The 114,252-nt window shown below is 70.7% G+C and carries 103 protein-coding genes and 1 pseudogene (1 of these 104 only partly in view); 39 read left to right on the forward strand and 65 right to left on the reverse strand.

What is annotated here, in order from left to right:
- Nucleotides 1-369: 369 nt before the first annotated feature.
- From INT51_RS12395 to INT51_RS12405, 3 genes are all read right to left on the reverse strand, one after another.
- Complete coding sequence (locus INT51_RS12395) at nt 370-921, reverse strand: GNAT family N-acetyltransferase (RefSeq protein WP_193105629.1); 552 nt, start codon at nt 919-921, stop codon at nt 370-372.
- A gap of 86 nt (nt 922-1,007) precedes the next feature.
- Nucleotides 1,008-1,505, reverse strand: a complete 498-nt coding sequence (locus INT51_RS12400; protein ID WP_193105630.1) for a GNAT family N-acetyltransferase — start codon at nt 1,503-1,505, stop codon at nt 1,008-1,010.
- 81 nt (nt 1,506-1,586) lie between these two features.
- Complete coding sequence (locus INT51_RS12405) at nt 1,587-1,994, reverse strand: GntR family transcriptional regulator (protein WP_193105631.1); 408 nt, start codon at nt 1,992-1,994, stop codon at nt 1,587-1,589.
- A gap of 179 nt (nt 1,995-2,173) precedes the next feature.
- On the opposite strand from INT51_RS12405, the gene INT51_RS12410 reads away from it, so the two are divergent.
- Nucleotides 2,174-4,213: a hypothetical protein gene (locus INT51_RS12410; protein ID WP_304502178.1), complete on the forward strand. Its 2,040-nt coding sequence runs from the start codon at nt 2,174-2,176 to the stop codon at nt 4,211-4,213.
- Here INT51_RS12410 and INT51_RS12415 read toward each other — a convergent pair.
- The 5 genes from INT51_RS12415 to INT51_RS12435 form a co-directional block, all read right to left on the reverse strand.
- Nucleotides 4,188-5,099 (reverse strand): phosphotransferase, encoded by a 912-nt coding sequence (locus tag INT51_RS12415; RefSeq protein WP_193105632.1) that lies wholly within the window; start codon nt 5,097-5,099, stop codon nt 4,188-4,190. The two genes, INT51_RS12410 and INT51_RS12415, sit on opposite strands and share 26 nt — an antisense overlap.
- A gap of 4 nt (nt 5,100-5,103) precedes the next feature.
- Nucleotides 5,104-6,624, reverse strand: a complete 1,521-nt coding sequence (locus INT51_RS12420) for a glycosyltransferase (protein WP_193105633.1) — start codon at nt 6,622-6,624, stop codon at nt 5,104-5,106.
- Nucleotides 6,621-7,451 (reverse strand): DUF5926 family protein, encoded by an 831-nt coding sequence (locus INT51_RS12425; protein ID WP_193105634.1) that lies wholly within the window; start codon nt 7,449-7,451, stop codon nt 6,621-6,623. The genes INT51_RS12420 and INT51_RS12425 overlap by 4 nt, the downstream gene beginning before the upstream one ends.
- A gap of 90 nt (nt 7,452-7,541) precedes the next feature.
- Nucleotides 7,542-7,991, reverse strand: a complete 450-nt coding sequence (locus tag INT51_RS12430) for a hypothetical protein (RefSeq protein ID WP_304502179.1) — start codon at nt 7,989-7,991, stop codon at nt 7,542-7,544.
- Between the two features lie 38 nt (nt 7,992-8,029).
- Nucleotides 8,030-8,530, reverse strand: coding sequence for a DM13 domain-containing protein (locus tag INT51_RS12435; RefSeq protein WP_226832331.1), 501 nt, complete (start codon nt 8,528-8,530; stop codon nt 8,030-8,032).
- Nucleotides 8,531-8,686: 156 nt separating this feature from the next.
- On the opposite strand from INT51_RS12435, the gene INT51_RS12440 reads away from it, so the two are divergent.
- Nucleotides 8,687-9,394 (forward strand): response regulator transcription factor, encoded by a 708-nt coding sequence (locus INT51_RS12440; protein ID WP_226832333.1) that lies wholly within the window; start codon nt 8,687-8,689, stop codon nt 9,392-9,394.
- A complete protein-coding gene (locus INT51_RS12445; RefSeq protein ID WP_193105636.1) occupies nt 9,388-10,521 on the forward strand; it encodes a sensor histidine kinase KdpD in 1,134 nt (377 codons plus the stop codon). Before INT51_RS12440 ends, INT51_RS12445 begins: the two co-directional genes overlap by 7 nt.
- 27 nt (nt 10,522-10,548) lie before the next feature.
- Here the strand turns inward: INT51_RS12445 and INT51_RS12450 are convergent, their stop codons facing one another.
- Both INT51_RS12450 and glsA read right to left on the reverse strand, forming a co-directional pair.
- Nucleotides 10,549-11,367, reverse strand: a complete 819-nt coding sequence (locus INT51_RS12450; RefSeq protein WP_193105637.1) for a GNAT family N-acetyltransferase — start codon at nt 11,365-11,367, stop codon at nt 10,549-10,551.
- A gap of 217 nt (nt 11,368-11,584) precedes the next feature.
- On the reverse strand, nt 11,585-12,619 hold the full coding sequence (gene glsA, locus INT51_RS12455; protein WP_193105638.1) for a glutaminase A: 1,035 nt from the start codon (nt 12,617-12,619) through the stop codon (nt 11,585-11,587).
- 79 nt (nt 12,620-12,698) lie between these two features.
- On the opposite strand from glsA, the gene INT51_RS12460 reads away from it, so the two are divergent.
- From INT51_RS12460 to INT51_RS12470, 3 genes are read left to right on the forward strand one after another with little or no spacing between them, the layout of a single operon-like run.
- On the forward strand, nt 12,699-15,533 hold the full coding sequence (locus tag INT51_RS12460) for an FAD-binding and (Fe-S)-binding domain-containing protein (RefSeq protein ID WP_193105639.1): 2,835 nt from the start codon (nt 12,699-12,701) through the stop codon (nt 15,531-15,533).
- Between the two features lie 44 nt (nt 15,534-15,577).
- On the forward strand, nt 15,578-15,796 hold the full coding sequence (locus INT51_RS12465) for a type II toxin-antitoxin system VapB family antitoxin (RefSeq protein ID WP_193105640.1): 219 nt from the start codon (nt 15,578-15,580) through the stop codon (nt 15,794-15,796).
- Nucleotides 15,793-16,206, forward strand: coding sequence for a PIN domain-containing protein (locus tag INT51_RS12470; protein WP_193105641.1), 414 nt, complete (start codon nt 15,793-15,795; stop codon nt 16,204-16,206). The genes INT51_RS12465 and INT51_RS12470 overlap by 4 nt, the downstream gene beginning before the upstream one ends.
- A gap of 72 nt (nt 16,207-16,278) precedes the next feature.
- On the opposite strand, the gene INT51_RS12475 is transcribed toward INT51_RS12470, so the two are convergent.
- Together INT51_RS12475 and INT51_RS12480 are read right to left on the reverse strand one after the other, a co-directional pair.
- The gene (locus tag INT51_RS12475; RefSeq protein ID WP_193105642.1) at nt 16,279-17,664 is read right to left on the reverse strand and encodes an FtsX-like permease family protein; all 1,386 of its coding nucleotides are present in this window, start codon (nt 17,662-17,664) and stop codon (nt 16,279-16,281) included.
- Nucleotides 17,661-18,425 (reverse strand): ABC transporter ATP-binding protein, encoded by a 765-nt coding sequence (locus tag INT51_RS12480; protein ID WP_193105643.1) that lies wholly within the window; start codon nt 18,423-18,425, stop codon nt 17,661-17,663. Before INT51_RS12480 ends, INT51_RS12475 begins: the two co-directional genes overlap by 4 nt.
- A 129-nt stretch (nt 18,426-18,554) precedes the next feature.
- Between INT51_RS12480 and INT51_RS22705 the strand changes: the two genes are divergently transcribed.
- From INT51_RS22705 to INT51_RS12495, 3 genes are all read left to right on the forward strand, one after another.
- Entirely contained in the window at nt 18,555-19,778 is a 1,224-nt protein-coding gene (locus INT51_RS22705) for a sensor histidine kinase (RefSeq protein ID WP_193105644.1), read from the forward strand.
- The gene (locus tag INT51_RS12490; RefSeq protein ID WP_193105645.1) at nt 19,775-20,461 is read left to right on the forward strand and encodes a response regulator transcription factor; all 687 of its coding nucleotides are present in this window, start codon (nt 19,775-19,777) and stop codon (nt 20,459-20,461) included. Before INT51_RS22705 ends, INT51_RS12490 begins: the two co-directional genes overlap by 4 nt.
- 177 nt (nt 20,462-20,638) lie before the next feature.
- Entirely contained in the window at nt 20,639-21,436 is a 798-nt protein-coding gene (locus tag INT51_RS12495; protein ID WP_193105646.1) for a metal-dependent hydrolase, read from the forward strand.
- A gap of 18 nt (nt 21,437-21,454) precedes the next feature.
- Here the strand turns inward: INT51_RS12495 and INT51_RS12500 are convergent, their stop codons facing one another.
- Both INT51_RS12500 and INT51_RS12505 read right to left on the reverse strand, forming a co-directional pair.
- Nucleotides 21,455-23,074, reverse strand: coding sequence for an NAD-dependent epimerase/dehydratase family protein (locus tag INT51_RS12500; RefSeq protein WP_193105647.1), 1,620 nt, complete (start codon nt 23,072-23,074; stop codon nt 21,455-21,457).
- Nucleotides 23,075-23,251: 177 nt separating this feature from the next.
- The gene (locus INT51_RS12505) at nt 23,252-23,683 is read right to left on the reverse strand and encodes an Lrp/AsnC family transcriptional regulator (protein WP_193105648.1); all 432 of its coding nucleotides are present in this window, start codon (nt 23,681-23,683) and stop codon (nt 23,252-23,254) included.
- Nucleotides 23,684-23,832: 149 nt separating this feature from the next.
- Between INT51_RS12505 and INT51_RS12510 the strand changes: the two genes are divergently transcribed.
- Both INT51_RS12510 and ctlX read left to right on the forward strand, forming a co-directional pair.
- Nucleotides 23,833-24,861, forward strand: coding sequence for an ornithine cyclodeaminase (locus INT51_RS12510; protein WP_193105649.1), 1,029 nt, complete (start codon nt 23,833-23,835; stop codon nt 24,859-24,861).
- An 11-nt stretch (nt 24,862-24,872) separates the two neighbouring features.
- Complete coding sequence (ctlX, locus tag INT51_RS12515; protein ID WP_193105650.1) at nt 24,873-25,787, forward strand: citrulline utilization hydrolase CtlX; 915 nt, start codon at nt 24,873-24,875, stop codon at nt 25,785-25,787.
- A 6-nt stretch (nt 25,788-25,793) separates the two neighbouring features.
- On the opposite strand, the gene INT51_RS12520 is transcribed toward ctlX, so the two are convergent.
- From INT51_RS12520 to INT51_RS12565, 10 genes are all read right to left on the reverse strand, one after another.
- Nucleotides 25,794-27,908, reverse strand: a complete 2,115-nt coding sequence (locus tag INT51_RS12520) for an iron ABC transporter permease (protein ID WP_370540806.1) — start codon at nt 27,906-27,908, stop codon at nt 25,794-25,796.
- Nucleotides 27,905-28,948 carry an iron-siderophore ABC transporter substrate-binding protein gene (locus tag INT51_RS12525; protein WP_193105651.1) on the reverse strand — a complete coding sequence of 348 codons (1,044 nt, stop codon included), beginning with the start codon at nt 28,946-28,948 and terminating at the stop codon, nt 27,905-27,907. Before INT51_RS12525 ends, INT51_RS12520 begins: the two co-directional genes overlap by 4 nt.
- Nucleotides 28,949-29,028: 80 nt before the next feature.
- On the reverse strand, nt 29,029-29,871 hold the full coding sequence (locus INT51_RS12530; RefSeq protein ID WP_193105652.1) for an ABC transporter ATP-binding protein: 843 nt from the start codon (nt 29,869-29,871) through the stop codon (nt 29,029-29,031).
- Nucleotides 29,872-30,077: 206 nt separating this feature from the next.
- The gene (locus INT51_RS12535) at nt 30,078-31,361 is read right to left on the reverse strand and encodes a uracil-xanthine permease family protein (protein WP_193105653.1); all 1,284 of its coding nucleotides are present in this window, start codon (nt 31,359-31,361) and stop codon (nt 30,078-30,080) included.
- Between the two features lie 63 nt (nt 31,362-31,424).
- Nucleotides 31,425-33,200, reverse strand: coding sequence for a hypothetical protein (locus INT51_RS12540; RefSeq protein WP_193105654.1), 1,776 nt, complete (start codon nt 33,198-33,200; stop codon nt 31,425-31,427).
- Nucleotides 33,201-33,322: 122 nt separating this feature from the next.
- Complete coding sequence (locus INT51_RS12545; protein ID WP_193105655.1) at nt 33,323-33,994, reverse strand: DUF6320 domain-containing protein; 672 nt, start codon at nt 33,992-33,994, stop codon at nt 33,323-33,325.
- Nucleotides 33,991-35,445: an alcohol acetyltransferase gene (locus tag INT51_RS12550; protein ID WP_193105656.1), complete on the reverse strand. Its 1,455-nt coding sequence runs from the start codon at nt 35,443-35,445 to the stop codon at nt 33,991-33,993. The genes INT51_RS12545 and INT51_RS12550 overlap by 4 nt, the downstream gene beginning before the upstream one ends.
- Nucleotides 35,442-36,434, reverse strand: a complete 993-nt coding sequence (locus INT51_RS12555) for an alpha/beta hydrolase (protein ID WP_193105657.1) — start codon at nt 36,432-36,434, stop codon at nt 35,442-35,444. The genes INT51_RS12550 and INT51_RS12555 overlap by 4 nt, the downstream gene beginning before the upstream one ends.
- Before the next feature lie 82 nt (nt 36,435-36,516).
- A complete protein-coding gene (locus INT51_RS12560) occupies nt 36,517-37,086 on the reverse strand; it encodes a flavin reductase family protein (protein ID WP_304502181.1) in 570 nt (189 codons plus the stop codon).
- Between the two features lie 3 nt (nt 37,087-37,089).
- A complete protein-coding gene (locus INT51_RS12565) occupies nt 37,090-37,509 on the reverse strand; it encodes a YccF domain-containing protein (protein WP_193105658.1) in 420 nt (139 codons plus the stop codon).
- A 329-nt stretch (nt 37,510-37,838) separates the two neighbouring features.
- Here INT51_RS12565 and argS point away from each other — a divergent pair, with 329 nt between their 5' ends.
- Together argS and INT51_RS12575 are read left to right on the forward strand one after the other, a co-directional pair.
- Entirely contained in the window at nt 37,839-39,590 is a 1,752-nt protein-coding gene (argS, locus tag INT51_RS12570; protein ID WP_193105659.1) for an arginine--tRNA ligase, read from the forward strand.
- Between the two features lie 203 nt (nt 39,591-39,793).
- Nucleotides 39,794-40,501: a lysoplasmalogenase family protein gene (locus tag INT51_RS12575; RefSeq protein WP_193105660.1), complete on the forward strand. Its 708-nt coding sequence runs from the start codon at nt 39,794-39,796 to the stop codon at nt 40,499-40,501.
- Between the two features lie 84 nt (nt 40,502-40,585).
- Here the strand turns inward: INT51_RS12575 and INT51_RS12580 are convergent, their stop codons facing one another.
- The gene (locus tag INT51_RS12580) at nt 40,586-41,314 is read right to left on the reverse strand and encodes a hypothetical protein (RefSeq protein ID WP_193105661.1); all 729 of its coding nucleotides are present in this window, start codon (nt 41,312-41,314) and stop codon (nt 40,586-40,588) included.
- 65 nt (nt 41,315-41,379) lie between these two features.
- Here INT51_RS12580 and INT51_RS12585 point away from each other — a divergent pair, with 65 nt between their 5' ends.
- Nucleotides 41,380-41,988, forward strand: a complete 609-nt coding sequence (locus INT51_RS12585) for a TetR/AcrR family transcriptional regulator (protein WP_193105662.1) — start codon at nt 41,380-41,382, stop codon at nt 41,986-41,988.
- Between the two features lie 2 nt (nt 41,989-41,990).
- On the opposite strand, the gene INT51_RS12590 is transcribed toward INT51_RS12585, so the two are convergent.
- A complete protein-coding gene (locus INT51_RS12590) occupies nt 41,991-42,851 on the reverse strand; it encodes an alpha/beta hydrolase fold domain-containing protein (protein WP_304502182.1) in 861 nt (286 codons plus the stop codon).
- 164 nt (nt 42,852-43,015) lie between these two features.
- On the opposite strand from INT51_RS12590, the gene mtnN reads away from it, so the two are divergent.
- Both mtnN and INT51_RS12600 read left to right on the forward strand, forming a co-directional pair.
- On the forward strand, nt 43,016-43,753 hold the full coding sequence (gene mtnN / locus INT51_RS12595) for a 5'-methylthioadenosine/S-adenosylhomocysteine nucleosidase (protein ID WP_193105664.1): 738 nt from the start codon (nt 43,016-43,018) through the stop codon (nt 43,751-43,753).
- 187 nt (nt 43,754-43,940) lie between these two features.
- Nucleotides 43,941-45,896, forward strand: coding sequence for a BCCT family transporter (locus INT51_RS12600; protein ID WP_304502183.1), 1,956 nt, complete (start codon nt 43,941-43,943; stop codon nt 45,894-45,896).
- A 95-nt stretch (nt 45,897-45,991) separates the two neighbouring features.
- On the opposite strand, the gene INT51_RS12605 is transcribed toward INT51_RS12600, so the two are convergent.
- On the reverse strand, nt 45,992-46,933 hold the full coding sequence (locus INT51_RS12605) for an NAD(P)-dependent oxidoreductase (RefSeq protein WP_193105665.1): 942 nt from the start codon (nt 46,931-46,933) through the stop codon (nt 45,992-45,994).
- A gap of 98 nt (nt 46,934-47,031) precedes the next feature.
- On the opposite strand from INT51_RS12605, the gene INT51_RS12610 reads away from it, so the two are divergent.
- A complete protein-coding gene (locus INT51_RS12610) occupies nt 47,032-48,825 on the forward strand; it encodes an alpha/beta-hydrolase family protein (protein WP_193105666.1) in 1,794 nt (597 codons plus the stop codon).
- A gap of 4 nt (nt 48,826-48,829) precedes the next feature.
- Here the strand turns inward: INT51_RS12610 and INT51_RS12615 are convergent, their stop codons facing one another.
- Nucleotides 48,830-49,681, reverse strand: a complete 852-nt coding sequence (locus INT51_RS12615; protein ID WP_193105667.1) for a sulfurtransferase — start codon at nt 49,679-49,681, stop codon at nt 48,830-48,832.
- A gap of 51 nt (nt 49,682-49,732) precedes the next feature.
- Nucleotides 49,733-50,935: an endonuclease/exonuclease/phosphatase family protein gene (locus INT51_RS12620; RefSeq protein ID WP_193105668.1), complete on the reverse strand. Its 1,203-nt coding sequence runs from the start codon at nt 50,933-50,935 to the stop codon at nt 49,733-49,735.
- Between the two features lie 112 nt (nt 50,936-51,047).
- Here INT51_RS12620 and INT51_RS12625 point away from each other — a divergent pair, with 112 nt between their 5' ends.
- Together INT51_RS12625 and INT51_RS12630 are read left to right on the forward strand one after the other, a co-directional pair.
- On the forward strand, nt 51,048-51,932 hold the full coding sequence (locus tag INT51_RS12625; protein WP_193105669.1) for an NAD(P)-dependent oxidoreductase: 885 nt from the start codon (nt 51,048-51,050) through the stop codon (nt 51,930-51,932).
- A 96-nt stretch (nt 51,933-52,028) separates the two neighbouring features.
- Entirely contained in the window at nt 52,029-53,285 is a 1,257-nt protein-coding gene (locus INT51_RS12630; RefSeq protein ID WP_193105670.1) for a prolyl oligopeptidase family serine peptidase, read from the forward strand.
- Between the two features lie 10 nt (nt 53,286-53,295).
- On the opposite strand, the gene INT51_RS12635 is transcribed toward INT51_RS12630, so the two are convergent.
- Genes INT51_RS12635 through INT51_RS12650 form a run of 4 tightly spaced genes read right to left on the reverse strand, consistent with a single transcriptional unit; the run spans nt 53,296 to nt 56,881 of the window.
- The gene (locus tag INT51_RS12635; RefSeq protein WP_193105671.1) at nt 53,296-53,817 is read right to left on the reverse strand and encodes an AAA family ATPase; all 522 of its coding nucleotides are present in this window, start codon (nt 53,815-53,817) and stop codon (nt 53,296-53,298) included.
- Between the two features lies 1 nt (nt 53,818).
- Nucleotides 53,819-54,139, reverse strand: coding sequence for a hypothetical protein (locus INT51_RS12640; RefSeq protein ID WP_193105672.1), 321 nt, complete (start codon nt 54,137-54,139; stop codon nt 53,819-53,821).
- A gap of 57 nt (nt 54,140-54,196) precedes the next feature.
- Entirely contained in the window at nt 54,197-55,687 is a 1,491-nt protein-coding gene (locus INT51_RS12645) for a proline-rich domain-containing protein (protein WP_226832335.1), read from the reverse strand.
- A gap of 6 nt (nt 55,688-55,693) precedes the next feature.
- A complete protein-coding gene (locus INT51_RS12650) occupies nt 55,694-56,881 on the reverse strand; it encodes an SPFH domain-containing protein (RefSeq protein WP_193105673.1) in 1,188 nt (395 codons plus the stop codon).
- Between the two features lie 95 nt (nt 56,882-56,976).
- Between INT51_RS12650 and INT51_RS12655 the strand changes: the two genes are divergently transcribed.
- Nucleotides 56,977-57,942 carry an arsenic resistance protein gene (locus tag INT51_RS12655; protein WP_193105674.1) on the forward strand — a complete coding sequence of 322 codons (966 nt, stop codon included), beginning with the start codon at nt 56,977-56,979 and terminating at the stop codon, nt 57,940-57,942.
- Here INT51_RS12655 and INT51_RS12660 read toward each other — a convergent pair.
- Together INT51_RS12660 and INT51_RS12665 are read right to left on the reverse strand one after the other, a co-directional pair.
- A complete protein-coding gene (locus INT51_RS12660) occupies nt 57,908-58,687 on the reverse strand; it encodes a class I SAM-dependent methyltransferase (RefSeq protein WP_193105675.1) in 780 nt (259 codons plus the stop codon). The two genes, INT51_RS12655 and INT51_RS12660, sit on opposite strands and share 35 nt — an antisense overlap.
- A 4-nt stretch (nt 58,688-58,691) precedes the next feature.
- Nucleotides 58,692-59,240, reverse strand: a complete 549-nt coding sequence (locus INT51_RS12665) for a helix-turn-helix domain-containing protein (RefSeq protein WP_193105676.1) — start codon at nt 59,238-59,240, stop codon at nt 58,692-58,694.
- A 76-nt stretch (nt 59,241-59,316) separates the two neighbouring features.
- Here INT51_RS12665 and INT51_RS12670 point away from each other — a divergent pair, with 76 nt between their 5' ends.
- Nucleotides 59,317-59,676 (forward strand): hypothetical protein, encoded by a 360-nt coding sequence (locus tag INT51_RS12670; protein WP_193105677.1) that lies wholly within the window; start codon nt 59,317-59,319, stop codon nt 59,674-59,676.
- 27 nt (nt 59,677-59,703) lie between these two features.
- On the opposite strand, the gene INT51_RS12675 is transcribed toward INT51_RS12670, so the two are convergent.
- The 6 genes from INT51_RS12675 to INT51_RS12700 form a co-directional block, all read right to left on the reverse strand.
- Nucleotides 59,704-61,587, reverse strand: coding sequence for an ABC transporter ATP-binding protein (locus tag INT51_RS12675; protein ID WP_193105678.1), 1,884 nt, complete (start codon nt 61,585-61,587; stop codon nt 59,704-59,706).
- Between the two features lie 466 nt (nt 61,588-62,053).
- Nucleotides 62,054-62,980: a bile acid:sodium symporter family protein gene (locus INT51_RS12680; RefSeq protein WP_193105679.1), complete on the reverse strand. Its 927-nt coding sequence runs from the start codon at nt 62,978-62,980 to the stop codon at nt 62,054-62,056.
- 42 nt (nt 62,981-63,022) lie between these two features.
- Nucleotides 63,023-63,661 (reverse strand): response regulator, encoded by a 639-nt coding sequence (locus tag INT51_RS12685; protein WP_193105680.1) that lies wholly within the window; start codon nt 63,659-63,661, stop codon nt 63,023-63,025.
- Entirely contained in the window at nt 63,658-64,809 is a 1,152-nt protein-coding gene (locus INT51_RS12690; RefSeq protein WP_226832337.1) for a sensor histidine kinase, read from the reverse strand. Before INT51_RS12690 ends, INT51_RS12685 begins: the two co-directional genes overlap by 4 nt.
- A 13-nt stretch (nt 64,810-64,822) precedes the next feature.
- Nucleotides 64,823-65,623 (reverse strand): ABC transporter permease, encoded by an 801-nt coding sequence (locus INT51_RS12695; RefSeq protein WP_193105682.1) that lies wholly within the window; start codon nt 65,621-65,623, stop codon nt 64,823-64,825.
- Nucleotides 65,620-66,609 (reverse strand): ABC transporter ATP-binding protein, encoded by a 990-nt coding sequence (locus tag INT51_RS12700; RefSeq protein ID WP_193105683.1) that lies wholly within the window; start codon nt 66,607-66,609, stop codon nt 65,620-65,622. Before INT51_RS12700 ends, INT51_RS12695 begins: the two co-directional genes overlap by 4 nt.
- Nucleotides 66,610-66,707: 98 nt before the next feature.
- Between INT51_RS12700 and INT51_RS12705 the strand changes: the two genes are divergently transcribed.
- Complete coding sequence (locus INT51_RS12705) at nt 66,708-68,222, forward strand: amidohydrolase (RefSeq protein WP_304502185.1); 1,515 nt, start codon at nt 66,708-66,710, stop codon at nt 68,220-68,222.
- A 9-nt stretch (nt 68,223-68,231) separates the two neighbouring features.
- Here the strand turns inward: INT51_RS12705 and INT51_RS12710 are convergent, their stop codons facing one another.
- Both INT51_RS12710 and INT51_RS12715 read right to left on the reverse strand, forming a co-directional pair.
- The gene (locus INT51_RS12710; RefSeq protein ID WP_193105684.1) at nt 68,232-68,606 is read right to left on the reverse strand and encodes a hypothetical protein; all 375 of its coding nucleotides are present in this window, start codon (nt 68,604-68,606) and stop codon (nt 68,232-68,234) included.
- Nucleotides 68,603-69,334, reverse strand: a complete 732-nt coding sequence (locus INT51_RS12715; protein WP_193105685.1) for a VOC family protein — start codon at nt 69,332-69,334, stop codon at nt 68,603-68,605. The genes INT51_RS12710 and INT51_RS12715 overlap by 4 nt, the downstream gene beginning before the upstream one ends.
- A gap of 209 nt (nt 69,335-69,543) precedes the next feature.
- Between INT51_RS12715 and INT51_RS12720 the strand changes: the two genes are divergently transcribed.
- Both INT51_RS12720 and INT51_RS12725 read left to right on the forward strand, forming a co-directional pair.
- A complete protein-coding gene (locus INT51_RS12720; protein WP_193105686.1) occupies nt 69,544-70,443 on the forward strand; it encodes a serine protein kinase RIO in 900 nt (299 codons plus the stop codon).
- Nucleotides 70,440-71,276: a nucleotidyltransferase domain-containing protein gene (locus INT51_RS12725; RefSeq protein WP_193105687.1), complete on the forward strand. Its 837-nt coding sequence runs from the start codon at nt 70,440-70,442 to the stop codon at nt 71,274-71,276. The genes INT51_RS12720 and INT51_RS12725 overlap by 4 nt, the downstream gene beginning before the upstream one ends.
- Nucleotides 71,277-71,285: 9 nt before the next feature.
- Here INT51_RS12725 and INT51_RS12730 read toward each other — a convergent pair whose 3' ends face one another.
- The 4 genes from INT51_RS12730 to INT51_RS12745 all read right to left on the reverse strand — a co-directional run bounded on the left by INT51_RS12730 (nt 71,286) and on the right by INT51_RS12745 (nt 74,571).
- On the reverse strand, nt 71,286-71,759 hold the full coding sequence (locus tag INT51_RS12730; RefSeq protein WP_193105688.1) for a DUF1992 domain-containing protein: 474 nt from the start codon (nt 71,757-71,759) through the stop codon (nt 71,286-71,288).
- Nucleotides 71,756-72,211, reverse strand: coding sequence for an SRPBCC family protein (locus INT51_RS12735; protein ID WP_193105689.1), 456 nt, complete (start codon nt 72,209-72,211; stop codon nt 71,756-71,758). The genes INT51_RS12730 and INT51_RS12735 overlap by 4 nt, the downstream gene beginning before the upstream one ends.
- 2 nt (nt 72,212-72,213) lie before the next feature.
- Complete coding sequence (locus INT51_RS12740) at nt 72,214-73,410, reverse strand: YncE family protein (protein ID WP_304502186.1); 1,197 nt, start codon at nt 73,408-73,410, stop codon at nt 72,214-72,216.
- Between the two features lie 120 nt (nt 73,411-73,530).
- Nucleotides 73,531-74,571, reverse strand: a complete 1,041-nt coding sequence (locus INT51_RS12745) for a GNAT family N-acetyltransferase (RefSeq protein WP_193105691.1) — start codon at nt 74,569-74,571, stop codon at nt 73,531-73,533.
- Between the two features lie 145 nt (nt 74,572-74,716).
- On the opposite strand from INT51_RS12745, the gene INT51_RS12750 reads away from it, so the two are divergent.
- Nucleotides 74,717-75,796, forward strand: a complete 1,080-nt coding sequence (locus INT51_RS12750) for a MerR family transcriptional regulator (protein ID WP_193105692.1) — start codon at nt 74,717-74,719, stop codon at nt 75,794-75,796.
- Between the two features lie 37 nt (nt 75,797-75,833).
- Here INT51_RS12750 and INT51_RS12755 read toward each other — a convergent pair whose 3' ends face one another.
- Entirely contained in the window at nt 75,834-76,337 is a 504-nt protein-coding gene (locus INT51_RS12755; RefSeq protein ID WP_193105693.1) for a DUF1648 domain-containing protein, read from the reverse strand.
- Nucleotides 76,338-76,353: 16 nt separating this feature from the next.
- A complete protein-coding gene (locus INT51_RS12760) occupies nt 76,354-77,541 on the reverse strand; it encodes an ATP-binding protein (RefSeq protein WP_226832339.1) in 1,188 nt (395 codons plus the stop codon).
- Between the two features lie 604 nt (nt 77,542-78,145).
- On the opposite strand from INT51_RS12760, the gene INT51_RS12765 reads away from it, so the two are divergent.
- On the forward strand, nt 78,146-79,957 hold the full coding sequence (locus tag INT51_RS12765; protein ID WP_193105694.1) for an HNH endonuclease signature motif containing protein: 1,812 nt from the start codon (nt 78,146-78,148) through the stop codon (nt 79,955-79,957).
- Between the two features lie 5 nt (nt 79,958-79,962).
- Here INT51_RS12765 and INT51_RS12770 read toward each other — a convergent pair whose 3' ends face one another.
- The gene (locus INT51_RS12770; RefSeq protein ID WP_193105695.1) at nt 79,963-80,571 is read right to left on the reverse strand and encodes an isochorismatase family protein; all 609 of its coding nucleotides are present in this window, start codon (nt 80,569-80,571) and stop codon (nt 79,963-79,965) included.
- Between the two features lie 103 nt (nt 80,572-80,674).
- On the opposite strand from INT51_RS12770, the gene INT51_RS12775 reads away from it, so the two are divergent.
- Together INT51_RS12775 and INT51_RS12780 are read left to right on the forward strand one after the other, a co-directional pair.
- Nucleotides 80,675-82,753, forward strand: a complete 2,079-nt coding sequence (locus INT51_RS12775) for an NADPH-dependent 2,4-dienoyl-CoA reductase (protein ID WP_193105696.1) — start codon at nt 80,675-80,677, stop codon at nt 82,751-82,753.
- Nucleotides 82,754-82,794: 41 nt separating this feature from the next.
- On the forward strand, nt 82,795-83,271 hold the full coding sequence (locus INT51_RS12780) for a nucleoside deaminase (protein ID WP_193105697.1): 477 nt from the start codon (nt 82,795-82,797) through the stop codon (nt 83,269-83,271).
- 7 nt (nt 83,272-83,278) lie between these two features.
- On the opposite strand, the gene INT51_RS12785 is transcribed toward INT51_RS12780, so the two are convergent.
- A complete protein-coding gene (locus INT51_RS12785) occupies nt 83,279-85,216 on the reverse strand; it encodes a penicillin-binding transpeptidase domain-containing protein (RefSeq protein WP_193105698.1) in 1,938 nt (645 codons plus the stop codon).
- A gap of 51 nt (nt 85,217-85,267) precedes the next feature.
- On the opposite strand from INT51_RS12785, the gene INT51_RS12790 reads away from it, so the two are divergent.
- The 8 genes from INT51_RS12790 (at nt 85,268) to INT51_RS12825 (ending at nt 97,264) form a co-directional block, all read left to right on the forward strand.
- Nucleotides 85,268-86,179, forward strand: coding sequence for a PfkB family carbohydrate kinase (locus tag INT51_RS12790; RefSeq protein WP_193105699.1), 912 nt, complete (start codon nt 85,268-85,270; stop codon nt 86,177-86,179).
- 52 nt (nt 86,180-86,231) lie between these two features.
- Nucleotides 86,232-86,720, forward strand: coding sequence for a glutathione peroxidase (locus INT51_RS12795; protein ID WP_193105700.1), 489 nt, complete (start codon nt 86,232-86,234; stop codon nt 86,718-86,720).
- Nucleotides 86,721-86,786: 66 nt separating this feature from the next.
- On the forward strand, nt 86,787-87,911 hold the full coding sequence (locus tag INT51_RS12800; protein WP_193105701.1) for an SPFH domain-containing protein: 1,125 nt from the start codon (nt 86,787-86,789) through the stop codon (nt 87,909-87,911).
- Between the two features lie 70 nt (nt 87,912-87,981).
- On the forward strand, nt 87,982-89,454 hold the full coding sequence (locus INT51_RS12805; protein WP_193105702.1) for an arylsulfatase: 1,473 nt from the start codon (nt 87,982-87,984) through the stop codon (nt 89,452-89,454).
- A gap of 88 nt (nt 89,455-89,542) precedes the next feature.
- Nucleotides 89,543-90,607: a hypothetical protein gene (locus INT51_RS12810; RefSeq protein WP_193105703.1), complete on the forward strand. Its 1,065-nt coding sequence runs from the start codon at nt 89,543-89,545 to the stop codon at nt 90,605-90,607.
- A gap of 81 nt (nt 90,608-90,688) precedes the next feature.
- Nucleotides 90,689-93,382 carry a PD-(D/E)XK nuclease family protein gene (locus tag INT51_RS12815; protein WP_193105704.1) on the forward strand — a complete coding sequence of 898 codons (2,694 nt, stop codon included), beginning with the start codon at nt 90,689-90,691 and terminating at the stop codon, nt 93,380-93,382.
- On the forward strand, nt 93,379-96,624 hold the full coding sequence (locus INT51_RS12820) for an exodeoxyribonuclease V subunit beta (protein ID WP_193105705.1): 3,246 nt from the start codon (nt 93,379-93,381) through the stop codon (nt 96,622-96,624). The genes INT51_RS12815 and INT51_RS12820 overlap by 4 nt, the downstream gene beginning before the upstream one ends.
- Nucleotides 96,614-97,264, forward strand: a complete 651-nt coding sequence (locus INT51_RS12825; RefSeq protein WP_193105706.1) for a nucleoside/nucleotide kinase family protein — start codon at nt 96,614-96,616, stop codon at nt 97,262-97,264. The genes INT51_RS12820 and INT51_RS12825 overlap by 11 nt, the downstream gene beginning before the upstream one ends.
- Nucleotides 97,265-97,279: 15 nt before the next feature.
- Here the strand turns inward: INT51_RS12825 and INT51_RS12830 are convergent, their stop codons facing one another.
- The 14 genes and pseudogenes from INT51_RS12830 to INT51_RS12890 form a co-directional block, all read right to left on the reverse strand.
- On the reverse strand, nt 97,280-97,780 hold the full coding sequence (locus INT51_RS12830; RefSeq protein WP_193105707.1) for an FBP domain-containing protein: 501 nt from the start codon (nt 97,778-97,780) through the stop codon (nt 97,280-97,282).
- A gap of 247 nt (nt 97,781-98,027) precedes the next feature.
- Nucleotides 98,028-98,912 (reverse strand): aldo/keto reductase, encoded by an 885-nt coding sequence (locus INT51_RS12835; RefSeq protein WP_193105708.1) that lies wholly within the window; start codon nt 98,910-98,912, stop codon nt 98,028-98,030.
- A gap of 32 nt (nt 98,913-98,944) precedes the next feature.
- The gene (locus INT51_RS12840; RefSeq protein ID WP_193105709.1) at nt 98,945-99,988 is read right to left on the reverse strand and encodes a hypothetical protein; all 1,044 of its coding nucleotides are present in this window, start codon (nt 99,986-99,988) and stop codon (nt 98,945-98,947) included.
- A 4-nt stretch (nt 99,989-99,992) separates the two neighbouring features.
- A complete protein-coding gene (locus INT51_RS12845; RefSeq protein ID WP_193105710.1) occupies nt 99,993-100,733 on the reverse strand; it encodes an urease accessory protein UreD in 741 nt (246 codons plus the stop codon).
- The gene (ureG, locus tag INT51_RS12850; protein WP_193105711.1) at nt 100,730-101,476 is read right to left on the reverse strand and encodes an urease accessory protein UreG; all 747 of its coding nucleotides are present in this window, start codon (nt 101,474-101,476) and stop codon (nt 100,730-100,732) included. The genes INT51_RS12845 and ureG overlap by 4 nt, the downstream gene beginning before the upstream one ends.
- A complete protein-coding gene (locus tag INT51_RS12855) occupies nt 101,469-102,158 on the reverse strand; it encodes an urease accessory protein UreF (RefSeq protein WP_193105712.1) in 690 nt (229 codons plus the stop codon). Before INT51_RS12855 ends, ureG begins: the two co-directional genes overlap by 8 nt.
- A gap of 14 nt (nt 102,159-102,172) precedes the next feature.
- Nucleotides 102,173-103,876: an urease subunit alpha gene (locus INT51_RS12860; RefSeq protein ID WP_193105713.1), complete on the reverse strand. Its 1,704-nt coding sequence runs from the start codon at nt 103,874-103,876 to the stop codon at nt 102,173-102,175.
- Nucleotides 103,877-103,882: 6 nt separating this feature from the next.
- Nucleotides 103,883-104,167, reverse strand: a complete 285-nt coding sequence (locus INT51_RS22295; RefSeq protein ID WP_370540809.1) for an urease subunit beta — start codon at nt 104,165-104,167, stop codon at nt 103,883-103,885.
- 78 nt (nt 104,168-104,245) lie between these two features.
- Nucleotides 104,246-104,542 (reverse strand): annotated as a pseudogene (locus INT51_RS22300) (urease subunit gamma); the annotation flags it as partial.
- Between the two features lie 3 nt (nt 104,543-104,545).
- Nucleotides 104,546-106,210 (reverse strand): cytosine permease, encoded by a 1,665-nt coding sequence (locus INT51_RS12870; RefSeq protein ID WP_193105715.1) that lies wholly within the window; start codon nt 106,208-106,210, stop codon nt 104,546-104,548.
- Nucleotides 106,211-106,345: 135 nt separating this feature from the next.
- Nucleotides 106,346-107,350, reverse strand: coding sequence for a LacI family DNA-binding transcriptional regulator (locus INT51_RS12875; RefSeq protein WP_193105716.1), 1,005 nt, complete (start codon nt 107,348-107,350; stop codon nt 106,346-106,348).
- 40 nt (nt 107,351-107,390) lie between these two features.
- Nucleotides 107,391-108,623 (reverse strand): NAD(P)/FAD-dependent oxidoreductase, encoded by a 1,233-nt coding sequence (locus INT51_RS12880; protein WP_193105717.1) that lies wholly within the window; start codon nt 108,621-108,623, stop codon nt 107,391-107,393.
- Nucleotides 108,624-108,711: 88 nt separating this feature from the next.
- A complete protein-coding gene (locus tag INT51_RS12885) occupies nt 108,712-110,370 on the reverse strand; it encodes a fucose isomerase (protein WP_193105718.1) in 1,659 nt (552 codons plus the stop codon).
- A 36-nt stretch (nt 110,371-110,406) separates the two neighbouring features.
- On the reverse strand, nt 110,407-111,540 hold the full coding sequence (locus INT51_RS12890; RefSeq protein ID WP_193105719.1) for a glycoside hydrolase family 172 protein: 1,134 nt from the start codon (nt 111,538-111,540) through the stop codon (nt 110,407-110,409).
- 372 nt (nt 111,541-111,912) lie between these two features.
- On the opposite strand from INT51_RS12890, the gene INT51_RS12895 reads away from it, so the two are divergent.
- The 3 genes in view from INT51_RS12895 to INT51_RS12905 are tightly spaced (each overlapping or abutting the next) and all read left to right on the forward strand, a layout consistent with a single transcriptional unit that may run on beyond the window.
- Nucleotides 111,913-113,226, forward strand: a complete 1,314-nt coding sequence (locus INT51_RS12895) for a sugar ABC transporter substrate-binding protein (RefSeq protein ID WP_193105720.1) — start codon at nt 111,913-111,915, stop codon at nt 113,224-113,226.
- A complete protein-coding gene (locus INT51_RS12900; protein ID WP_193105721.1) occupies nt 113,223-114,182 on the forward strand; it encodes a carbohydrate ABC transporter permease in 960 nt (319 codons plus the stop codon). The genes INT51_RS12895 and INT51_RS12900 overlap by 4 nt, the downstream gene beginning before the upstream one ends.
- Nucleotides 114,172-114,252, forward strand: the beginning of a protein-coding gene (locus INT51_RS12905; RefSeq protein WP_193105722.1) for a carbohydrate ABC transporter permease. 780 nt of this gene lie beyond the right edge of the window; only the first 81 of its 861 coding nucleotides appear in the window; it begins with the start codon at nt 114,172-114,174; the stop codon falls past the right edge of the window. The genes INT51_RS12900 and INT51_RS12905 overlap by 11 nt, the downstream gene beginning before the upstream one ends.

The raw sequence follows: 114,252 nt of genomic DNA on the forward strand, positions 1-114,252 counted from the left end.
GGTTTCGATCAGTTCCCCACCGGAGAACTCCAGTGTCGTCATCACAGCCACCTCCCCACCCTCACGCATCCAGGCCGGGCCGCACGGTTCGAGGAACGACACTCACTCGCCGTGGAGTGCTTCTCGAACGGTTGCCCGATTATCCCTCTATTTTAGAATGCTAGTTCGTTGCGGGCAAGGGTTTCGTGGATTGTGGGGGAAATTGTGGATAACTCGCGGTGGGGAGGAAAGAAGCCGACCGCGAGCGAGGAGTGTCGGCTCCCTTGTCTGCTCGACGCTCCAACCGCCCGTCCACCTATCGGTCCGAGCACCCGAGCACCCAACTGCCCTTCTACCCCGATGCCCTACTGCCCCGCTGCCGCTGCCCGATCACGGACGCATCGGCCGCTCCTCGTCTCCGATCCAGAACCGCAGCTTCCCCTCGACCACGTTCTCCAGCTGTCCGCCGGCCGTCTCGATGGTGCGACGGGAGCCGACGTTGTGCTCATCGCAGGTGATGAGCACCGGGGCGATGCCGAGACCCCGAGCCTCCTGAAGACCGAGCGCCAGCGCTGCCGAGGCGATCCCCCGCCGGCGGGCGGACGGTCGCACGGAATAGCCGACGTGACCGCCCTGGTCGTACAGGAACCGGTTCAGGTCGTGACGGATCGCGAGGAATCCGAGAACCTCGTCGGACCCGTCGGCCGGGACGATCCAACGGCTGGTGCAGTGCACCCAGGGCTCCTCGAGCTCGGTGGCAGGATCCTCCTGGGCTAGACGTTCGGTCACGAACTCGATGAATTCGGCGTCGGAGACGGGCGGGGCGGTGAGGTCGACGATGCTCGCCCCATCCATCGCGGTACCGGCGAAGTCCGCCACGCAGTCGACGAAGGCGGCGTGCCGCGAGACGGACGGTGGAACGAGGCGGATCTCAGAGGGCATCGGCCCAGGATGCCAGGCCAGGTGAGCCTGCGTGGCCTCGGGCTCGCGAGAGCGCCGGTCGGCCACGGGTCGTCCATGGGTTCGTGTCAGCGCAGGTCGAGGACCCAGCGCTCGACGGTCCTGCTCGCCTCCGAAGGGTGACGCTCTTCCTGCCCCGTCGAGAGGGCCCCGAGTCCGCGGGCGATGGCGCGGGACGGCGCATTGTGCGGGGCGATGCGCAGGACGAGCCGGTCGATCCTGGCATCGGCGCGGGCCGCGTCCCCGAGCGCGGCGGCCAGCGATCTGCCGTGCCCTTGTCCGCGGTGCGGCGCGAGGATCCAATAGGTCATCGCGGCCTGGCCCGGCTCGAGGCCCGGCGCCACCCGGTTCAGTCCCCCGCCGCCGATCAGTGGCCCATCGTGGCCGACGAGCGCGGCGTACTCGCGGATCGGACCGTCTTCGCGCCACCGGGAGCAGCGGCTCAGGAATTCGCGAAGTGCGTCAGGATCCCAGCGTCGCCCGGTGATCTCCTGGGCGAGCGCCTCGTCCTGACCAGCCAGGATCGCGTCGGCATCGGCAGGATCAAGCGCGCGGAGCCGGATCACGGACGACGCTGCTTCCTCATCACGACGTCGCCGGGGGCTTGAGAGCCGAGCACCTGCCAGCCGTGGGCGGATGCGCCCCGCTCACTCCGTCTCCTGACCAGTCCGGCCGGCGAGGGCCTCTCGCACCGACGCCATGATCTCGACGTCGCTTCGTCCCTTCGCACGTGCCGCGGCGATGGGGTCGACGAAGAGGGCCGCCAGATCCGGGTCGCCGGTGCCACCGGATTCGCGGCCCGTGGCCGCGGCCGACACCTCGCTGGCGGCCACCGCACCCGGGGCGACCGTGGTGCCGGCGCCGCGACGCGTCACGATGATCTGCGACTCCTCGAGGAGCTTGTAGGCGCGGGCGACGGTGCCGGGGGCGAGGCCGAGGTCGCCGGCGTAGACACGGATGGCCGGCAGCCGGTCGCCCGGCACCAGTTCACCGGCGCGGACCTGCTCGACGATCTCGCGGCGTACCTGTTCGTAGGGAGGGGTCGGGGTGCTCATGTCGACAACGATAGGACTCATCGGCCCGCGCCCTGTGCCGCACGGTCGCATCCCCCGCCGGGATCAGCGCCGGAATCGGGCACAAGCCCCTCCCACCGCTCCAGCGGAAAGCGTGGCCGAACCGTGGAGGCCCTGCGCAGACGCCCAGGAGGGCAGGCGCGGCCCCGTAGCATCGACGTGTGTTCCCGGCTCCGCTTCCCCACGCTCCCACCCGCCGCCATCGCACTCTGGTGGCGGCGATTCTCGCCGCACTCCTGGGCACGCTCCTGCTGGGCACCACGCCGACCGCGCAGGCCGACGATCCTGACGATCCGGTACGTCTGGTCCTCACCACCTCCGGCCTGAACTGGGCGGACCTCTCCGCCGAGCGGACCCCGAACCTGCAGTGCCTGGCCGATCGCTCCGGCGCCGGGGCCATGAACACCACGTCCTCCTCGGTCGTCTCCACGGAGCGCCAGGGGTTGGAGACGCTGCACACCGGCTATCGCGGCCTCGCCGAGCAGGCACCGCGCACGGCAGGCATCCCCACTCCCCCGACCGATCAGTGGAAGCAGCTGCCCGTCGAGACCGCCGCCGTGGATGCCTCCTCGAACCCTGACGCGGTCACCGGCGACATCACCGACGCCCTCGCCTCGGACGAGATCCTCCAGGTCGACGCCGGCTCCGTGCCCGACCACGACGATCCCGCCCGTGACCAGGCGATCGAAGCCCTCGATGGCCGCGTCGGCACCGTCCTGGATGCGGCCGGCGGCTGCGACTCCGCGGCTCTCCCCCGCACCCTGCTCGTCTCCGTCGCCGCCACCGATCCGGAGGACCCCGACGAGGTGGAGCGCACCGGCGCCGTCGCCTCCCGCACCGTCGGCCTGCAGGTCGCGCTCGACACGGCCTTTCCCGGGCAGGCGCTGACCAGTGGCGCCACCAAGCAGAACGGCGTGGTGGTACTGACGGACGTACTGGCCACGATCTTGGACTCCTACGACGCCGAACCCGACGGTCTCATCCCCGGCCAGCCGATGCGCGGCACCGACCACGACGACCCCCAGCTGCTCGCCCTGGACCGTTCGCAGGCGGCCGCCACGGTCGACGCCGCGACTCTCCCCGCCCTCGGGTCCTGGCTCGCGCTCGGAGTGGTCGGCCTCGTGATCACGCTGGTCCCCGCGCTCGCGCGCCGCCCCCGTCTGGCCCTCGTGGGCCGTTCCCTCGCCATGATCGCGCCGCTCGCCCTGCCGGTGGGCCTGCTCGCCTCCGTGGTGCCGTGGTGGCGCGGGGAGCACGACGCCTGGGTCCTGACGGGGGTGGTCTGGGCGGGCTGCGCGATCCTGTCCGTCCTGGTGCTCGCCGGGCCGTGGCGCCGTCACCGGTTCGGTCCGCTCGGAGTCTCCGCCGCGCTGGTCGCCCTGCTGATCCTCGGAGAGTCAGTGACCGGCTCACGGTTCCAGCTGGGCTCACCGCTGGGCGCGCAGCCGATCTCCGGCGGCCGCTTCTACGGTCTGTCCAACCACCTGTACGGGATGGTGTTCGCCGGGGCGACGATGGCGCTGCTGTGCCTGTTCACCGTGCTGCGCACGCCCCGCGCCCGCGTGATGTGGACAGTCGCGGTGGGCGTGGTGGTCGCCGTCGTGAGCGTGGCCCCGTCGATGGGTGCGGACTTCGGGTCGATGCTCGCCACGATCCCCACCTTCGGTCTGCTGGCCCTGCTGGTCTCCGGCGTCCGCCCGCGGGTGTGGCACGTGATCGCGCTCTGCGCCGGCGGCGCGGTCGCAGTGCTCGGGGTCTCCTTCCTGGACTGGCTGCGGCCGCCCGAGGACCGCACCCACCTGGGCCGTTTCATCGACGAGCTGCTCAGCGGCGAGCTGTTCTCCGTGGTCGTCCGCAAGCTCGCGCAGAACGTCGCGATGACCACCGGATACTGGGCACTGGCCCTCGTGATGCTCCTGGCGGTGATCGCGTCGATCGCGATCCTGATGCCCCGGCGGATCCACTGGACCCGACTTGCCGAGCTCGATGCACAGCACCCTGCGGCGTACCGCGTGCGGCTCGCGCTCGTGGTCGGCACCTGGATCGGCTACGTCGTCAACGACACCGGCCCGGTGCTGGTCGCTGCGATCTTCGGGATCTGGGCGGCGTTCCTGCCCGTGGCTCTGCCTGCTCCGCGGCCGACGGGTGCAGTCGACGCCGATGGATCGCCCGTGGTCAGCGAGGCTCCAGCTCCTCGGTGATCCGGTGCAGCGTGCTGCGGCCCAGAGCGCTCATCTCCGGCAGCGTCTCGCGGTAGTACCAGACCAGGCCGATCGCCTGCTCGAAGGCCCATGCCTGCGCGCGACGCCATTCGAGCTCCTCGGCTCCGACGCGTTCCCGGAACAGCGCACGGGCGGGCGCTGCGAGCAGGTGCAGGCCCACGATCAGGTCGAGCGCGCTGTCGGCCGCACCGAAGCCCCCGGTGTCCAGGACCCCCACCAACCGGTCGCCCGCGACCAGGAGATTTCCGGGGATCAGATCCTTGTGGCTCATCGCGAGCCGTCCTGTCTCCGGGGATTCGCGCAGGTGCCGCCAGATCTCGCGCAGGCGCGGCACGTCGAGCAGAGCTTCGCTGCGCTCGAGGCACTCGGCCACCCAGTCGTCATGGTCGGTGAGCACTCCCCCGCGCCCGCTGCCGACGACGGTGGCCCCGGCAGTCTCCGCACCGCGCAGGGCGAGCACGAGGTCGGCGAGATCGGCCGCGAACCGCGGCGACTGCGCGAGTCCCTCCGGGGTCGCAACCTGCCCGGGCACCCAGGTCTGCAGGGCCCACGCGTGATCGATGCCGTGGCCCGGCGCACCGATACCGAGCGGCCGCGGGGACAGGATCGGGCTGAGGGCCGCGAAGGCCTCCTGGGCTGTCGCCTCCCGGTGCAGCTCCTGCTCGAGACCGACCTCGTCCGTCCCTCTCAGAGGGACGCGTGCCACCAGATCGGGGGCCGCGGGATCCGGGCCGACCGCGAAGATCGCGTTGACCGTCCCGTTGGTCTGCAGCGCGTGCACCTCGAGTCCGGCGTGCTGCGGGAACTGCTCGGCGAGGAGGCGCTGCACCATCTCCGGTGTGATCCGTCGCGGGGCCGGTGCCATACCTTCAGGCGTCGTCGTCGGCGTGAGGGACGTTCCCTGCGTCGACCGCGGCATGGACCACGAGCGAGGTGTACTCGTCGGGGTTCAGCGGCGGCCGGATCGAGGAGGGCAGCTCCGGTTCCGGGACCGCCAGGTGGGAGGCGATGATCACCGCGTGCTCAGGGCTGAAGGGCCCCTGGACGGGTGCGTCGTGCAGCCTCGCCGCGAGAGCCTCGAGGTCGACACCGGCCAGGTAGACGGCGTCGTCCGGCGCGAAAAGTCCGTCGACCGGCAGGTCACGCAGGCGACGACCCAGCGCCTCCGCGTCCAGGTCGCCGAGCGCACGCGTCTCGTCGTCGGAGAAAGCCCCGGCGACCGGGAGGGCGGCGAGCCGGTCCCGGCGACGATCCGCACGGTCCTGCGCGGAGTCGTCGTCCCGGGGCTCTGCGGGGGTGACGGGGCGGGTGGGGGCGGCATCGGGCGTGTCCGCAGTGGAGGGCTCGACGGCAGGTTCGCTCGTCTCCGGCTCGGCGGGGGCCTGGTCGCACTCAAGGGCCTGGTCGTACTCGGGAGTGTGGTCGTCGGAGGCATCCTGCTCGTCCGGGGCCGGCACCTCGACCTCTGGCGCGATCGGGGCCTCCACCACGTCGCCGTCGAGTTCACGCACGGCCTGCTGCTCCGGCGTCGCCTCCACGCGTTCGAACTCGTCCAGCGGCTCCTCCGGCAGGACATGGCGGCGGCGGGCCAGGGCCCGCACGACGTCACGCAGCTGCGCGGCGCGGTGCAGCTGGCCACTCAAGTTCCGCCCGGTAGCGCGGTGCTGAAGGTCCGCTTCGATCTCCTTGACCCAGAAGCCGCCGGTCAGCGCGTCGATCGTCAGCGAAGTCTCGACTCCCCAGCCCGCGGCGAGCGGCTGGCAGGCGTCCCAGGTCTCGCGGGTGATGCAGCGGGTGCCGGACAGCGGCTGAGTCGCGTCCCAGCCGGTGGCCCGCTGGATGCCGCGCCGCGCGGTGCCCACCACGATGCCCATGCCACCGGCGCCGGCCTGCCGGGGCAGCAGCGCGATCGCCATATCGACGCCCTCCCCGAGGACGGCGTCCACCAGAGGCTGCGCCGCGATGGCGGAGGCCTCCATGTCGGCGTCGAGGAACAGCAGGGCGCGCGGAATCGCGTCGTGACCGTCGATCACCGGCAGCGGGCCGGTGTGACCCGGCGAGCGCGGCTCGGCGTGGAGCTCCTCCGAGAAGCTCTCGCCGCCGTCGGCCCGTTCGGCGTCCTCGCGGATCTCGACCATCTGCGCACCCGTGGCCATGGCCGCGGCCTTGCCGCGATTGGTCTTGTGACGCACCACCAGGGCATCAGCTCCCATGGCGACGGCGGAGGTGGCATCGGAGGAGCCGTCGTCGACGACCACCACCAGGTCCACGCCCTGGATCGTGCGAGCGGCCCCGATGGTCGCCTCGATCCTCTCCGCCTCGTTCTTGGCGGGGATCACGACGGCCACACGCTCGGGGCGGTGCGCCGTCAGCGGCCCCGCGGTGCTCATCGCAGGGTCACCTGTCGGGCCACGATCCCGCCACGGGCCCGACGCTCGAGCGCGGTCAGCGGCTCCTGCGTGCTCAGCGCGTCCTCGAAGCGGGAACGGAACGACTCGGCCTCCGCTTCGACGCCCGCGACGCCGAAGCCCTTGGGCAGGTCCCACACCGGGATCGCAAGGCCCTCGGCGCGGAAGGAACCGACGTACTTGGTGCCCTCGCCGACGCCGGATTCACGACGGGCGTGCAGGCGGGTGACCGCATCGATCACGCGCTCCTCATCGGCATCGAGCACCCAGCGCAGATGCTCCTTGGGGCCGGCGTCGACCCAGTAGGCATGCGGGAGGCCCTCGACCGGGCGGGTCGGCATGATCGATTCGTTGGCCTCCTTGATCGACGAATCGATCTCGGCGGTACGGTTCGCGCTCGGGTCGAGCCAGAAATCGAAGGTGTCCTGCACCGTGATGGAGAAGTCGCCGGTCAGGTCGAGGATCTCCTGCAGCCGCGGGGCGTCGTCGTCGAGGGTCACCGAGGTGATCGGGTTGCCGGGCTCCAGCTCGAGCGCCAGCTTGATGGCCTGACCGATCCCGCGCGACAGATCCCCACCGGGGTACCCGGCCTGGATCCCGACGGTGATGGTGCCGTCGGTGCGACGCACGGCGGGCCACGCCATCGGCAGGATGGTCGCGAACTCGACGTCGACGGAGCCGTACTCGGCGGTGGTCTTCGCGGCCATGGTCGCCGCGGGGATCAGCTGGCGCATCGCCACCAGATCCTGTTCGTTCGGCAGCCCTTCGAACGGGCGAAGGACCAGGGCATCTCGCGAGGTGGAACTCATGAGGGCAAGTCTACCGATCTCAGGGCCCCTCCCGACGGACCTGGGCCATGCCGCGACGGGCGCGGCATGGCCCAGGAGTGCCAGGTCGGCTCATGGCGCGACCGGAGTCCGTGCTCCGGCTGCTGTGTCGCCGGGCGCGCGACGGGCGCTCAGCCCACGCCGGAGACCGGCCAGCGTCGCCGGACGCGCGGCGGCCACCGCCATGATCGCGACAACTCCCAGCAGGGCCATCACCGGGTACTGCCACACCAGCTGGTCCGAGAACCAGTACAGGGCGAGGGTCGCCGTCGAGGCGAGCGTCACCCAGGTCGTGCCGACGCCGAGCACGAGCAGCAGTCCCAGAGCGATCTCCAGCAGTGGAATGCCCGGGCCGAGCAGGACGCTGAAAGGCTCCATCACCGTCTGCGCGAACCAGACGAAGACTCCGGGGACACGGGGATTGTCGGCCGCGCCGTCGGCGACGAGAGCGATGTCGGCCGCCCCGAATCCCGCTCGCAGCTTGAACAGCCCTTCGGCGAGCCAGAGGGCACCGAGCAGCACTCTCGGAACCGCCGCAACCGCTGCCCATGCCCGCCCCGTCATGACAGTGGCGCGCTTCCGAACACGGCCTTGGCCTTGTCGCAGTGGACCACGACATGGTCGACCTGGGAGAGGTCCATCCCGTCGAGCGGGAAGCTCTGCTCCGCCTCGTCCCAGGCGACCTTCCCGAGCTCCGTGCCGGCAGTGACCGCTGCCTCGTCGTCCCCGGAGGTCAGGTACAGGTGCAGGTCGGGTCCCTCGTCGGAGCTGAACTCCGTGAGGGACAAGGTGTCCGCGTCGATGGTGACCATGCCCGAGACGGACTTGTCGTTCGCTCCGGCGAAGGCACCCTCTGACATCCCGGCGGCGTCCATGGGCTCGTCTTCCATGGGCTCGTCTTCCATGGGCTCCTCGTCCATGGGCTCCTCGTCCATGGGCTCCTCCTCCATGGGCTCCTCGCTCGTCATGGGCTCGTCGGAGCTGCAGGCGGCAAGGAAGGCGGTCAGGGAGAGGGCGCCGGCACCGAGCAGCGTGCGGCGGTGGAATCGGGTGATGGTCATGGGGGGCCTCCGTGGGGATGGTCATGCCGCGGGTCCGTCCCGCAGCACCCAGTGGACCCGTCGGTCGACCGCGTGCGACAGAAGGATGTCGAAGGCGTCAGCGAGATGACGGAACCGTAAGATCCACCGCCCGTCGGCGAGCATAGGCTGGCTCGCATGAGCAGCAGCGCCGCCCCGTCCGGGGCCCGGGTGATGGTCGTCGAGGATGACGCCGCCGTGCGCACCGTGGTGGGCGACTACCTCCGGGTCGCCGGCTACGAGGTGACCCCGTACAGCGTCGGGTCCGACGCGTGGGAGGCCGTGCGCTCACGCGCGCCGGATCTCATGGTCCTCGACCGCATGCTGCCCGGCCTCAGCGGCGATGAGCTGTGCCGCCGCGTGCGCAGCATCTCCGACCTGCCGATCCTGATGCTCACGGCGCTCAGCTCCGTGGACCACCGTATCGAGGGTCTCGAGCACGGGGCCGACGACTACCTGCCCAAGCCGTTCTCCCTGCGCGAGCTACAGCTGCGCGTCGAGGCGCTGCTGCGGCGCCGCCTTCCCGCGTCCGCTCCCCTCGAATTCACCATCGGGGCGTTCCGGGTCGATCCGGCACATCGTCGGCTCTGGATCGGGGCCGACGAGATCGCGCTCACCTCCCGGGAGTACGAGTTGTTCCTGTACCTCCTCGGACGCGACGGGCACGTCGTGCGGCGCGACGAGATCCTGCGCGAAGTATGGGGCTGGACCATCGGGGATGCCTCGACGGTGACGGTGCACGTGCGCCGGCTGCGCGAGAAGATCGAACCAGACCCCAGGACCCCGCGGTACCTGCGCACCGAGTGGGGCGCCGGCTATCGGCTCGACCCGGGGCTGACATGCTGAGCGCGGGAGACCTCCTGCTCATCGTCGTCACCACCGTGGTGTGCACGAGTGCGGTGACCGTGATCGCGTGGCTGGCCCTGCGCCGAAACCGCCGCGGATCGATCGCCTCGCAGACGGTGATCGTGGTCGCCGCCGCCGTCGCCTCGATCGCCCTCACGACGATCGCCGTCCTGGTGGAGATGTACTTCTCCGCGCACGACGTCATCGTCCTGGTCTGGGTCATGGGGGTCTCCGGATTCATGAGCCTGCTCGCCGCGTGGCTCCTGATCACACGGCAGGTGCGGGCATCGGTCACCTCCGTGTCCTCCTCCGCTCGGCGCCTCGGCGATGGGGCCGTCGTCGAGGCCGTCCCGACGAGCTGGAAAGAGTTCGAGGAGATCTCCGGCGAGCTCGCCGAGACCTCGCGGAAGCTGGCCGCGGCGCGCGAGGAGATCGAGTCCCTCGATGCCTCGCGGCGTCAGTACGTGGCCTGGATCTCGCATGACCTGCGCACTCCGCTCGCCGGGCTGCAGGCGATGGCGGAAGCGCTCGAGGCGGGGATCGGCGAGGATCCCACCCGGTACGTCCGCGGAATCCGAGGGCGGGTGGACACCCTGAACGCCATGGTCGAAGACCTCTTCGAGCTCTCGCTGATCCAATCGGGAACCCTCCGGCTCCGACGCGAGACCGTCGAGCTGCTGGACCTCGTCTCCGACGCGGTGGCCGACGTCATGCCCGTCGCCGAGAGTCGTGGCATCACCATCGTCCCCCGCGGGGTCGAGGGCAGGGTGCTGCACGCAGATCCACGTGAGCTCACCCGCGCCCTCGCGAACCTGCTGAGCAACGGCGTGCGCCATTCCCCCGACGGCGGCGAGATCATCGTCTCCGCCGACCTCCTCGACGGTGACCGGCTGGTGCTGAGCGTGCTGGACCAGGGCCCGGGCGTCTCGAGCGAGGAGCTGGCGCACATCTTCGAGGTCGGTTGGCGCGCGGACGCCGCCCGCCCGGCCCGGGAGCTCGGTGACGGGAGCACTGGTGCCGGGCTCGGACTCGCGATCGTGCGCGGGATCGCCGAGGCGCATGGCGGCGCCGTTGGCGCAGAACGGGTGCCCGAGGGATTCCGCCTCGATCTGATCCTCCCGGCGTGACCCGGCTTCTCCCTTCGGGCCCGGGCGTCACCCGGCCCGCAGCGCCTGCTCCAACGTGATCAGGTCCTCCGGATCCATGGGTCGGCCATGACCGGGCCGCGGGTCGGCCGGACGGCGCGTGAGGTGGACCGGCACGGTCTCCAGGCCCAGTCGCAGTGCCGCCGCGAGGCGATGGTTGCCGTCGATCGTCGCGAACTGCTGGTTGAAAGCCAGATCGATCGGGGTGAGCAGGCCGTCGCGACCGATCTGCGTGGTGAGCTGGTCGAGATGCGACGGGGTATCCAGAGTCGCGGTCCCGACGATCTCTCGGTCCACGGCCCGGTACCGGGCCACGAGCTCGGTGGGCAGCTCGACGGGTTCCTGGTCCATGGGTGCCGCGCGGCGCTCCATGAGCAGCTCGGCATCGTCGTCCGGATTGCGGCCGACGACACCGAACCCGCACCGTGCGTAGAGACGTCGGGCGGGAATGTTCGTCTCGATCACCGCAAGGCGCAGGCGGGTCTCGGGATGGTGCGAGGCGAGCCAGTCGACGGCCGTGGCGATGAGTGCATGCCCGGTGCCGCTCCCCCGTGCTTCCGGGGCGACCCACATCGAGATCAGTTCCGGGAGGGCTTCGGGACCGTCCGAGAACATGAGTCGGGCCATGCCCGCGGGCGCGCCGCCCACCTCCGCGACGAACGAGACCATCGGCGCGCTGACACCGTCGCGCCAATGGCCCTCGGTGTCCCGGGCGCGCACCTCGGCCAGGGTGCTGGCGAAGGCCCAGGGTGCGTCGGCGAGGGCGCGCAGCCGCAGCTCGCGCCAGATGCGCCAGTCGTCCGGGTTCAGGAGGCTCACAGGTGTCATGCCGCCAGGTTCCCACCCGACACCGCAGGCCACAATCCCGCTCTGCCGGCGATCGGGTGGCGCCTGGTGAGCAGGCAGCGCCGTAGGGGGGGCGAGGGTGCTCGCCTGACGCCACCGGATACGTCGGCCCGGTACCGCGCCGCAGCTCACGGAGGCGTCGAGCGGGTGGGCCGGGCCGGCCTCGGTCAGAGCACCGGGGCGAGCCGACCGCGGCAGCTCACGGGTGCGTGCCGACCTCTATCAGCTCTCGGGCGCACTCCTCCAGGTCCCGCGGCACTGCCCCGTCGAGCATGTGCAGGGCGAAGTCCTGGCTGAGTCGCTCGAAGAAGTAGGTGCCGCGCACGGAGTTGCCGTGCTGGTCGAGCTGCGGGGCATAGCTGGCGATGCCGAAGCGGGAGGGCAGTGCAGCGATGATCCCCCCGCCCACGCCGGACTTCGCGGGCAGGCCCACGTCACTGACCCAGTCCCCGGCGTTGTCGTACATCCCGCAGGTGAGCATCACCGAGAGCACCTGGCGGGCGGCGACGCGGGAGAACACCTTCTCGCCGGTCAAGGGGTTGGTGCCGCCGGAGGCGAGGGTCGCGGCCATCACCGCGAGGTCGGTGACGGTGGTGAGCACCGCGCAGCCCTCGATGTACCCGCCGACCACTTCGGCGGCGTCCTCGCTCATCGAACCGGCCGCGCGCAGCATGTACGCGAGCGCGAGATTGCGGTCGGCCATGGTCAGCTCTTCGTCACGGGTCGCACTGTGCAGCTGAAGGGGGCGGCCGGCGGCGGCGTCCAGCACATCGCGCAGTCGCTGCGTGCGCTCGGCCTGGGTAGGACCCAGCATCGCGTGGCTGCGGATAGCACCGATGTTGACCAGCGGGTTCTTGGGCTTCTTGGAGTGCGCGTCGATGCTGAGGGCGTTGAACTCCTCCCCCGTCGGCTCCTCGTCGACCACGGAATCCACGTAGTCCATCCCGTGCAGGTCGATCGCTGCCCCGTAGGCGAAGGCCTTGGAGATCGACTGCACCGGGAAGGCGTGATCGGTGCCGGCGGAGGTGATCTGCCCGTCGATCGTGCAGACCGCGACGCCGAGATGATCCTCGCGCGCCCCGGAGAGATAGGAGAGGTCGGGGATGCCTCCGCCCGCCTCGGCGTCGCCGGAGATCCCGCGATCAGGAAGGACCGCATCAGGCGTCTCCGGCGCCGTCGCCGTGGACAGGGCGATGGAGAGGCGGTCGAGGTACGTGGTCAGTGCGCTCGTCACGATCCTGACCGTACAGGCCGCAGCCTCACGGCGTGAGAAGGCATCTCGCCCGCTCCGACCTCGCGGGATACCGTGAGGCATGACCGTCGCTCCGCTGCTCGACACCGATGTCGTCGCCCGCCATGCCCTCGCGCACGATGCCTCCCACTATCTGCTGCTGCCCGAGGCGGTCACCGCCCCGACGGACGAGGCCTCTGTCGTGGCCCTCCTGCGGCAGGCGATGCGCGAGAGACGCCCGCTGACGTTCCGCTCCGGCGGCACCAGCCTGTCCGGTCAGGCGCAGTCCGACGCGGTCCTGGCGGACGTGCGCACCCATTTCCGCAGCGTCGAGGTGCTCGACGGCGGCGATCGCGTGCGCGTCGGCCCCGGGGCGACGCTGCGCCAGGTCAACGCGCACCTGCTGCGACACATGCGTCGACTCGGACCGGATCCGGCTTCGGAGATCGCCTGCACCATCGGCGGCGTGATCGCCAACAACTCCTCCGGCATGGCCGCGGGGATCGCCGAGAACTCCTACCGCACGCTGGAATCGCTGCGATTCGTCCTGCCCAGCGGCACGATCGTCGACACGTCTCTTCCCGGCGCCGACGCCCGCCTGCGCCACGACGAGCCCGCGCTGCACGAGGGCCTGGTGCGCCTCATGCGCCGGGTGCGGGACGACGCCGAGGCCACGCGCGTGATCCGGGAGCGCTTCGCGCTGAAGAACACCATGGGGTACGGCATCAACGCCCTGCTGGACTTCGAGACCCCGGCCGACGTGCTCGCCCACCTGGTCGTCGGCTCCGAAGGCACCCTCGCCTTCGTCTCCTCGGCGGTGTTCCGCACCGTGGCCATCCAGAAGCACATCACCACCGGACTCCTGGTCCTGCCCTCTCTGCAGGCCGCGACCGCCGCGCTGCCCGAGGTGGTGGGCGCGGGGTTCGCGACCGCCGAGCTGATGGATGCCCGCTCGCTGGTGGTCGCCCAGGGCCTGACCGGGGCGCCCGAGGAGGTTCTGGGCCTGGACGTCGAGACGCACGCCGCGCTGCTGGTCGAGCACCGCAGCGACGACCCCGCCGAGCTCGCGCAGAAGGCGGCCGACGCCACCGCTCTGGCGGGTGGGCTCGGCCTGTCCGTGCCGCTCGAGATGACGACCGATGCCGCACGCCGCGCGGCGATGTGGACCACCCGCAAGGGCCTGTACGCCGCGATCGCCGGCGCCCGCCCGGCCGGTTCGACCGCCCTGCTGGAGGACGTCGCGGTGCCGGTGCCGGAGCTCGAGGCCACCTGTCGCGGCCTGCAGGAGCTGTTCGACCGGCACGAGTACGACGAGTCGGTGATCTTCGGTCATGCCAAGGACGGCAACATCCACTTCCTGCTCAACGAGCACCTCGGAGAGTCCTCGACGCGGCTGGAGGCGTTCACGCAGGACATGGCCGAGCTGGTGCTCGGGCACGGCGGCAATCTCAAGGCCGAGCACGGTACCGGGCGGGTCATGGCCCCGTTCGTCGAGCGCCAGTACGGGCCGCAGCTGTACCAGGTGATGCGGGAGATCAAGGCCCTGGTCGACCCTGCCGGGATCCTCAATCCGGGCGTGGTGCTGACCGACGACCCGTCGGCCCACATGCGCGATCTGAAGCCCGTCACCGACATCGAGGAGGAGGCGGACCGCTGCGTGGAGTGCGGCTACTGCGAGCCGGTGTGCCCCAGCAAGGACCTCACCCTCACCCCGCGTCAGCGCATCGTGCTGCGGCGCGATGCGAAGCTCGCCGAGCAGCGCGGGGACCTCGCCACGGCGCGCGCGATCCGGGAGGGGTACGAGTACCAGGGCCTGCAGACCTGCGCGGTCGACGGGATGTGCGTGACCGCCTGCCCCGTGGACATCAACACTGGTGATCTGGTGCGCCGACTGCGCTCGGAGGACGCGGGCGCGGCCTCGAACTCGGGCTGGGGCGCCGCTGCCGAGCACTGGGACCCGCTCACGCGCGGGGCCTCGGCGGCGATGAGTGTCGCCGGAATGATGCCGCAGGTGCTGCCCCGGGCGGCGACGGATGTGGCCCGCGCCGTGCTCGGCGCCGAGGTGGTGCCGCAGTACCGCAGCGAACTTCCCCGCCGAGGCGGGTCGGTGCGCCGGGCCGGTGGGCGCGGTCGTGCGTCGGCCGACGTCAGCGCCGTGTACCTGCCGGCCTGCGTGCACACCATGTTCGGCGCCGCCGAGGAGCCGCGCGGCGCGAGCGGCGCAGGCTGCGGGGGGAACTGCAGCTGCAGTGGGGAGGCAAGCGCGCCTCCCAGCAGCGCCACCGGCGTCCCGACCTCGCTGAACCTGCTCGCCCAGCGCGCCGGAATGCGTCTGGCCGTGCCGGACGACGCCGCGTCGCTGTGCTGCGGGACCCCTTTCTCCTCGAAGGGCATGACCGGCGCCAAGCAGCAGATGCGCGAGCGGGTGCGCACCGCCCTGCTCGCGGCGAGCCACGGCGGTGAGCTGCCCGTGATCGTCGATGCCGCGAGCTGCACCGAAGGCATCCTTGAAGCGATGGAGGGCACGGACGTCGAGGTCCTCGACGCGATCACGTTCGTGCGCCGCCACCTGCTGCCGCGCCTGGAGGTCACCGGGCGCACCGACTCGGTCACCGTGCATCCCACCTGCTCGACCACGCATCTGGGCGCCACCGCGGACCTGGTCGCGATCGCCGAGGCCTGCGCGAGGGACGTGGTGGTGCCGGTGGAGTGGGGCTGCTGCGGCTATGCGGGTGACCGCGGCATGCTGCACCCGGAGCTGACCGCCTCGGCCACCGCAGCGGAAGCGGCAGAGGTGGCCCAGCGCGAGACGGACTGGTACGTGAGCGCGAATCGCACCTGCGAGCTCGGCATGGAGGCCGCGACCGGGAAGGCGTACCGCCACGTGCTGGAGCTGCTGGAGGCCGTGACACGCTGACAATCTGGGCTATATACTCACTTATATAACGAGAGGGGCTCGTGATGGCTGTGACCAGCGTCAACCTTGACCCGGAACTGATCGAACGCGCCCGGGCGCTGACCGGCGAGAGTTCGAACCGCGCCGTTCTCGATCTCGCACTGCGACGCCTCATCGCGTCGAAGCAGAAGAACGCGATGGTCGACGGGATCGCCGCGCTGGATGACCTGGAGGCGGAGCTCGGTGCGCCGGTCGAGCCCCACACCCAGCATCGGGCTCCGTGACCGATTTCCTCGTCGACAACTCCGTCTGGGCGAGACTGGCGTCGGGCGACCCGCGCATCACCGCGCGGCTGCGCCGCATCGCACAAGCACCGGCTGACCTCTTCGTGACCTGCCCACCGCAGGTGCTGGAGTTCTGCCACAGTGCGCGGACCCCCGATGAGCATGCGCGCCACCGCGAGCAGATCTCCCTCGGATTCCCGCTGGAACGGGCGCCCGACGAGTCGCTGGTGCTCGACATTCAAAGCGCGCTGTGGAGCGCGGGTCTCGTCCGTGCGGCAGGCTCCCTCGACATCCTCATCGCGGGCTACGCCCTCGTCAATGACGCGACCGTGCTGGCCGCGGACCACGACTTCGATCACATCGCGGCGGTGACTGCTCTGCAGCACGAGTACATCCAGCCGGCGGCATGAGCGAGGTCGGCCGGCAAGTGCTGGAGCTGCTGACGGCCATCGCGCGCTGAGCACGGGCCTGCTGAGGGCCGATCATTCGGCCGCGAGGGACGTCCGCACCGGTGCATGCAGCGCCCGGAACGACGGGACGACGAGGGCGGCGACGAGGACCACCATCGTGACAGCCGTCGCCACCGCAAGCTCGGTCCAGGGCAGGATGAACCGCACCGGAAGACCGTCGACCGCTGCGGCCCGCGAGACGACCCCGGTGGACAGCACGGTCGCAGTGATGCCGATCAGCGTCGAGGCTCCCGTAAGCAAGACGCCCTCGACGCCCGCCACGTACAGGATCTGCGCCGGCGTCATCCCCGCTGTGCGCAGCACCGCGACCTCCCGCCGGCGATCCCCCGCGCTCAGCGCCAGCACACAGGCACCGCCGACCACGCAGAGCAGACCGATCACGCCGCAGATGACGTACGTGTCCAGGAGGTTGTACTCGTCGTGCGATCCCAGAGCACGCACGATGGCTTCACTGGTCCGCGCCATGCCGGTGATCGCGCCCAGGACCCCCGACCCGCAGGCGAGGGCCACGACGGTCGAGCCGCTGACATGGGCCCGGGCCACGGCGCTGTTGCGCGCGAGTGCCCACACAGCCCCGGGAACCGGAAGCACGTGGGAGATCGCCGAGACCAGGGCAGGCACCAGGACGCGTGCCCCGACCCCGGCCACCACCAGCACCAGGACCGCCAGACCTAGCCCCGCAGTGAGGGCCTCCCCATGATCGATGCCCGGCGGTCTCCGATAGACCGGCACGGAGATCGCAACCAGGGCGCAAAGCCCTGCGCCCGCTCCCACCCACCGTCGGATCCCGATCCGGCCGGATGCCTCCGCGTCACTGCGCACGGCGCGGATCGCCGGAACCCGGGCTCCTCGCAGCGCCGGCAGCAGGCCCGCGATCACCACGATCGCGGGCGGGGCCAGCAGAGCAACGAGCAGTGCCTGCGGTGTCGGGTCAACAGCGACCTCCGCGAGCGCGGGCAGGATCCACCTGTTGAGGAGCTCCGACAGCCGACCCCCGAGGATTGCCGTCGCGGTCGCTCCAGCCGCGCCACCGAGCAGTGCCACGATGGCGAGCTGGAACATCACGAAGGAGGCGAGCAGGGCGGGGGATGCGCCCGCCAGGCGCCATCGGGCGAGGTCGCGCGCCATGGTCGCTACCGCTGCGGATGACACCGACGCGAGGACGATCACGGCCACCGGGATGATCATCACGGAGATGCTGAGACCCACGCTCGATACGTGATCGGCGCCCAGACCTTCGCGGCGAAGCACCGCCTGGATCTCCGGGTTCGATGCGTCGGTGCCGAGCGATTGGACCAGGCAGACGCCGACCAGTACCGAGACGAGTGAGGAGACGAGCACAGGGGCCCACCATGCCGCTTTCGCGGCCAGGATCCCTCGAAGCGCCGCGCGGATCATCGCCGCCCCTCGTCCACGAGCCCGGCCAGTACCTGCGCCGAGGTGTGACCATGCTCGGCTCGGATCCGGCCGTCCTGCAGCAGCACCACTCGGTCCGCGAGCGCCGCGGCGTCGAGATCATGGGTGACCAGGACGACCGCGGCACCTTCATCGGCCCGGGCTCTGAGCTCGCCCATCACCACCGCCGATGCAGCCGAGTCGAGAGCACCCGTCGGCTCGTCCGCGAAAACGACCGCCGGCCGCCCGGCAAGAACCCGCGCCAGGGCCGTGCGCTGCTGCTGCCCACCGGAGAGTCGGGAGGCGACGGTCAAGGCGTGGTCGGTGAGCCCGAGCTCCGCCAGTGCGGCATCCGCCCGCGACAGCGCGCCCCGACGACGGCCGAGCAGACCCGGCAGAGCCGCGTTGCGCCGTGCGGAGAGGTACGGGACCAGGTTGTAGTCCTGAAACACGAAACCCACCTGACCTCGGTAGAGGCGCGCCATCCGGCCCGGTCGCCCGCGCGAGGGTTCCACGCCGAGGAGGTCGACCACGCCGCTGCTCGGCCTCTCCAGGCCGGAAAGGCAGAACAGGAGTGTCGACTTCCCGGATCCGCTCGGGCCGATGATCGCCGTCAGCGTCGCGGCCTCGATCTCGAGGTCCACGTCATCCAGGACCGTCCGGGCGTCGGTGCCGCGTCCGTAGTTCATGGTGAGAGAGCGCGCGGTGACGAGCGGCGCGCCCCGCACGCCGCCGCAGGGGTCCGGGCAGGTATCCGATGTCATGTCTCGATCCCACACGCACCGGACCCGTGCCGGAATGGTCATGCGGCTCCGGTTCCGGGGGCATTCGGTTCCTCGAAGGGTGGGCAGATGCCTACCCCATCGGACTCCGCGCCGCCGTAAGGTCAGTCTGTGCCCCGCCTCGACCCCGCCGCTCTGCGCCATCCGCTGCACCTGCTGCGCACGCGGGCACCGTGGACCGCTCTGGTGTACCTGGTCCTCGAAGCGCTCGCCGGGATCGTGTCGATCGGTTCGTGGTTCACGATCCTGCTCATCCCTGCGTGGCTGCTCACGTGGCCTCGCCTCGAGCAGCGTCTCCTCCCTCTGGCCGGCAGGGCATCGCCGCGGGTCATCCGGCGCCGAGGCGAGATGCGCTGGCAGGACATCGTGCTGGTGCTCCTCACCGCGGTCATGGCTGTGGCTGCATTCTTCGTCGGCATCGTCGTGGTCGTCCTGCTCGGGACGCTGTTCGCCACACCCGTCGCGGTCCTCTCCGGCCGGGACGTGACGCTGGGGAACGCCGACCAGGTGCTGCCGGCAGTTCCCGCCGCCCTGGTGGCCCCGGTCCTCGGACTCGCTGTGCTGGCTCTCGTCCTGTGGGGCGCGACGGCGCTCGCCTACGGCTGGTCGGGGCTCAGCCTCGCCCTGCTCCGTGACGAAGAAAGCCGACTCGCCGCTCAGGTCGAGGCACTCGGCGACATGTCGGTCCAACGCGAGGACGTCGTCGCGCTGGAGCGTCGAGCCCTCGAACGCGATCTGCACGACGGCGCACAGATGCACCTCAGCGCGGCCGGCCTGCGCCTGGCGCTACTGCAGCTCGATGCGGAGCAGCTCCCCGCAGGAGGGCCCCAGGACCGGGTCCTCGCCGGGCTGGACGAGGTCCGCGAGCAGCTCGACCTGGGCGGGCAATCCGTCCGCGACGCCGCGAGAGGTCTCGTTCCGACAGTCCTGCGCGATGGCGGGCTCGAGGCTGCACTGGAGGAACTCGCCCGCGCCCTGCCCCTGAAGACCGAGTTGGAGTGCACCGTGCCCCGCCTACCCGAGGCCGTGGAGCACGGCGTGCACCTCATCGCCCGAGAGGCGCTGACGAACATCGTGCGACACTCCGGCGCAGAGCATGTCCTGATCCACGGCACGCTCACCAGCGGGTCGGCGGACGACACGGCGCCGACCCTTCTCCTCGAGATCACGGACGATGGACACGGTGGCGCCGCTCCCACCGGCACCGGACTCATCAGCATGCGGGCTCGGGCGAGGAATCTGGGCGGCACCCTCGACCTCGACAGCCCGGACGGCGGGCCGACGATGCTGCGACTGCAGGTACCGGCGAACACGGGAGGAGGCGAGGGGCGATGAGGATCCTGCTCGCCGAAGACGCCGCCCTCCTGCGCGACGGCCTGGTCGCGCTCCTGGAGCGTGCCGGGCACGAGGTGGTCGCGGCCGTTTCCACGGCCACCGAACTTGAGGTCGAGGCGTCGACGCTGATCCCTGCGGGCGCAGTGGATCTCGTACTGACCGACGTGCGCATGCCTCCGGGGCACGGCGACGACGGCTTGCGGGCCGCGCTGCAGATCCGTCGGAACCATCCGTCGATGCCGATCATCGTCCTCTCCCAATACATCGAGCAGCGGTATGCCAGGGCCCTCCTCGGCCTCACGGACAGCTCGGGGCCGACCTCGGAGAGGGCCGGACTGGGGTACCTGCTCAAGGACCGGGTGTCGCGGGTCCACGACTTCCTGGACGCCCTGGAGGTCGTGCGCGGTGGCGGCATCGTGGTCGACCCGCTCGTGGTCACCGCGCTGATGCGCCGCGAGACGAGCGCGCTGTCGCAGCTGAGTGCACGGGAGCTGGAAGTACTCGAGCTGGTCTCCCAGGGAAAGACGAACGACCAGATCTCCGTGCGGCTCCACCTCTCCCGCGGCGCGGTCGTCAAGCACGTCAGCGCGGCCTTCGACAAGCTGGGGATCTCGGAGCAGGACGGCAACCGACGCGTCTTGGCGGTGATCGCCTTCCTGCGCGAGCAGCCGTCGGCGGACTGAGTCTTCAACAGGCTCGGAACGCGGAGAATGGCCGGGGCCGCGGATGCTCGTGCGTCCCCACCCGCCGGTACGCTTCCTCCCGGCCCTCCTTCCCCGGTGACCTCGAGCGTCCCGCCAGCGGATCCGTCCGCGCCCTTCCCCTGGTGAGGCCATCTCGACCGGCTCCGGAGGAGGACGATGCCCATGATGGGCGGACATCACGCGATCAGTGGCGCTGCAGTCTGGATGGCTCTGGCGGGCTCTGCCCCGGTGCTGGGGCACGTGACTGGTCTGGACCTGTGGGAGCTGGATCCCGCACAGGTGATCTCCGGGGCCGTGGTCGCGACCGGCGCTGCGCTGCTGCCCGATATCGACCATCCCAGTGCGACGATCTCGCGCTCCGGCGGCGGGCTGACGAAGGCGATCACCCGCACGGTCAGTTCGGTGGCCGGGCACCGCGGCGCCACCCACACCCTGCTGGCCGTGCTCGCGTTCACCGCGCTGGCGGTGCTCGTCGGCGGGCTCGACCACCGGGCCCATCTGCCGGTGCTGGGAGAGATCCCGACCGGTCCGGTGATCCTGGTGGGGGTGATGTGCGCCCTGGGGACGCGGGCGCTGAAAGTCGTCGACGGCATGCTGCTCCCCTGGCTCGTCGGTCTCGCCTCCGCGCTGGCGATCGCCGTCATCGCCCCGGAGGCGACCATCTGGCTCCCCGCCGCCGTCGCCGTCGGCACGCTGACCCATCTCGTCGGGGACCTGCTGACCACCGACGGGATCCCGTTCCCGACCTGGCCGCTGGTGGCCAGGCCCCCGCGGCGTCTCGCCTCGCCGCTCTGGCAGCGCAGCGGAGACATCGCGGTGCCGCTCCTGGGCGATGCCGGCAGTGCCCGGGAGTGGCTGCTGTGCACGGTGCTGACCGGGTACGCCGCGGTGACCACACTCAGCACCGTCTTCGGATCCCCCGGGGTCCTGCTCGCCGTGACCAGCTCGCGCTGATCCACCGAACCTCCCGAGCTACTGCTGCGCGGGCGAGAACGTCTCGCGATCGTCGCGGAAGGCCCGCCGACGGGCGTAGGCGTGCGCCTCGTCCAGCATCTCGTACTGCCGCAGGGCGGCATCGGCGAGCTCATCGAACACCTGCGGGTCCAACCCCAGCAGCTCCGCATTGTCGGCGAGGGTCTGCCAGCCCCCTCGCTTGCCGAGCACGGCGCTGCGCATCAACTCCGCCTCGAGCACCATGGTCATCGGAGAGCGCGAGAGCAGTCTGCCATTCGTCTTCAACCGGCCCAGGTGCTCGCCGCCCCGGGCCAGGGCCTGTCGGTGCGGCATCCGGCGCAGGCCGAGGTCATCGATGAGCCCCGCCAAGAAGCGTCGCTCGGCGCGGATCTCCTCGGCGATCACCGAGAGGGACGCGTAGACCGGGGTGTCCACGAAGCCCGCCGCCATCCGGTCGATGCGCGCAGTGCCGCCCGTCGCCCCCGTGAGGTGGTCGGACAGGTAGAGACCCAGCAGATCCTGGGTGACCAGTGGAGAGATCTGCACCTGGTCCCGCATTCCGGTCCCGGCCCGGAACCCGACCATGGGGAGACGCGCGCGTCGCGCATCGCGCGGGCGCAGCGGCACGGAGTCCTCGCCGGCCCCGACGATCATCCCCTCGAGGAGCTCGGAGAGGGACTCTGCAGCGCTGCGCCGCGGAGACCATCCGAGTTCAGCCTTCGCGCGGGCGCTGTCCATCACCGGTGCGTTCATGCCCATGTCGAGCCACCCGGGATCAGCGGCCACCAGGCCCGCCTGATGACCGGCCGCGACCGCCGCACGCACCATCGGCACCGGGAGCTCGAGGAATCGTCCGCGGCCGACGATGTCCGCCAGCTCCTGGACCCCGAGCACATCGTCAGCGCAGATGTTGAAGGCTCCCGGCCGCCCGGCGACCGCCGCCGCGGCGTAGGCCGCGGCGACGTCGTCCGCGTGGACCGTCTGGAGGCGCATGCCTCTGGGCAGCGGGAGCAGCGGGGGGCGACCGGCGCCCAGCAGCTGCATCGGTATCCATCGACCCAGGAAGTATCGCTGGATCTCGGAGGCGGCACCGCCCTGGAAGATCAGGGCGGGACGCAGTCGGGTGACGGTGAGCTGCGGGTTCGCGGTCTCGACCTCGTCCAGCACTCGCTCCTGTGCCACCTTGTCGACGCTGTAGTGCGACGTGCGCACTCCTTCCGTCGGCCAGGACTCCTTGCGCACCTCGCTCCCCGGCGACGGTGAATAGGCGCCGACGGAGGAGGCCACCACCAGAGTGCCCACGCCTGCCGCCGCGGCTGCCCGCGCTACCGTGCGGGTCCCCTCCACATTGACCCGTCGCAGCAGGTCCCGGTGTGAGTTCGGCTGGATCAGCCATGCCAGGTGGATCACCGCATCCGCACCGCGGAAGGCGTCGATGAGCCGGGGCGTGGCGTCCTTCGGGTCCACGGCTGCACCGATATCGATCGAGATCCACTCGGCCTGCGCGCGCAGGGCCGAGGACTCATCGGGCAGGCGCCGGGCGATTCCCCGGACCGAGGTCACCTCCGGGCGCTGCTGGAGTGCGCGCAGCACTGCACTTCCGACGTTCCCGGTGGCACCGACGACGACAACTCTCATGGATCTCTCCCTCATAGGCGTCGCTGTGTGCAGCGACAGGCGGGCGGGTCCTGCGTGGCTCACCACAACGTAGGCGTGCCGGGCAGTCCAGGAGAAGGAAATCGTCGAACCTCGACCGCCCGGTCCCCCGCCATCCACGGCGCAGGATCCCGGGCGTCGGTGCCCGGGCGCCGTGCCTCAGCGCAGGACCGAGCTGAGCAGCAGGCTGGTCTCGCTGTTGACGACACCGTCGATCGAGCGGATCCGACGCAGCACGTCGTCGAAGGCGGGCAGGTCCGGGCAGGCGATCTCGGCGACCAGGTCCCAGCCGCCGTTGGTGGTGTGCAGGGTCTGGATCTCCGGGAAGCCCCGGAGGCGTGCGATCACCCGGTCGGTGGAGCGGCCTTCGACCTCGATGAACGAGGTGGCACGTACCGTCGCCGTCTCCGCGTAGTCCCGCACGCGCACGGTGAAGCCGACGATCACGCCCTGCGCGGTGAGCTTCTCGTGGCGGCTCGAGATTGTCGCGCGGGAAACCTCGAGCTGGGTCGCGAGGGTCGCGATCGGGGCGCGGCCGTCCTTGCGCAGTGCGGCCAGCAGTCGTTCGTCGAGATCTGAGATGCGCTCCATGTGCACAATGGTAGATCGCGCCAACCACACTGCCCAGGCACTGTGCAGATCGTCAGCAATCTGGCTCTACCGCCTGCCATCTGCGAACTCTACGCTGAGTGGTATCACCGCTGGCCACGAGGCCGGCAACATGCCCAGGAGGGAGTGCGATGACGCAGCTGCTCGATGTCGCGAACATGGCTCGATGGATCCGGCGCGATGGCGCGGAGAAGATCCTGGTGCGCATGACCGACTACCTCGAGGCGGATTTCCGTCGCTGGGAGCGGTTCGACAAGACCCCTCGCCTGGCGAGCCACACCCCGCTGGGGGTGATCGAGCTGATGCCGACCTCCGACGGGGAGCTCTACTCCTTCAAGTACGTCAACGGCCACCCCTCCAACCCTGCTCGCGGTTTCCAGACCGTCACCGCCTTCGGGGTGCTCGCGGACGTCGACAACGGGTATCCGACCTTCCTCGCGGAGATGACGCTGCTGACCGCACTGCGCACCGCCGCAACGTCGGCGCTGGCCGCGAAGGCCCTGGCCCGCCCGGGCTCCCGCACCCTCGCCCTGATCGGCGCCGGGTCGCAGTCCGAATTCCAGGCCCTGGCGTGTCGCGGAGTGCTCGGCATCGAGGACCTGCGGGTGTTCGACGTCGACTCTGCCGCCATCGACAAGGTGCGCCGCAACCTCGAGCCGCTCGGATTCCGGGTGCATGCGGCCAGCTCGGTGCATGACGCGGTCGATGGCGCCGACATCATCACCACCTGCACCGCGGACAAGGCCCGCAGCACCGTCCTCAGCGCCGCACAGGTGCGACCGGGCGTGCACGTCAATGCGATCGGTGGCGACTGCCCCGGCAAGACGGAGCTCGACGCCGAGATCCTGGAGACCGCGCGGGTGGTCGTCGAGTTCACGCCGCAGACTCGCATCGAGGGCGAGATCCAGCAGATGGCCCCGGATTTCCCGGTCACCGAGCTGTGGCAGGTGCTCACCGGGAACGCTGCCGGCCGCACGAGCCCCGAGGAGGTGACGGTGTTCGACTCCGTCGGCTTCGCGATCTCGGACTTCTCGGCGCTGCGCTGCGCCCGCGACGCGACTGCGGGTTCCGATCTGCAGTCAGAGGTCGACCTGGTGGCCCAGCCGGACGACCCCAAGGATCTGTTCTCCCTGGTGAACGTCCTCGCCCCGGTGAGCTGAGCGTGGCAGGGATGACGGGGCAAGCGCCCTCGAGCGTCGTCCTCGTGCGCCCTCACCAGTTCCGCCCGAATCCACTGACGGCCTCCGATAACGCCTTCCAGCATCACCTCGCCGCGTCGGATACCGAGGTGGCACGGCGCGCGCGGGCGGAGGTGTGCGGTCTGGCCGACGTGCTGATCGCAGCCGGGGTCGAGGTGACCGTGTTCGAGGACGAGGGCCGTGCGACTCCCGACAGCGTGTTCCCCAACAATTGGTTGTCCACGCACGCCGACGGGACCCTCGCCCTGTATCCGATGTACGCCGCGAACCGTCGGGCGGAGCGCCGCACCGACGTGGTCGAGCACCTGCAGCGTCACTTCGCCGTGCACCGGATGCTGGACTGGTCGAGTGCGGAGCAGGAGGGTCGCTTCCTCGAGGGGACCGGGGCGATGGTGCTGGATCATGGTGCCCGCGTTGCCTACGCCTGCCGTTCCCGACGGCTGGATGCCGACCTGTTCGCCGAGGTGTGCGCCGACCTCGGATATGCCCCGCTGCTGTTCGACGCCGCCGACCGCCGCGGCATGCCGGTCTATCACACGAACGTGCTGATGAGCGTGGGGACCGAGGTCGCACTGATGGGCAGCGAGATGATCCGTGACCACGCCCAGCGGGACGCGGTGCTCGGGTCGCTGCGCGAGAGCGGCCGGGAGGTCGTGGAGCTCTCCGAGATCCAGGTGCAGGGCTTCCTCGGCAACTGCCTCGAGGTGACCGGGCGCGAGGGGCGGTGCCTGGTGATGTCGACCCGGGCCGCCGGGCAGCTCTCCCCCGGTCAGCGCCGAGCGATCGAGCGCTCCTGCCGGATCCTCACCACCCCGGTGCCGACGATCGAGGCGGCCGGCGGTTCGGTGCGCTGCATGATCGCCGGGATCCACCTGCCGCCACGGTAGGCAGAGTCACACGCGTGAACGCCAGAGCAGCCAGACGAAGTACGGCGCCCCGAGGAGCGCGACCATCAGCCCGGCCGGGATCTGGGCGGGGGCGATCAGGGTGCGGCCGAGGGCGTCGGCGAGACCGACCAGGATGCCGCCCAGCAGCATGGCGACCGGGATCGTGCGCAGGTGGCGGCCGCCCACGAGGGCGCGGGCCAGGTGCGGGGCGACCAGGCCCACGAAGCCCACCACGCCCACGGCGACCACGCTGATCGCGGCGAGCACCGCGGCCAGGCCCAGCACTGCGAAGCGGGAGCGCTCCAGGCGCACCCCGAGGATCCGCGGGGTGTCCTCGTCGATCGAGAGCAGGTCCAGCTCGCGGTGCAGGCCCAGCAGCAGCGGGGTCGCGATCACCAGCACCACCAGCACGGGGACCACGTCGGCGAGGCTGCGGCCGTAGGTGGTCCCGGAGAGCCAGGTGAGGATCCGCGGCGTGTCCCACGGGTTCGCGCTCAGCAGCGCGAAGGTGGTCAGCGCGCTCATCGCATAGCCCATGCCGATGCCGATCAGCACGAATCGCTCGGGCATGATCCCTCCGCGCCAGGCGAGCGCCGCGATCGCCGCGAAGGTCAGCACGCCGGCGAGGACCGCGAAGAGGATCATCAGCCCGCGCCCGCCGCCGAGGGTGGTCACCACGAAAGCCGCGCCGAGCCCGGCGCCGGCGGTGATGCCCAGCAGGCCGGGCTCGGCCAGCGGATTGCGCACCGTGGATTGGACCACGCAGCCGGACAGTGCCAGCGCGGCTCCGGCCAGGACTGCGGCCCCTACCCGGGGCACGCGCTCGTCGATCGCGCGGGCCACGAGGTCCGGGGCTGCGCCCTGGAGCCACAGGACAAGGTCGCCGGTGCGCAGCCACAGACTGCCGGCGAGCAGGCCCAGCACGATCACCGCGGTGCACAGTGCGGTCAGCGCCACCAGGACCACCAGGACGCGGCGCAGCGAGCGAATCCCGGTCTTCGCCTGCGGGGGCTGCTTCGCCGGACCGGAGTCGCGCAGGCGCCTCGCGAGGATCACGATCATGATCGCGCCGAGCAGAGCGGTGGGGATCCCGGTGGGGATCGCGGCGGCGCCCTGCGGAGTCAGCAGTGCCCGCAGGCCGACGTCGGCCAGCAGCACCACCAGGGCGCCGATCAGCCCGGCTGCGGGGATCAGCAGGAGGTGCCGGTTCAGCGAACGGACGAGACCGCCCAGCAGGCGCGCGAGCACCGGAGCGCCGAGTCCGACGAAGGCGATCGGCCCGGCGACCGTGACCGCGGTGCTGGTCAGCAGCACGGCGCACAGGACGGCGATCACCCGGGTGGGGGCGACCGGGATGCCCAGCGAGCTCGCGGCGTCGTCCCCGAGCCCCAGCACGTCCAGGCGGCGCGACAGCAGCAGGGACAGCGCCAGCACGAGGGCGATCACGGGCAGCGCCCGCATCGAGGCGTCGAGGTTCAGCTGCGACAGGGAGCCGCTGCCCCAGGCGTACAAGCCGGTGGTCTCGGCCTCGAACAGGATCAGCAGCATCGAGGTCCCGGACTGCAGGGCCATGGCGACCGCGGAGCCGGCCAGGATCAGACGCGTGGTGGAGGACCCGGCCCCTCCGGCCAGCGCGAGCACCAGGCCTGCGGCGAGCAGTCCGCCGAGGAAGGCCACCGTCCCCGAGGCCCATAGCGGCACGGCGAGGCCGAAGGCTGCCACGGCGGTGATCGCGAAGTAGGAGCCGGCGGTGACGGCGAGGGTATCCGGCGAGGCCAGCGCGTTGCGGGAGATCGACTGCAGGAGGGCGCCCGCCGCCCCGAGCGCGAAGCCGACGGCGATCCCCGCGGCCAGGCGAGGCAGGCGGGAGGCGGTGAAGATGTCCCCGACCGCCACCGCGCCGACGTCCTCCCGGGCGCCACCGACATAGCTCAGCAGATCCCCCAGCCCCACCCCGGAAGTGCCCTGGGTCAGGTGCCACATACCCACCACCAGCACGGCGAGGCCCAGCGCCACCAAGGTCGCCACGGCGCCGAGGACTCCGGCGACGCCGCCCGCGCCGACCGGCAGCCTCTGCTGGATGCCCGTCGGGGTCACGGGCGAGGTCGCCGTGGTGGTCACGAGGCGGTGAGGATCTCGACGTAGGCGTCGATCGCCTGCTCGCTGGAGCGGGGGCCTCCGAAGGTCCAGATGCCCTCGGGGAAGCCGTGGGCCCTCTCGTCCTGCACGGCCGGCAGCGAGGTCCAGATGTCGTTCTTCTCCAGCTCGGTGACGTAGTTCCCGGCGGGGTCCTCGGTCGCCGTGTAGAAGAGGTTCGCGTCGCCCACGGCGACGAGGCCTTCGATGTCGGTCTGGCCGAGGCCGTAGGCGGGGTCGACCTCACCGCTCCAGGCCGGCGTCAACCCGAGCTCCTCGCCGAGCGCGGTGAACAGGGCGCCCTGGCCGAAGGGTCGGATCGCGACGTTGCCGCCGTCGATCCAGCCGTCGAAGTAGAGGAAGTCCGTGGTGGGCAGGTCCGCGTCGGCCACCTGGTCCTTGGACGCGGCGACGTGCTGGTCGAACTGTGCGAGCACCGCGTCGGCGCGCTCGGTGCGACCGGTGGCCTCGGCGATCAGGGAGAACAGGCCCTTCATGTGACCGACGGGATCCGCGCCGTCGGCGCCCTGGGTCGCCAGGACCGGCACCTCGCGCTCCTCCAGCTGGGCGATGATCTCGTCATCGGCCCCGGACGCCTCGACGATGATCAGATCGGGGTCTGCGGCGTAGAGCGCGTCGAGGTTCGGCTCCTGACGGGTGCCGACGTCGGTGGTGCCCTCCGGGAGGGCCTCTGCGGTGACCCAGGTGGTGAAGCCCTCGACGTCCGCCACGGCGACCGGTGGGATGCACAGGGTCAGGAGGTCCTCGGTCTGCTGCCATTCGAGAACGGCGACGCGCTGGGCAGGCTGGTCCAGCTCGACGGTGCGGCCGTAGTCGTCGCTCATGGAGACCGGGCCGGTCGCGGTGGTGGTGGCGTCCTCGGCGCAGGACTCGCTGATCGCGGCGGCGTCCGACGGCGCCCCGGCGGCTCTCTCGGGGACCTCGGTGGTGCCGCAGGCGGCGAGCGCGGTCGTGACCACGACGGCGGCGAGCGCGGCGAAGGCGCGGCGAGGAGTACGGATCATGGGGCGGGTCTCCTGGTCAGGATCTGAATCGAGCAGAGTGGGGTGGCTGTCCCGGCGCACGGGCGGGCTGCGGCCTGCGCTCAGGCCGGGGTGGGGATCCGGGCCGCGCGGCGACTGAGCGCTTCGATGCGCAGGCGGCCGCTGGCGGGGTCCGTCTCGACGTCGATGGGGATGTCGTAGACCTCGCTGAGATGCTCGGAGGTCAGGACTTCGCTCACCTCCCCGGCGGCGTGCACGCGACCGGATCTGAGCAGCACCACGTGATCGGCGATGCGGGCGGCATGGTCGAGGTCATGCAGCACGATGCCGACGGCGACCTGGTGGATCTCGGCCAGGTCGCGCACCAGGTCGAGGGTCTCGATCTGGTAGCGCAGGTCGAGGTGGTTCGTGGGCTCGTCCAGCAGCACGATCCCGGTGTCCTGGGCGAGGCAGGAGGCGAGCCAGACGCGCTGCATCTCTCCGCCGGAGAGCTCGCCGACGCTGCGGCCGGAGAATTCGACGATGCCGGTCAGCTCCATGGCGTGGGCGATCGCGGCGCGGTCCGCGTCGCAGAGTCCGGCGAAGCGCCGACGGTGCGGATGGCGGCCGAAGGCGACGACGTCGCGCACCGACAGCCCCTGGGGGCTGCTGCGGGTCTGGGTGAACAGGGTCAGGGCGCGGGCGAGGTCCTTGGCGCTCAGCAGGGCGGTGCTGCGTTCCCCCTGTGCACCGTGGAGGCGTACGTCCCCCTCGCTGAGGGGGTGCAGCCCGGCCAGTGCCCGCAGCACGGTGGACTTCCCGCTGCCATTGGGGCCGAGCAGTGCGGTGACCTTGCCGGGCCGCAGCGCGAGGGAAGCGCCGTGGACGACGGGGTTGCGCCCGTACTGGAGGACGAGGTCGTGCCCCGTCAGGGCGGGATGAGGGGCGCGAGAGGTGGGCGGCACGATGGGAAGCCTAGCCTTACCTGATTACGCACGTCCATCGTCGTCCAATTCTGTGACGACTCCCTGACGGTCAGGCCATGACCGGGGAGTGCTTCCGCTCGAGCAAGAGCGTCACGGGACCGATGGCACCCGCGTCATCCCCGGAGGAGGACGAGACGATGGTGACCTCGGGGCACCATGTCAGGCTGGTTCGCGCTGGTGCTGGCTCAGCCGCCCTGGACCGGGCTCGGTCGCGCGTCGGTGCCGGTGAGCCGGCCGATACCGGTCATGCCGTGGTAGATCCCCAGTGCCGCGAGCGTGCCCAGGGCGATGCCGGTGAACGCGAAGCCGCCGAGCTCCCAGTGCAGATCCGCGATCGCGATGACCAGGGCGACGCCCGCGGTGATCTGGTTCTTGGGGCGGGAGAAATCGACCTTGCCGTCGACCCACATGCGGAAGCCGACGATGGCGATGAGCCCGTACAGCACGAAGGTCACGCCGCCCAGCACACCCGGCGGGATGGTGTTGATGACTGCGCCGACCTTCGGGGACATGGCCAGCCCGATCGCGACCACGCCTGCCACCCAGTAGGCGGCGGTCGAATACACCCGGGTCGCGCTCATGACGCCGATGTTCTCGCCGTAGGTGGTGGTCGGTGAGCCGCCGAAGGTGGCCGACAGGGCCGTGGCGACGCCGTCGGCCGTGAGGGTGCGCCCCACCATGTGGTCGAGGTTCTTGCCGGTCATCGTGCCGACGCTCGTCACGTGGCCGACATTCTCGGCGAGCAGCACCACGATCACGGGAAGGAAGATCGGCAGCAGTCCGGGGTTGAAGGTGGGGTGGTGGAACTCCGGCAGCCCCAGCCAGGCGGCGTCAGCCACCGGCGTGAAGTCGACCTCTCCGCGCAGCACGGCGATCACGTAGCCGATGATCACGCCGAGCAGCACGCTGACCCGGCCCAGCAGGCCCTTGAACAGGGCGGTGCACGCGATGATCGCGATCAGCGTGAGGGTCGCCGTCAACGGCGCCTGGGAGAAGTTGTTCTCGTAGGTGGTCGGCACCAGGTTCAGGCCGATGAGGGCCACGATCGACCCCATCACCACGGGCGGCATCAGGTGCCCGATCCACGCGGTGCCGACCTTCTGCACGACCAGACCGAGGGCTGCGAGCAGCAGGCCCGTCATGAGCACGCCACCGAGCGCCGCGCCCATCGAATCGGCCTGCGTCGAGGCGGTGATCGGGGCGATGAAGGCGAAGGAGGACCCGAGGTAGCTGGGCACCCGGTTCTTGGTGATGACGAGGAACAGCAGGGTGCCGATGCCCGAGAACAGCAGCGTCGTCGAGGGCGGGAACCCGGTGATCAGCGGCACCAGGAAGGTCGCGCCGAACATGGCGATCACGTGCTGGGCGCCGATCCCGATGGTCAGCGGCCAGGCCAGTCGCTCCCCGGGCAGGACGATCGCGTCGGGCGCGACGGTGCGGCCGTCGCCGTGCAGGGTCCAGCGGGGCATGGGTCTCCCAGGGGGTGAGGAGGGGCGTGCGGCCGGGGGTTCGTGCGCTCGAAGGGCGCCGGGTCAGCGGCCGGGGAAGGGCTTCTTGCGGGCCGTCTCCGCGGTGACGTCCGGAACCTGGGTCAGCAGCGAGACGCTGCCGGAGTCCCGGGAGCGGAAGTCGGCGAACATCCGGGAGATGTCCGGGGCGCCGAACTCGTCGCGCACCGGCGCGGGGACGGTGAGCATGAGGGCCGCGGCGATGCCGATCGCCAGGGCGGTGCCGCCGGTCACCAGCCCGGCTCCTGCGCCGGTCGCCAGCGAGTTCACGATGACGTCGAGGAAGCCGACGACGACCAGTACGAGGCCTGCGATGACGCCGTTGGCGCGGGCGGTCACCGCAGGGCGGGACAGCAGCGAGGTGCGGGCGAACAGCGAGACCGCGACGAAGCACAGGCACACGGCGGCATCGATGAGGTGCAGGACGGGGCTGGCGGGGGCCAGCCCCGTGGTCGCGACGACCGCGGCCAGGAGGTGCCAGATGACGGCCGCGGCGTGCATGAGCGCGCTGAACTCGAAGGCTCGCACCGTGTAGACCAGCCAGTCGGTGCGACGGAACGCGATCGGCATGGTGCGCACGAAGGATCGCGAGATCATCAGGCCGAAAGCGGCGAACAGGAACGGCAGGTACACGAAGTCGGTGGCGAAGCTGAGCGGCGCCGCGAACTGCAGCTGCAGCGTGCTGTCGGCGAGCGCGGCCAGCACCAGTCCGCTCGCGGCCCCTGCGGAGAACACGTACCAGGATCGTTCGCGCAGCAGCGCGGAGGTCAGCACGATCCCCAGCAGCAGCACGGAGACCAGCGTGTCGCCGAGCGTCATCAGCGAGTAGGCCCAGCCGGTGGTGAACAGCCGGCCGATGACCATCACGAGCGACACCAGCAGAGACGCAGCGGCCGCGATCCCCACCGCGACCAGCAGGATACGAGCGATGCGCCGGGCCCTGGCCTGGGGCAGGTAGCCCTCGTGGGCGCGGGGTTCGATCCCGATGATGGCCCCGAGCAGGAGCAGGGACACCCCGATGCCGAGGCCCACGGGCGGGCCGTCGGGCAGGGAGGCGAACAGCAGCGGCAGGGATCGCACCAGGTCGGCGACGATCACCCCGGCCGCCACCAGCAGCGCGGGCAGCAGCCCGATCACCCGGACCAGCCGGATCGCCGGCAGCGGCGGCTGCTTCGGGATCCAGCGCAGCAGGTGCACCGCGATGAGGGCGGCGAGACCCACGCCGATCGCGATCTTGCCGGTGCCGTCCACGAGGGGGCTGCGGGCCACGGTGAAGGTCGTGGTCATCGCCGTCGCCATGCAGATCAGGGCGATCACGTCGCGCAGCGCGTCGAAGATGCCGAGGTCCTTGAACCGGTCCGGAAGCACGAACCCGTTCAGCGGGACCTCGTCCCCCTCCGCGTTGGGGGTGGTGCCGGAACGGGCATAGGTGACGTCCCGCGGCGCGCGCAGAGGCGCCGTGGTCGGCTGCGCAGAGGATTCCTGGTCCGATGGGTCCTCGTCGGCGGTCGCCCCGGGGTCCTCATCGGCCCCCAGCTCGAGAGCCGGGATCGCGCCGGTGCGCGCGTCGGGCTCGGAGCCGGCACGCAGCTGCTCGGGATCGAGGGCGGAGAGGTCGACGGTCTCGTGCTCGCCCGGCGGCATGGCGGCCTCGGCGCGCCGCCGCGCGAGCAGCGGGGCGGAGTAGCGATCGAACTCGGCCCGTCCCGGCAGGCGGTCCGTGGGCAGGGTCTGCGGGTCATCGGTGGCGAAGATCCAGTCCGCGTCCTGGTTCTCGTCGCTCCGGCGATCCCTGTCCATCAACCTTCTCTTCCCTGGTTCCGCGTGCGCCGGCCGACGGGCCTGGCCCTGGCCGACTGCGCACATACCCTTCCGATCATAGGGACGCGAGCGACGCAGCCCCCTGCGACGCGCCGCAGGGTCTACACGTGCAGGCGCTTGGCGAGCTCGTGGCGCACCTCGGTGAGCTGGAGCATCCCGAGCGCCGCGAGGCTGAGGGCGCCGCACAGCGCCGAGGGCAGCGGCGTCGTCACCCAGCCGAGCAGGAGGAACACCAGGGGCGTCAGGCCCAGCAGCACTGTCAGTCCGCTGTAGACGACATGCTCCCCGACCTCGATGCGCATCACCCGCACGATGAGCACCAGGGCAAGGATGGAGGAGCCGCACAGGATCGGCACCACGTACGTCACCGACCATCCGCTCCAGCCCAGCAGGTAGTCCCAGTACACGCTGACCAGGCCGACCAGGAGCACGAAGTACACGGTGCTCTTGGCGAGGTTGCGACGCTTGCGCACCGCCATCAGCACCACGAGCCAGAGGGCCGCCACCCCGAGCCAGACCGAGCGCAGCACCCCGAGCCCGGGTATTCCAGGGGTGATCAGCAGCTGCACCGCGAAGGTCGCCAGGGTTACCCCGATCGAGGTCAGCAGCAGCGCCCGCAGCAGGCGCCGCCGGGAGTACCTCAGCGGGACGTCCGGCCACGGGTTCGCGGTCGGCTCCCCTGCTCCGCTCGTCCTCGTGACCGGCGCCTCGCAGAGAGGGCAGAGGTCCCAGGTGCCCTCGACGTCGACGTCGCAGTCGGCGCACCGCCTCATCGCTCGACCTTCGCGGACTCCGCCTCGGCCAGTTCCTGCTCGGTCACGCGCGCTGCCGCGACGGTGACGTCGACCCCGGCAGCGGTGAGGATCCTCGCGAACTCGCGGACATGGTCGGTCTCAAGGTAGGGCGAGGTGAAGCTGACCGTGAGCAGCCCGGCATGGGAGATAGCGCAGAACTGCGGGCGCACGGCGGAGACCTGGAACAGCAGACGTCGCACATGCGCGGCAGCCGGTTCGGGCAGGCTGACGCGGCCCAGGTTCGAGACCGCGACGCTCAGGCCGCGGTTGGAGGAGCGGTTGACGAGACCCAGAATCACGTCCTTGAGCGGGCGCGGGACGACCCGCAGTGCGGGCATGCGCTCGAACCGGATGAAGCGGCGCAGTTTCCGCTCGAGCGACTCCGGAGTGGCGGCGGAACGGAAATCACGCTCGAGCTGCCGACAGACGGCGCCGAGATCGTCGGGCCCCTCGCCGTAGGTGTGCTCCACCCGCGTGGTCGCGAAGAAGTTCCGCGCCGACGTCGAGGGGAAGAACTGGCGCAGGTTGACCGGCACCGAGGCTGCCAGGGTGCGGGCCGAGCCCAGTCCGCCCGAGGAGCGGCGCACGGACTCGAAGAACACGCCGGTCAGGTACATGGTCAGCGCGACCTCCTCCGCGCGGGCGAGGTCGAGCACCTGCGAGGCGGGCATGGTGAGCTCGACGACCCGTGTGCGGCTGTCCGGGGTGCGGGTCCCCCTCACCCGATGCACCCGCGCCGCTGCGGTCGGGCCTCGCACGCTGTCCTCGACGGCGAGCGGCGTCGGCGGGGCCTCACTGCTGAAGGCGGCCCGCGTCTCCCACGGATCGGGGCGGTGCCGACGTCGGCGCCGCCGCCGCCGCCGCAGGAAGTAGTACGCGAAGGAATCGGTGGTCAGTTCGTGGACCGGTTCCGCGACGTCATCGGGTGGGGGCGGGTCTGCGAGGGCTCTGTCCGCATCGGACCGCGGGGCGGCGGCGTCGGCGCCCTGCCCGAGCGACCGGTCCCGATCGGGGTACCGCAGTCGGACGTAGACGGTGAGCAGATCGGCCAGGAACCACAGGGCGCCGGTGCCATCGGACAGCGCATGGAACACCTCGAGGTTGATCCGCCGCTCGTGGTACGTGACGCGGAACAGCAGGGTGCGCCGATCGGCCTGGTAGATCGGCGCGCAGGGCGGCAGCTCGTCGGCGGTGACGCGCGGGCGCAGGTCGCTGTCCTGCAGGTAGTACCAGAACACTCCGCGCCGCAGCACTGCGTGGTAGAGGCGGTAGCGGTCATAGATCGCCTCCAGTGCCTCCTGCAGCAGCTGCGGATCCACCTCGTGGTCCATCTCGGCACCCACGCGGAACACCTTGGGGTCGATCTCGCTGCGGGCCGCGAGGAACATATTGGAGGCGTTGTCGAGCCGCACCCAGGCCCGGCGGCTCATCCCGCGGCCTCCGAGCGGGCGCTCTCGCCGCCGACGGGATCGCCCTCGTCGAGGAACGCGTTGATCACCTCGTAGGCATCTCGCAGGGACCGGGAGAACCGCGGCAGGGAGATGAAGCCGTGCAGGGCCCCGTCCACGCGGTGGATGCGCACCTCGTTCCCGGCCTCCTCGAGGGCCCTGGCGTAGGCCTCGCCCTCGTCCCTCAGCAGGTCCAGCTCCGCCGTGATCATCAGGGTCCGGGGCTGGGCGGCGAGGTCGCTCGCCATCAGCGGGGACACCCGTGGATCCTGTCGCAGCGTCGGGTCCGGGACGTACATCAGCATGTAGTCCTGGACCTCGGTGCTGGTGAGCCGGTAGTCCTCGCCGTGGTGACGCACCGACGCGAAGGGGGAGGTCTGCGGATCGTGGTCCCAGTGGGTCACGGGATAGAGCAGGATCTGCCGACTCACGACGCCGTGGCCGTGCTCACGCAGCAGCAGGGAGACGGCGGCGGCGAGATTGCCGCCAGCGGAATCCCCCACCAGCACGATCCGGCGAGCGTCGTCGAGCTCCGCCCGCCCCGGGTCCTCCAGCAGCAGCCGCACGATCCGGTAGCAGTCCTCGAGACCCGCCGGGAAGGGATGCTCCGGAGCGAGCCGGTAGTCGACGGATACCACCACGCACCCGGTGAGATCCGCCATCGTGGCGCAGGCCGGGGTGTAGCTCTCGATGTCACCGGTGACCCAGCCGCCGCCGTGGAAGAACAGCAGCAGATCCTCGCGCCGGCGCTGCTTCGGCGTGAAGACCCGGACCGGAACGTGACGGTCGTCGTCGTTGTCGTCGTCGTTCGCCTCGGCGTCGGCGATGGTCCGCCAGGAGGCGGGCCGGAACCGCTGCCCGGGCCGCCTGGCCAGCTGACGCTGCAGCCGTCGGACCTTCTCGTAGTCCTCCCGCATGTTCAGCCGGGGCGCGGCGAACAGTCTCAGCACCGCCCGCATCAGCACGTTCATGAGCGTGCGGTCACGTCGGGGGCCGGGGGTTCCATGAGTCCAGCATAGGGTCCCAGCAGGCCCGGCCTTCCGGCCCTGCAGGTCAGCGCAGCTCGTACTTCTCGCCGGCGAAGCGCACCGCGGGACCGAGGTCGAGGCGCCCCTGGCCCATCTCCACGACGGGACCGATCAGCAGTCGGTGGGTGGCGGCGTCGACGGCCTGCTCCACCCGGATCGCGAAGTGGGCCAGCACGCCCGGCAGCACCGCATCCCCGTCGGCCGTGCGCGTCACGTCCAGACCGCTGAGCAGACCCACCAGCGGGGAGGCCGGGGTGCCGAAACGGTCAGCGAGGTGCTGCTGGTCCGCGGCCAGGATGCTCAGGCAGAAATGCCCGGCCTCCTCGGCCGCCTCGGCGATGCGGGACATGCCGTACAGGGCGACCAGCATCGTCGGCGGATCGTAGGAGACGTCGAGGTAGGAATCCACGGTGACGGCGACGTCGTGCGAGCCCTGGCGGGTGCTCACGATCGCCGCGCCCGCCGCGATCAGCTCGCTGAGGCGGCGATAGTCGTCCTCGTCGACGGAGCCGACAGGGCCCGCGGGGCCGCCGGGGCCGCCGGGCCCGCCGAGGATGTCAGGGCTGTCCAGTGCAGCGGGAGGAGTCTCGGGCACGGGTCAGCGAGCCGTCGGGAACATGCGGGCCCGCGCCGAGTCGGAATCCATGATCTCCTTGCCGAAGGGGAAGCAGGTCACGGGGATGAGCTTGATGTTCGCCCAGGCCAGCGGGATACCGATGATGGTGATGGCCTGCGCGATGGCGGTGGCCACATGCCCGAGCGCGAGCCACCAGCCCGCGATCACGAACCAGATGACGTTGCCGATCGTGCTCGCGGCGCCGCCGCGGTGAGTGTCGACCACCTCACGACCGAACGGCCAGATCACGAATCCCGCGATGCGGAACGAGGCCAGACCGAAGGGGATCGTGACCACGAGGATGCAGGCGAGGATCCCGGCGACCACATAGCCGAGGAACAGGGCCCACCCGGCGGTGAGCAGCCAGATGATGTTCAGGATCAGAGCGAGTAGGGAGCGCATGCCGCCACCCTAGGCATCCCGATCCTCCCCGACCAGGGGGCCAGCCCCCGCGCCCACCCGCAGGAATCCTCCGGCCGCGGGGCAGCGCGGGGCAGCGCGGGGTACGGCACCGCACGACGTTGTGATCAAACCCGGGACGTTGTGACCATAGGCAGGTCTTCAGCCAGCCAAACCCTGCCGTTGGTCACAACGCCCCGGGACGCGCGGGTCGATGGGGCGAAACGAGCAGGCTGAGCGGAGCGAGCGGGCGGGGCTCGAGCGGGGCGAGTTCGTCGAGCATCACGTCCACGGCGCCCGAGCGCACCGGCCGGCGCGACTACCCTGGTCGCATGCCTGCTCCCGAGATCGCGCTGACCGAGCGTTTCCAGTCCGCCTTCGCCTCCGCCTTCGGGCCCGAGTACGCCGACGCGGACCCGATCATCCGACCGTCCCAGTTCGCGGACTTCCAGTGCAACGCCGCGATGGGCCTGGCGAAGCGCCTGGGGAAGAAGCCCCGCGACATCGCCACCGAGATCCTCGCCGCGGTGGACCTCGAGGACATCGCCGAGACGCCCGAGATCGCGGGACCCGGCTTCCTGAACATCCGCCTGCGCACCGACTGGATCGCCGCGCAGGCCGAGGAGCTGGCCGCCGACTCGCGCCTCGGCGTCCCCTCCCCCGCGACGCCCGACACCGTGGTGGTGGACTACTCGGCGCCGAACGTCGCCAAGGAGATGCACGTCGGTCACCTGCGCACCACCGTCGTCGGCGACTCCATCGTGCGCACCCTGGAGAAGCTGGGCCACACGGTGGTCCGCCAGAACCACATCGGCGACTGGGGCACCCCTTTCGGGATGCTCATCGAGCACCTGCTGGACGTGGGCGAGGACAGCGACGAGGCGAAGCTGCTGGAGACCGATCCCAATGCCTTCTACCAGGCGGCGAATGCGAAGTTCACGGGCGCCGACGGCACCAAGGACAACGAGTTCGCCGACCGCGCCCGCCGGCGCGTCCCGATCCTGCAGTCGGGCGACCCGGAGACTCTCGCGATCTGGACGCGTCTGGTGGAGCTGTCCAAGCAGTACTTCCACCGTGTCTACGACATGCTCGACGTGACGCTCACCGACGACGACCTCGCCGGGGAGTCCAGTCACAACGACCAGCTCGAGATCGTGTGCAAGATCCTCGAGGCCGATGGTCTGGCGCGGATCTCCGACGGCGCCCTCTGCGTGTTTCCCGCAGGCTTCATCGGCCGCGACGAGCAGCCGCTGCCGCTGATCATCCGCAAGACCGGCGGCGGCTACGGCTACGCCACCACGGATCTTGCCGCGATCCGACACCGCATCGACGACCTGGGCGCGGACCGCATCGCCTACGTCATCGGCACGGCGCAGGAGCTCCAGATGAACATGGTCTTCCAGACGGCCCGCGAGGCCGGCTGGCTGACCGACGCCGTCGAGGCGACCCATGTGAAGATCGGCTCGGTACTCGGCGACGACGGCAAGATCCTGCGCACCCGTTCCGGCTCTTCCCTGCGCCTGATCCCACTGCTCGAGGAGGCCGTGGGCACCGCCCGCACCGTCATCGACGAGATGCGTCCCGACCTGCCGGAGGCCGAGCGCGAGCAGATCGCGCACGACATCGGCATCGGTGGCGTGAAGTACGCGGACCTCTCCACCGCGCACGATTCGGACTACACCTTCGACCTGGATCGGATGCTGGCCCTGACCGGCAACACCGCTCCGTACCTGCAGTACGCGGTGGCCCGTATCCGCTCGATCAGCCGCAAGGCGGCGGCGCAGGGCATCGTCGCGGCCGGTGCCCCACAGATCGAGAACGACGCCGAGCGCGCGCTCGCACTCCAGCTGCTCGACTTCGGGCCGACGCTCACGGTCGTCGGCGCCGAGTACGAGCCGCACCGGCTGTGCGCGTACCTGTTCTCCCTCGCCCAGGCGTTCACCTCGTTCTACGAGGCCTCCCCGATCCTGAAGGAGTCCGACGAGCAGGTCCGCGCGGGTCGTCTCGCCCTCGCGCAGCTGACCGAGCGCGTACTGGTCGAGGGTCTGGATGCTCTCGGCGTGAACGCCCCCCAGCAGATGTGATCCACGCCAGAGGCACCCACGGGCAAAATGTCAAGAGGACAAAAGGTCAAAAGGGTAAAAGGCGGCAATCCCCGGCGGATCCACCCCCGGGGGGACGTGCCGGGAGGCGCCGTGACCCACATCTGCCGGGATGTTATGCAACCGTGCCCCAGCGCGTGAGAAAACCCCTGGTCCGCGCGACGATCGCTTTCTAACCTGGACCGGTGCCGCCGATCAGAACCATCCACGTCGCCCTGTGGATGACGTATGCCCTCCTCGTGACGGTCCATCTCAGCGCGCTGCTGGCCGGCGTCGAGGTCATCCAGCGCACCTCGCAGCCACTGTTCGCGCCGCTGCTGATCGCCGTGCTGCTGACCGCGATCCCGCACCGCACCCGGACCAGCACCCTGGTGGTCGCCGGGCTCCTGTTCGCCTGGGCGGGCGACAGCCTCAGCCAGCTCGCGCCGGAAGCCGTGGAGCTGATCTCCGTGCTCTGCTTCCTGGCGGCCCTGGTCTGCTATGCGGCGGCACTGGCCCCGCTGTGGCACCGCTCCCGCGACCCGCTGCGCATCGCCTTGGCGATCCCCTACGGCGGTGTCGTCATCGGACTCTTCGTGGCCTGCGCCGACGGGGCCGGTCCGCTGCTGCCCGCCGTCGCCGCCTACGCGCTAGCGCTGGCCACGATGGCCTTCCTCTCGGCCGGCGGGAACGGGCTCACCTGGACCGGCGGCACCCTGTTCCTGCTGTCCAGCTCGATGCTCGCGATGGACTGGTTCCTGCCCGGCGCCTCGATCGCCTACAGCAGCGTGTGGGTGATGTTCACCTACGCGGTCGGTCAGGCACTGCTGATCGCCGGCATCATCCAGACGCTTCCCGCGCGCCGCTGGAGCCCGGCCCGCGCCGGCGCCGCCCTGGTGATCATCGAGAACTGACGGACGTACTGCGAGGAGCTCTCGGTCCGAGCATGGGCATCCGGGAGAAAGTCGAGGCGCCCCCGGCGTCGATGACCGGTGGGACTAACTCTCCCGCGTCGGCCGACGCGGCTCGCAGACCCGCCACTGCTGCTTGTCGGCGCGATCACGCACCACGACGCCCAGACGTGCCGCCTCCGTCCGCAACGCCGAGGCATCGTCCTCATCGCCCTTCTCGAGGGATCGACGGCGCTCGCGCAGCACTGCGTTGGCATGCTCCTCGAGGCCGGGCACGCCGTCCACCCAGCGTGTGAACTCATGGTCGTACGGGTCGGCCTGCTCCCAGCGGATCCCGTGCCCGGTCAAGGCTGCTTGGAGGGATCGGTCATCGAGGTCGGTTCGGCCGCGGAAGGGCTCCGCCCCGTCGTGATCCAGGAGCACGAGCTCCCCCTCGTCGAGGAAGGCCGAGCGCACGTCCTGCGTGGGACGGCGCATGATCTCGTCATCCCCGCGAGTGATCACGATCTTGCTCTCGTCGACGGTCACCGTGAAGGACTCCGCGGCGGCCATGAGGGCGAGGAAGGCGCCGGCGAGCATGCCGATCACCGCGAGCACGATGACCGCAGGCAGGCCGATGACGGCCGCGAGGTCGCTGAACCTCTCTTCGTCCGGAGCGAACGGCAGGGCGAAGACCCACTCGGGCAGGGCCGTCAGCCACGCCGGCAGCCTCGTCAGGAGCACCCCCAGCACGGCACCGAGCACAGGCAGGGCGATCCACAGACCGATCCCGATCCATCGGGGCGGTCGAACGGTGGTCGCGTCGGACGTGAGCACGTCGCCTCCTTCGTGGGGTCGGCAAAGATTAGCAGAGTGGCCGCTCTTTTAACTAGGATGCGTCCATGGCACGCCCCAGGGACCCCGCGCTCCGCGCCGCCCGACAGCTCCAGATCATCGACGCCGGGCTCACCGCCTTCGCCGACCACGGCCCCGGAGCGACGACCGCCCAGATCTGCCAGATCGCCGGCGTCAGCTCGGGGGCGTTCTTCCACCACTTCGCGACGAAGGTCGCGCTGCTCGTCGCGATCCTCGACCTCAGCAGCACGGAGACCGCAGAGTTCTTCGCCACCCAGGACGAGTCCTCCTCGCCCCGTGCCTCGATCCATGCGTACGTCGAACGTTCTGTGGCCGACCTCGCGGACCGACGTGCAGCCCGCTTCATCCTCGCCGTCGCGGCCATGGCGTCGTCTCCGGAGGTCGCCGCAGCACTGGAAGAGCAGGAACGCACGAGCCGCCGTGGCCTGCTGGACCTGCTCGACCGCGCTCAGGCCGCCGGAGAGGCGCGCACGGATCTCCCTGCAGAGCGCCTGTCGCAGTGGATCATGATGCTGGAGGACGGGTTGGCATCAGGCGTGGCGAGCGGACATGCGCAGGCTGCCGACGAAGCAGCCCTGCTGCACGAGCAGGTGGACGCTCTGCTCGACGGTCGTTCCCCGCCACGTCGTCCCTGAGCTCACGAACCGATGTCGAACACCCGCTCGATGAGCTCCGCCTGCTCACGATGCACGCGCTCGATGTCCTCGCCCTTGCGCACGAACAGCTGCAGCCCGAGCCGGCCGCTGATCTCGCGGTAGGACAGATCCACCCCGTTCTCCTCGAGCTGCAGCTTGGCCACGCGCACGTCCGAGAGGAACAGGTCGCGCATCCCCACGCTCAGGTGCACCGGGGGCAGACCCTCGAGGCTCGCGTTGATCGGGGAGAGATCCGGATCATCCAATGCGGTGCGGCCCGCGTAGCGCCGGGCGGCGTCGCGCAGCAGGCGACGCTCATGGACCGGGTCGATCTGGTCGGTCTCGGTGATCCCGGCGTTGCTCAGCTCGAGATCCAGCCAGGGTGACATCGCGATCAGCGCGGCCGGGGCGTTGATGTCGGTGCGCCCGCGCAGTCGTCGGGCCATGGAGAAGGCGAGTCCGCCGCCGGCATGCTGACCAGCCAGCACCCACGGCTGATCGGCGAGTCGACCATCGGCGGTCAGTGCATTCAGCACTGCCTCGGCGTCGTCGAGCGCGACCGGATGCTGATGATCCGGCGCGTTGCGGTAGTCGATCATGAGCCCGGCGCAGCCGCGGGCGTCGCATTGGCGCGACAGCCACGCCCAGTCGCTGGCGAAGGGGCCGGAGACATAGGCGCCGCCGTGGAGGAAGACGATGATGCCGCGGTCGACGCGGTGCCCATCGAGCCAGACGCTGCGGGTCCGACCGATCATCTCGTTCTCGACCGCGTGCTTCTTCTGCACATGACTCGGCGGCTGCGGACTGCGGGCCTCTCGCAGCGCTTGGTGCGACAGAGCCGAGGGGATGGGGATGCGGCGCACCGCCCTCGCTCCTGTGACCACTGCATCTCGGACGCGACCCATGACTGCCTCCTACCTGCGACCCGCTGGGTCGCTTCGCTGCGGATGGCCCCAGCGTAACGAACCGGCCTGGGGACGCCGGGAGCGACGACCGCCGACGACCCGCGCGCCGGTAACCTTCCCCCATGACGACCCCTCACGACCCGACCGGCCCGCTCCTGGTGCTCACCGCCATGCCCGAGGAGGCCGCGCCGCTGACCTCCCGCCTCGAGGACCCGATCACGACGCCCACCCCCTTCACCCAGGGGGTCTCCGCGGTGCGTGGATCGCTCGGCGGGCTGGACACCGTGGTCGTCACCACCGGTATCGGGATCGCCGCGGCGACCGCCGCCGCCACCTGGGGAATCCTGACCCACTCCCCGCGCGCTGTGGTCGCCGCCGGGTCCTGCGGCGGGCTCGCGGCCGACGTCGAGGTCGGCACGCTGATCGTCGGCGAGTCCTTCACGTACTCGCTCGCCGACGCCACGGCCTTCGGCTACGCCCCCGGGCAGGTTCCCGGAGGTCCCGAGCGTTTCGTCGCCGAGCCCGCGTGGGTGGATCGTGCCGAGCACGCCGCGGCGACGCTGTCGGCCACGGGCGGGCACCGTCGGGGTCTCATGCTCTCCGGGGACGCCTTCGTGACGGCCCCGCTGGCCGAGCCGATGCGGGAGCGGTTCCCCGCCGCGGTCAGCGCCGACATGGAGACCACCGCGAGCGCTCGCACCGCAGCCCTGCTCGGCGTGCCCTTCGTCGCCCTGCGGGCCGTCTCGGATCTGTGCGGCCCGGCCGCCGGGCAGCAGTTCCACCTCGAGATCGACCTGGTCGCGGAGATCTCTGCGCGGGCTGTCGAGGAGTTCGCGCGGTCCCTCGCCCCTCAGACATGACGTCGAGCTGTGAGGGCGACCACTCCGATCCGGCCTCCGAGGCCTCCTGATCATCGTGCTCTGTCGTGTGGCGGCGATAGCCCCTAGAGTGCCCAGGGCCCTTCCTCCGGCGCCGGTTCGTCCATGCACGGGTCTGCGACGGTAGGATGCGCCGCCCTGCACCATCCCCCATTCGGAAAGAGGAATCGTGTCGGCCCCCACGGCTCAGAACTCACCACCACCCACGAGCGAGCAGCCCGGACCAGAGGGCGGATACTCGCTCTCCAAGCCCGTCTTCTTCATCGCGACCGGGATCATCGTGGTCGCGGTGGCCTTCGCTCTCCTCCTGCCGGATGTCTTCAACAACATCATCTCCACGCTGAACTCCACGGTCGTGGACTCGATCGGCTGGTACTACGTCCTGATCGTCACCGGCTTCGTCCTCTTCTCCATCGTCGTGGCCGTCAGTCGCATGGGCAACATCAAGCTGGGCCAGGAGGACGATAAGCCCGAGTTCAGTGTCTTCTCCTGGTTCGCGATGCTGTTCGCCGCCGGTATGGGCATCGGCCTCGTGTTCTGGGGCGCCGCGGAGCCGCTGACGTTCTACGCGGACACCGCCACTCCCGGCATCCCGCCGAACGCCGCCGGTATGGACGATCCGGTGCGCGCCGAGCGCGCCCTCGGACAGACCTTCCTGCACTGGGGCCTGCACGCCTGGGGCATCTACGTCGTCGTCGGCCTCGCCGTCGCGTACGCCGTGCACCGCCGTGGCCGCCCCGTCTCCATCCGCTGGGCGCTCGAGCCGATCCTCGGCAAGCGCACCGACACCTGGATCGGCGATGCCATCGACATCATCGCCCTGGTCGGAACCCTGTTCGGCATCGCGACCTCGCTCGGCTTCGGCGTGAATCAGATCGCCGCCGGGCTCGACCACCTCGGCGTGCTGCCGAACTCCACCACGGTGCAGATCCTCATCATCCTCGTCGTGACGGCGCTGGCGACTCTCTCCGCAGCCAGCGGCGTCGACAAGGGCATCAAGATCCTGTCCAACCTCAACATGGGTCTCGCGGCGCTCCTGCTGGTCGCCGTGCTCATCCTGGGCCCGACATTGTTCCTGCTGCGCGATGTGGTCTCCAACATCGGGTTCTACATGCAGAACTTCCTGCAGCTGTCCTTCCAGACCATGCCGTTCCTCGGTGACGACGGCGGCACCTGGCTCTCCAGCTGGACCACGTTCTACTGGGGCTGGTGGATCTCCTGGTCGCCCTTCGTGGGCGTGTTCATCGCACGCATCTCCAAGGGCCGTACCGTGCGCGAGTTCATCACCGGCGTGCTGCTGGTGCCGACCGCACTGACCTTCCTGTGGTTCACGATCATGGGCGGCACCGCCCTGTACCAGGCGGTCTTCAATCAGGTCGACTTCACCGGCGGCACCGGGGCGATCGACCCCAACACCGCCCTGTTCGACACCTTCTCCCACCTGCCCGCCGGCGGTCTGCTCTCCGGCGTCGCGGTGGTCCTGGTGTCGATCTTCTTCATCACCAGTGCCGATTCCGGCGCCTTCGTGATGGACATGATCGCCCACAAGGGCGACCCGAACCCGCCCCGCATCACCCGCATCTTCTGGGCCTCGGCCTCCGGGATCATCGCTGCCTCGCTGATCTGGGTGAGCTCGCTGTCCGGCGGCGAGGGCTCCGGCATGACGGCGCTGCAGTCCCTGGCGCTGCTGTCCGCACTGCCGTTCTCCGTGGTGATGATCGGTATGTGCATCTCCCTGTGGCGCTCGCTGTCCAGCGAGGTCAAGGTCATCGAGCGGCTCGAGCTGCGCCTGCGCCAGCGCGAGTTCATGGAGCGCTATTCCGACGAGCTCACCGACCAGGTCACCGACCGGGTCGAGGAGAACGTCGCCCACAGCGTCGGCGGCCATGTCGAATCGCACCTGGAGGGCGAGTACGGCCAGCAGATCCAGGCCCAGCTCGACCAGCGGGTCGAGGCGCAGGTCGCGGAGCAGCTCTCGACGTACACCGCCGAGCAGGCACTGCCGCCCCTCGAGGACTCTGCGGCCGACGGGGCGGATTCCGAGTCGACCAACGGCCCCGGATCCGGCCACGGCTCCGGGCACGGTCGACGCGGCTCCTGGAACCCGTTCAAGCGCGAGCAGTGACCGCAGCGCGGCGTCCTGGATCCTGACGCCGACGTCGCACGCACGACGGGGCCCGGTGGCTGCTGCCACCGGGCCCCGTCGTGCATCGGATCAGGTCAGCGCGCGGCGGCGTGCAGGATCTCGGTGCCGTCGACCAGGGCGCGCACGTTGGTGCTGATCCGCTCGTCGGCGCCGACGGGGCGCCCGCCCGCGCCGTGCGGCGTGATCAGCAGCCGCGGCGCGTCCCACAGCGGGTCCGTCGCCGGCAGCGGCTCCGGGTCGGTGACGTCGAGCCCGGCGCTGCCCAGGGTGCCGGCCTCGAGGGCCTCGCGCAGGGCGACCTGGTCGACGGTGGTTCCTCGGCCCACGTTGATCAGGATCGCGTGGTCGGGCAGTGCGGCCAGCACCTCGCGTCCCACGGCCCCGGCGGTCTGCTCGGATGCCGGCAGGATGTCGATCAGCACGTCGACCTCGGGAAGAGCGGCGAGCACGTCGGTCTCCTCGATGACCTCGACCCCGTTGCGGGTGCCGGCGCTGCGGGCCGCCCCGCGCACCTGGGCACCGAGCGCCGTGAGGGTCGGGGCGAGGGTCTGGCCGATCTGACCGAAGCCCCAGATCAGCACCTTCGCCCCGATCAAGGAGGTCACCCGGTCCTCGGGATGCAGCGGTTGCAGGCCACCGAGCTCGGTGGACCACTCGTGGCGGGCCTGTGCCTCACGGGCCTCGGGCAAGCGGCGCAGCAGGCTCAGCAGCAGGGCCAGGGCGTGCTCGCTGACGGTCAGGGAGTGCAGGCCGGCGCCCGCGGCGATCACCACGTCGTCACGGAAGCCGGCGGTGAGGATCCCGTCGATCCCGGCGGACAGCGACTGCACGAATCGGAGGTTGTCGAGGTTCTCGACGGCGGAGCTCAGATGGACCCGCGACGGGCCCCACAGCACGAGGACGTCGGCGTCGTGGTGCGCGGCGGGGATCTCGGTGCGGGCGTCGACGGTGACGGCCTCCCAGCCCTCGGGCAGGGTGGGGTCCAGCGGCATGGTGTCAGGGAGCAGGATCTTCATGCCCCCAGGCTACGGCGGGGGGCGGCCTCGGTGCCCGCGATGCCCACCGCTGCGCCCCGGGGGCTGACCGGGCGCGCGGGTTCCGATACCCTTCCCGCATGGCATTCGGCTCCGGCGCATCCCCCTCGAGCCTCGTGGCAGCGCTCGGCCGCGCCGCGACGATCATCCGCAGGGCGACGAGGCGGACGGAGCACCGAGTGCGCCGCACCGCGATCGCGAAACCGTTGTCCACCGGCGGTTTCCTCGGTGCCTCGATCACCACCTGGATCTCGACCTCTCCGAGCCTGCTGCCGCGCACCTGGTGGATGTGGACCTTCAATTTCGGCTTCTCGCAGATCTACGGCTACGCGAGCGGGGTACTCACCCAGACGCTCGCCCGCCGCGCCGCGGACGCGATCGGATTGCACGTGGAGATCGCGGAGCACCGTCGTGAGCGGGCCCGCTGGCTCGGCGCCGGCGCCCTGATCAGCATCTCGGCGTACTCGTGGGTGCGCGGGGTGATGCGCCAGCGCGAGATCAGCCACCTCGTGCAGCAGGACCCCAAGAACCTCGCCACCCACGTGGTCGGAACCCTCGGCGGCCTGGCCGCGTCGGCCGGAGTGCTGGCGGGCGTGCGCGCCGTGGTCGCCACCGCCCACCTGTACCGGGCACTGCTGCGCCCCTACCTGCCGCCGCGGGTGGTCAGCGCGGTCTCCCTCGTCCTGACGATCGCGACCGTCGCCGTACTCGCCGAGCGCCTGCTGCGCGGCCGCGTGCTCGAGCAGATGATCGAGCGCGCCGAGGCCGCGAACCGATTGATCTCCCCCGACGTGCTGCGGCCCACCTCGCCCCTGCGCTCGGGCAGCCCGGACTCCCTGGAGACCTGGCAGTCCCTGGGTGCACCGGGCCGCAAGATCGTCTCGGCCGGCCCGAGCCCCGAGGCGATCGCCCGCACCTGCGGCGCCGAGGCGATGGAGCCGATCCGCGTCTACGCGGGAAAGTCCTCCTCCCGCGACCTCGCCGAGACCGTCGAGGCGGTCCTGGCGGAGCTGGACCGCACCCGGGCCTGGGACCGCGAGGTGCTGGTGCTGTTCACCGGAACCGGCACCGGCTGGCTGCAGGAATGGTCACTGTCGGCGATCGAGTTCCTCACCGGCGGCAACTGCGCCACCGCCTCCGTGCAGTACTCGGTGTACACCAGCGCGCTGAACTATGTCCTGGATCGTCGCTCCCCGCAGCGCGCCGGCCACCAGTTGTTCGACGCGGTGCGGCGGCGTCTGGACGCCCTGCCCGAGGGCTCCCGGCCGCGCCTGTTCGTCGCCGGGGAATCGCTGGGATCCTTCGGCGGCAATGCGGCCTTCCGCGATGTCCAGGAGATGCTGACCACGGTCGACGGCGCTGTATGGACGGGCACCCCGAGCTTCACCCCGCTGTGGCGGGAGATCGTCTCCCGCAGCCGCCCCGGTGCCCCGGCGATCGCGCCGATCATCGACCACGGCCGTCACATCCGCGTGGTCACCCGCCCCCGGGACCTGACCCGGAACTACTTCGGCGGCCTGTACGAGCCGTGGCAGCATCCGCGGGTGGTCTACGCCCAGCACCCCTCGGACCCCGTGGCCTGGTGGCAGCCCTCGCTCCTGTGGGAGGAGCCGGCATGGCTGCGGGAGCGGGTGGGGCACGACGTCACCCCCGCGGTGCGCTGGTTCCCCTGGATCACGTTCTGGCAGCTCGCGGCGGACATGCCGCTGTCGATCAAGGTCACCGGCGGGCACGGGCACGCCTACCACGAGGAGGTGGTCCCGATCTGGGCCGCGGTGCTCGGGCAGGACGTCGAGGAGGCGCAGCGTCCCGCCCAGCGTCGCCATCACAACGAGATCATCAAGGCCATCCGGGAGAGCACGCCGACGGTCTGATCCCTCAGGGGTTCGGCCCGGTGGCGACGGGGCGGGACCCGTCCGCGCTCCACTGCGACCAGGAACCGGGGAACAGCCTCACCGCCGTGAAGCCCGCCCGGTGCAGGGCGAGGACGTCGTGCGCGGCGGTCACGCCGGAGCCGCAGTAGACGAGGGCCTCCTGATCGGCCCGGACCCCGGCCGCTTCGAAGCGGTGGCGCAGTTCCTCGGCCGACAGGAACCGGCCGTCCTCGCCGAGGTTTCCGGTGTGCGGCAGGTTCACCGCGGCGGGGATGTGCCCGGCGCGCGGATCGATCGGTTCGACCTCGCCGCGGTAGCGCTCGGGGGCGCGGGCGTCGATGACCAGGCCGGCCCCGGACGCGACCTCGGCAGCGGTCGCGATCGCGGTGTCCGGCCAGGAGCGGGCAGCGACGTCACCGGGCGCGGGCTGCTCGTCGTCGTGGGTCAGCTCCCCGTCCCAGGCCGCGAGACCTCCGTCGAGCAGTGCGGCGTCGTGGCCCAGTGCCCGCAGCATCCACACCAGGCGCGCGGCCTGGGATCCGCCGGCGTCGTCGTAGGCCACCACGACCGAACCCTCGGTGACGCCGACGCGGCGCAGGGAGGCGGCGAAGTCCTCCGGCTCGGGCAGAGGGTGCCGGCCCGCATCGGGGCGCGCGGGCGCAGCGAGCTCGGTGTCGAGGTCGACGTAGACGGCGCCGGGCACGTGGCCCTGAAGGTAGGTGTGATGACCCTTGGAGCCGTCCAGGGCCCAGCGCACGTCCAGCAGATGCACGGAGCGAGCCCCGGTGGCGGCGGCGTCGCGCAGCTCCCGGAGCTCGGTGACGTCGATGATCGGGGCGAGCGCAGCGGAGGGCATGGAACGAAGCCTACGCGAGCGTGATCGACCGTTCGGATGCCGGAGAGCGGCTCAGCGCACCTGCAGGTCCACTCGCACCAGGCGGTGGTCCGAGGTGGCATTGAGCTCGCTGCCGGGGGTCCCCTTCTCGGGCCAGAACACGGCGGAGGAGACGATCTGCAGGGGCTTGGACGGAAGCACGTAGTCGACACGCAGGTTGCCGGGGCCGGGGGTGTCCCCGAAGTCGGCGGTGTCGAACTGAGGATCGGAGGTGTGATCGGCATTCGCGCCCCCCTGCAGCTCCGCGGCGTCGACGGCGCCGGTGCTGCGCGGTGCGGTGTCGCGCACGCGGGGGTGGGTCAGGAGCTGATCGATCGCGCCCGGCCAGGAGTCGCCGTCGGCCGGATCGGAGTTGTAGTCACCGAGGATCACGAACTGCTCACGCGCCGGGAGCCCGCCATGGGTGCCGGCGTCGTCGACGATCCACTGGGAGCGCTGCCCGGGACTGAGGTAATCGGCCCACAGGCGGATCTCGTCATTGTTCCGGCGCTGATTGCGCTTCTCGGGGCCGTCGAAGCTGGGCGGCGTGGGGTGAGCGGCGAGAACGTGGACCGTGGCGGCGCCGACCTGCACCGGCACATCCCAATGGGACTTCGAGCTCAAACGCAGTTCGCCGGCGATCTTCTCGCCGTAGAACTCGGTGGGCAGCAGGTTGCTGGGCATGTCCGCCCAGCGCAGCTTCTGGAAGGTGCGCACCTGCTCGCTGAGGATCGGGTGGCGCGAGAAGATGACCATCCCGTACTGACCGGGGAACTCGCCGAAGCCCCAGGCGTCGTCCGCACCGCCGACGGTGCCGTCGCGGTTGAGATCATGGCCGCTCGGAACGCCGGTGTTGACCGGCGCGGAGTAGGCGTACGGATAGAAGACCGGGGTGCGACCGTTCTGGCCGACCTCGAGGAAATTGCTGCGGAAGAGATCGATCCCCGCACCCTCATCATCGTGATCGAATTCGTTCAGCAGCAGGATGTCGGGGTTGTTGATCTGGATGACCTCGGCGACCGCACAGATCTGCGGGTCCTTCCCGGCCTCCAGATCGCGCAGCAGCCCCCCGGCCTCGGCCCGGTTCAGCGAGGCGTTGAAGGTGGCTACGCGCAGCCCTTCGGCACGACCGCCGCGGAGGGCCGGTTTCGGAGCAGCGTGGGCGGTTGCGGGCAGGCCCAGGCCTGCTGCGGCTGCTGCGGCGAAAGCTCGGCGACGACTGATGCGCGGTGACATGGCCCCCATTGTGCAGGACGCGTGACCCCAGCGACAAAGCGGGTGTGGACGGTGCCTGTCGCCGGGGCGCATGCGCCCGCCTCGAGCTTCGTCGTGATGCGAGACTGGGGGAATGAGAATCGCGTTCCTGGGCACCGGCCGCATGGGCACGGAACTTGCCCTCCATCTGATCCCCGACCACCAGCTGACCGTCTGGAACCGCACGGTGGAGCGCACGGCACCTCTCGCCGACGCCGGCGCGGCCGTCGCGAGCACAGCCGCAGAGGCCGTGGACGGCGCCGAGCTCGTCATCACCTCGTTGTTCGGCCCCGAGGCCGTGCGCGAGACGGTGCTGGAGCCCGGCCTGATCCCGACGGACGTCCCCTGGGTCGACACCACCACGGTCTCCCCGCAGGACGCCGACGAGTTCGCCGCCGCGGTCACCACCTACGTGGGCGTGCCCGTCGTCGGCAGCCTCGGCCCGGCCCGCAACGGGGCGCTCGGGGTGTACGTCGGTACCCCGGATGCCGCGCTGCGCGAGCAGGTGCTGGACCTGGTGGCGCCCTGGGCGGACCCGGAACGACTGCGTGGCGTGGCGTCCGGTCGCCAGGCCGCCACCGGCAAGCTGCTGGCGAACCTGGCCCTCGCGATCAGCGCACAGGGCCTGCGCGAGGCCCTCGCGCTCGGTGAGGCCGCGGGCGCCACCGCCGAGGAGACCCTCGACATGCTGGGGTCCACGGGTCTCGCGTTCATCGCCGGGATGAAGGGAGCGTTCGTGCGCGGCGAGCGCACCACCCAGGGAGGCGACTTCACCGCCGACGCGATCGCCAAGGACGCCCGCCTGATGATCGACACGGTCCAGGCGGCCTCGACCGGCAGCTCGGCGCCCCGCCCCGGCGCCGACCTTCCCGCCCTGCGCGGGGCCCTGGCCTCGCTGCAGGCGGAGATCGCGACCGAGCACGGGGACCACGACTTCTCGACGATCCTGCTGCCGGGAGCCGAGCGCACCGGACAATAGTGCGCAGCGCCCATTGACGTTCGGGCGGCTGCCTGGCTACGTTCCATGGAGGTGAGGCGAGTCACGCCCGGTGCTCGTCCGCACGAAGGAGCACCCATGCCCAGCGCCATCCCCCGCCGCACCCTCCTGACCGCCGGCACCACCGCCGCGGCCGCCGTCGGTCTCGCCCCGACGGCCGACGCCGCCGGCGGGGCAGAGGGCGGGCGCGCGGTCCCCTTCACCCTCGTGGCGCAGGTCCTGGACGGCGGGGAGCAGGTCACCGCCGTGGAGGTCGAGGCCTCCCGGCAGGGTGGCCTGGTCACCGGTGAGCTGCCGGTGAGCACCTTCAGCGTCCACGCGCGCGGCACCAATCCGCTGACCGGCGTCGTGGCCTTCGACGTGGACCGCACGATCACGGCGGCGAGCGTGGACCGTCGCGGCCGCATCACCCTCGAGCTCGAGCACGGTGAGGGAGTGCAGGGGGCCAGCACTCTGGACTACATCGGCGACGTCGGGCGCAACGTGCAGCTCGACCTCCAGTACACGCTCACCCTGGAGGAGCCGCTGCCCACCCACGGGCACGGCGCCCCGACCATCACCTCGTGCGTCCAGGGCGACCTCGTCGATGCCGAGGTCGATGCCTTCACCTCCCACGTCTCCGCCTCCGGCACCAACTACCGCCTCTTCTCCCCGCCGCAGCGGAGTCGATCCTCGCCGCGTCCGCTGGTGGTGTGGCTGCACGGCGGCGGCGAGGGCGGCTTCGCGGACACCGGTGGCGACTACTACGACAACGAGACGCAGCTGCGCGCGAACCGCGGCGCGCTGGGCGTGACGACGGATCCCGCACAGGACCTCTTCGGGGGTGCCTACGTGCTCGCCCCGCAGTGCCCGTCGGCGTGGATGCTCGACGGTCCCGCCTTCGAGCCGCTGATCGACGAGATCCTCGAGGAGGTCGCCGCCGAGCACCCGATCGACCGCGACCGCATCCACATGACCGGCGCCAGCAACGGCGGGTACATGACGCTGAAGATGGTGGTCGAGAACCCCGGGGCCTTCGCCTCCGCGACGCCGATCTGCGGTGTGGTCCAGGAGCGCGGCGACTCCCCCGGCCCGCTCGTGCCCGACGACGAGCTCGCGGCGATCACCACTCCCAGCTGGCTGATCGCTTCGGCGGACGACGCCACCGTCGACCCCCAGGCCAACACCGTGCATGCGCACGAGCTGATCCCCGGATCGATCCTGAGCCTGTACGACACGGTGACCTGGGACGGCGTCGACTACTCGGGGCACTTCTCGTGGATCTACGCCGCGCGCAACGACCCCTCGCATCAGGGCACCAGCCTGTGGGAATGGATGGCCGCACAGAGCCTGTGACGGCGGACGCTCAGATGCCGGCGGCGCTCAGCACGGCCCGCGCGGTGGCCTGCGGATCCGCACCGACCTCGACCGCCAGATCATCGACCCGGGCGGCATCGAGGATCGAGGTGAGCTCGTCGTAGCGGTCGAGGTGCCAGGCCAGGCCCTCCGGATCGACCTCGTGGCGGCGGTGCAGCCGCGCGCGCACCACATCGCGCTGTGCGGTCAGGCGCACCACCGTGAGCGGGCAGCCGAAAGCCGCCTCGTACCCAGCGCGAGCCGCGCGTTCCTCGAGCACCCCGGCGGCGACCAGGACCTGCGCCCCGGACTCTCGATAGATCGCACAGACGGCAGCGAGGTTCGCCTGCTCGATACGGCCGTTGAAGCGGTCATCCGCCGGGGCGGGCCAGCTGCGCCGCAGCCAGTCCAGGTCGATCGCGGCGCCGGGGATCCCGCGCTCGGCGAGCTCGTCCCCGAGCGCATCGGTCACCGTGGTCTTGCCGACGCCCACAGCCCCCGTGATCAGCAGCGCCGAGACCTCTGCACCCATCTCAGTCCACCGCGATCCGATGGACGCGATCGAGATAGTCGGTGGAGTTGTCACCGTTCATGGTGCGCGACTTCTGCCGGTTGTTCGTGCCGACCTTGCTGTCGCGCTTGTCGAGGTTGCCGACGGAGACCTCCGTCTCCCGCGCGAAGTGGTGTCGCTTGTCGGTGTTGCGGTAGTAGCGGTAGATCCCGCCGTAGACCGCCGCGAACACCGCCGGCCCCGCGACGAAGGGGAAGGCGATGCCGATCGCTCCGTCACCGGAGTCGGCCAGCAGCATCGAGGTGGTCGGATCGGCGGCCAGCTCAGCCAGCAGTGGGAACATCGCGTTCCCCCCTTCCCTCATCGGTCGATGCAGCGGTGGTCGTCATCGTCATCGTCCTCACCCTGCCAGGAACCAGCCGAAGCCGACCACGGCTCCGACCGCCGCCGCGACGGTCCCCGCCAGGCACGCGACCGCGAAGATCTTCGGATGCGAGACCGGCACGGAGCCCATCGTGTTGCCATTACGAGCATTGACCGCGATGTAGTGGACCAGCGAGCCCTCGCCCTTCGCGGAATCGGCATAGCTGTACAACCACACGGGCACGTACACCGAGATCCAGCGGGTGCCGTGCACGGCGACGCCCTCCTGCTCCCAGCGCACCCCGCGGTCGTAGCGACCGATGGTCGGCGTGGCCTTCGCGCGGGCGATCGCCAGGAACTTGTCCTCCACCGCGTCGTCGACGTCGCGGACGTTGAGGTCGCGGCGCTCGGAGGTGAAATTCTTGAGGTAATTCGAGTTGTAGGCGACCGCGTTCTCCGTGTCGTACGGCTGCACGGCATTGAGGATGTTGTTGGTCGCGTTCGAGTTGTCGTGGGCGTTGAAGCGCTGCGCGGATTCCACGGTGAGGTCGTCGACCAGCAGATCGAAGGCCCTCTGGACGCGGTAGACGTCCGCGTCGTAGTAGGTCTCCGAGCGGCGGTTGTCCCCACTGCCGGTGGTCACCGTGTACCGGCGGGTGGTGACCTCGCCGGTGCCGCCGAGCACCGCGTGCATGTTTCCGTCCACGACCATGTACGGGATGTACACGCCCATCACGTTGTCCGGGACGAACTCCGCCTTGAAGCGACCCAGCGCGAACGCCTTGCGCTTGCCCGCGAACTCATCGATCCGCTCGATCGCCTGTTCACGGGTGAGCTCGAAGGGAAGCACCGCGTCCGGCACGGCTCCGTTGGGGATCTGCGTGTTGACCGACAGGGTCTGCCGGCACCAGTGGCAGCGCGCCTGCAGCTCCTGGTCGACGTTGACGACCACCTCGGCGCCGCAGCCCTGGCACTTCAGGGTCATCACCGTGAAATCCTCACGGATGTCCGCTGTGCCCGAGGCCAGCGTGTGCCCGCGCAGATCCGCGATCGGAGAATCCAGCCCGAAGGACTGCTCGGCGTTGGCCTCGTTCCACTCGTGACGGCAGTACGCGCAGACCAGTGCCTTCGCGCTCAGCGAGTACTGGATGTCGCTGCTGCCGCACTGCGGGCACTTGTTCAGGCCGTCCTGGCTGCTCGAACTGGTGTCGATGATGCGGTTGCGGGAGTCATTCAGCGCCGCCTGCGCCGCCTCGCCCAGGGACTCGTCGCCGAGCATCTGCGTGGGCCCCTGCTCCCCGCCCTCCTCGCCGGGCCACGGGGGCACGGCACGCGGGTCGGAGCTCTGCGTGCCCGGGGGGACGGCGCCACCGTCACCCCGGGGCGGCGGCACCGCGCGACCCGGGCCGCCCTGAGCGGGATCGTTCTGGGGTCCCGTGTGCGCCGCCGGACCCAGCCCGCTCTCGGCCGGAGGCCGGGCGGGCTGGTTCGGGCGGGCCCACTGCGGGTCCTGAGGAGGAACGGACATGTCGGATCAGAGGCCGAGAGCGGCCTTCTTCGCCGCCTCGTAATCCTCGTCCGTGATCAGGCCCTGTTCCAGCATCTGCTTGTACTGGCCGAGCTTGGCCACCGGATCCTCCTGCTGAGGCGCGGCCTGCTGCTGAGGTGCAGCCTGCTGCTGGGCCGGCGGACCCGACTGCTCCACCGGGTTCACCAGGCCCCCGGCCGCTCCCATGCCCGCGCCGAACATGGCCAGGCCCGCGCCGCCGCCATTCTCCCCGGCGGACTGCACGCCGCGCGCGGTCGCCTGATTGAGGAAGGACTGCGAGCGGGCGCCCGAGAGCGCGTCGGCCTTCTGCACGTCGACGAGGAGCTCGCGGGTGCGCTGGTCGTACTCGATGGAGACGATCGCCGTCTTCACGATCGCCAGACCGCGGTCGCTGGACCAGCGGTAGCCCTCCTCGACCGCGGCGGACAGCGACTGCGCGAAGCCCACCGAGTCGCCCTGGATGCGGGAGATGCGATTGCCCTTGTCGGGATCGTTCGTGTAGCGCGAGAACGCGGCGGCGAGCGAGCCGACGACCTCCCGGAACAACTGGCTGCCGGCCGAGTTGTCGGGATCGGAGAAGTCGAACACCGGGGCGTTCGCAGAGATGAACGTGGCCGGCACGAAGTTGTGCACGAACAGCAGCGGGTCGATGATCCGCATCGTGTAGGAGCCGCGGCAGACCGCACCCACCTGCGTGTTGAGGTAGGCGTCGTCCCAGTAGATCTCCGACTGGGTGCCGAACTTGTTGTCCGGGATCTCCTTGAGGCTCACGTAGAAGGCGAGCTGCTGCGAGGAGGGGCGGCCACCGAACTTGAAGCGCTCCCACGAGGTGCCGACGGTGGAGGCCAGCATGCTGTCACCGGCGAAGACGGACTGCGCATCCGGGGACTGGTCGGAGAACTCGTAGCCGCCGGCCTCGGTGATCAGACCCGTCGCACGGCCGTCGACCACCGTGATCAGCCCGTAGCCCTGGGGCACGAGGATCTTGGAGCCGTTGGAGATGACGTTCTCGGAGCCGCGCGTGTTCGAGCCGCGACCGGCATTGGTGCCGCTGGGCACTGCCGGGAACAGAGCAGCGGTCTGCGGCAGCCCGTTCGGAACGGTGAGGAAGTCCTTCCACTGATCAGCGAGCATCCCGCCGACAGCGCCCTTGAATGCCTGGATGAATCCCATGTGAGCTCCTTCGTCGCCCCCGAGTCTGTGATCGGCACCATGGTATCGCGCAGGTCCCGAACGCTCGCTGGGTCCACGCACTACCGTCGCCAGACATGGAGTGGAGCAGATACCTGGAGCGGCTCGAGCGCCGTCAGGTCCCGATCTATCTGGCGGCCGTGGCGATCGGGTTCGCCTCCGGCGCCCTCCGTCCGGGCGCCGCACCGGCACTCGAGGTGGCGGTGGAACCGGCGATCGCGGCCCTGCTGCTGGTGACGTTCCTCGGCGTGCCCATGACCCGCATCGGAGCCGCGGTACGGGACTGGCGGTTCCTGCTGGCCCTGCTGGCGGTCAACTTCGCCCTCGTCCCCCTGGTGGTCCTGGTGATCACGCGCCCCCTCAGCTCCTCGCCCGATCTGCTGATCGGGGCGCTGCTGGTGCTGCTCGCGCCCTGCATCGACTACGTCATCGTGTTCACGGCGCTGGCCGGGGGCGCCCAGGAGCGACTGCTCGCCGCCACCCCGCTGCTGATGCTCGGCCAGATGCTGGCCCTGCCGGTGCTGCTGCCGCTGCTCAGCGGCAGCGCGGCGATCGGTCTGCTCGACCCCGCTCCGTTCCTGCGGGCGTTCGTCCTGCTGATCGTGCTGCCGCTGCTCGCGGCGGCGCTGATCCAGCGCTTCGCCCCGCGCTGGGACCTCTCCGCAGCGATGGTCCCGCTGATGGTCGCCGTCCTCGCGATCGTCACGGCATCGCAGTCCCCCCGGATCCTCTCGGCCGGGACGGCGCTGCTCGCGCTGGTGCCGGTCTATATCGCCTTCCTGCTGCTGGCGGTGGGGGTCGGGATCCTGGCCAGTCGCATCGTCCGGCTCGACGCCGGTTCCGCGCGGGCGCTCACACTGTCCGGGGCGACCCGGAACTCGCTGGTGGTCCTGCCGCTCGCCCTCGCGATGCCGGCATCACTGCCCCTGGTCCCGGCCGCGGTGGTCACGCAGACCGTCATCGAGCTGCTCGGTCTGGTCGTGCTCGCGCGGATCCTTCCACTGCTGCTCACGGACGCGAGGCGACCAGGAGGACCGCGGTGACCGGGAACGCGAGGCCACCGTCGACGGCGGCGAATCGGCTCCACAGCTCCCGCACCCGGGACTCGATCTCGGTCCGGACCGCAGCGCTCTGCGCCCGGTGGGTGCTGCCCGCGCCACCCACGCCGCCGGCGATCCCGGCCATCAGATCATCGGCTGAGATGCGCCAGGTCCACCCGATCTCCTCCGCCTGCTCCACTCGCAGCCCGCTCTCCTGCGCGAGGCCCGCCAGCCCCTCGGCGGAGCGCGGGAAGTCGAGATGGTCGGGCAGTCGCGTGCTCGGCGTGGGCACGGCGCCCGCGGCCCGGGACGCCTCGGCGTAGGCCGCAAGGTGCGGCCCGGGCACACTGGGCCAGATCGTCATCGCCACCGGCGCCGACGGCGCAGCGACCCGAGCGAGGTCACGCAGCGTCGCGCGCGGATCGGGCACATGGTTGACGACGAAGTTCGCGGTGACTGCGCCGAAGGAGCCATCGGGCAGCGGGAGCGTCGGGGCGGCGCCTGCCACCACGCGCACAGCCTCCGGCACGGCCGCCCGCGTCATCGCCACCATGCCCGGATCCGGGTCCACGGCGAGGACCCGCCGGCCCTCCCGCGCGGCGGCGAGCGCGAGGTCGCCGCTCCCGCACCCGACATCGAGGTGGTCTCCCCCGGTCGCGGTGGCCGCCAGCAGGGTCGGGATCGCTCCCGCGCACAGGGTCGCGAAGGATCTGCGGTACGCCTCGGCCACGCCCTCCCAGGTGCTCATGCGGTCAGTGCTCCTGCCGGGGCGTCTCAGGATCGGGGACGAGGACAGTCGCGAGGCTCAGGCGATGCTTTCCGTCGCCGCGATCCGTCAGGTACGGGGCCAGGAGCGCCTCGAAACCGTTCTGGATCGTGGCGAGGTCCTCCGCGTCGACGTAGACGGGCCCGCGCCCGAAGCCGAGGAAGTCCCTCAGGCCCTCGTCGTCCCCGTCGAGGAATCGGTCGACATCTGCGGCGAGGTCCCCGAGGAAGGCGAGGAACGCCGACTTCAGCTGGGCGGCGCTCATCGCGCGCAACCCCTCTCGGTCGACATGCGCCATCTGCTCGCCGAGGGCGAGGGTGCGCTCCACGGCGCCGCGCACCCGTCGCTCCTGGATCACGGTGAGCATCCCCGCGTCCAGGAGCGTGGAGACATGCCGGTACAGGGTCGCCTGCTTGACGTCCGGCAGGGCGTCCCGCAGTTGCGCGGTGGTCAGGCTGCGCCCGCCGAGCTGCTGGAGGATCCGCAGCCGCACGGGATGCATGATGACCTCCGCGATCGAGGCGTCGTTCGGCATCAGGCCTTCCCTCACTGTTCTCACGGTGATAACGTTCCCAGTACGAGATCATTCTATCGAGCACGAGGTGCACACGATGACACAGGTCAGCTACGACTGCGCACGACTTCGGATCGACTTCCCCGGGTGGGAGGCACTGATGGCCAGGCGGGGATCCGTCGAGGTCCCGCGTGAGGCGATCGCCTCCGTGCAGGTGGAGCCCGGCTGGTCCTCGGAGATCCTCGGCCTGCGCTCGGGACTGGTGGTCTCGGGCTATCGCAAGGTCGGAACGTTCCGCCATCCCTCGGGCACCCGGCGTCTCGTGTCCATGACCCGGGGACTTCCGCTGCTGCGGGTCCGGGTGGACCGCGCGGTGACAGGCTTCGACGAGCTGCTGCTCAGCACCGGCCACGCCGAGGAGATCGCGCAGGCGCTCCTCGCCGAGGCCGCCCGCTGACCCGACGCGACCTGGCGTGAGGCGGGATCAGCCGGTGATGTCGTACCGGGCCAGGCGCCGGGTGTCCCCGGAATGCTGCAGGTCCAGCAACTGCGCGTAGATGCCTCCACTGCTCGCCAGCTGCTCCGGGGAGCCGATCTCATCGATGTGCCCCTCGCGCAGGGTGACGATGCGATCCACCTCGGCGATCGTGGAGAGCCGGTGGGCGATGATCAGCGAGGTGCGGTCGGCCATCAGTTCGTCCAGCCCCTTCTGGACCTGGATCTCCGCCTTGGTGTCGAGCGCCGAGGTGGCCTCGTCGAGCACCAGCACCGGAGCATCCTTGAGGATCGCCCGGGCCACTGCGATGCGCTGGCGCTGCCCGCCGGACAGCTTCAGCCCGCGTTCACCGATGACCTGCTCGTAGCCCTCCGGGAAGCGGAGGATGAAGGCGTCGGCGTTGGCGCGGCGGGCGGCCTCGAGCACCTTCTCATCGCTCGCTTCGGGGCGACCGTAGGCGATGTTCTCGCGGATCGTGCCGGAGAACAGGGAGGCGTCCTGGAACACGACGCCGATCCGGGCGCGCAGCTGGTCCAACGGCAGGTCAGAGCTCGGATGTCCCCCGACCTCGATGCTGCCGTTGCGGGGCTCGTACAGCCCCAGCAGCAGGTTCACGATGGTGGACTTGCCACCGCCGGACTCGCCGACCAGCGCGATCTTCTCCCCGCGCTCGAGACGGAAGTCGATGTCGTGCAGCACGTCATCGCCGTCCTCGTAGGCGAAATCGACGCCGCGGAAGGCGACGACGGGAGCCCCGGGGACGGGCTCGATGAGGGCGGACGTCGTGAGAGTCTCGACGGCAGTCGTCGCGCCTGCTGCGGCGGAGCCGCCGTCGGCCGATCCCGCATCCGGTGCATCGGCGGGACGCGCGGCCATCACCGCGGCGGTGCGCGGATCCACGGGGGTCTCCATCACCCGGAAGTAGTCCTTGGAGCCCGCGATCGCGCGCTGCGCGGCGTCGATCACCCAGCTCATCGACTCCACCGGCGCCTTGGCCATGGTCATCAGCTGGATCAGCAGCACCATCTCGCCGAGGGTGAACTCCCCCTGCACGGTGCGCACGAAGATGATCGCGTAGATCCCGAAGAAGATGAGGTTGAGGAACGCCCGACGGATGATGTCCATCCGGTGCCAGTGCGAGGACTGCTCCCGCGTGGTGGCGTCGGTGGAGCGGAAGCGGCGCGAGAAGTCCTCGAGCTCGCCGCGCTCGCGCACGAAGGACTTCACCACACGGATCTGCCCGACCACTTCGGCGAAGCGGCCCGAGGCGATATCGACCTGCTCGTTCTTCTCGCCCTCGAGGCGCTGCCACTTCACGGAGGTCAGCGAGGTCAACCACACGTACACGGGGAACACGATCAGCAGCAGCACGGTGAGCGGCCAGGCATACCAGGCGCTGATGACGAGCACCGCGACCGTGGTGATCAGCATGGAGGCGAAGGAGTTCGACATCATCTTGGCGAAGTTCGTGATCTCGGTGATCGACCTGTTCAGCCGCGCCACGATAGTGCCGGTGATCTCGCCGTCGAACCAGCGCTGGGGCAGGTGCAGCAGCTTGTCGTAGTAGCGCACCGAGAGGATCGTGCGCATCCGGTTGCTCATCACATCGCCGAACCAGCCGCCGACGTTCGAGACCACCGTGTTGATCAGTTCCGCCACCAGCACCGCAGCGGCGAGCAGCAGCACGGTGCGCACCGCCGTCCCGGCCGCGGTCTCGCCGGACACGGCGCCGGCCACGGTATCGGTCGCGTTGCCGATCAGGAACGGGACCGTGAGGGCCGCGACCGCGGTGAGGATCGAACAGACGATGACTGCGGTGTACAGAGGGGCGAGGGAGCGGGTGAAGCGGACGATGCGCAGGAGGGACGACACCGGGCCAGCGTAGGCGCACTCAGGCACGGAGGGAATGTCTCGCAGGCGTTGTCAGCGCAGCGCAGAATCGCGACTCCTGCGACCTCGCGTGCCCCCGGCCTCACGTGCCACCCGCATCAGCGCGCCGACCCTGCCAGATGTGTCGCTCAGGAAGATGCTCAGCGACACCTCGTGCTGGATGCCGATGGGTTACTCACGGAGCTTGGGCAGCGGGAGTTGGGCAGGGCGTGGCCCGTCGACGGTCGCAGCACCGGGGATATCGCGCCCACCCCGCCCGAAGAGGCGGTGAGGCCACCTCATTCCGCCTACTCACGAGGGGTACCAAGGAGTAACCGATCGTGAGCGGGCGGGGAGTGGGTGTGGGGTGCGTGGGGGTGGGGTGCGTGGGGGTGGGGTGCGTGGGGGTGGGGTGCGTGGGGGTGTGGGGTGGGGGTGCGGGGGCTGGGCGGGGTGCGGCCGCGCGGGCTCAGTCGGATCGGGGCCCGACGACGCCGAGGAGCACACCTATCGAGCCCTTCTCCCCCTCGCGACGGCGGCGCACCACTCCGGTGGCCAGGGCATAGGGCACCAGCATCACGAAGCCGACGGCGCTCAGCAGCAGGATCGACACCACGATGGAGCCGTCGGCGCCGCCGGTGCGGGCCACCAGCAGGGCGGCGGCGATGTTGCGCTGGCTGGTGAGGATGGCGGGCCCGTCACGGACGGTGAGGGTGTCCCCGGCGAGGTCACCGCAGATGCGACCCGCGACGAAGGCGAGCGCGACCAGGCCGGCGGCCACCAGGATCACCGGGGAGAGCACCAGCTGCAGCACCAGGCCCGAGTTCGAGCCGAAGCCGGAGAGGAACATGAGCACCGCAGAGATGGCGGCGACGCTGCCGGCGATGCGGGCGAAGAGATCGGCGCGCCGGGGGAACACGGCGGCGATGGCGATGCCGGCGATCATCGGGGAGAGCATCGTGCCCAGCAGCAGCTTGGCCACGGCCCAGCCGTCGACCTCGACGTCCTGCAGGAGGAAGGGCACCACCAGCGGCATGAACACGATCGAGCCCAGCAGCAGCACCGCCATGGGGCCGGCGGTCTCGCCATAGGGGATGCGGGCCATCGCTCCGAGCTGCAGCACGAACGGGGCGCCCGCGGCGCACAGCGCGATGATGAAGCCCGCTCCGGTCTGGTGCGGCAGCATACCGTCCAGGATCCAGATGATCAGAGTGCCGACGGCGGGGACCACGACGAAGTTGGCCCCGAGCACGGCGAAGACGGTGCGGCGGTCCTTCAGCTGGTCACGGAAGGAGCGCAGCGGCGTGCGCAGACCCATGGAGAGCATCGACGCGATCGCGAAAGCTGGGACGCTGACGTGGATCAGCAGCATCAGCAGGGATTCGATCGTATGCACCGATCAAGCCTACGCGGGTGCGCGGTGGAACGGGAGCGACGCTCAGATCCACCCGTTGTCCGAGGCGGTCCTGACCGCTTCGACGCGGTTGGTGACGCCGAGCTTCCCGATCGCGGAGGAGATGTGATTGCGGACGGTGCCCTCGCTGAGGAACAGCCCTCCCGCGATCTGCGCGGTGGTGCCGCCCGTGGCCGCGCCCTGCAGCACCTCCGTCTCCTTGAGCGTCAGGGGGCTGGGGCCGACGGCGAGGGACTGCGCCGCGAGCTCGGGATCCACGACCCGCAGGCCCTGGTGGACCCGACGGATCGCGTCGACGAGACGCTCGACCGGGGTGTCCTTGACCATGAACCCGTGGGCGCCGGCCTCCATCGTGCGCCGCAGGTAGCCGGCGCGGCCGAAGGTGGTCAGCACGATGATCCGCGTTGCGGGTCCACCGGCGTCACGCAGAACGCCCGCAACGGCGATGCCGTCCTCGGGTCCGGGGGTGCCGGCGGCGGTGGTGCCGGCGGGCATCTGCACGTCCAGCAGGAGCACGTCGGGGACGTTCGCGGTCACGACGGCGAGCGTGCTCGCCCCGTCGGCCGCCTCTCCCACCACCTCGAGGTCGGGCTCCAGGCGCAGCAGGGCGACCAGACCGGTGCGCAGGATCGACTGGTCGTCGGCGACCACGAGACGGATCATGGCGCCGCCTCCATCGTCACGGTCAGCGTCGTGCCGGTCCCGGCCGAGGTGACCTCGAGATGCCCACCGGCGACCGCGATGCGGGCCTCGAGGCCGTGCAGACCGGAGCGGGAGGTGTTCTCGGGGATGCCCACGCCGTCGTCCTCGATGCTCACGGAGTTCTCGTCGACGGTGATGGCGGCGCGGGTGGCCCGGGAGTGGCGCACGATGTTGGTGACTCCTTCGCGGATCACGAACCCGAACAGCTCGGCGCGGTCCTCGGGCAGGGTCGGCAGCGCGGTGGGGACGTCGGCCTGGATGCCGATGGTCGCGAGCACGGTCCGGGCCGACGCGATCTCGGTGGCCGCGCGCACGTGCTGCATGCCGCTGGCGGTGGCGCGCACGTCCGCGAGCGCCTGGCGGACAGTGGTCTCGATGTGCTCGAGCTGGACGCCGGCGGCATCGGGGTCGGTCCGGAGGAGACGGCGGGCGAGCTGCGCGGAGATGGTGAGCGAGGTCAGGGAATGACCGAGGAGGTCGTGGAGGTCACGGCCGATGCGCTCGCGCTCGGCGGAGACCGCGAGGACGGCATTGCGCTCCTGAGCGGCCGCGAGCTGGTCCTGCAGGATCTGCTGCCGGATGCCGTATCCGATCCCCCAGGACATCAGCATGCCCATCCCCGCGAGACCGGCGGCGATGTACACCCCCACCACGATCGCGATCGCGAAGACCGTCAGGCTCATGGCCACCATGGTCGGCACGGCCCATCTCCACGGCAGCAGCAGCACGTGGGTCATGGCCTGGAACATGACCATGTACAGCACGTTCTCGCCGAGGATCGGAATCAGCGCGAGCAGCAGCGCAGTGCAGACGGCGAACCAGGCCAGCCGCACCCGCTGGGGGTACAGACCGACGCCGGTGCAGTAGACGAACAGCAGCCCGTAGACCAGCAGCATGGATGTCACGAGGGCGGCCCAGGGGCCTGGCTCACCCAGCCAGGCGAAGAGGATCGGGATCGCGATGAACAGGACCGGCGGGAGTGCGAAGGCCAACCCGCCGGATTCGACCGCCGCCCGGTGGATCGCGCGCGGGGTGAGCGGCCGGGAGGCGGCCTCCTGCTCGCTGCCGCGCACCCAGGTCCCCCACGGTGGCGCCTCGAGGGATCTCATGAGGCTCATTGTGTCAGCGGCGCGTCAGGCCCACGGCGCGGGACATGCTCACCGAGCACAGCACGCCGAGCGCGACGCTCCAGGCGCCGATCACGAGCAGCCCCGTCACCGGCAGGTCGCCCCCGTACAGGGCCCATCCGCCGAGTCCGGAGATCCAGTAGGTGGGAATGGCGTGGCCCAGGTTCTGCATCCACATCGGGAACATCTCCAACGGCATCCACAGCCCGCCGAAGATCGCCATCGCCATCATGGTGACGACGCCGCCGGCCATCGCCGCCCCGCCCTTGAGGACCATGCCGAGCACGAGCCCCACCAGGATCGTGGGCAGCAGGCCGAGCCACAGCACGGCGAGGGTGGCGACGAAGGCGACCGGGGTGGCCTCGACCCCGGTGGCGAGTCCGACCAGGCCGACGGCGAGCAGCGCGGGGACGATCACGGCGCTGGCCGCCATGACGGAGCCGGCGAGGAAGGAGCGCGGTGACAGCCCGGCGACGATCAGCTGGCGCAGGAAGCCGTTGCGCTGATCCTCCTGGATCTGGGTGCCGGCGGTGACGGCGGCGCCGAGCCCACCGTAGGCGGCCATGTTCACCATCACCATGCCGCGCGCCCGGCCGTCGTCGAGATCTCCGAACATCATCGAGAACAGCAGGTACATGCCCACCGGCAGGGCGATCGTGAACACCATGAACGGCACATTGGTGACGGTCATACGGGTGGTGTGCACGGCGTAGCGCAGGATCCGCGAGGCAGCCGAGGGTGCAGGCAGGGCAGAGGTGACGGTGGTGGTGGATGTGGGGAGGGTCGAGGTGCTCATCGGTCTGCTCCATCAGTGTCGGTGTCGGTGTCGGTGTCGGTGTCGCTGTGGTCGGTGATGCGCAGAAACGCCTCCTCCAGGCCGGGTGCGGAGACCAGGACCTCGTGGACGCTGCCGGCCAGGGGCCCGGTGAACAGAGCAGCGAGCACAGCATCGGAGTCGGAGCACAGAGCCCGTACCCGGGCGGGTTCGGTCTCGTCGGCCGCGGCGCTCTCGACGCCGGGCAGCTGGGCGACCTGCCCGGGCTCGGCGCCGCGCAGGGTGATCACGCGGCCACCCACGATCGCGCTGATCTCGGGCCCGGTGCCGTCGGCGACCACGCGGCCGCGGTCCATCACGATCACGCGGCCGGCTTCCCGTTCGGCCTCGTCGAGGTGGTGGGTGGCGAAGACGACGGTGCGGCCGGTGGCGGCGACCGTGCGCATCTGGTCCCAGAAGGCGCGGCGGGTGCCGATGTCCATGCCGACGGTGGGCTCGTCCAGCAGCAGCACCCGGGGGTCGCCCAGCAGGGCGATCGCGAAGCGGACCCGCTGCGCCTGACCGCCGGAGAGGGTGCCGATGCGGCGCTTCAGCAGATCGGCCACGTCGGCCTGCTCGACGGCGGCGTCCAGGGGCATCGGGTGGGCCTGCAGGGCGTGCAGCATCCGCAGCATGGAGCGCACGCTCTGGTCCGGAAGCAGCGCGCCGGCCTGCAGCATGGTGCCGATCAGTCCGGTACGGGTGGCGGTGACGGGGTCCGCACCGAGAACCGTCACCTCGCCGGAGTTCGGGACGGCGAGGCCGACCATCATCTCCATGGCGGTGGATTTGCCGGCGCCGTTGGGGCCGAGCAGGGCGACGATCTCGCCGTTGCCGATCTCGAGGTCGAGCTCGTCGAGCGCGCGGAGCTGACCGTAGGTCTTGGTGACGCCGCGCAGGCTGAGGGCCGCGGCGGGGCGGGCCCCGGCAGTGGAGGGGGTGGGGGTGGGAACGGTCGCGGTGTTCATGCTGACGAGTCTTCCGGGGCGCGGGTCCGCGTCCCAGGCCCTGCCATCACCCCGTGCCCATGACAGTCGTCATGATCTGCTCGGGCTACGCTGGCGCGGTGCTGATCAGACAGGTGCGGCCCCTGGATGCCGCCTCCGGTGAGGTCCCGGCCCGGCCGCTGGACGTCCGGCTCCGTCACGGCGCGATCTCCGAGATCGCCGCATCGCTCGCCCCGGCCGCCGGCGAGGAGGTCGTCGACGGCGGCGGCGCGATCGCGATCCCGGGCCTCTGGGACCAGCACGTGCACACCGGGCAGCTCGCCCAGGCGCATGCGCGGCTGGACACCAGCGGCGCCGGCAGCGTGGGCGTGATCCTCGAGCTGGTCCGGGCTGAGCTCGCGCTGCGCCGTGAGGCGGGCACCGATCCCGGGCAGGCGCTGATCGGTTTCGGCCATCGCCTGGTGGATCTGGCGATGCGGCCGACGGTGCCCGCGCTGGACGAGGCGACCGGCTCGGTCCCGACGGTGCTGATCGGCGGGGACGCCCACCACGCCTGGCTGAACTCCTCCGCGCTGCGCCTGCTGGGGTTGCCTGCGCGCGACGGCATCCTCGCCGAGGAGGACTGGTTCGCCCTCGCGCCGCGACTGATTGTGCTCCCAGGCGTCGCCGACGCCTTCTCCACCGGAGCCGCGATGCTGCAGCGTCAGGCGCTGCAGCGCGGCGTCGTGGGGCTGGTCGATATGGAGTGGGGGCGCCCCTGGGAGGTCTGGCCGCACCGCTCACCGCGCCTGCACGTGCGCACCGCGGTCTACCCTGCGGAGCTGGCGCACGCCCCGGGGCCGACGGGGACGGTGCTGGATCCGACCGGACTGGTGACGATGGGACCGCTGAAGGTGATCGTCGACGGCGCCCTGGGCTCCCATTCGGCGTACACCCGCGAGACCTACTCCGATGGTCACGGGTATGCGGGTCGGGGCGTGCTGAGCTTCGGTGCGCAGGAGCTCACTGCCGCCCTCGCGCAGGCGAAGGCTCAGGGCCTCACCGCCGCCGTGCATGCGATCGGGGACGCCGCCGCGCAGCTCGCCCTGGACGCGATCGCGCAGGTCGGGATCAGTTCCCGCATCGAGCACGCGCAGATGCTCACCGATGACGATGTGACCGCGATGGCGCAGCTCGGGGTGACCGCCTCCGTGCAACCCGCCCACCTGCTGGACGATCGCGACGCCACCGAGAGCGTGTGGCCCGGCCATGGCGCTCAGGCTTTCCGGTTGCGCGACCTCCTCACCGCCGGCGTGCCGCTGGCTCTGGGGTCCGACGCCCCCGTCGCCCCCCTGGACCCGTGGCTGGCCATGTCCGCTGCGGTGCACCGCAGCGCCGACGACCGCGCCGGCTGGCATCCCGAGCAGCAGCTGCAGCCGCGCGAGGCCCTGGCCGCCTCGACCGACGGCGTCCGCACACTGACTGTCGGCGGGCCCGGGGACGTGGTGCTGCTGGCGGAGGACCCCTTCGTCGAGGTCCCTCTCGGTGACGGCGGACAGATGCTCGACGCCGCTGCCCGCGAGGCCGCGCACCGCCTGCGGGAGACCCGCGTGCTGGCGACGATCGTCGCGGGCCGGCTCGAGTCCCAGCTCTGAGCTGGGCGGTCAGGTCCGGCGCGCTCGCGCCACCTGCAGCGCCTGCGCGATGAGCACGCCCTGCAGGGGCAGCCTCCCGAACGCGATCGCCCGCCTCCTGGGTGGCGCGTTCCTCCCGTCGTAGGCCATCTGGATGTTCGCGGGGAACACCGCCACGAACAGCGCGACCGCCGCGAGCCCACCCAGGCAGCGGGTGCGCGGGATCGCGAGCAGTCCGGCGACGCCGAGCTCGGCGACCCCGGAGGCGTAGGTGTAGCTGCGGGCCGAGCCCGGCAGGGCGGTCGGCACGATGCTGTCGAACGGTGCGGGCCGGACGACGTGCAGCACGCCGGCTCCCCCGAGCAGGACGGCGAGGAACGCCGTGTTCGTCCCCGCGCAGCTCACACCGTGCTCCCGGCGGCCGGCAGCACGCAGAACTCGTTGCCGGAGGGGTCCTGGTAGATCCTCCAGGGAAGGTCTCCCCAGTCGGGGTGCAGCTCGCGGCCACCGCGTTCCTCGATCCCGGCGGCGACCTCATCGGCGTCGTCCCCGGCCTCGAGGCGCACGTCCAGGTGGATCGGGTTCTTGGCACCGGGCCGCTTCGGTTCGGGCTCCTCGCACAGCTCCAGCAGCGGGCCGTGCAGCGAGGGATGCCGGAGCGTACGGGGCGCCGAGCCGGGGGCATCGACCCATCCGGTCAGCCATGCCCAGAAGTCACCGTCGCGCTGCGGGTCTGCGGAGTCCAGCGGCAGGCAGGCCAGTGGCCCGGTGTCGGTGTACTCGTCCCGGTCCTCCATCACGCAGAACGCGGTCCCCTCGACGTCCCCGAGCACGATCCAGGACACGTCACCCTGCCCGATGTCCAGGTCACGCGCACCGAGCCCGCGCAGATGCTCCGCGACCTCGAGCTGCCGGTCCCCGCCGCGCAGATCGAGGTGCAGACGCAGCGGTGAGGCAGGCGGCTCGGGCACCCGCACGAAGCACAGGTCGAGGTACACATCGCCGACGATCTCCAGGCGGGTCTCGTAGATGTCCGGCTCGACCGTGAGCGCGGTGGTGCCGAGCGCGGCATCCCAGAAGCGGCCGAGGCGGACGGGGTCGGCGGCGTCGATGCCGAGGTTCTCGAGGAACATGCGGCGAGTCTAGGACGGCCGTCCAGGACCGGCAAAGGTTAATCAGTGGACCGGTCACCGCGAGCTGTCTACGGTGGGTCCAGTCGTCGACCCGTGCGGGCCGGCCCTGAGGGAAGGAGGACCAGATGGTTGTCACCGTGCTGACCCCTGCCGTCCTCCCTTCCGTTCCGACCTGCTGAGAGCAGGCCCTCCCTCAGGAGAACCCCGATATGACACCGTCCTTCGATCCGGACGCCTTCTTCGCACGCTCGATGCTCACCGTGACCATCGCCGAGCTCGACGACGACCAGCGCTGGTCCACCTGGCCGGAGACGGCCCACACCATGGATCGCGGCCCGCAGCCCTTCCCCGACTGGGTCGTCCAGCACGACGGCGCGATCGACACCGAGCTCGGCATCCTCAAGACCGGCAAGGAGGCCGACGCCTTCCTGCTCGAGCGCGCCTTGCCCGAGGAGCTCCTCACCGGAGCCGCCGGCGAGGAGACGCTCCTGGTCGCCAAGCGCTTCCGCTCCCCCGAGCACTCCTCGTTCCACCGCTCCCACGAGTACACCGAGGGTCGTCGGGGCAAGGATTCCCGCGAGGCGCGAGCGATGGCCAAGGGCACTGCCTTCGGCAAGCAGGTCGCGGCAGCCCAATGGGCCCGCACCGAATTCGACGTGCTCGGTCGACTGTGGTCGGCAGGGCTTCCGGTCCCCTACCCGGTGCAGATCGTCGGGACCGAGGTGTGCATGGAGTTCATCGGCACCGATGACGAGCAGGGCGCGGTGGCGGCGCCGCGCCTGCAGGAGACCAGTCCCGATCCCGAGCAGGTCGAACGCTGGGCGCGCGCTTTGCGCGAGGTCGTCCTCGGCCTGTCTGAGCTCGGACTGGTCCACGGCGATCTCTCCCCCTACAACATCCTCATCGACTCCCGGCAGGCGGACCCCTCCCCGGTGATCATCGACGTCCCGCAGGTCATCGACCTGATCGCCAATCCCCACGGCCCGCAGTTCCTGCGACGGGACTGCGAGAACGTCTGCGCCTGGCTGCGCGGGCACGGGGCACCGGCGTCGGCCGCGGATCCCGCAGAATGGTTCACCGCCTCCATGGGCGGATGGGAAGCTCCATGATCAGCGACGACGCCCTCCAGCAAGTCGCCGAACGGGTGGCCGCAGTCCCCGGCATCCGTGCGGTCGCCCTCGGCGGAAGCCGCGCCCGCGGCACCCACCATGCGGACTCCGACGTGGATCTGGGCCTCACCTACGACGCCGCAGCGCTCGACCTCCCTGCCCTGCGCACGGCGGCGCGCGAGATCGCCGGCACCCCGGTCGACGTCGCCGGCCCCGGCGGCTGGGGTCCGTGGGTCGACGGCGGCGCCTGGCTCACCGTCGACGGCACGGCGGTCGACCTCATCCTGCGGGACGCGGACCGCGTGCGAGAACAGCGGGACCGAGCCATCCGCGGGCAGTTCGCCGTCCACCAGCAGACCGGTCATCCCCTCGGCTTCCTGGACGTGACCTACGCGGCTGAGGTCGCCACCTGCCGCCCCTTGGTCGACCCGGACGACCTGCTCGACGAGCTCCGCGCCGACCTCTCGCCGTATCCGCGCGCGTTGCGGGACGCCCTAGTCGAGCACCTCTGGAACGCGGACTTCATCGTGGGCGGCGCCGCGAAGGCGACCTCTCGCGGCGACCTCGCCTACCTCCAGCTGTGCTGCACGACCGCTCTGATGTGGTGCGCGCACGCCTGGCACGCCGAGGCCGGGGTGTGGGTGACGAACGAGAAGGGCATCGTCCCCGAGGTCGCCCGCCTGCCGCTCGACACCCAGGACTTCTCTGCGCGCGCGACCACCGCTCTCGCGGGCCTCGGCCCGGACCTCTCACCGGACGGACTCGAGGCGGCGGTGCGCACCGTGCGCGAACTGGTCACCGCGACGCAGGAGGTGCTGGCCGACGAGGGCTGAGGGGACTGCTCAGTCCGAGCGGCCGAAGGGCCACCAGCGTCGGGGTCGTCGGCGGCCCTCCGCGACCGGCTCGGCCCGCACGGGTTCGGCGTCGGCCGTCGCAGCGCGCAGCTCCCGCCAGCGCTCCACTGCGTCGTCGGGATCCATCTCGGGCGCCATCATGCGGGCCAGCGGGTTCTCCCGGCGATCCTCGTGCACGCGCTGCGTGAACTCCGCGGCATACTCGCGCACGAGCTGCTCGGTGGGCAGCTCAGCCAGGGTGCCATCGCGCTGCTCGTACTCGCGGCGCAGCAGCGCCACCACGGGCAGCAGGGCGTCGCGATCCACGTCATCCTCCGCGAGGCGCTGCTTGATCCACCAGTCCGGGTCATGGTTGGGCGGCAGGTCCAGCGGCTTGCCGGCACCGGGCAGATCGTCGAAGTCGCCGCGCGCGATCGCCTGCTCGAGGGCGGACTCCACCCGTCGGTCATCGCGTGAGCTCATAGCCCGCCCGCGCCCTCCGCGAGCACCGCCAGCCGATCGATCGAGGCGCGCAGATGCCCCGCGGTGTAGCTCCGTGCTTTGGCGAGGCGCTTCTCGTCGGTCAGCCGCGACCAGTCATAGGTGTGGGTGACCAGGGTGTGGCCGTTCTCGAGCGGCTCGAGCTCCCAGCCCCAGCGATGGCCGGGCGTCTCCTGGCCCTCCGGGGCGGGCATCCAGGCGATCTCGCGACCCTCGTCGAAGGCGACCACATGGTTCTCGCGCACGGCGCCCTTGGTCAGCGTCATCCGGAAGACGTCGCCGACGGCGCGCACGCGCTGGCCCGGTGCTGCCTGCCCGAGGTTGTCGTTGCCGTCCCAGCGCGGCTGCTCGGCGGGGTCGGCGATCAGCGCGAAGATCGTTGCGGCCGGCGCCTCGATCTCTCGGGAGGCACGCACGGTCTTCTCGTCGGTCATGGTCACATCATCTCCTCGGCAGGGGTGGTGTCGTCGAAGACATCGATCGATCCCGCGTAGTTCGCCACCCAGAGGCGACGCTGCGTGGGCTCGTAGGTGACCCCGATCGGGTTCTGCCCGACGTCCACGCGCTGGATCTCCTCCATGGTCTCCGTGTCGAACTTCGAGACCGTGTTCTCGTAGTAGTTCACCACGTAGAGCGCGAGGCCGTCCGGCGAGATGGTCATCGAGCGCGGCTCCCGGCCGGTGTCCGTCTCCCGCAGCACCTCCCCGGTGGCGGGGTCGAGCTCGAGCAATCGGTCCGAGCCGGACTCGGTGAGGTACATCAGGCTCGCGTCCGGCGAGAGCACCAGGTGGCGGGGCTTGCGGCCGGTCTCCAGCACCAGCTCGCTCTCGCCGGTGACGAGGTCGATCCTGTACAGCTCGTCGGCATACATCGCGGTCACATAGGCGGTGCGGTTGTCCGGCAGCACGACGCTGCCGCGCGGCGCCGAATCCACCGGGATCTGACTGGTCTCCTCGCCCGCGTCGAGGTCCACCACGGAGACGCTCGAATCGCACCAGTTCGAGACCAGGGCGATGCTGCCATCGGGCGAGAGCGAGATGAACTTCGGGACCCGGCCCACTTCGATGACCTGGTCCCACTGCCCGCTGGCCATGTTCAGGCGGTACACGGCGGAGTTGCCGATGGCGTCCCCGGCCGCGCAGTCGTCGGTCGCCGTCGCGCCGGCGCCGGGCCCCTTCAGGGAGTACTGGGAGACGTACGCGTAGTCGCCGTCGGGCGAGAACACCGCCTCCACCGGCGCGCCCTCGGTGGTGCCTGCGCGGTCCTCGAACCCGAACTCGGACAGGTCCACGTCGTCGGAGACGGTCGCGGTCAGCTCGAGGGACTCGGCGTCGTACAGCGTGGAGCTGTGGCTGTACATCATGTTGTTCGCGATGACGGTGCCGGTCGAGCTCGCGACGACGGACTTCGGGGTGATGTCCCCGGTGATCCGGGTGGAGTTGTCCAACCTGGTGGTGTTCGACGGAGCACCCGGTGGCAGCGCACCGTCCGGTGGTACCGCACTGCCCGCGGAGGAGCCCTGGCCGGGCGAGGCGGCGCTGGTGATCAGACCGGAGAGCATCCCTCCGGACATGATCACCGCCATGATCGCGATCGCAACGGTGAACTGCTCGTGCGGCCGCCCGGGCCGCACCGATCTCCTCCGATGCCTTGCCTGCACGCTCAACCCCCTCGGCCTATGGTGACGAACCTAGGCCGAACACCTCCCGTCGGCGGGGAGCCGACACGGCGTGGCGTGTCGCCCGCGGAGGCGTCAGAGGTTCGGACGGCCCTGCAAGGCGACTTCGCGATAGGCGACGTCGTAGCCGAGCTTCTCGTTGATGGCGATCATCCAGGGGTTCACCTGCGAGTTCCAGGTGACCACCGCACGCACCTCCGGAGCCCGCTCGCGCAGCAGACGATGGGTGGCGACCTTCAGCGCGAGGCCCAGGCGGTGTCCCCGATGCTCCGGCATGACCAGCGTGTTCTCCTGCCAGGCGACCGTCGTGCCCGGGGTCTGCTGGATGTGCACCTCGGAGTTGCCGACGAAGCTGCCATCGGGCGCGACGGCCACCGCGATGAGCGGCCGCGTGCCCGCCTCGCGCAGTCGTCGGATCATGATGCGTATCCGCTCGGGCGTGTAGTCGGGTGCCTCGTGCTCGACGTCCTCATCGGGCTCGTCGAGCTCGAGCTGCCGCAGCAGCATCCCGTAGGCCATCAGGTGCTCCTCGGGGATCTCGGCGTCCCACAGCTCCACCCGGAAGTCCCCGATCTTCTGGTCGACCTCCGCCTGCAGCTGCTCCAGCAGCGAGTCCTCCAGCGGGAGCGCCAGGGTGCGGCACATCGCGACGTTCTTGCGGGTGATACCCAGCCGCGCGGCCAGGCGGTTCACGGGCTGGGCAGGATCGTCGGGGTCGCCGTCGACGGGGATCTCGCCGTAGGCCTCCACCAGAGAGCGACCCGATTCCCGGATCGCGGGGATCACGGCCTCCTCGACGAGAGCTGTCGCCACCCCGCGACCGCGGTGGGCCGGGTGCACGGAGACGCCCACGGCGATCGTCTCGAGGTTCTCCTGCAACGGCACGAACACGGCGGCCCGGCCGACGATCATTTCGCCGCCCTCGATCGGCTCGGCGGCGGCCACCCAGTGCCGGATCCGCCAGTACACGGTGTCGGCGAGAGTCGCGCGCCGCTGCTGGAGCGTGTAGACCTCGCTGCCGCCGTGCATGAACTCGTCCAGCGCGACGTCCAGGGCGTTGTACTGCGTGAGCTCGAGATCGGAGGACGGGTCCAGAGGGCGGATCGTGAAGTGCATGATCGCAGTGGATCACGGGTGGTTCACGCTGGTCGACAGAATTTCTGCACGAGGTCAGCGGGCCCTCTTGACTCTCCCCCCGGGACAATCCGGAGCGTGGGGCCATGCCGGGACCTACCCGGCGCGAGGCACGACGGAGGAACGCATGGACGAGACGCTGCTGAGCATCGGCGATCTGGCCGCGGCGAGCGGGCTCAGCCCCAAGGCTCTGCGGATGTACGCCGAGTCGGAGCTGCTCCGGCCGCGGCACGTCGACCCGTTCACCGGCTACCGCTCCTACGGTCGGGACCAGGTCGAGCGGGCACGGCTGATCGCCGCGCTGCGCGGTCTCGGGATGGGACTCGCCCGCATCCACGTGCTGTGCGACCTCGATTCCGCAGCCGCCGTCTCCGAGCTGCGCTCCTGGTGGCGACAGGAGGAGGCCGACGTCCTCTCCCGCCGCGCCGCCGTCGACACTCTCGCTCGTGAACTCGGGGAACGCCCCCAGGAGGACATCACCATGACCGCATCGACCACTGCCCGCTCCGCCGGACCGCTGCGGACGGCTACGGCCGCCGACCGCGGGCCCGTGCGCGCCGCCCAGCAGGACGCAGTGCTGAGTCGCGAGCTGGACGACGGTTCCACGCTGCTTGCCCTGGCCGACGGCTTCGGCTCCGACGACGACCTGTCCGCACGAATCCTGTCCGCCTTCGCCGACGCTGTCGGGGAGCGGGCGTCGGCCGATCCGCTCGCGGCCCTGGAATCCGCCTGGTCCGCCGCCGAGGAGCTGATCCCGCCCGACGGACCGAACGGCACCACGTTGACAGCGGCGCTGATCCGCGGCAGCCGCCTGCATGTCGCGCATATCGGCGACACGCGGGTGACGCTCGTGCGCGGCACCAGGATCGAGGCGGTGACCCAGGACCACACCCGTCTGCGCTCGCTGGTCGCGGCGGGCCGCATCGCCCCGGAGGAAGCCGCCGCGCATCCGGATCGAGCCGTGCTCAACCGTGCGCTCGCCGCGGGCGCCCCGACGGCCCCGGATCTGCTGATCCGCCGGCTCGAACCGGGCGACCTCGTACTGCTCGCCTCGGACGGGCTGCACGCGGTGGTCGACCCGTCGGATCTCGCCGACGCACTCACCGCATCGGCGGCCGACGTCGACCGACTGGCCGATCAACTGGTGGCCCTATCCCTCGAGGCCGGAGGACCGGACAACGTCGCAGTCGCGGTCACCCGGGTCTGACGACGCGGGCGGGCGGGGCGGGCAGGGCGAGCGGCCGTCAGACGGCCACGTCGTCGTCCGTCCGCGCCGCTCTCACCAGTCGCACGTTCCCGATGAGAACGCAGCCCAAGACCAGGACGAAGCCGAGAGCCAGGAGAGCTGAACCCTCGCCGCCGATCACCGACCGCGCCAGATAGAGGTACACCACCTGCATGCTGAGCAGCGTCAGCACCAGCAGCCGCTCGCCCTCGCGGTAGACGGCCTGCGCATTCTTCTCGGTGATCACGGTCGGATAGTTCAGCAAGGCGGGGCGGGCGGAGAGCCCGGTGATCGCTAGGGACACCACGAGCATGATCCCGGCGAGCACCAGAACGGAGAGCTTGCTGCCATAGTCGTCGGCCTGACCCCCAGGTCCGAAGTGCGTCGCGACCGTCTGCGGCATCGACAGGTACGCGATCACCAGCCAGACGGTGATCGCCAGCGCACCGAGCAGCCCGATCGCACGCAGGATCCGCACGGTGAAGCTGGTCGAATACGTGCGGTCAGGTCGCGAGCTCTTCATACCTCCACGGTAACCATCAGCGGGCTCCGCGCGACCGATGGGATCGCGTCAGTCCCTTGCCGGGCTCTGTCGCAGTTCCCTCCGTCTGCTCGTGGATCAGCGCCGCTCCGAGGTAGGGCAGGGCGAACTCCACCAGGCCCCGTCCGGCGGGCCGCACCAGTTCGTCATCGATGAGCCGCTCGCGGTAGGTGGACTGGTTGCGCGGGTCGATGCCCATGCGCTGCGCGATGTCGCCGACGCCGGAGGGTCCGTCGTCGGCGAGCATCGCGTGGAGGTACTCGCGTTTGCGCTGGCTGAGCCCGCGCAGGGCGGGGCCGTGGACGTTCTTGATCATCGCCGCGACCACGGCCTCTCGGCCTCCGCGCACGTCCTCGATCTCGATCGTGTCCGCGTCGCCGGTGTTCTGCCAGGCTTTCGAGCCGATGAGCTGGATCAGGTAGGGGTACCCCTGCGAGATCTCTCCGGCGAGTACGGCGGCCTCGGGGGTGATGGTCTTCGCGGTGTCGGCGATCGTCATCCGGATCGCCTCCGCCGCGGTGCCCACGTCGACGCTGCTCACCTCGATCCGGTGCGCCCGACGCAGGAAGGTGGTGCGCTCATGGTCCAGCAGGGCGTCGACCCCGGGCCGCACGCCGGCCGCGATGAAGGCGACGGCGTGGCCCGATCCGATGAGGTCCTGCACGTGCTGGGTGATGGCGTGCAACTGGTCGCGATCCACCGACTGCAGCTCATCGAGCGTGATCAGGAGGCCGCCGCCGTCCTGATCGGTGAGCTCCGCGAGGCGGTCGAGCACCGTGGTGAGGGGCTCGTGCTCCCCCTCGTAGCGATGGTGGATTTCCCGGGAGGCACCGGTTCCCGAGATCCGCGCCGAGGTGAGCCGTGAGGACTCCGCCTCCGGGTCCAGCTCCCGCAGCCGCGCGATCGCCGCGCCCCGCAGCTCCTCGACCAGGGAGGTCGAGGACGTGTGCACGCGCAGATCGGTCCAGCCCGCCTCGAGCGCGAGCTCCTTGAATTCGGTGAGCAGCACCGTCTTGCCGGAGCCGCGGGCCCCGGAGATGAGGATCGCGCGAGCCTCGGGGACGCTCCCCGCGAGGGCTGCGGTGAACTCCTCGATGGCCTCGGCGCGGCCGGCCAGGATGAACGGCGTCAGACCGAATCCGGGGGTGAAGGGGTTGGCGTTGCGGTGGTCCATGGAGGCAATCATGCCGTGTATGTATCTGTGTGTACAGGGCTCGCGGCACAAATACGCGGCACGGCTCCTCCGCCCACACCGCCTTTCTTTTCTCCACACAATGCAGTTATCAACAATTCGCAGGCCAGACTTCGAGGAGGACATTAACCTACCGCCTCACCTTCGCACTCCTGCCACACCTCCCCGTCGGGCATCGCAACCCGGCTCGTGCGTCGAGATCGCACACTGCGCCCTCATGCCGGGCGAACAGTCACGCCTGCGGGTGCCCAGCCGGCACTCCCGCGCCCTCACAGAATGCGCCACATTGCGCTTTCATCAGGGATGACACGTCGCGGAGACCATGGGTCGAGGTGGTCACGCTCGCACACCTACGCCCGCACCTGCCACTCCCTCTCGCCGTTTCCCCACCTCCCCGCTAGAGCTTCTGTGTTCGCGTTCGCGGTCGACGACGCTCGCCTCCAGAGTTCTTTCCTCCCCACGGGCCAGTTATCCACACATTCATCCACATTCGACTGGAGCCCTTCCAGAAGGGTCCGCGAACACATAAAATAAGAGACGTCACGGGCGCTGATTCCAGCGATATTCGCCGAACACGCACGCGGGAGGAGGAGCCATCATGGGAGACGAGCTCGAACAAGACGGCGCCTCCGGCAGAGCGTTCGGCCCTGACGCTGATCGCGCGTCAGCCGATCGCGCTCGGAATGCTCGACGCAACAAGCCCCGAGACCCCTCCTCCCCCAGCGCCGAGCCCGTCACTGACCCGGGGGCCGTCCCGCAGCTCCAGCCCTGGGCTGTTCGCGCCCGCACGCCGCTGACTGCGAAGCGGATCATCACAGCTGCCAAGGCGAAAGCGGGAAGCGAACAGGCGCACCAGGTGCTGGCGATCCACGCGTCCATGCGCGAACGTACCGTCCTCTACGCCCATCAGCAGGAGCTGCTGCTCTCCTTCCTGACCCGCGACCCGGAGACCGACGGGTTGATCGATGCTGCGGACATCTCCGCGATGAAGATCGCCACCGGGCTGCGCGTGACCACCCGTCAGGCCGAGTACCTGATCCGCGACGCCCACCGGTCCGTCGAGCTCATGCCCGAGACCTTCGCGATCCTCACCACCGGTGACCTGCCCGAAGGATTCCACCAGTACCTGCTGCGTCAGGTCCGCTCCCTCACCGACGAGCAGACCCGGACCGTGGACCACCACGTAGCGACCTGGGAGCTGGCCTCGATCTCCCGGCACATGTTCGAGACCCATATGAAGACCCTCATCACCCGCGTCACCGCTGGCACCATCCCCACCCTGCCCGAGACGCAGCGCCGCGTGGACCTGGAGATCGCCGACCATGCGCGCGGGACAGCGTCGCTGACCATCACCGGCCCGACCCTGGAGATCAAAGCTCTCGCCCACCGCCTGGACGTCTGCGCCCACACCGTCCAGAAGGCACAGCGTCGGGCGCTGGCCGAGGGGGAAGAGGGCCCGATCCCCTTCGACCTCGACGAGACCCTCCACGACCGCGGCCGGCCCCTCTCGCTCGCCGCTCTGCGCTACGGGATCCTCACCCACTCGATCCTCGACATCGATCCCGTCCCCGAACCCGCCAACCCCTACCGAATGCTGGTGACGGTGCCTGCGATGACCCTGCTGGGCATCGACAACGCACCTGGAATGATCGACGGCTTGATCCCGGTCCCCGCCGAGCAGGCGCGCGCCCTCGCTGCCGGTCAGGCCACCTGGCAGCGGATCCTCACCGATCCCACCACCGGGGCCTACCTCCCCGTGACCGCCGAGACCTACACCCCCACCGCGCAGATGCGGCTCCAGCTGAGGCTGCGCCATCCCGTGTGCGCCGCCCCCGGCTGCACCCGGCCCACCGTCCTCGCCTCCGAGGACGACCACATCGAGGAGTTCCATCACGAGCACCCCGAACTCGGCGGGCCGACCTCCCTGGCCAACCTGCACCGTCTGTGCTGGTTGCACCACAAGATCAAGACCGAGGGGCTCATCGACCCCGAGCGCGACGAACCGGGCAGCACCGCCCCCGACACAGCGACCGACACCCTGGCCATCGGGCTCTCCCCACCTCAACCGCCCCCGCAACGATCACAGGCAGTCGAATCGACCGTCACCCGATGGACCCTCGACGGGGAACTGCGCACCACCACTCGGGACAACGTCGACCTGCTCACCCCGATCCTCGCGCGCGCTCTCGACAACGCCTGGCAGACGCACCTGCGCGCCCACGACGACGCCGTGCGCCTCCGAGACGACGAGGCCCAGCGCCCGAAGCGCGACCGGGTCATCGAACAACGCCGCCACGAACAACAACGCTTCGTACGACAACGAGAACGCCGCCGTGGCGGGCGCGGCACCGACCATCCGGGCGGCTCCACACCACCTCCGATCAGATTCGACGACCCGCCGCCGTTCTAGCCTGATCAGACGTCACTGATCTCCACCTCGGCCGCCACGAGCTCCGCCTCGAGCCGGCGGTTCTCCTCCGGGTGAACAGCGGCCGTGAGGGAACGCAGCACGCGCACCGGAGCACCGGCGCTGGCCTCGATCGCACCCAGCGCCGTGGCGCGCACGCAGAAGTCATAGGCCAGCCCGACCACGTCGATCCGTTCCCACTCGCCCCCGGCGATCAGGTTCTCGACGTTCTCACCGGTCGCCACGACAGTGCCCTCGAGCACGCTGTACGACGGCACCCCATACCCCTTGCGCACCACATCCAGGCGGTCTCCCAGTGCAGCGGCGAGCGCCTCGAACGCGGGGTGGAACGCCGCCCCGGCGGTCCCCGCCACGCAATGCACCGGCCAGGTCTGCGAGTAGTCCGGCTCGGCGGGCGGCGTCGCGAAATGGCCACCGTTATCCGTGTCCCCGCGGTGCCAGTCCTGGCTCGCGAGGATCCGGTCGTACTGGTCACCGCTGCGGCGCACCAGCTCGGTGATGCGCGCGGCGACTTCCGCACCACCGGCGACGCCCAGTGCGCCGCCCTCGCAGAAATCGTTCTGGACGTCGACGATGATGAGCATCCGTGAAGCCATGGGTCCTCCTGATGACGGTGGGCGATCCGGCACTCAGCGTACGGACACTCAGCGTACGGAGCGGCAGGGTCGCTGCACAGCCCGGCCCTGGCACAATCGCGGCATGTCCACGCCGCTTCCCCACCCGACCGGACCCCGCTCCTACCGGACCCTTCTCTCTCCACTGGACCTGGGCCGTTTCGAGGTGCGCAACCGCATCGTCATGGGGTCGATGCACGTCGGCCTCGAGGACCGGACGTCGGACGCGAAGAAGCTCGCCGCCTACCTCGGCGAACGCGCCCGCGGCGGCGTGGGCCTCATCGTCACCGGCGGCTTCTCCCCCGACCGCACCGGCCGCCTCACCCCGCGCGGCGCCGAGGCGAACGATCGCACCCTGCGCGGCCACGAGGTCATCACCCGTGAGGTCCACGAGGCCGACGGGCGCATCATCCTGCAGCTCCTCCACGCCGGCCGCTACGCCTTCCACCCGCTGGCGGCGTCTGCCCGCTCCGGCCGCTCCCCCCTCTCCCCGTTCCGCGCGCGCCGACTCACCCGGCGCGGCGTCGGCCGCACCGTCGAGCACTTCGCCGGGGCCTCCCACCGCGCGATCGAGGCCGGGTACGACGGCGTCGAGATCATGGGATCCGAGGGCTACCTGCTCAACCAGTTCCTGGCACCGACCACCAACCGTCGGCGGGACCGCTGGGGTCGCGGCTCCGAAGGCCGGCGCGCGCTGCCGCTGGCCATCGCCGCCGCCGTGCGCGCAGCGATCGGCCCTGACTCCCTGCTCAGCTACCGCATCTCCCTGCTGGACCTGGTGCCCGGCGGGCAGACCTGGGCCGAGACCGCCACCCTCGCGCGCGGCCTCACAGAACGTGGTGTGGACGTGCTGTCCACCGGCATCGGCTGGCACGAAGCCCGCGTCCCCACCATCGTCACCTCCGTGCCGCGGGCCGCCTTCGCCGAGCAGACCGGGATGCTGCGCGAGATCGTCGACGTCCCCGTCGTCGCCTCCAACCGCATCCACGACCCTGCGGTCGCCGAGCAGGTGCTCGCCTCCGGCCAGGCCGATCTGATCTCGATGGCCCGCCCGCTGCTGGCCGATCCGCACCTGCCCGCGAAGCTGGGCGACGGTCGCGCCTCGCAGGTGGTCGCCTGCATCTCCTGCAACCAGGCATGCCTGGACAAGGTGTTCGAGGGCAAGCGGGCCAGCTGCCTCGTGAACCCCCGTGCCGGGCACGAGACCGAGCTGGTGCTGCAGCCCGTCACCCAGCGCCGCGCCCGCAAGGTGGCCGTCGTCGGCGCCGGACCGGCTGGGCTCGAGGCCGCGCTGGCAGCGGCCGAGCGCGGCCATGTGGTCACCCTGTTCGAGGCCACCGAGGAGCTCGGCGGACAGCTGCGACTGGCCGCCCGGATCCCCGGCAAGGAGGACTACGCCCAGGCGCTGCAGTCCTGGCGGATGCGGCTCGCCGCCGCCGGAGTCGGGATCCGGCTGGGCTTCCGCCCGAGTGCGAAGGATCTGCTCGGATTCCACGACGTCATCGTCGCCACCGGGGTCATCCCGCGCGTGGTGGACCTCCCGGCCGACGACGGCCCGCAGGTCATCAGCTATGCGGACCTGCTCGAGGGACGCGCCGAGGCGGGCCCACGGGTCGCTATCATCGGCGCCGGCGGGATCGGGGTCGACGTCGCGGAGTACCTCACCTCCGCGCGGCCCTCCCCCACACTCGACACCGAGACCTGGAAGGCGCACTGGGGCGTGGTCGACGCCGATGAGCACCGCGGCGGCGTGGCCCCGCGGGACCACCGCGCGACCATCGACGAAGGGAGCCTGGCCCGCGAGGTCCACCTGCTCCAGCGCAAGGAGACCCGGATCGGCGCGGGCCTCGGCCGCACCACCGGCTGGGTCCACCGCGCCGAGCTGCGACGCGCCGGCATCATCGAGCACCGCGGCGTCACCTACCAGCGCGTTGACGCCGAGGGCCTGCACATCCTCGAGGAGGACACGGAGCGGGTCGTCGAGGTGGACACCGTCGTGGTCTGCGCCGGGCAGGTCAGCGTGAACGATCTGGCCGAGAAGGTCGTCGCCGCGCGCTCGGGCCGCACGCCCCGGGTGCACGTCGTCGGCGGGGCCGACGTGGCCGCCGAGCTCGACGCCGAGCGGGCCATCCGTCAGGCCGTCGAGGTCGCCGCGAGCCTGTGAGGCCTGGACACCGCGACCCCGATCCGGGAGGATCCGGTGCTATGAGCATCCGTGCCGAGTCCGAACTGCTCGCCCGCGCGATCGACCTCGCGAGCGCGAACGTCGCAGAGGGCGGCGGGCCCTTCGGGGCGGTCGTGCGCACCGCCGACGGTGGCCTCATCGACGGTGTCAACCGGGTCACCTCCCTGCACGACCCCACCGCGCACGCCGAGGTCCTGGCGATCCGCGCGGCCTGCGCGCAGCTGGAGACGGTCGAGCTGCGCGGCGCCGTGCTCTACGCCAGCTGCGAGCCCTGCCCGATGTGCCTGGCCACCGCGCTGTGGGCGCGCATGGACAAGGTGGTGTTCGCCGCCGGTCGCGATGACGCGGCCCGCGCCGGATTCGACGACGCCGCCTTCTACGCGTACTTCGAGACCCCGGGCCACCACGCCCTGCTGCCCACCGAGCAGTCCCGGACCGCGCAGGCCGCAGCGCCCTTCGAGGCCTGGCGCGCGCACGAGGACCGCACGGAGTACTGAGTACCGTTCAGCCCCCGTGAGCGCCCTCGAGGACCTCGCGGGCGATCGGACCGGAGGTCACCGAGCCATAGCTGCCGTCCTCGACGAACGCGGCGATGACCAGGTCTCCCTGGGCGACGATCACCCAGGAATGCAGCTTCAGCTCGCCGTTCTCATCGGTCCACTCCGCGGTGCCGGTCTTGCCGATCACCGGATCCCCGGGGACATCCGCGAACTCATCGAGGCTCCCCTCGGTGACGACCCCGCGCAGCATCTCTTGCATCTGCGAGGTCTCGTCCTGCGTGAGCGGCTGCGGCACCTCCTCGGCGGCGCTCTCCTCGTCGGCGAGGATCCGCGGGTGCACGGTGGCGCCCTGTTGGATGCTTCCGAGCACGACTGCCATGCTCAGCGGCGAGGTCAGCACGCGGCCCTGCCCCATCATGGCGGCCGCATGCTCGGTGCCGGAGTCCTCGGGGTCGACCGAGCCCATGAAGGCCTCCAGCCCGGCCGGCTTCTCCTGGCCGATCCCGAGCGTCGTCGCGGCGTCGGCGAGCGCGGGCTGGTCGACGGTGTCGTGCTGGAGCAGCAGCGCCGTGTTGCAGGAGTGCGCGATGACGTCCCGCAGCGGCATCGGCCCGAACAGGTCCGGGGACATCGAATCCGCGTTCTTGAAGCTGCGCCCCTCGACGGTGGCCGTCTCCGGGCACTGCAGCGTCGTATCGGGAGTGACGCCCTCGCGCAGCAGGGCGAGCGAGGTCACGGCCTTGAAGGTCGAGCCCGGCGCGTACTGGCCGACCAGACCCACCGGGTAGGACTGCCCCGTCGGCCCGAGGGCCGAGGCGAGCACATCGCCGGTCGAGGGCTGCAGGGCGATCACCGCTGCCGGGGAGTCCTCGTCGGCGATCGCGGCCGTGGCCAGGCGCTGCAGCTCATCGTCGAGAGTCGTGCGCACCTCGGTCCCCTCGGTGGGCTCCACGCGGTGCAGGGAGCGTTCGGCGTCCGCATCCGGATCCACCGCGACGACGTTCGCACCGGCTGCTCCCACCAGTGCCTCCCGCTGCGCGGCGACGACACCGCCGCTGGCGACGAGATCACCGGCCTCGATCTCGCCGTCGGAGTTCTCGACGTCCTCCCCGCTGGCCTCGCGCAGCGCGCCGAGCACACCGGGCGCGTAACCGCGCTCCGTCGCCAGCGGCTGAGTCTCCTCCAGCGCCCGGTAGCCCGGCACCTCAGCGGCCTCGTCGAGCGGGTACTCGCCCTCGTCCTGAACCCGGATGGTCAGGGCCGGGACGAACGCCTCGGCGCCGTAATCGGAGACGCTCTGCACGAACCGATCCGCGTCGATGCCGAGCAGGCCGGCGAGCTCGCGGGCGGCCGCCTCCTGGTCCGCCTCCTCGACCTGGGTCTTGTCCAGGCCGAGCACCGTGACGTCGTGCGGGCCGTACAACGTGGTGCCGTCGCGGTCGGTGACGGTGCCGAGGGTGGGCTCCAGGGTCTGCAGCTCCAGGTGCTCGCGGTTGGTCAGATCAGGGGCGAACATCTCCGGAGCGAGGTCCGCGGCCCAGCCGTCCTCGGTGCGTCGCAGCGTGGCTTCGGTGGTGTAGCTCCAGGTCCCGGCCTCGTGCGGGAGTGCCCAGGTCCACGACAGGGTGGAGGTGCGGACCCCGTCCTCGGCGCTGCCCGCATCGGTGAGCTCGACCGTCGGGGCCTCGCCGGTCGCCTCGAGCATCGAGCCGAGGATGCGTTCGTGCTCCGCAGTGGCCTCCGACGCCTCGAGGTCCGCGAGCGCCACTTCCGCGAAGTCCCCGTCCGGCAGCGCTGCGGCGAGCGCCTCCGCCTCCTCGGTGCCGTCGCCGAAGCGATCGCGCCACAGGACGACCGCGATCACGAGGGCCACCACGACCACGGCGGCGACGATCGCGACCAGGAGACCTCGACGACGGGAACGGGGGTGTGCGGCGCTCATGGGGACATCTTCCCGGTCCCGCCGCTGATCCGTCCACCTAGACTCGGCCTCATGCCCCGAGTGCTCCACACCGCCCAGGCGCTCGTCGACATCGTCGTCGAGCTCGAGGATCTCCCCCCGCGCGGCGGCAACGCCAATGCGCTGAGCGAGCAGTGGTACGCCGGGGGCGCCGTGACCACGCTGGTCGCCGCCGCCCGCACCGGCGCCGAGGCGGTCCATGGCGGCGCGCACGGCGCCGGCCCCCATGGAGACCTGATCCGGCAGGCGCTCGCGGCCGACGAGGTCCAGCTCTCCGACGCGGTCCATGCCGATGCCGACACCGGATACTGCATGGTCATGCTCGAACCGTCGGCCGAACGCACGTTCCTCACCGTCTACGGCGCCGAGCGGCAGATCACCGCGCAGTCCCTCGCGACCCTCGACCCGCGGCCCGGGGACCTCCTGTGCCTGTCCGGGTACAGCCTGTTCGAACCCACCCGGGACCCGCTGCTGGACTTCCTGGACACGGTCCCCGCCGGCGTCGAGGTGGTGCTCGACCCGGGAGCGCCCTTCGCCACCTTCCCCCGGGAGGTGCAGGAGCGAGTGCTCGCTCGCACCACGGTGTGGACCTCGAACGCCGACGAGGCGCGCGCCCTGACCGGCCTCGACGCCCTCGAGGACACACCGGAGGCACTGCGCCGCCGCATCGGCCCGCACGCCGTGGTGATCGTGCGCGACGGCGACCGCGGATGCATCGTCTTCCATCACGGCCGCGGCACCGAGATCCCCGCCTTCCCCCAGCAGCCCGTGGACACCAATGGCGCCGGCGACACCCACACCGGGGTGCTGCTGGCCGAACGTGCCCTCGGCGCCGACTGGGAATCCGCCGCGACCCGCGCGAACGCCGCCGCCGGGATCGCCGTGACCCGCAAGGGACCCCAGAGCGCCCCCAGCCGCACCGAGGTCGACGCCTTCCTGGCCTGATCTGCGCGGGCTCGGCCCTACGATGGATGGGCACAGCGAGAGGACGACGAGCATGGACGACATCACCTTCCACGACTTCTGGGCCACCACCATCGACGGCGAACGCCAGGAGATGAGCGACTATCGCGGCCGCCTCGTGCTGGTCGTCAACACCGCCACCCAGTGCGCCTTCACCGCGCAGTTCCTCGGCCTGCAATCCCTCCAGGACCGCTTCGCCGAGCATGGCTTCACGGTGCTCGGCTTCCCCTCGGACCAGTTCCATCAGGACCCCGGGACCGACGAGGACACCAAGGAGACCTGCACCTCGACCTACGACGTCACCTTCCCGCTGTTCTCGAAGATCGACGTCAACGGGTCCCGAGCCCACCCCCTGTGGCAGTGGTTGTGCACCCAGAAGGCCGGTGTGATGGGCGGGCGCATCGCCTGGAACTTCACCAAGTTCCTCATCGACGGCGAGGGTCACGTGCTGCGCCGCTACGCCCCACCGGTGCCTCCCGCACGTATCGCAGGTCGGATCGAGCGAAGCCTCGATCTGCGCTGATCAGGGCATCCCCATCCGCAGTTGGTAGCCTGGGTCACAGTTCCCTCCCAATCGAAAGGGGTCCTCATGGAAGGCGTCGTTCTCTTCCTCGTCATTGCGGTCGTCATCATCATCATCCTGGTGGTGCTGGGCGCACTTCTGTTCGGTGGCCTGCGCACCTCGATCATGTTCACCGTGCACTCCCGCGAAGCCGTGATCGTCGAGCGCTTCGGCAAGTTCAAGCGCGTCGCGCACGCCGGTCTGAACTTCAAGGCCCCGTTCGTCGACAACACCACCCGGCCCATCTCGCTGCGCGTCCAGCAGCTCGAAGTGAACATCGAGTCCAAGACCAAGGACAACGTGTTCGTCAACGTGCCGGTGGCGGTGCAGTATGTGATCAAGGAAGAGCAGGTCGTCGACGCGTACTACAAGCTCTCCAACGCCGAGGCGCAGATCCGCTCCTACGTGTTCGACACCGTGCGCTCCGCACTGTCGGCCCTCGAGCTGGACGCCGCCTTCGAGTCGAAGGACGACATCGCCAGCAGCGTCGAGCAGACCCTCTCGGCCCGCATGCGCGAGTTCGGCTTCAACATCATCAACACCCTGGTCCAGGACATCTCTCCCGACCAGCGGGTGCGCGATTCGATGAACTCCATCAACGCCGCCCAGCGTGACCGCGTCGCGGCGCAGTCCCTGGCCGAGGCCGACAAGATCAAGCGCGTCACCCAGGCCGAGGCGGAGGCCGAGTCCAAGCGCCTCCAGGGTGAGGGCGTCGCTGCCCAGCGCAAGGCGATCGCCCTGGGCATCGCCGAGCAGTACGAGATGCTCCGCAAGGTCGGCATCGAGCACTCCGCCGAGCAGCTGCTGCTGATGACGCAGTACTTCGACACCATGCAGGATGTTGCCCGCAACGGCCGCTCCAACGTGCTCTACCTGCCCTCGAACCCGGGCGCGGTGGGCAACATGGGCGACGAGATCCGCACCGCGATGCTGCAGTCGCAGGCGGCGGCCGAGGCCACCCAGAACGCCGATGTCGCCGACGCCGAGGACCGTCAGCGCGTCAGCGCGCAGGATCTGCGCGACCAGGAGCAGGCCCGCGCCGAGCGGGCGCGCTCCGAGGCCGAGCGCCGCAGCCGCGAGGCGGCGCAGCAGGCCCAGAACGGGCCGGGCAGCCCGCCGTGGGCGCATCCCGGTTCCGCGAACCAGGGCTGATCGCTTGATCGAAGGCCCGGGGTGCTGCAGGCGCCCCGGGCCTTCTTCGACTCCGGAAAGAGGACCTGCCATGGATCGACCCAATATCATCCTCGTCTGCGTCGACGAGATGCGGGCCGACGCCCTGGGCGCCGCCGGCAACGAGCACATCGACACCCCGAACCTCGATGACCTCGCCCGCGACGGATACCACTTCACCCGCGCCTACTCCGCGACCCCGACCTGCGTGCCCGCCCGGGTCGCGATGTTCACCGGGAAGTCCCCCGCCCAGCACGGGCGGTACGGGTACCGGGAGGGAATCTCCTTCCCCGACGCGTACCCAGTCACCCTGCAGTCCACGCTGCGGGAGGCCGGTTACCAGACGTACGGCGTCGGCAAGATGCACGTGTTCCCCGATCGGGCCCGCTGCGGCTTCGACGAGGTGCTGCTGCACGACGGCTTCCTGCACGCCTCGCGGCGGCTCAGCCGGGGCCCGTCGGCGGCGATCGACGACTACGTCGACTTCCTGCGCCGCGAGACCGGGGATCCTCGCGCCGACTACCAGGAGACCGGGATCGGCTGCAATGCGATGACCGCGCGGCCGTGCGAGCGCGAGGAACGGCTGCATCCCACGCGCTGGGTGGCCGACGAGTCCTTCCGCTTCCTGCAGCGACGCGACCCCTCGCGCCCGTTCTTCCTATACATGTCCTTCCACCGGCCGCACGCCCCCTTCGATCCGCCGGGGTGGCTGTGGGACAAGTACCGCGGCCGCGAGTTCCCTCCACGACCGGTGGGCGACTGGGTCTCCCGCTTCGACGAGCACCGCGAGGACTACGCCTCCGAGGCGGAGTTCGGGGCGCAGAAGGAGACCACCCATCAGCAGGTGAAGGCCGGATACTACGGCTCGATCGAGTTCATCGACCTGCAGCTGAACCGTCTGCGCGAGCAGCTCTCGGACCATGATCTGCTACAGGACACAGTGATCGTGTTCGTCTCCGATCACGGCGACATGATGGGCGACCACGACATGTACCGGAAGTCCGTGGGGTACGAGGGCTCCGCGCGAGTACCGCTGGTGGTGCATGTGCCGCCGCGGCTGCGAGACGGCTGGGGCGAGCCCGGGCAGGTCGAGGCGATCGTCGAGCTGCGCGACCTGATGCCCACGGTGCTCGGGGTGGCCGGGGTCGAGGTGCCGGAGGGAGTGGACGGGATGGACCTGCGAGCAGCGACCTCGGACGGTGCAGTGCGGGAGCATCTGCACGGGGAGCACCTGATCGGCTCGCTGGGGCGGCACTCGATGCAGTGGATTCGCTCGCAGCGGTACAAGTACGTGTGGTTCTCCGGCGACGGGCACGAGCAGCTGTTCGACCTCGAGGCGGATCCGCAGGAGCTGCAGGACCTCGCGACGGAGCCGCAGCATGCCCAGGAGCTGGCGCGGCATCGGGAGATCCTGGTGCGGGAACTGCGTGACCGCGAGGAGGGCTTCGTCGACAGCGGCGCCCTGGTGCCCGGGCGTGTGCTGCAGTCCGAGGCGTCCTGGGTGCGGGAGCACGCGCTCCTCTGACGAGCTCCGTCGAAAGTCGCACGTCGCCGAGGTGAAGTGCAGACCGGAGGCAGATACCCCGCGGGCCCGTGGATGATGAGCTGGGACCATGACCGATTCTGCCCCGCCTCCCGCCCCGGACGCTCCTGACTCCTACGCCGTCGAGAAGCGGATCGGCCGTCTCGTCGCCGTGACGCTCGCCTGGTGGGCACATGGCGGAGTGCGATTCTTCCTCGCCCTCGTCCTCATGTACTACGGCGCGACGAAGCTCGTGTTCGGCCAGTTCGGTCTGGCCGACGCCGGCGACGCGCTCATCAGCCAGGGCGAGATGAGCCCGATGGGTCTGCTGTGGCGGATGGTCGCCTTCTCCCCGCTCTTCCAGTTCCTCGCGGGGCTCGCGGAGTTCGGCGCCGGCCTCGCGCTGCTGTGGCGGCGCTCGGTCCCGCTGGGCGCGGCGATCGGTGCCGCGTCCATGGCGTTCGTACTGGTGCTGAACATCGGCTACGACGTGATGGTCAAGATCCCCTCGCTGCTGTACCTGATCCTGTCGATCATCGTCCTGATCCCGTGGATACCCCGGCTGGCCCGTGCCGTCCTCGGTCGCGGCGAGATCCCTCGCGGGCCCCTTCCCACCCTGATCCCCTGGCGTCCGCTCGCGCGGTTCACGAACGTGCTCGGGCCGATCGCCGCGCTCGCCATAGCAGTCCTCGTCGGCTGGAGCGCCTCCCAGCTGTACCCCCCGCGCAGCATCGACGCCTCGACCCCCGCGGGGGTGTGGGAGGTGCAGCAGGACACCGCCGAGCCCGCCGCGCAGCTCTCCGAGGACGACCGATGGAGCGCCCTCGCCTTCGGCTCGACGATCAACGGGGAGGACGCCCAGGTGCAGCTGCGCCTGGCCAACGGGGAGCTGCTCACCGGCACGTACCAGCGCACCGGCGGGGGAAGCGTCGCTCTCGAGCTCCATCCGCTGCGCGAGGAGGGTCAGGCCATCGACGACTACCTGGACCAGGAGACGCAGTCGCTGACCGTGAGCATCGAGGAGCAGGCCGATGGCACCCTGCACCTCACCGGCGAGGGGCAGGACCTGGTGCTGGCCCCGGACGAGTCCGGTTCGACGCTCTACGACCGCGGCTTCAGCTGGGGCATCCGACCGGACGACCCGTTCAACCGCTGATCGCGGCGGCCGAGTCCTGAGTCCGGATGTCGGTGCGCTCCCTTAGTGTGGAGCGGGACGTGCGACGACGGAGGAGCCCAGATGCAGATCGAGTTCGGCTGGTCGCTGGATGGCACCGCCTGGGCGGACGGCTCCAGCTCGACCGGTTCGGTGCGGATGGGCCCCCGAGGCCTCGTCCAGCTGCTGCAGACGCGGCTCGCGCTGACCCGCCCGTCCGTCGACCCGGCGGTGCGGATCGCGCAGTACGCGCGGGCGATCGCGGCGGCGGACCACGACTGGGTGCGGGACTCCTTCGACGTCGACCCGTGGGCGACCGCGACCACCGTGCTGGGATGGCGGGATGCGGCCGTCATGGCCGGGGCCGCACTGCGACGAGCGCCCGGGCTGCCCCCGCGGGTGGAGGCGCTGTGCGCGATCGAGGAGGCTGCCGAGCTCTCCCCCGGCGGGGCCGATGACCTGGCCGAGCTGGTGGATCTGCTCGAGGATCTGGCCGAGGCCCCGTGGCCGCTGGGGATCGACCGGCTCCTGTGTCAGGAGGAGGCGGCGGCTCTTCCGGGCTTGTGGCCGCGGCTGCTGGAGCTGCTCGGCGGGGCCGGGGTCGAGGTCGCCGCGGCCGACGAGCCTCCGGCTGGACGCCCTGAGCTGGTGCTCCTCGAGGCCGACGATGAATGGGCCGCCGCCGAGACCGCGGCACGGTTCCTCACGGGGCGCGAGGGAGATCCGGTCCAGATCCTCGCCACGGAGGACACCGTGCTGCTGGATCAGGAGCTGCAGCGGCGGGGGCAGGCCGCGATCGGGGTCGCCGGGGCGTCGGCGGATCGCACCAGTGTTCAGATCCTCCCGCTGTACCTCTCCATCGCGATCGCCCCGGTGGACGTGCAGCAGCTCGGCGCCTTCCTGGACCTGCGGGTGCTGGATGCTCCGGAGGCGGACCGCGACCTCCTCGGTCTGGTGCCCTCGCGGGTGCGCCGGCGGTTCCTGGACGCACTGGCCGCCGAGCCCGGCACCGGCGGTCCCGCCTGGGAGGCAGTGCTCGCGGAGCTCGCCGCCGACCCCGAGGAGGCCGCCGCGTTCGAGATCGCCCGGGAGGTCTCCGCCCTGGTCACCGACCCGATCAACCCCGATCAGCTCACCCCGGCCCGGCTGCGTGCGGCGACCGCCTGGCTCGGCACGCGGCTGCGTGCCCTCGGGCAGGGAGATCCCGGGCTGGTACGCGCCGGCGCCCACCTGCAGACCTTTCTCGAGGTGATCGACACCCTCGGCGAGGACCATGTGCTCGGGGCGCGCGAGCTCTCCCAGATCGTCGCGGCATCCGGAGGCCGCGCCGCCTCCCCCTTCGCCCGTCCCGAGGCGACCGCCTCCTGGACCACCTGCACGCGGCCCGCGCAGGTGCGCCACCGTGGCGGGGACGTGCTGTGGTGGGGTGCAGACCGCCAGGACACGCACGCCGGTGTGAGCTGGGACGCCGTCGAGGTTGAGGCGCTCGAGCAGTTGGGGGCACGGCTGGTGGAGCCCGCCGCCCTGGCCGCGCTGGAGACCGATGCAGGACTGCGCGCGCTGCTCGGCGCGGCACGTCTGATCGTGATCCGAACCCGCAGCCGCGCGGAGAAGGCCACCGCGCCGCATTCCCTGCTCGCTCACCTCGCCGCCGAGCGTGCCGAGGCCGGGGAGGACGTCGCCGAGGTGCTCGCGCGGTACCTGGTGGACCTGCGCAGCACCCTGGGCCCGACGGGATGGGAACTGGCCGGATCGCGGCGGGAGGTGACGGTCCCACCGCTGCAGGCCCCCGCGGAGCCGCCGGAGGACCTCACCAAGCAGGCCGGCCCGGCGCCGCATCTGCTGCCTCGTGCCCTGAGCTACTCCCAGGCGGAGAACCTGCTGGGGTGTCGGCAGAAGTGGACGTATCGCAGCGGGCTCGGGATCCGGCCCGCCTCGGTCGCGAGCGTGCCCAGCGGAAACCAGATGATCGGCACCCTGGTGCACGCCGTGGTCGAGGAGCTCGTCAACGCCCGGCAGGAGCAGGGGCGCACCGGTGCGCCGTCGGCCGCCGAGATCGGCGAGGCCCTGGACGCGCAGGTGCCCCAGCTCGCCTCGGAGCTGCTGCTGCCCGGCCGCGAGGTCGAACTGACCACGATGCGGGAGACGGCGGTGCGCTCCCTGATGGAGTTCTTCGGCCGCCTGTCGCAGGCGGGGCTGGTGATCACCTCGGTCGAGTCCCGCTTCGAGGAACCGCTGACCCTGCGCCTGCGGCGCGGGGACGTGGACGTGCCGTTCCTGGGTTATCGCGATGTGCTCGCGCAGGACGCCGCCGGGCACCCCACGGTGATCGACCTGAAGTGGACCGCCGCCGCGAAGAAGTACCCCGAGCTGTTCGATGCCGGGGAGGCGCTGCAGTTGGCCTCCTACGCCTGGTCGCTGCACGACGACACCGCCGACGTCGGCTATTTCCTGCTCAAGCAGGGCGAGTTCGTCTCCGCGAACCCGGCGCTGGACCCGCACGGTCGGCCCACGCTCGACATCGCCGGTGCGTGGGCGACGACGACCTCGGGGATCACCGAGGCGCTGGACGCGATCGGCGAGGGCACCGTCTCCGCCCGGTCCGGGCAGATCCTGCGCGACGCCGGGCAGGACCTCGGCACCCCGCGCCAGGACGCGAAGAAGACCTACACCGCGGCGCAGGAGTCGGCGCGGGCGGACGGCGGGATCGTGGTCGACGCCCGCTGCGACTACTGCGACTTCTCCCTGCTGTGCGGCCTGAGAGGCGATGCATCATGAGCTTCACCCTGATCAATGCCTCCGCCGGCTCCGGCAAGACCTACACGCTGACCCGGCTGCTGGCGCAGCGCCTCGCAGCGGGGCTGGACCCCTCGCAGGTCATCGCCACCACCTTCACCGTCAAGGCGGCCGACGAGCTCTCCCAGCGGGTGCGCTCCACACTGCTGGACCGTCAGCAGGTGGAGGCGGCGCGCGGCATCGACAGCGCCCTGATCAGCACCGTGAACTCGGTGGCCGGGCGCCTGGTGACGGAGTACGCGCTGGATGCGGGTATCTCCCCGCAGGTGCAGGTGCTCGACGACACCACGCAGAAAGCGGCTTTCGCCGCGGCGATCGACCGGACGGCCGCGGCGGCCGGGGTGCGCTGGGCAGCGATGCTCGCCCGCACCGAGCACGACGGCGACGAGAAGGACACCGGCGTCGGGTTCGGGAACCGGAAGCAGGCCTGGCGTGGCCGGGTCAAGGATGTTGCGGACACTGCCCGCACCAATCTCCTGGGTGCCGAGGATCTGCGCGCTGCAGCGCCCGCCTCCTGGGAGGAGTTCCGGGCCGCGGCGCAGCTGCCGGAGCCGGGCGACGATCTGCGCGGCCGCTGGCTGCATGAGCTCGGACAGCGCATCGGGGACTTCGAACTGGACCTCGCCGCATCGGTCGACGCCGCCGGGGAGGCGGTCAAGGGCGGGCCGATCGCGGCACGCAGCGTGAACAGGGCCCGCGGCGACCTCACGGCGCTGCGCCGGCTCGAGCGGACCCTGCGCGACCATGATCGCGCGCCGTGGTCGAGCTGGCTGCGGTTGGCCCGCGGCGCCTTCGGGGCGCCGGCGAACGCCGCCCTCGAGCCGCTCGCCGTCGAGATCGCCGAGAGCTTCGCGGAGAATCCCGCCTGGCAGCAAGACCTGCAGGACCTCATCGCGCTCGTCCTCGACGTCGCTGCGGAGTCCCTCGAGGCCTACGAGACCTATAAGCGCGAGCTGGGCCTGATCGACTTCATCGACCAGGAGGTGCGGGCGCTGCGCCTGCTGCAGGGCTCCCCGCGGGTGCGGCAATCGATCGCCTCCCGCTTCCGGCTGCTCGCGGTCGACGAGTTCCAGGACACCTCCCCCATCCAGCTCGCCCTGTTCCTCGAGCTCTCCCAGCTCATCGAGGAGAAGATCTGGGTGGGCGACCCCAAGCAGGCGATCTACGGCTTCCGCGACGCCGATCCGCGCCTGATGCGGGACATCATCGCCGCGCTCGAGGGCGGCGGCACCGTGTTCGGGACCGGCGAGGTGCAGAACCTCTCCCACTCCTGGCGCTCCCAGAAGCTGCTGGTGGACTTCTCCAACGCCGTGTTCGCCCCGGTGTTCGCGCCCGAGGGGACGGGCTTGGAACGGGTCGCGCTCTCGATCCCCGCTCAGCGGCAGGCCGCAGCCGGCGGTGGCCGCCTCGAGGTGTGGGAGGCGACGAAGAACGACCGCCGCGTGGTCTCCGCGCAGAAGCATGCCGCGATGATCGCCGAGCAGATCCGGCGACGGATCGACGAGGGCGCCTTCACCCCCGGGGGCACCGCGGTGCTGGTGCGCAGCAATGCCCAACGAGCCTCCGTGGTCGCCGCGCTGCAGGAGCGCGGCGTGCCCACCGCCGGCGCCGCCCATCCGCTGCTCGCCACGCGCGAGGCGCAGATGGTGCGCGCAGCACTGGCCGTGACCCTCGACGGCTCGGACACCCTGGCCCTGACCGAGCTGGTGACGCTGCTGGAGGACCATGGCGCCCATCGCGACTGGTTCGCGCAGCTGATGGCCGCCCCGGACCGGGATGCGCGCAGGGAGGTGTTCGCGCAGTGGTGGGAGGATCCCGTGCTGAGCGGGCTGCGGGAGGTGCGCCGCGCCTGCATCGGCTTCACCCCGGTGGAGATGGTGAGCGCTCTGATCGATGCTCTGGACCTGCCGCAGCGGATCAAGCGCTGGACCGACCAGGGCTCGCGCCGCCGCACCCTCGATGCCTTGCGGGCGCTCGCGCGCGACACCACCGAGCGTCGCCGCGCGGAGGGCTCCCCCATCACGCTGACGGGACTGCGCTCGGAACTCGATGCCTGGGAGGAGGGGCCGGACCTCTCCGCCCTGCCCGACGCCGTCTGGGTGGGCACTATCCACGGGGCGAAGGGCCTGGAGTGGGACCACGTGGTCACCTACCTCGGCGCGCCCCCGAAGGAGCGCGATCACTCCAGCGGCGTGCTCGTGGTCTCCCCCGGCGCGCTCGACGTCACCGCCCCGCTCGCGGGTCGCAGCCTGCGCTTCTGGCCGAAGGTCGCCGCCGCGGTCGAGATCACCGAGCACCTCGCGGTCTCGGACTTCGCGACCCGCCGGCGCAGCGCCGAGGCCGAGGAGTCCGGACGCCTGCACTACGTGGCCCTGACCCGTGCCGCCCGCACCGCGGTGCTCGCCGTGCCCGGCGCGGCGACCGTGCTGGACACCCTGGTCGAGAGAACCCCGCTGGTGAGCTGGTCCGACGAGGCACTCACCGTGCACGGCACGTCGGATCCGCTGCCGGCGACCATCGCCCGCGTGAACGTGGACGAACTTCTCGAGGGGACGCCGCAGCGGCTGCCGCGCCCTGCGGATCCGCTGGCAGCGACGGATGTCCCGCTGCGTCCCAGCGGTGAGGCCGCGCGTCGTGTCTCCGCCCGCTTCCAGGCCTCGGCCGTCGGCTCCGACGACGGGCTCGGGGAGGTCAGGGAGCCGCGCAGCATCGGCCCCGTGCTGGTGTCCGGTGGTGGCCCGCAGTGGGAGCGCGTAGGCGAGGCGGTGCACGCCTACCTCGCCCTGCCGCTGACTCACCTCGACCCGGTGCGACGACGGGAGGCTGCGCAGCGCCTGCTGGAGCGGTGGATGGTGACCCGCACGGTCGATGCGCAGGTGCTGCTGGACGCGGGCGAGCGCTGGAACGCGTTCCTGACCGCGGAGTTCCCCGGGGCGGTGACGATGGCCGAGCAGCCGATCACCTGGTGGAACGAGGACTCCCAGGTCATGGAGGGATGGATCGACACCCTGCTGCGACTGCCGGACGGCTCAGTGGTGCTGGTGGACCACAAGACCTATCCGGGTGACGACCCGGTGCGGCACGTGCGCGAGAACTATCTGGGGCAGATGTCCACGTATTCCCGCGCGCTGGCCGCGGCGGGCTCCCGGCCCCAGCGGATCCTTCTGCACCTGCCGCTGCGCGGCGAAGTCCTCGAGGTGCGGCTGCCTGAGCATGGTCGCTGAGGTGATCACGCCGGAGGAGGCCGCTGCCAGAGCTCTGACGCTGGTCGATGCGGCACGGCGCACGGGATCACGCCGGATGCTGGGAATCGCGGGGGCGCCCGGGGCGGGGAAGTCCACGCTCACGGAGCTGCTCGTGGCCGCTCTGCCGGCGGGCAGCTGCGTGGTGGTGCCGATGGACGGCTTCCACCTGGCCGATGTCGCGTTGGAGCGCCTGGGCAGGCTCGAGCGCAAGGGCGCTCCGGATACCTTCGACGCCGCCGGCTATGCGGCACTGCTGCAGCGGATCCGCACGGCGATGCCGCAGGATCCCTCGGTGTGGGCGCCGATGTTCGAGCGGGAGCTCGAGCAGCCGATCGCCGGCGCCATCGAGGTCAGCAGTGAGGTGCCGCTGGTGATCACCGAGGGCAATTACCTGCTCTCCGAGGACGGCGCGTTCGCGCAGGTGCCTGCGATGCTCGACGCCCGCTGGTTCGTCGAGGTGCCCGAGCACCTGCGCCACGAGAGGCTGATCGCCCGCCACGAGCGCTTCGGGAAGCCGCCCGATGCCGCCCGGGAGTGGGCACTCGGCCCCGACGAGGCCAACGCCCGCCTCGTCGGGGCCACCCGCTCCCGGGCCGAGGAGATCATCCAGCTGGGCTGAGGTCTCCCTGCCGGGTCAGCTCCGGGACAGGAGCGCGCGCACGAAGTTGGCGGAACGTTCGCGCAGCCCCTCGATCCTCATCTCCTGGTGGTAGGCCAGCAGCGCCGGGTCCTCGGTGCGCAGTTCATACGGCTCCGGGGGTCGGCGGACGTTGTCCGAGCACCGGAAGTCCGCGCACACCGAGGTACCGATGGAGCTCCCGCGCCGACCAGCGGGCCCGGCGAGGGGAGCGACGAACGAGGCGGCGTGCACCCCGGCGACCACGTCCTCGCACCAGGCGCACATCATCTTCCGGGTCGGGGCCTTCTCCGCGCCGCGCAGCATCAGCACGGCCAGTTCGCCGTCGACCTCGAGGGCGACATAGTGCTGCAGCGGCTTCTTGGGGTCCTGCCAGCCGAGGTAGTCGAGCTCGGCGAACTCGATCATGTCGAGATCGGGGAGGTTCGCGCGCTTCGCCTCGCCCTTGCTGGCGTTGACGAAGGCGTTGCGGATCTGGGTTTCGGTCAGGGTGTTCACAGGGGTGTCCTCACGACGTGCATGCGGGGAGGGAGCGATGGCGGATACGGGCGCACCGCGTCATGCCGAGAAGGCCCGGTGGGCCGCCCCGCTTCCTGCACGCTCCCTGCGCATGCTCATCTCCTCGTACGTCGTGTGTGCCGCACCCTGACAGGAGACGGCCGCGGCCACGCTACGCCGAGCGGCCGCAGCCAGCAAGGAATTTGTGGGTGGGCGTGATCGCTCAGACCAGCGGCGGGAGGACCCCTCAGGCGATGATCTGGTTCAGCTGCTCGAGGTCCCCGGCGGAGAGCTCCAGGTCCATGGCACGGGCGGAGTCCGTGATCGACTCGGGGCGACTGGCACCCGGAATCGGGATGACGTGATCGCCCAGGGCGAGCTCCCAGGCGAGCACCACCTGCTGCGGGCTCACGCCGTGGGCATCGGCGATGCGCTGGATCTGCTCGAACCGCTCCCCCACGGCGCTGGCGCCGCCGCCGGTGCCGCCGAGCGGCGACCACGGGACGAAGGCGATGCCGTGCTCCCCGCAGTGCTTCAGCTCGCGCGCGCTCGTGTGGAAGAAGGTCGGCGAGAACTCGTTCTGCACCGCGGCGAGGCCGCCCTCGCCCAGCACCTCGAGGGCCACGTCGATCTCCTCGACGTTCGCGTTGGAGATGCCGATCTCGCGGATCAGCCCCTCCTCCTGGAAGGCGGCGAGCGCCTCGACGCCCTCGGCGTAGCGGATGCTGCGGTCCGGGCGGTGCCAGTAGTAGAGGTCGACGGAGTCGATGCCGAGGTTCGCCAAGGACTTCTCCAGGGCAGCGCGCAGATACGTCGCGGAGCCGTCGCGGCCGCCGCCCTCGGCGGAGCGGGTGATGCCGCCCTTGGTGGCCAACACCACGGAGGAGCGGTCGCCGTCCCAGCTGCGCAGGCCCTCGGCCACGATCTTCTCGTTGTGGCCCATGGTGTCCCAGCTGGGGGCGTAGATGTCTGCGGTGTCGAGGAAGGTGACGCCGGCGTCGAGGGTCGCGTGGATCGTCGCCATCGCGCGCTCGTGCGGGGCGGGCTCGCCGCGTCCCTGCGACAGGGGCATGGCGCCCAATCCGAGCGGGGAGACGGTCAGGGAGCCGATGCGGCGGGTAGGTGCAGTCATACGGTAAGCGTATGCCTCCGGTCAGTTCCCCGTCATCCCGTGACCGGGACTCCGGGACCGACGACCTCCGGCATCGAGGCGTAGAAGCGGAAGATGTCGTCCCAGTCGGCGTCTTCGCCGGGCGGTTCCTGGGAGATCGTGACGCGCACGAGGTCACCATCGGCTTCCGCCTCCTGGACGACCATGCGTCCTCGGGTGTCCGGGGCGCCGTCGAGAAGCCGCTGCGCAAAGGCTCCGGCGTCCCCCTCGACGCGGATCGCGCCGCGGGTGGTGTGCTCCTCGGCGGCGTCGAGACGAGTGGTCCACAGCCACTCGATCGCCCGGTCGCCGTCGGTGGAGCCCTCACCGGCCACCGCACCGCGTGAGAGGTGCGCATCCTCGAGGTCGATCGCCGCGAGGAGTCCGGGCAGGTCGTTGAACAGGGATGCCGCGGACTCCCCCGTGTCGATGCCGTCGGCCGTCGCCGCGCTCGTCCACAGCAGGTCATCTCCGATCGGCGCGATCAGGGCCGTCCGCCCGGCCTGCGGCATCGTGTCGTCGCCCTCGAGCACGAGGGCGTCCCCCTCGCGGGTGAAGTACCCGTCGAACGCGGTCTCGAGATCCTCCACCATCGGGGCGGCATCGTTCCAGAGCACGACCTCCTGGGTGCCGGACGCCACGGCGATCGCGTCCGACGGGGCGATCAGCCGCTGCGCGGACATCAGGTAGTCGAGGTCGAGGTCTTCCGTGGAGGGCGGCACGAGCAGCAGGCGGGGATCCGTGATGGTCAGAGCGTTCAGCCGGCGCGCCGGAGTGCCCAGGGCGCGAAGGTCGGCGGAGTCGTCCAGACCCAGTGCCTCGGCGGCTGCGGCCGGTCGTGACCAGCTCACCGTGAGGTGGGACCCTTCGGCCCCGTCGAGGACCGAGGGGTCGATCCGGTCGAGCATCGACTCGACATCGCGGCGGCCCCCGCCGAGGAACGGCAGCTCGGGCAGGGCGGAGCAGGCCGCGAGCGCGGTCACGCCAAGACCGGCGGCGCCGACGGCCAGCAGTCGACGGCGCGTCCAGGGTCGGGTCAGGTGTGGGGGTCGGGTCACGCGGTCAGGATATCGAGGCGATGGCGCGGCGGGAGAGCAGTTCCTGCGACCACTGCGTGAACACCGTCTCGAGTCCGGTGCGGTGGGTGGCGTCGGTGGTCGTGCGGGCGATCGCGCCGGGGGCTTCGAGGTGGAGTTCCAGCGGGCCCGGGAGCCCGTTCATCGAGGTCACCGTGGGGCGGCGGCCGAGCTGGATCACGCTGTCCAGGACGCGGTGAGGGCCGAGCACCCCGACCTCCGGCCGCGCGCCGCTGAGGTCGAGGTCCTCGAGGTGCAGCGGAGCCCCGTCGGCGCCCCTGGCACGCAAGCGGTTCCTGATCTCGCCGCCGCGCTCGCCGGTCCGTCCCAGCACGAGGGTTTCGCGCAGGCAGAGCACGGCTCCGACCCCGAGCGTCACCGTCATGTCGCGGTCCACTGCGGCGCCGTCTGCGATCACGAAGGGATATGCCCGCCACACCAGGGTCGCGCCGTCGTCCACCCGGATCCGCACGTCGAAGCGACTCCGCTGGCCCTCGGTGGGGTACGCGACGGTGCCGCCGACGTCCTCCAGGTCGAGGGTGCACCCCGTACCGACGTGGACATCGACCGCGAGGTGGTCACCTCCGACCAGTGTCGCCCCGCCCGCGACCAGGGCGACGTGGGCGCCGGTCGCGTGGCGTCGGATCGTGCGCGCCTGCAGCAGTCCCGGGGTGAGGTGCACCCGGACCGGGCCACGCTCGGCGCGCGTGATGGCGATCCGTGTCATCCGGTGGGGGCGTGCTCGTGCGGGTGGGAGTGGTCGTGCTCCTCGTCCTCGGCATGGAAGTGCGGAGCCATCGGGCCCGGATCCTGCGGGGCGTGGGTGCCGTCGGTGTGGGCGGCCAGGATCTCGAGCACCCAACTGCGCAGCGCGGCGACCGTCGCCTCCTGGTGGCGAGAGACGCCCAGTACAGGACCGCCCTCTCGGGCCCCGGTGGCGTCGGAGAGCATCAGCTCGACGTCGACCCCGACATACGGGGCGAGGTCGACCTTGTTGACCACCAGCAGGTCGGCGCGACCGATGCCGGGGCCGCCCTTGCGGGCCACGTCGCCGCCGCCGGCCACGTCGAGCACGAAGATCTGCGCGTCCACGAGCGCCGGGGAGAAGGTCGCGGTGAGGTTGTCTCCCCCGGACTCGACCAGCACCAGGTCCAGCGGGTCGAAGTCCGCCTCGAGCTCCTCGACAGCGGCGAGGTTCGCGGTGACATCGTCGCGGATCGCGGTGTGCGGGCAGGCGCCGGTCTCGACCGCCCGGATGCGCTCGGGCTCGAGCACCCCGGCCGAGCGCAGGAAGCGGGCGTCCTCGTCGGTGTAGATGTCGTTGGTGATCACGCCGATGCGGATCTCGCCGGCCAGAGCGCGGCAGATGGTCGCGATCAGAGAGCTCTTTCCGGTGCCGACGGGCCCGGCGACCCCCAGACGCAGCGAGCGGTGCGGATCGACCGGTGATAGGGCGGTGTTCTCAAGCACGGAAGAGCCTCCTCGGCAGGACGGACTGGGCTTCTGCCCAGCCCTCGGTCAGGGGAGCACCGGCGCACGGGATGCGCGTCGGGTCCTCGAGCGCGGCGAGCTCGGCCACGCGGGGTTCCAGGAGCGCGCAGGCCTCGAGCACGCGGGCTGCGGCGGCGCGCGGATCGCCGGGCTCGAGCTTGAGCAGGGCGGCGGCGACGGTCTGCGCGTCGTCGTAGGCGACCAGGCGCACGAGGTCCTCGACCCCGAGGCCCGCCGACGCTGCGACCAGGCCCAGGACGATCGGGCGCGGCCAGGGGCAGGCGCGCGAGGAGGCGGCCGGGACGGCGCCGGGCCAGAGCGCGTCAGCGAGTCGCCGCAGGCCGTCCCCCAGGGCGGAGGCGACCTCCCGCTGAGCACGGCTCGGGGTGCGCGCGGCCCACTCGCGGCGGAGGCGCTCGAGGGCCGCAGTATCGGGGACGCCCCCGGCGTCGAGGGAGATCCGTCTCGCCACGACCGCGGTGCCCGCTTCGACCGGGGCGATGGTACGCAGGCGAGTGGCGAGGTAGTCGGCGATCTCCGACGGCGCGAGACCGTCGCGCAGCGCCGCCTCCAGGGCGTTCGAGCTGACGTGGGCCCCGGCGGGCAGGCGGGAGTCCGCGAGCAGCATCGCGACGGTCGTGGCGGCGGGAGCAGAGGTCATGGTGGGCACGGCGCTCAGAACATCTGGTAGAGCTGAGCGAGCGCCAGGGTGCTGGCGGGCCGGGGCTCGACCAGTTCGCCGTCGATGCGGATCTCGAAGGTGTCCGGACGGATGTCGATATTCGGAAGGGCGTCGTTGTTGCGCATATCGGCCTTGGTGACCTCCCGGGTCGGGGCCACGGGGACGAGCTCCCGGCGCAGGCCGAGGCGCTCGCGCAGCCCGTCGTCGATCGCGGCGGGGGCGACGAACGAGACCGAGAGCTCCGCCCCGATCGCGTCCCCGAAGGTCGGACGCATGAGCACGGGCTGCGGGGTGGGGATCGAGGCGTTGGGATCGCCGAGCGCGGCCCAGGCGATCGCTCCGCCCTTGATCACGAGCGCCGGGCGCACCCCGAAGAAGCGCGGATCCCACAGCACCAGGTCGGCCATCTTCCCCGCCTCGACCGAGCCGATGTGCGCGTCCACGCCATGGGCGATCGCGGGGTTGATGGTGTACTTCGCGACATAGCGTCGGGCGCGCTCGTTGTCCGCGGGGAGCGAGCCCCCGAGGGAGCCGATGCGGTCCTTCATGACGTGGGCGACCTGCCAGGTGCGGGTGATGACCTCGCCGATGCGTCCCATCGCCTGGGCATCCGAGGAGGTGATCGAGAGGGCGCCGAGGTCGTGCAGGAGGTCCTCGGCGGCGATGGTCGAGGCGCGGATGCGGGATTCCGCGAAGGCGAGATCCTCCGGCACGGACGCCTTGAGGTGGTGGCAGACCATGAGCATGTCGAGGTGCTCGGCCACGGTGTTCACGGTGTGCGGGAGAGTCGGATTGGTCGAGCCGGGCAGCACATGGGGCAGCGAGGCGATCTCGAGGATGTCCGGGGCGTGGCCGCCGCCGGCACCCTCGATGTGGAAGGCATGGATCGTGCGCCCGCCGATCGCGCCGATCGTGGACTCGACGAAGCCGGATTCGTTGAGGGAGTCCGAGTGCAGGGCGACCTGCAGTCCGTGCTCGTCGGCCGCCCGCAGCGAGGCGTCGATCGCGGCGGGCGTCGCGCCCCAGTCCTCGTGGACCTTGTAGCCCGCGGCGCCGGCGAGCGCCTGCTCGGCGAGACCTTCCGCGGAGACGGTGTTGCCCTTGCCCAGCAGGAGCACGTTCACCGGAAGGTGATCCAGCGCCCGGTGCATCGTCCCGAGGTGCCAGGCCCCGGGGGTGACGGTGGTGGCGCGGCTGCCCTCGGAGGGACCGGTTCCTCCCCCGCCGACGGTGGTGATGCCGGTGGCGAGGGCCTCGTGGATCTGGGACGGGGAGAGCAGGTGCACGTGGGTGTCGAAGGCACCAGCGGTGAGGATCTTCCCCTCCCCCGCGATGATGTCGGTCGACGGGCCGATCTGCAGAGCGGGGTGGATCCCGTCGGAGATATCGGGGTTGCCCGCCTTGCCGAGCGCGACGATGCGGCCGTCGCGCAGGCCGACGTCGGCGCGCACCACGCCCCACCAGTCCAGGATGATCGCGTTGGTGATCACGGTGTCCGGGGCACCATCAACGCGGGTGGTGGTGCCTTGCGCCATCGACTCGCGGATCGACTTGCCGCCGCCGAAGACTGCCTCCTCGCCGCCGACGGTCCGATCCTCCTCGATCTCGATCCACAGGTCGGTGTCGCCGAGGCGGAGCTGGTCGCCCGTCGTCGGCCCGTACAGCGCGGCATAGCGCGCGGAGCTGATCACTGCCATCTGTGCTCAGACCTCCCTGATCCGGATGCCGGGCACGCGGGCGGCGCCCCCGAGACGCACCAGCGGCAGTTCGCGCGAGGCACCTGGCTCGAAGCGCAGCGAGGTGCCCGCGGGGATGTCGAGGCGGAACCCACGGGCGGCCTCGCGGTCCAGGGCGAGGGCCGGGTTCACGTCCGGCAGGTGGATGTGCGATCCGATCTGGATGGGCCGGTCCCCGGTGTTCTCCAGGACCAGGACCAGGTGGTCCTCTTCCTTCTCGCGTTCGTTGAGGACCTGCTCGCCCGGACGCACCCGGGTCGCGCCGGGGCCCGGTCCCGTCTCGCGGTCCAAGGCCTCCTCATCCCTCTCGGCCGGAGGTGCTTCGGCGTCGATCGGATGATGGAGGGTGACGAGCTTGCGACCGTCGGGGAAGGTGGCCTCGACCTGGACATCGGCCAGCAGCGTCGGGACGTCGTCCATCACCTGATCCCGGCGCAGCACCTGGCGGCCGCTCACCATCAGCTCCTCGACGAGGTACCCGTCCCGGGCCCTCTCGATCACCCAGGTGGACAGCAGCGCTACGGCCTCGGGATGGTTCAGCCGCACCCCGCGCGCGAGACGGTCGCGGGCCACCATCCCTGCGACGGACAGCATCAGCTTCTCGGTGTCTCCAGGTGTCAGGCGCATGGTTCACTCCTTGGGGAGCACGTGCTCGCCCGTGCGGTCGGTGGCCAGGGCCAGGGAGCTGAGGTACTGCTTCTCCCCGTTCGGGCCGGGCTTCGCGGAGGCGATCATGTCGGGGCGTTCGAACTCGAGGCCGGTGACGCAGCACCGGAGGGTCTCCCCCGAGGGGTTGCCGTCCTCGTCGTACATCGGCAGGTCGATGCCGTCGTCGGTGCGGCGCAGGTAGTAGCGGCCCTGGGTGAGGATGGCCATCAGCGGGGTCGTGACCACGGCGATGCCGACGGCGAACAGCGGGGAGTACGGCTGGACGGCGGCCCCGAAGGCGCCGAAGAAGATCGCGATGGAGATGCCGCCGGACAGCGCCATCGAGACCAGCCCCACCGGGTTCCAGTCGTACAGCATCCCGCGACGGAACTCGGGCTTCTTCGGGGAGAGCTTCAGCAGGTGCTTGTTGATGACGATGTCCGTGGCGACCACCAGGATCCAGGACATGGCGAGGTTCGCGTAGAAGCTCAGGATCCCGTTGAGGAAGTCGAACATGTTCGCCTCCATCAGCACCAGGGCGATGCCCAGGTTCACCGCGAGGAACACGAGGCGTCCGGGATATCGGCGGGTGACGCGCGTGTAGGCGTTGGTCCATGCCAGTGACCCGGAGTAGGCGTTGGTGACGTTGATCTTCACCTGCGAGATGACCACCAGCACCACGGCGAGCACGAGGGCCAGCCAGGCCGGCATGAGCTGCTCGTAGGTGACCAGGAACTGCTGGACCGGCTCGTTGGCGAACTCACGGGCCCCGGGCACGGTGGCGACCAGGTAGACCGCCAGGAACATGCCGAGGATCTGCTTCGTGGCCCCGAAGAGGACCCAGCCGGGACCGCCCAGGATGGTGGCGGCCCACCACCTGCGCGTGTTCCGGGAGGTGCGAGGCGGCATGAATCGCAGGTAGTCGATCTGCTCGGCGATCTGAGCGATCAGCGAGAGGCACACTCCCGCGGCGAGCATCGCGGAGGCGAAGCTGACGCCTCTGCCGCTGTCGCCGGTGTGGGCGAAGAAGCTCTGCACCGACTCGGGATGGGAGACGACGAGGTACACGACGGGGATCACCATGAGGACGAGCCACACCGGGGTGGTGGCGACCTGCAGCTTCGCAAGGATCTTCATGCCATAGATGACCAGCGGGAAGATCATCACCGTCGAGACGAGGTATCCGAGCCAGCGGGGGATCCCCAGGCCCAGGTAGAGCCCTTGGGCCATGATCGCTCCCTCGAGGGCGAACAGGATGAAGGTGAACGTCGCGAAGATGACGTTGGTGATCACCGAACCGTGATATCCGAACCCGGCACCACGGGTGATGAGGTCGAGGTCGAGGTTGTAGCGGGCGGCGTAATAGGCCAGCGGGAACCCGCTGAGGAAGATGATCCCAGCGGCGACGAGGATCCCGATCAGACCGTTCACGGTGCCGTGGGTGAGGGCGATGTTCGCGCCGATGGAGAAGTCCGCGAGGTAGGCGATGCCGCCCAGGGCGCTCGTAGCGACGACTCCGGGCCCCCACCTGCGGTACGACCGCGGAGCGAACCGCAGGGTGTAGTCCTCGAGGCTCTCGTGGGTCGCGGCGCGCGCATCGGCGGACAGGCCGGGGGAATCGGGGCTGGGTCTGGCGTCAACGCTCACGGCGGGTGCTCCGTTCGGCGGGAGCAGGCTGCGGAGTGCCTGCTCGGGACACCGGAACAGTAGGAGGGAGCGGTTGCTGTGGACTTACCTGAACAGTGGCGTGATCTTTTCGTGACCGGCCGTCTCAGTGCCGGGTCAGCGCGGCTGCGTCGATTCGCGCTCGATGATCCGTGAGCGCAGCAGCGTCGTGAACGGCTCCTCCTCCGGATTGGCCATCCGCTGGCCGAGCATGCGGGCCGCGGCGCGGCTGGTGGCGCGCACCGGCTGATGGACGACGGAGACCGACGGGGTGACCAGGCGGGTCCAGAGGTCGTCGTCCGTGGCCAGCAGGGCCGGCGCCCCCTCCACGCCGCGCATCGCCTCGAAGGCCCCGGCGGACATCCGATTGTTGGTGACGTAGACGCAGTCCGTCGTGCCGGCCGCGAGGATCTGCGTGATCGCGGCCGCCCCGGATTCCAGGTGCAGGTCGCCGCGGGTGATGGCGGATTCGTCGACCTCCACTCCGGCCTCGCGCCACGCGGTGAGGTAGCCGGTGACGCGGTCCTCGGTGGTGCGCAGCTGCGCCGGGCCCGCGATCACGGCCGGGCGGCGGAACCCGCGCTCCTGGAGATGCCGGGCGGCCTGCCTGCCGGCGTCGAGGTTGTCGGTCGCGACCAGGTCGGTGTTCGCCCCCTCGATCCAACGATCCACCAGCACCACGGGGATTCCCGCCTCGGTGAGCGGTGACAGATCCGTGCGCCTGCCGTCCACGGGCACCAGCAGCACTCCGGAGACATGCCTGCTCACCAGCTGCGCGAAGCACTCCCGTTCGATGTCGAGATCGTCCTCGGTGTGCGCGACGGTCACCGAGTAGTGGTCCCTGCGCGCGATCTGCTCGACCTCGCTGATGATCTGCGTGAAGTACGGGTTCTCCGCGTCGGGGGCGACCACCGCGATCTGGGAGGTCCCGCCGCGCCGCAGGGAGCGGCCCATCGCGTTGGGGACGTATCCCGTGGATCGCACCGCGGACTGCACCCGCCGGGCGAGCTCCTTGTCGACGGTGGCGGCGCCGTTGATGACCCGGGAGACGGTCGCCGAGGAGACCCCGGCGGTCCGTGCCACGTCCATGATGGTCGGCCGCGCCGATCTGACGATGTTCATAGGTGTCCTCGAGCGAGCGGGCTGAATACGGGTGGGACGTTCAGAGGTCGGACAATGCCACGGCGGGGTCCGACAGCCGTGCGGCGTCCACCGGGCGACCTTCCGTGAGCACCGGTTTGACCTGGTCGATCACGTCCCAGATGTTCACCGCCATGACCGCGAGGAGCGCCTCGTCGCGATCACGCCAGAACGCGATGAACTCCCGGGAGTCGAGGTCGCCGCGCACGACGACGTCGGCCACCTGGTCCTGCGGGGCCGAGCCGAGGTACTCCATGCCCAGGTCGTACTGGTCGGTGTAGAAGTAGGGCAGTTCGGTGTACTCGGTTATGGTCCCGAGGATCGTGCGAGCCACCGCCTTCGGCTGATTCAGGGCGGTCGCCCAGTGCTCCACGCGCACGCGCCGGCCGAGCAGCGGATGCTGGTGCGCGGCGATGTCGCCCACGGCATACACGTCGGGATCGGAACTGCGCAGGGACGCATCGACCGCGACGCCGCCCTGCTCGAGGGTCAGGCCTGCGGCCTCGGCAAGCTCGAGGTGAGGGACAGCGCCGATCCCGACGACGACGGCGTCAGCCTCCAGGGTGCGGCCGTCGACGAGTCGCACGCCTGTGGCGCGGCCGTCCTGCACCAGGATCTCGGCGGCCTCGGTGTCCGTCAGCAGCTGCACCCCGTGGTCCAGGTGCAGGTCGGCGTAGACCTGGGCGATCTTGTCGCCGAGGATCCGGGCCAGCGGCAGGTGACCGCGCTCGAGCACGGTGACCTCGGCTCCGCCGGCGCGGGTGACCGCGGCGACCTCCAGGCCGATCCAGCCGCCACCGATCACGACGATCCTGGTGCCGGTCGCGGCCAGAGGACGGATCGCGTCGGCGTCCTCGCGGCTGCGCAGGTACAGCACGCCGGCGGCGTCGGCCCCCGGCAGCTCGGAGCGGCGCGGGGAGGAGCCGGTCGCGAGGACGAGGCTGTCATAGGGCAGTGTGGAGCCGTCCTCCAGGGTGATCGTGCGGGCCGCAGTATCGATCGCGGTCGCCGACGTGCCCAGGCGCAGGTCGATCTGCCGGTCGAGGTACCACTGCTCGGGGTGGACGAGCGCGTCCTCGAAGCTGCCCTCCCCGGAGAGGTACTCCTTGGACAGCGGCGGTCTCTCGTACGGGAGGTGGCTCTCGCGACCGATCAGGGTGAGCGGGCCGGTGTGGCCCCGCGCGCGCAACGACCCGACGGTCTTGGCACCGGCCAGTCCGGCCCCGATGACGACGATGCTCTGCTGTGCGGTCATGATTCCTCCGGTGTGATGCTCCGTGGCCGAGGGGTCAGGACGTCCTGACGCGAACGGGGGTCGCTTCGCAGACTACCCAGCCGCGTACTCAGGACGGCATCGCCACCTCCCCGCACAGATGCACGTGCACCCCGAGGCGGCTGAAGAGCGCCGCCTTCGCCACCAGGGCCCGATCGGCGGCGCCCGCATCGTCGGCGTAGACGAGCTGGGCATGATTGGCCTTGTGCCGGGCCATGAACTGGTCGCGGGTCACGCCGTGGAGCACGACGTTCGCGATCGGCCATTCCGGGTTGGTCGCCTCCTTGCGGCGGGTGACCTCCTCCGGGGGCAGCTCGACGACGCTGCCGCGGCCGAGGTCGACGTGCAGGGCGGCGTCCTGGATGTAGACGCGGGACCAGACGATCTCCCCGGGCTTGGAGACGCCGTTGATGGTGGAGCCGCCGGCTGGGAAGAACTCCGGGCCCTGGCGCCAGCCCTCGGCGTCGGCGTAGCCGCCCGCGAAGTGGCTCGGCGGGACGGAGCCGGAGATCTCGTAGACCCAGACGTACTGCCCGTCGAACTCCTCGCCCCAGCGCACATCGTGCAGCGTGGTGGCCGGGTCCATCCCCATCGCGGTCCAGATCCGGTTGGTGACCAGGGCGTCGACCGCGACCCCCTCGTCGACCTCGTTGAAGTTCGGCAGGGCCTCGCCCTCCCACAGCACGCGGGAGCCGTCACGGCTGGTGACCGGGGGGCGCTGCACGTTGTTCAGCAGGCCTTCGACGAGATCCGAGGCGGGGGTGACGTCCTTGAGGCCCTGCTGGTACTGGATGCCGACGGCGTCCAGGCCGAAGTCGTCGCTGATGCGCAGCGCCGCGATGTACATGGCGTACTGGCTGCGCAGCTGGGCCTGCGTGAGCTCGGTGGCCTCGTCAGTACCGAGCCGGAAGGTCATCCCGGCGTCCGTCAGCCAGGTGCCGATGGCGGCCGCCTCCTCGTCGGTGACGGTCTGCATCTCGGCCCACAGGGCGGACTGGCTGAGCCGTTCCTTGTAGATGCCCAGCGGGTTCAGCATCTCGTCGTCGATGATCGCGTTGTACATACCCATGCAGCCCTCGTCGAAGATGCCGATGATGGCCTTGTCTGCCAGGAGCTGATCCGCGAGCGCGCGTCCCAGGTCGACCTCGGCGGTGCCGGGCAGGTTCGGCAGCGGGCGCACGTGACTGTCGTTGTGCGTGATCGTGCCGGTGGAGATCCAGGTGGCGATGCCGTCGCGGAACCAGTCATCGGTTCCGTCGACGGTCCAGATCGTGGAGTACTCACGGCCCATCTTCGTCAGCCCGCCGTTGAGGTTCAGCAGGCCCACCAGTCCCGGCCACTGCGGCGCGAAGTTCGCCACGGTGAGGATCGGGCCTCGGTGGGTGCGCAGCCCGGCCAGCACGTGGTGGCTGTACTGCCAGTTCGCGGTCGCGACGATCAGCGGGGCGTCCGGGGGGATGGCCTGGAAGACCGTCATCCCCATGCGCTGGGAGCGGATGAAGCCGTGCCCGAACTCCGGGTCGGGTTCGAAGCCGCGCTGGACGCTCCACCCGGCGGCGCCGACGGCCTCTGCGACGAGGCGTTCGAGCTCCTGCTGGAAGGGCCAGGCGGGGACGTTCGCGCTCTCGCGCAGGTCGCCGCTGGGGATGAGGTAGACGGTCTTCTCCGGGGCGGGGGCGACCTCGCGGACGGCGGGCAGCTGATACGGGTTCGAGGCGGTGGAAGTCATGGTTCTCCCTGGTCGGAACGGGCGCGGGGGTGGTGGTCAGCTCTGAGGCCGACGGGCGGGCCCGGCCGGGCTGTGCGGGCCGGCTCCCCCGCCGAGGTGGACCTCCATCGCGTCGAAGGTGGGCGCCTGCGGCCTCGTGGTCGCGGGCCGGTCGAGGTAGAACACCGCGGTGGAGGCGATGTCGTCGCGCAGCGGCAGGTATCGCCCGGCGCTCTTCCAGCCCAGCGCCTGGATGTCGACCCGGGGCAGGCCGGTGGTGAAATGGATCGGATCGGCGACGTGCCAGCGGTACAGGCCGAAGCGCTGCTGGGAGATGTAGAGGCCGTCGGGCCGGATCACCTGCGGCATCCCCAGGTACGGGGTGGAGAACACTGTGTAGCCCTCACCAGGGATGTCGAAGTTCCAGGCGCCGCCGAAGTAGTCCTCGGTGCCGGTGCCCGCGATGGTCGGGAACCCTCCGTCGGGCTGATCGTCGTCCAGGTAGAACTTGATCTCGCCCTCGCCCCACCAGCCGTTGGAGTTCACGCCCCAGGCGAGGTAGGTGCCGACATACTGGCCCTGCCCCTCGACGCCCTCGAGCAGGACGTGCTCTGTCGCCGCCTCCAGCGGGTTCGAACGGCGCCACTGGGCGTGGAAGTAGGCGTCCTCGCTGTGGTCGCCGCCGAGCTCGTAGGTGAGTTGGTAGTAGACGCGGGCATCGGTGTCGGAGGTGTTCTCCAGGGTGAGCCGGGCGCCTTCGCGAAAGGGCATCGGCCAGTAGGAGTTGAAGCCGCCGTGCGGATTGGCGGCGACCATCTGTGAATCGACCTGGGCGAACACACCCCAGCCATTGGCGAAGAAGTCACCGTAGGGCACCTCGACCGCGGGTTCCTCGCTGCCGTCCCAGTAGGCGCGCACCACGAGCTGGCGCCAGTGATCGGTGTGGGTGGTGATCCACAGGTGGGTGATGACGCCCGCGGAGTCGATGTCCGCGAGGGTGAAGGTCTCCCCCGCTGTCACGTCCACGCTGGGTGAGACCTTCCAGCCCGGGCCGAGGTCGCGGGCGGCCTGCGCACCGGTTCCCTCGGTGGCGCGGCCTCCGCTGCCCGGGGCACCGTCGAAGTTCTCGGGGCTGATGGAACGGGTCTGCACGGGGCGCAGGGCGGCGATGGAACTGGAGAAGCAGGTCACGAGGGCACTCCCTGGAGTCGGATCAACGATGATTCAACGTCGGTGTGTCGCGAAGCGACGACGGGCAAACGTTTACTGGCACGATACGAGAGCTGCGGCGGGTCGTCAATGCGGCCCGCAACCCGCTCGCCGCGATCGTTGACCCCGAATTGCCGGGAACCCTCTCCACCTGGCTGCTTTCTGCGGCAGACGGTTGACGTTCGCCACACTTGGTCCCTACGGTTCTCATAAATCGATTACTCGCTCCCGATAGCACGCCGTCGTGCCACGAGGAGGCCCCCTGTGCGGTGCCAGAACAGCAGCAGTCCCGAGACGCCGCCCGGCGAATCCGAGCCTCCTGACGACGGTCGGTCACGTCCCGATCGCCGTGCAGTGATCTCGGGATCCGCGGCAGTGGCGGCGGCAGCCAGCGTCACCCTGCTCAGCGCGTGTGGCCGCGATGACGCCGACGACAAGCCCCTCACCTTCTGGAACTTCTACAGCCCCGCGCCGCAGCAGGACCCCAATCTGGTCGCGCAGTCCCAGTGGTTCGAGGAGGTGATCGAGAAATGGAACGACGAGAACGCCCGCAAGGTCACTCCGGTCTTCATGACCGGGGACCAGATGAACCAGCGCATGCCCGTTGCGTTCGCCTCCGGGGACGGCCCGGACATCTTCCTCATCTCCCCCGGCGACTACCTGCGCTACGCGAACGGCGGCGTGCTGACGGATCTGGCCCCCTACATGGAACCGGAGGCCATCGACGACTTCCTCCCGCAGGCCCTGGCAACCCGTCGTGACGGTGAGGCGATCTACGGCCTCCCGATGGAGCAGGAGCCCCTGGCGCTGTTCTACGACCCCGATCTGCTCGAATCCGCCGGCGTCTCCGAGGGTGACCTCCCAGGCGACTGGGACCAGCTGCTCGAGCTGGGTGCAGAGCTCAGCACGGGAACCACGACCGGCCTCGTGCTGGACGTGGATCCCGGCTACTACCAGAACTTCACCTTCTATCCGTGGCTGTGGCAGACCGGCGGCGACGTGGTCGATCCCAAGACCCAGCGCCCGGTCTTCGACAGCGACGGACCCCGCGCCGCTCTGGACCTGTTCGGACGAGCGATCGCCAACGGCGCCACCCCGCGCACGAGACCCGCGAACGGGGACATCGTCTCCGCCTTCACCTCCGGCTTCGCGGCGTTCTGGCAGACGGGTGTGTGGGACGTGATGAACCTCCGGCAGAACGCTCCGGACAAGCGCTTCGGGGTGATGCCGCTGCCCGCCCCTTCCGGCGCGGAGACGGTGACCTGCCTCGGCGGCTGGGCCTGGTGCGTGAACGCCCGCGGCACGGACCCCGAAGCAGCCGCACGGTTCACCGTCAGCGCGCTGGGGAGCATGGATGAGGACTCGATCGCACACATGGCCGCGTGGAACAGCCCCGACGTCAAGGGGAACATGCCCGCCCGGAGCTCTGTCGATGCCGTGCTCGAAGCACGGGACGCATACGCCGGGGAGCACTACACGACCTTTCGCGATGTCATCCTCCCCACGGGCCGCGCGGAGCCTCGCTTTCCACCGGTGGTCTACAAGGCCGTCTCCGATGCTCTGCAGGCCGTGCAGCTGGCGGGCGCGAAGCCGGAGGAACAGGCCGCCACGGCCCAGAAGTCCCTCGAGAGCTACCTCGAGACCTATCGCGGAGGAACCCTCCTATGAGCACCCGGACACTGACCACACCGCCACCGCAGGCGCCCGAGCGCGGCGCGAGCGACCGACCCCGCCCGACGTCCCGGCGACGGCGCCGGGAGACCCGCGCCGCCCTGCTGTTCCTGGCCCCGGACGCTCTCGGGCTGATCACCTTCGTGGCGATCCCGATGGTCCTGTCGGTGATCCTGGGCTTCTTCTGGATCGACGGATTCGGCAACTTCGACTTCATCGGTCTGCAGAACTATTCACGCCTGCTCCAGGATCCTCAATTCTGGAACAGTGCCCGCGTCACCATCATCTATCTCGTCGCCCTGGTCCCGCTGATCTTCGTCACGGGCCTGGGACTCGCACTCCTGGTCCAGCAGAACTTCCCCGGCGTCGGCGCCATCCGCAGCGCGCTGTTCCTTCCCTACGTGGTCTCCATCGTGGTGGTCGCGATGGTGTGGCAGTTCATGCTGACCGACCGCACCGGCGTCCTGGCCGCAGCCCTGTCCTGGCTCGGCGTCGACGGCATCTCGTTCCTCGGGGACCCGCGCTACGCCCTGGCCACGGTGATCGTGGTGACCATCTGGCTGCAGATGGGCTACTACATGATCATCTTCCTGGCCGGACTGCAGGACATCCCCTCCGAGCTCTACGAGGCGGCGCGGATCGACGGCGCCGGCGCCTGGGCCCGCTTCCGGAACATCACCCTGCCCCTGCTGGCACCGACCAGCTTCTTCGTGCTGCTCACCTCGATGGTCGCCGTGGTGACCGGCGGTCTCGACATGATCTTCGTCCTGACCAGCGGCGGGCCGGCGAACTCCACCTCATTGCTCATCTTCTACATCTACCAGCAGGCCTTCTTGTTCGGCGACCTGGGGTATGCGGCGGCCATCGGCTCCGTCCTCGTGGCCGTCCTGCTGCTGATCTCCGCCGCCATGTTCGTCCTGACCCGAGGGGGCCGTTTCTCCCATGACGACTGAAGCAGACGCCCCGACCCGCACCCGCATCACTCCTCGTCGATCCGGCCGCCGCTCCCGCTGGGGTCTCCTG

Source organism: Brachybacterium sp. FME24 (assembly GCF_014897705.1).
Lineage (GTDB): Bacteria > Actinomycetota > Actinomycetes > Actinomycetales > Dermabacteraceae > Brachybacterium.

Coding starts and splice junctions, on each gene's coding strand:
- INT51_RS12885 (WP_193105718.1), bottom strand. CDS start 110,370: ATGACTTCCACCGCCTCGAACCCGTATCAGCTGCCCGCCGTCCGCGAG.
- INT51_RS12860 (WP_193105713.1), bottom strand. CDS start 103,876: ATGGCAGTGATCAGCTCCGCGCGCTATGCCGCGCTGTACGGGCCGACG.
- INT51_RS12900 (WP_193105721.1), top strand. CDS start 113,223: ATGAGCACCCGGACACTGACCACACCGCCACCGCAGGCGCCCGAGCGC.
- INT51_RS12805 (WP_193105702.1), top strand. CDS start 87,982: ATGGATCGACCCAATATCATCCTCGTCTGCGTCGACGAGATGCGGGCC.
- INT51_RS12505 (WP_193105648.1), bottom strand. CDS start 23,683: ATGGAGCGCATCTCAGATCTCGACGAACGACTGCTGGCCGCACTGCGC.
- INT51_RS12425 (WP_193105634.1), bottom strand. CDS start 7,451: ATGAGTTCCACCTCGCGAGATGCCCTGGTCCTTCGCCCGTTCGAAGGG.
- INT51_RS12730 (WP_193105688.1), bottom strand. CDS start 71,759: ATGAGCTCACGCGATGACCGACGGGTGGAGTCCGCCCTCGAGCAGGCG.
- INT51_RS12630 (WP_193105670.1), top strand. CDS start 52,029: ATGCCCAGCGCCATCCCCCGCCGCACCCTCCTGACCGCCGGCACCACC.
- INT51_RS12650 (WP_193105673.1), bottom strand. CDS start 56,881: ATGGGATTCATCCAGGCATTCAAGGGCGCTGTCGGCGGGATGCTCGCT.
- INT51_RS12605 (WP_193105665.1), bottom strand. CDS start 46,933: ATGAAGATCCTGCTCCCTGACACCATGCCGCTGGACCCCACCCTGCCC.
- mtnN (WP_193105664.1), top strand. CDS start 43,016: ATGACGACCCCTCACGACCCGACCGGCCCGCTCCTGGTGCTCACCGCC.
- INT51_RS12790 (WP_193105699.1), top strand. CDS start 85,268: ATGCCCCGAGTGCTCCACACCGCCCAGGCGCTCGTCGACATCGTCGTC.
- INT51_RS12475 (WP_193105642.1), bottom strand. CDS start 17,664: ATGATCCGCGCGGCGCTTCGAGGGATCCTGGCCGCGAAAGCGGCATGG.
- INT51_RS12700 (WP_193105683.1), bottom strand. CDS start 66,609: ATGAACACCGCGACCGTTCCCACCCCCACCCCCTCCACTGCCGGGGCC.
- INT51_RS12655 (WP_193105674.1), top strand. CDS start 56,977: ATGGAGTGGAGCAGATACCTGGAGCGGCTCGAGCGCCGTCAGGTCCCG.
- INT51_RS12880 (WP_193105717.1), bottom strand. CDS start 108,623: ATGACCGCACAGCAGAGCATCGTCGTCATCGGGGCCGGACTGGCCGGT.
- INT51_RS12445 (WP_193105636.1), top strand. CDS start 9,388: ATGCTGAGCGCGGGAGACCTCCTGCTCATCGTCGTCACCACCGTGGTG.
- INT51_RS12720 (WP_193105686.1), top strand. CDS start 69,544: ATGACACCGTCCTTCGATCCGGACGCCTTCTTCGCACGCTCGATGCTC.
- INT51_RS12715 (WP_193105685.1), bottom strand. CDS start 69,334: ATGTTCCTCGAGAACCTCGGCATCGACGCCGCCGACCCCGTCCGCCTC.
- INT51_RS12420 (WP_193105633.1), bottom strand. CDS start 6,624: ATGAGCACCGCGGGGCCGCTGACGGCGCACCGCCCCGAGCGTGTGGCC.
- INT51_RS12775 (WP_193105696.1), top strand. CDS start 80,675: ATGTCCACGCCGCTTCCCCACCCGACCGGACCCCGCTCCTACCGGACC.
- argS (WP_193105659.1), top strand. CDS start 37,839: ATGCCTGCTCCCGAGATCGCGCTGACCGAGCGTTTCCAGTCCGCCTTC.
- INT51_RS12535 (WP_193105653.1), bottom strand. CDS start 31,361: ATGCCCCGCTGGACCCTGCACGGCGACGGCCGCACCGTCGCGCCCGAC.
- INT51_RS12695 (WP_193105682.1), bottom strand. CDS start 65,623: ATGAGCACCTCGACCCTCCCCACATCCACCACCACCGTCACCTCTGCC.
- INT51_RS12735 (WP_193105689.1), bottom strand. CDS start 72,211: ATGACCGACGAGAAGACCGTGCGTGCCTCCCGAGAGATCGAGGCGCCG.
- INT51_RS12565 (WP_193105658.1), bottom strand. CDS start 37,509: ATGCGCTCCCTACTCGCTCTGATCCTGAACATCATCTGGCTGCTCACC.
- INT51_RS12820 (WP_193105705.1), top strand. CDS start 93,379: ATGAGCTTCACCCTGATCAATGCCTCCGCCGGCTCCGGCAAGACCTAC.
- INT51_RS12495 (WP_193105646.1), top strand. CDS start 20,639: ATGCCCATGATGGGCGGACATCACGCGATCAGTGGCGCTGCAGTCTGG.
- INT51_RS12760 (WP_226832339.1), bottom strand. CDS start 77,541: ATGATTGCCTCCATGGACCACCGCAACGCCAACCCCTTCACCCCCGGA.
- INT51_RS12435 (WP_226832331.1), bottom strand. CDS start 8,530: ATGACCATCACCCGATTCCACCGCCGCACGCTGCTCGGTGCCGGCGCC.
- INT51_RS12845 (WP_193105710.1), bottom strand. CDS start 100,733: ATGACACGGATCGCCATCACGCGCGCCGAGCGTGGCCCGGTCCGGGTG.
- INT51_RS12855 (WP_193105712.1), bottom strand. CDS start 102,158: ATGACCTCTGCTCCCGCCGCCACGACCGTCGCGATGCTGCTCGCGGAC.
- INT51_RS12550 (WP_193105656.1), bottom strand. CDS start 35,445: ATGAGCCGCCGGGCCTGGGTGCGGCTCGACAACGCCTCCAATATGTTC.
- INT51_RS12685 (WP_193105680.1), bottom strand. CDS start 63,661: ATGATCCGTCTCGTGGTCGCCGACGACCAGTCGATCCTGCGCACCGGT.
- INT51_RS12745 (WP_193105691.1), bottom strand. CDS start 74,571: ATGCACTTCACGATCCGCCCTCTGGACCCGTCCTCCGATCTCGAGCTC.
- INT51_RS12765 (WP_193105694.1), top strand. CDS start 78,146: ATGGGAGACGAGCTCGAACAAGACGGCGCCTCCGGCAGAGCGTTCGGC.
- INT51_RS12690 (WP_226832337.1), bottom strand. CDS start 64,809: ATGAGATCCCTCGAGGCGCCACCGTGGGGGACCTGGGTGCGCGGCAGC.
- INT51_RS12785 (WP_193105698.1), bottom strand. CDS start 85,216: ATGAGCGCCGCACACCCCCGTTCCCGTCGTCGAGGTCTCCTGGTCGCG.
- INT51_RS12405 (WP_193105631.1), bottom strand. CDS start 1,994: ATGAGCACCCCGACCCCTCCCTACGAACAGGTACGCCGCGAGATCGTC.
- INT51_RS12620 (WP_193105668.1), bottom strand. CDS start 50,935: ATGTCACCGCGCATCAGTCGTCGCCGAGCTTTCGCCGCAGCAGCCGCA.
- INT51_RS12835 (WP_193105708.1), bottom strand. CDS start 98,912: ATGACTGCACCTACCCGCCGCATCGGCTCCCTGACCGTCTCCCCGCTC.
- INT51_RS12500 (WP_193105647.1), bottom strand. CDS start 23,074: ATGAGAGTTGTCGTCGTCGGTGCCACCGGGAACGTCGGAAGTGCAGTG.
- INT51_RS12825 (WP_193105706.1), top strand. CDS start 96,614: ATGGTCGCTGAGGTGATCACGCCGGAGGAGGCCGCTGCCAGAGCTCTG.
- ctlX (WP_193105650.1), top strand. CDS start 24,873: ATGACGGGGCAAGCGCCCTCGAGCGTCGTCCTCGTGCGCCCTCACCAG.
- INT51_RS12780 (WP_193105697.1), top strand. CDS start 82,795: ATGAGCATCCGTGCCGAGTCCGAACTGCTCGCCCGCGCGATCGACCTC.
- INT51_RS12480 (WP_193105643.1), bottom strand. CDS start 18,425: ATGACATCGGATACCTGCCCGGACCCCTGCGGCGGCGTGCGGGGCGCG.
- INT51_RS12725 (WP_193105687.1), top strand. CDS start 70,440: ATGATCAGCGACGACGCCCTCCAGCAAGTCGCCGAACGGGTGGCCGCA.
- INT51_RS12440 (WP_226832333.1), top strand. CDS start 8,687: ATGAGCAGCAGCGCCGCCCCGTCCGGGGCCCGGGTGATGGTCGTCGAG.
- INT51_RS12585 (WP_193105662.1), top strand. CDS start 41,380: ATGGCACGCCCCAGGGACCCCGCGCTCCGCGCCGCCCGACAGCTCCAG.
- INT51_RS12645 (WP_226832335.1), bottom strand. CDS start 55,687: ATGTCCGTTCCTCCTCAGGACCCGCAGTGGGCCCGCCCGAACCAGCCC.
- INT51_RS12540 (WP_193105654.1), bottom strand. CDS start 33,200: ATGGACAGGGATCGCCGGAGCGACGAGAACCAGGACGCGGACTGGATC.
- INT51_RS12755 (WP_193105693.1), bottom strand. CDS start 76,337: ATGAAGAGCTCGCGACCTGACCGCACGTATTCGACCAGCTTCACCGTG.
- INT51_RS12465 (WP_193105640.1), top strand. CDS start 15,578: ATGGCTGTGACCAGCGTCAACCTTGACCCGGAACTGATCGAACGCGCC.
- INT51_RS12490 (WP_193105645.1), top strand. CDS start 19,775: ATGAGGATCCTGCTCGCCGAAGACGCCGCCCTCCTGCGCGACGGCCTG.
- INT51_RS12875 (WP_193105716.1), bottom strand. CDS start 107,350: ATGAACATCGTCAGATCGGCGCGGCCGACCATCATGGACGTGGCACGG.
- INT51_RS12545 (WP_193105655.1), bottom strand. CDS start 33,994: ATGAGGCGGTGCGCCGACTGCGACGTCGACGTCGAGGGCACCTGGGAC.
- INT51_RS12800 (WP_193105701.1), top strand. CDS start 86,787: ATGGAAGGCGTCGTTCTCTTCCTCGTCATTGCGGTCGTCATCATCATC.
- INT51_RS12510 (WP_193105649.1), top strand. CDS start 23,833: ATGACGCAGCTGCTCGATGTCGCGAACATGGCTCGATGGATCCGGCGC.
- INT51_RS12665 (WP_193105676.1), bottom strand. CDS start 59,240: ATGCCGAACGACGCCTCGATCGCGGAGGTCATCATGCATCCCGTGCGG.
- INT51_RS12525 (WP_193105651.1), bottom strand. CDS start 28,948: ATGATCCGTACTCCTCGCCGCGCCTTCGCCGCGCTCGCCGCCGTCGTG.
- INT51_RS12815 (WP_193105704.1), top strand. CDS start 90,689: ATGCAGATCGAGTTCGGCTGGTCGCTGGATGGCACCGCCTGGGCGGAC.
- INT51_RS12640 (WP_193105672.1), bottom strand. CDS start 54,139: ATGTTCCCACTGCTGGCTGAGCTGGCCGCCGATCCGACCACCTCGATG.
- INT51_RS12610 (WP_193105666.1), top strand. CDS start 47,032: ATGGCATTCGGCTCCGGCGCATCCCCCTCGAGCCTCGTGGCAGCGCTC.
- INT51_RS12450 (WP_193105637.1), bottom strand. CDS start 11,367: ATGACACCTGTGAGCCTCCTGAACCCGGACGACTGGCGCATCTGGCGC.
- INT51_RS12750 (WP_193105692.1), top strand. CDS start 74,717: ATGGACGAGACGCTGCTGAGCATCGGCGATCTGGCCGCGGCGAGCGGG.
- INT51_RS12415 (WP_193105632.1), bottom strand. CDS start 5,099: ATGGCACCGGCCCCGCGACGGATCACACCGGAGATGGTGCAGCGCCTC.
- INT51_RS12810 (WP_193105703.1), top strand. CDS start 89,543: ATGACCGATTCTGCCCCGCCTCCCGCCCCGGACGCTCCTGACTCCTAC.
- INT51_RS12615 (WP_193105667.1), bottom strand. CDS start 49,681: ATGCCCTCCGCTGCGCTCGCCCCGATCATCGACGTCACCGAGCTCCGG.
- INT51_RS12460 (WP_193105639.1), top strand. CDS start 12,699: ATGACCGTCGCTCCGCTGCTCGACACCGATGTCGTCGCCCGCCATGCC.
- INT51_RS12795 (WP_193105700.1), top strand. CDS start 86,232: ATGGACGACATCACCTTCCACGACTTCTGGGCCACCACCATCGACGGC.
- INT51_RS12395 (WP_193105629.1), bottom strand. CDS start 921: ATGCCCTCTGAGATCCGCCTCGTTCCACCGTCCGTCTCGCGGCACGCC.
- INT51_RS12635 (WP_193105671.1), bottom strand. CDS start 53,817: ATGGGTGCAGAGGTCTCGGCGCTGCTGATCACGGGGGCTGTGGGCGTC.
- INT51_RS12770 (WP_193105695.1), bottom strand. CDS start 80,571: ATGGCTTCACGGATGCTCATCATCGTCGACGTCCAGAACGATTTCTGC.
- INT51_RS12660 (WP_193105675.1), bottom strand. CDS start 58,687: ATGAGCACCTGGGAGGGCGTGGCCGAGGCGTACCGCAGATCCTTCGCG.
- INT51_RS12625 (WP_193105669.1), top strand. CDS start 51,048: ATGAGAATCGCGTTCCTGGGCACCGGCCGCATGGGCACGGAACTTGCC.
- INT51_RS12670 (WP_193105677.1), top strand. CDS start 59,317: ATGACACAGGTCAGCTACGACTGCGCACGACTTCGGATCGACTTCCCC.
- INT51_RS12555 (WP_193105657.1), bottom strand. CDS start 36,434: ATGAACGTGCTGATGCGGGCGGTGCTGAGACTGTTCGCCGCGCCCCGG.